Source organism: Enterococcus sp. AZ197, assembly GCF_050556405.1.
In the GTDB taxonomy this organism is placed as follows: Bacteria; Bacillota; Bacilli; order Lactobacillales; family Enterococcaceae; genus Enterococcus; species Enterococcus faecalis.
In genome coordinates, this window is the sequence record NZ_CP187873.1 from 1,699,902 (window position 1) to 1,815,244 (window position 115,343).

The 115,343-nt window shown below is 36.7% G+C and carries 97 protein-coding genes, 1 tRNA gene, 1 other RNA gene, 1 CRISPR repeat array and 2 other annotated features (2 of these 102 cut by a window edge); of the genes, 14 read left to right on the top strand and 85 right to left on the bottom strand.

The genetic code is table 11. The annotated features are described in order from the left end of the window. The 9 genes from aspS to IGK82_RS08345 form a co-directional block, all read right to left on the bottom strand. Positions 1–1,707, bottom strand: the 5' portion of a protein-coding gene (gene aspS / locus IGK82_RS08305; RefSeq protein WP_002360034.1) for an aspartate--tRNA ligase. 63 nt of this gene lie to the left of the window's left edge; 1,707 of the gene's 1,770 nt are visible here — the first part of the coding sequence; its start codon is at positions 1,705–1,707; its stop codon lies off the left edge, out of view. Between the two features lie 17 nt (positions 1,708–1,724). Next, entirely contained in the window at positions 1,725–3,026 is a 1,302-nt protein-coding gene (gene hisS, locus IGK82_RS08310) for a histidine--tRNA ligase (protein ID WP_002360033.1), read from the bottom strand. Beyond that, positions 3,023–3,244, bottom strand: a complete 222-nt coding sequence (locus tag IGK82_RS08315; protein WP_002383130.1) for a hypothetical protein — start codon at positions 3,242–3,244, stop codon at positions 3,023–3,025. The genes hisS and IGK82_RS08315 overlap by 4 nt, the downstream gene beginning before the upstream one ends. A gap of 139 nt (positions 3,245–3,383) precedes the next feature. After that, entirely contained in the window at positions 3,384–3,830 is a 447-nt protein-coding gene (gene dtd, locus IGK82_RS08320) for a D-aminoacyl-tRNA deacylase (RefSeq protein ID WP_002357080.1), read from the bottom strand. A gap of 23 nt (positions 3,831–3,853) precedes the next feature. Then, positions 3,854–6,067, bottom strand: a complete 2,214-nt coding sequence (locus tag IGK82_RS08325) for a RelA/SpoT family protein (protein WP_002381746.1) — start codon at positions 6,065–6,067, stop codon at positions 3,854–3,856. Between the two features lie 214 nt (positions 6,068–6,281). Continuing rightward, positions 6,282–7,034, bottom strand: a complete 753-nt coding sequence (locus IGK82_RS08330; protein WP_010715313.1) for a 16S rRNA (uracil(1498)-N(3))-methyltransferase — start codon at positions 7,032–7,034, stop codon at positions 6,282–6,284. A 1-nt stretch (position 7,035) separates the two neighbouring features. Continuing rightward, positions 7,036–7,983: a 50S ribosomal protein L11 methyltransferase gene (prmA, locus tag IGK82_RS08335; protein WP_016622347.1), complete on the bottom strand. Its 948-nt coding sequence runs from the start codon at positions 7,981–7,983 to the stop codon at positions 7,036–7,038. Positions 7,984–7,998: 15 nt separating this feature from the next. Beyond that, the gene (locus IGK82_RS08340; RefSeq protein WP_010709649.1) at positions 7,999–8,484 is read right to left on the bottom strand and encodes a DUF3013 family protein; all 486 of its coding nucleotides are present in this window, start codon (positions 8,482–8,484) and stop codon (positions 7,999–8,001) included. After that, complete coding sequence (locus IGK82_RS08345; protein ID WP_002364174.1) at positions 8,441–9,118, bottom strand: DNA-3-methyladenine glycosylase; 678 nt, start codon at positions 9,116–9,118, stop codon at positions 8,441–8,443. Before IGK82_RS08345 ends, IGK82_RS08340 begins: the two co-directional genes overlap by 44 nt. 128 nt (positions 9,119–9,246) lie before the next feature. On the opposite strand from IGK82_RS08345, the gene IGK82_RS08350 reads away from it, so the two are divergent. From IGK82_RS08350 to IGK82_RS08365, 4 genes are all read left to right on the top strand, one after another. After that, entirely contained in the window at positions 9,247–10,524 is a 1,278-nt protein-coding gene (locus tag IGK82_RS08350) for a replication-associated recombination protein A (protein WP_002360030.1), read from the top strand. 72 nt (positions 10,525–10,596) lie between these two features. Then, a non-coding RNA gene (ssrS, locus tag IGK82_RS08355) (6S RNA) lies at positions 10,597–10,790 on the top strand. A 61-nt stretch (positions 10,791–10,851) separates the two neighbouring features. After that, the gene (locus tag IGK82_RS08360) at positions 10,852–11,130 is read left to right on the top strand and encodes a hypothetical protein (RefSeq protein WP_002380425.1); all 279 of its coding nucleotides are present in this window, start codon (positions 10,852–10,854) and stop codon (positions 11,128–11,130) included. Positions 11,131–11,307: 177 nt separating this feature from the next. Next, positions 11,308–11,781, top strand: a complete 474-nt coding sequence (locus IGK82_RS08365) for a universal stress protein (RefSeq protein WP_002357065.1) — start codon at positions 11,308–11,310, stop codon at positions 11,779–11,781. Between the two features lie 111 nt (positions 11,782–11,892). Here IGK82_RS08365 and IGK82_RS08370 read toward each other — a convergent pair whose 3' ends face one another. From IGK82_RS08370 to IGK82_RS08450, 17 genes are all read right to left on the bottom strand, one after another. Next, entirely contained in the window at positions 11,893–13,080 is a 1,188-nt protein-coding gene (locus IGK82_RS08370; RefSeq protein WP_002357064.1) for an acetate/propionate family kinase, read from the bottom strand. Positions 13,081–13,104: 24 nt separating this feature from the next. Beyond that, positions 13,105–14,112, bottom strand: a complete 1,008-nt coding sequence (locus tag IGK82_RS08375; RefSeq protein ID WP_016622344.1) for a class I SAM-dependent methyltransferase — start codon at positions 14,110–14,112, stop codon at positions 13,105–13,107. 128 nt (positions 14,113–14,240) lie between these two features. Further along, positions 14,241–14,594: a competence type IV pilus minor pilin ComGG gene (gene comGG / locus IGK82_RS08380; protein WP_002357061.1), complete on the bottom strand. Its 354-nt coding sequence runs from the start codon at positions 14,592–14,594 to the stop codon at positions 14,241–14,243. After that, a complete protein-coding gene (gene comGF / locus IGK82_RS08385) occupies positions 14,594–15,028 on the bottom strand; it encodes a competence type IV pilus minor pilin ComGF (protein WP_002357060.1) in 435 nt (144 codons plus the stop codon). Before comGF ends, comGG begins: the two co-directional genes overlap by 1 nt. Continuing rightward, positions 15,018–15,344: a type II secretion system protein gene (locus IGK82_RS08390; RefSeq protein WP_002393943.1), complete on the bottom strand. Its 327-nt coding sequence runs from the start codon at positions 15,342–15,344 to the stop codon at positions 15,018–15,020. Before IGK82_RS08390 ends, comGF begins: the two co-directional genes overlap by 11 nt. After that, positions 15,310–15,756, bottom strand: coding sequence for a competence type IV pilus minor pilin ComGD (comGD, locus tag IGK82_RS08395; RefSeq protein WP_002379576.1), 447 nt, complete (start codon positions 15,754–15,756; stop codon positions 15,310–15,312). The genes IGK82_RS08390 and comGD overlap by 35 nt, the downstream gene beginning before the upstream one ends. Next, positions 15,753–16,028 (bottom strand): competence type IV pilus major pilin ComGC, encoded by a 276-nt coding sequence (comGC, locus tag IGK82_RS08400; RefSeq protein ID WP_002356991.1) that lies wholly within the window; start codon positions 16,026–16,028, stop codon positions 15,753–15,755. Before comGC ends, comGD begins: the two co-directional genes overlap by 4 nt. Continuing rightward, entirely contained in the window at positions 16,028–17,074 is a 1,047-nt protein-coding gene (gene comGB / locus IGK82_RS08405; protein WP_002356990.1) for a competence type IV pilus assembly protein ComGB, read from the bottom strand. Before comGB ends, comGC begins: the two co-directional genes overlap by 1 nt. Continuing rightward, the gene (gene comGA, locus IGK82_RS08410) at positions 17,031–17,999 is read right to left on the bottom strand and encodes a competence type IV pilus ATPase ComGA (protein WP_002374519.1); all 969 of its coding nucleotides are present in this window, start codon (positions 17,997–17,999) and stop codon (positions 17,031–17,033) included. Before comGA ends, comGB begins: the two co-directional genes overlap by 44 nt. 240 nt (positions 18,000–18,239) lie before the next feature. After that, positions 18,240–19,568 (bottom strand): APC family permease, encoded by a 1,329-nt coding sequence (locus IGK82_RS08415; protein WP_002356988.1) that lies wholly within the window; start codon positions 19,566–19,568, stop codon positions 18,240–18,242. 290 nt (positions 19,569–19,858) lie between these two features. Further along, positions 19,859–20,932: a 23S rRNA (adenine(2503)-C(2))-methyltransferase RlmN gene (rlmN, locus tag IGK82_RS08420; protein ID WP_002356987.1), complete on the bottom strand. Its 1,074-nt coding sequence runs from the start codon at positions 20,930–20,932 to the stop codon at positions 19,859–19,861. 124 nt (positions 20,933–21,056) lie between these two features. Then, positions 21,057–22,886, bottom strand: coding sequence for an ABC transporter permease (locus IGK82_RS08425; RefSeq protein WP_002404260.1), 1,830 nt, complete (start codon positions 22,884–22,886; stop codon positions 21,057–21,059). Beyond that, positions 22,876–23,625 (bottom strand): ABC transporter ATP-binding protein, encoded by a 750-nt coding sequence (locus IGK82_RS08430; RefSeq protein ID WP_002381711.1) that lies wholly within the window; start codon positions 23,623–23,625, stop codon positions 22,876–22,878. The genes IGK82_RS08425 and IGK82_RS08430 overlap by 11 nt, the downstream gene beginning before the upstream one ends. A 117-nt stretch (positions 23,626–23,742) precedes the next feature. Beyond that, positions 23,743–24,444: a GntR family transcriptional regulator gene (locus IGK82_RS08435; protein WP_002364244.1), complete on the bottom strand. Its 702-nt coding sequence runs from the start codon at positions 24,442–24,444 to the stop codon at positions 23,743–23,745. Positions 24,445–24,574: 130 nt separating this feature from the next. Further along, positions 24,575–26,998, bottom strand: a complete 2,424-nt coding sequence (locus IGK82_RS08440) for a DNA translocase FtsK (RefSeq protein ID WP_002369164.1) — start codon at positions 26,996–26,998, stop codon at positions 24,575–24,577. Positions 26,999–27,168: 170 nt separating this feature from the next. Further along, positions 27,169–28,380, bottom strand: coding sequence for an NAD(P)/FAD-dependent oxidoreductase (locus IGK82_RS08445; protein WP_002360017.1), 1,212 nt, complete (start codon positions 28,378–28,380; stop codon positions 27,169–27,171). 28 nt (positions 28,381–28,408) lie between these two features. Beyond that, positions 28,409–29,314 carry a prenyltransferase gene (locus IGK82_RS08450; protein WP_002360016.1) on the bottom strand — a complete coding sequence of 302 codons (906 nt, stop codon included), beginning with the start codon at positions 29,312–29,314 and terminating at the stop codon, positions 28,409–28,411. Positions 29,315–29,435: 121 nt separating this feature from the next. On the opposite strand from IGK82_RS08450, the gene IGK82_RS08455 reads away from it, so the two are divergent. Continuing rightward, entirely contained in the window at positions 29,436–30,416 is a 981-nt protein-coding gene (locus IGK82_RS08455; protein WP_010709652.1) for a polyprenyl synthetase family protein, read from the top strand. 79 nt (positions 30,417–30,495) lie between these two features. Here the strand turns inward: IGK82_RS08455 and cydC are convergent, their stop codons facing one another. From cydC to IGK82_RS08495, 8 genes are all read right to left on the bottom strand, one after another. Further along, positions 30,496–32,262, bottom strand: a complete 1,767-nt coding sequence (cydC, locus tag IGK82_RS08460; RefSeq protein WP_016622443.1) for a thiol reductant ABC exporter subunit CydC — start codon at positions 32,260–32,262, stop codon at positions 30,496–30,498. Beyond that, a complete protein-coding gene (gene cydD, locus IGK82_RS08465) occupies positions 32,259–33,992 on the bottom strand; it encodes a thiol reductant ABC exporter subunit CydD (RefSeq protein WP_002378477.1) in 1,734 nt (577 codons plus the stop codon). Before cydD ends, cydC begins: the two co-directional genes overlap by 4 nt. Positions 33,993–33,996: 4 nt before the next feature. Next, entirely contained in the window at positions 33,997–35,010 is a 1,014-nt protein-coding gene (gene cydB / locus IGK82_RS08470) for a cytochrome d ubiquinol oxidase subunit II (protein ID WP_002356976.1), read from the bottom strand. Next, a complete protein-coding gene (locus IGK82_RS08475) occupies positions 35,007–36,425 on the bottom strand; it encodes a cytochrome ubiquinol oxidase subunit I (protein WP_002356974.1) in 1,419 nt (472 codons plus the stop codon). The genes cydB and IGK82_RS08475 overlap by 4 nt, the downstream gene beginning before the upstream one ends. Before the next feature lie 472 nt (positions 36,426–36,897). Continuing rightward, positions 36,898–38,055: direct repeats of the CRISPR family, unit length 36 nt; unit sequence GTTTTGGTACCATTCTAAACAACATGACTCTAAAAC. 157 nt (positions 38,056–38,212) lie between these two features. After that, positions 38,213–39,076, bottom strand: coding sequence for an AraC family transcriptional regulator (locus IGK82_RS08480; RefSeq protein WP_010709655.1), 864 nt, complete (start codon positions 39,074–39,076; stop codon positions 38,213–38,215). Between the two features lie 84 nt (positions 39,077–39,160). Beyond that, positions 39,161–41,242, bottom strand: coding sequence for a DNA topoisomerase III (locus IGK82_RS08485; protein ID WP_002388224.1), 2,082 nt, complete (start codon positions 41,240–41,242; stop codon positions 39,161–39,163). A 130-nt stretch (positions 41,243–41,372) separates the two neighbouring features. Further along, positions 41,373–41,738, bottom strand: a complete 366-nt coding sequence (locus IGK82_RS08490) for a DUF1033 family protein (protein WP_002356966.1) — start codon at positions 41,736–41,738, stop codon at positions 41,373–41,375. A gap of 97 nt (positions 41,739–41,835) precedes the next feature. After that, complete coding sequence (locus IGK82_RS08495) at positions 41,836–42,405, bottom strand: TetR/AcrR family transcriptional regulator (protein ID WP_002356965.1); 570 nt, start codon at positions 42,403–42,405, stop codon at positions 41,836–41,838. 132 nt (positions 42,406–42,537) lie between these two features. Here IGK82_RS08495 and IGK82_RS08500 point away from each other — a divergent pair, with 132 nt between their 5' ends. Both IGK82_RS08500 and IGK82_RS08505 read left to right on the top strand, forming a co-directional pair. Further along, entirely contained in the window at positions 42,538–43,053 is a 516-nt protein-coding gene (locus IGK82_RS08500) for a YbhB/YbcL family Raf kinase inhibitor-like protein (protein WP_002362073.1), read from the top strand. Positions 43,054–43,069: 16 nt separating this feature from the next. Continuing rightward, positions 43,070–44,308, top strand: coding sequence for a multidrug efflux MFS transporter (locus tag IGK82_RS08505; protein WP_002362074.1), 1,239 nt, complete (start codon positions 43,070–43,072; stop codon positions 44,306–44,308). Positions 44,309–44,487: 179 nt separating this feature from the next. Here the strand turns inward: IGK82_RS08505 and mnmA are convergent, their stop codons facing one another. From mnmA to IGK82_RS08525, 4 genes are all read right to left on the bottom strand, one after another. Next, positions 44,488–45,612: a tRNA 2-thiouridine(34) synthase MnmA gene (gene mnmA, locus IGK82_RS08510; RefSeq protein ID WP_002362075.1), complete on the bottom strand. Its 1,125-nt coding sequence runs from the start codon at positions 45,610–45,612 to the stop codon at positions 44,488–44,490. A 225-nt stretch (positions 45,613–45,837) separates the two neighbouring features. Continuing rightward, a complete protein-coding gene (locus IGK82_RS08515) occupies positions 45,838–46,182 on the bottom strand; it encodes a DUF1831 domain-containing protein (protein ID WP_002356959.1) in 345 nt (114 codons plus the stop codon). 67 nt (positions 46,183–46,249) lie between these two features. Beyond that, a complete protein-coding gene (locus IGK82_RS08520; RefSeq protein ID WP_002407488.1) occupies positions 46,250–47,395 on the bottom strand; it encodes a cysteine desulfurase family protein in 1,146 nt (381 codons plus the stop codon). Between the two features lie 156 nt (positions 47,396–47,551). Next, positions 47,552–48,526, bottom strand: a complete 975-nt coding sequence (locus tag IGK82_RS08525) for a ribose-phosphate diphosphokinase (RefSeq protein WP_002362076.1) — start codon at positions 48,524–48,526, stop codon at positions 47,552–47,554. Positions 48,527–48,738: 212 nt separating this feature from the next. On the opposite strand from IGK82_RS08525, the gene IGK82_RS08530 reads away from it, so the two are divergent. Genes IGK82_RS08530 through IGK82_RS08540 form a run of 3 tightly spaced genes read left to right on the top strand, consistent with a single transcriptional unit; the run spans position 48,739 to position 51,267 of the window. Beyond that, positions 48,739–49,488, top strand: coding sequence for a metal ABC transporter ATP-binding protein (locus tag IGK82_RS08530; RefSeq protein ID WP_002360005.1), 750 nt, complete (start codon positions 48,739–48,741; stop codon positions 49,486–49,488). Continuing rightward, positions 49,485–50,354, top strand: coding sequence for a metal ABC transporter permease (locus IGK82_RS08535; RefSeq protein ID WP_016622448.1), 870 nt, complete (start codon positions 49,485–49,487; stop codon positions 50,352–50,354). Before IGK82_RS08530 ends, IGK82_RS08535 begins: the two co-directional genes overlap by 4 nt. Beyond that, positions 50,341–51,267 carry a metal ABC transporter substrate-binding protein gene (locus IGK82_RS08540; RefSeq protein ID WP_002356954.1) on the top strand — a complete coding sequence of 309 codons (927 nt, stop codon included), beginning with the start codon at positions 50,341–50,343 and terminating at the stop codon, positions 51,265–51,267. The genes IGK82_RS08535 and IGK82_RS08540 overlap by 14 nt, the downstream gene beginning before the upstream one ends. Before the next feature lie 54 nt (positions 51,268–51,321). Here the strand turns inward: IGK82_RS08540 and IGK82_RS08545 are convergent, their stop codons facing one another. From IGK82_RS08545 to IGK82_RS08565, 5 genes are all read right to left on the bottom strand, one after another. Then, complete coding sequence (locus IGK82_RS08545; protein ID WP_002360001.1) at positions 51,322–52,860, bottom strand: ABC-F family ATP-binding cassette domain-containing protein; 1,539 nt, start codon at positions 52,858–52,860, stop codon at positions 51,322–51,324. Positions 52,861–53,229: 369 nt separating this feature from the next. Beyond that, on the bottom strand, positions 53,230–54,423 hold the full coding sequence (locus IGK82_RS08550; protein ID WP_016622450.1) for a M20 family metallopeptidase: 1,194 nt from the start codon (positions 54,421–54,423) through the stop codon (positions 53,230–53,232). 14 nt (positions 54,424–54,437) lie between these two features. Then, on the bottom strand, positions 54,438–55,271 hold the full coding sequence (locus tag IGK82_RS08555; protein ID WP_002407486.1) for a MetQ/NlpA family ABC transporter substrate-binding protein: 834 nt from the start codon (positions 55,269–55,271) through the stop codon (positions 54,438–54,440). 19 nt (positions 55,272–55,290) lie between these two features. After that, positions 55,291–55,971 (bottom strand): methionine ABC transporter permease, encoded by a 681-nt coding sequence (locus IGK82_RS08560; protein WP_002359998.1) that lies wholly within the window; start codon positions 55,969–55,971, stop codon positions 55,291–55,293. Positions 55,972–55,989: 18 nt separating this feature from the next. Beyond that, complete coding sequence (locus tag IGK82_RS08565) at positions 55,990–57,060, bottom strand: methionine ABC transporter ATP-binding protein (RefSeq protein ID WP_010709657.1); 1,071 nt, start codon at positions 57,058–57,060, stop codon at positions 55,990–55,992. Between the two features lie 85 nt (positions 57,061–57,145). Then, positions 57,146–57,396: a binding site (T-box leader), on the bottom strand. A gap of 159 nt (positions 57,397–57,555) precedes the next feature. Further along, positions 57,556–57,801, bottom strand: a binding site (T-box leader). 263 nt (positions 57,802–58,064) lie between these two features. On the opposite strand from IGK82_RS08565, the gene IGK82_RS08570 reads away from it, so the two are divergent. From IGK82_RS08570 to IGK82_RS08580, 3 genes are all read left to right on the top strand, one after another. Continuing rightward, positions 58,065–58,137, top strand: a tRNA-Thr gene (locus IGK82_RS08570). A 157-nt stretch (positions 58,138–58,294) separates the two neighbouring features. Beyond that, a complete protein-coding gene (locus IGK82_RS08575) occupies positions 58,295–59,785 on the top strand; it encodes a glucosyltransferase domain-containing protein (RefSeq protein ID WP_002385810.1) in 1,491 nt (496 codons plus the stop codon). Between the two features lie 213 nt (positions 59,786–59,998). After that, a complete protein-coding gene (locus tag IGK82_RS08580) occupies positions 59,999–60,178 on the top strand; it encodes a hypothetical protein (RefSeq protein WP_002383739.1) in 180 nt (59 codons plus the stop codon). A gap of 87 nt (positions 60,179–60,265) precedes the next feature. Here IGK82_RS08580 and IGK82_RS08585 read toward each other — a convergent pair whose 3' ends face one another. The 34 genes from IGK82_RS08585 to IGK82_RS08750 form a co-directional block, all read right to left on the bottom strand. Next, positions 60,266–61,231, bottom strand: a complete 966-nt coding sequence (locus tag IGK82_RS08585; protein WP_002407485.1) for a hypothetical protein — start codon at positions 61,229–61,231, stop codon at positions 60,266–60,268. A 175-nt stretch (positions 61,232–61,406) separates the two neighbouring features. After that, positions 61,407–61,697 carry a hypothetical protein gene (locus IGK82_RS08590; RefSeq protein WP_002356942.1) on the bottom strand — a complete coding sequence of 97 codons (291 nt, stop codon included), beginning with the start codon at positions 61,695–61,697 and terminating at the stop codon, positions 61,407–61,409. Positions 61,698–61,744: 47 nt separating this feature from the next. Continuing rightward, positions 61,745–62,983 carry an aminoacyltransferase gene (locus tag IGK82_RS08595; RefSeq protein WP_002359935.1) on the bottom strand — a complete coding sequence of 413 codons (1,239 nt, stop codon included), beginning with the start codon at positions 62,981–62,983 and terminating at the stop codon, positions 61,745–61,747. 310 nt (positions 62,984–63,293) lie between these two features. Beyond that, on the bottom strand, positions 63,294–65,102 hold the full coding sequence (gene glmS / locus IGK82_RS08600) for a glutamine--fructose-6-phosphate transaminase (isomerizing) (protein WP_002356940.1): 1,809 nt from the start codon (positions 65,100–65,102) through the stop codon (positions 63,294–63,296). Positions 65,103–65,544: 442 nt separating this feature from the next. Next, the gene (locus tag IGK82_RS08605) at positions 65,545–66,378 is read right to left on the bottom strand and encodes an energy-coupling factor transporter transmembrane component T family protein (RefSeq protein ID WP_002359933.1); all 834 of its coding nucleotides are present in this window, start codon (positions 66,376–66,378) and stop codon (positions 65,545–65,547) included. Continuing rightward, complete coding sequence (locus IGK82_RS08610) at positions 66,375–68,081, bottom strand: ABC transporter ATP-binding protein (RefSeq protein WP_002396597.1); 1,707 nt, start codon at positions 68,079–68,081, stop codon at positions 66,375–66,377. Before IGK82_RS08610 ends, IGK82_RS08605 begins: the two co-directional genes overlap by 4 nt. Positions 68,082–68,181: 100 nt before the next feature. Further along, positions 68,182–68,733, bottom strand: coding sequence for an ECF-type riboflavin transporter substrate-binding protein (locus IGK82_RS08615; protein WP_002356937.1), 552 nt, complete (start codon positions 68,731–68,733; stop codon positions 68,182–68,184). 229 nt (positions 68,734–68,962) lie between these two features. Beyond that, on the bottom strand, positions 68,963–70,318 hold the full coding sequence (gene glmM / locus IGK82_RS08620) for a phosphoglucosamine mutase (protein WP_002356936.1): 1,356 nt from the start codon (positions 70,316–70,318) through the stop codon (positions 68,963–68,965). Further along, positions 70,311–71,474 carry a CdaR family protein gene (locus IGK82_RS08625; RefSeq protein WP_002380508.1) on the bottom strand — a complete coding sequence of 388 codons (1,164 nt, stop codon included), beginning with the start codon at positions 71,472–71,474 and terminating at the stop codon, positions 70,311–70,313. Before IGK82_RS08625 ends, glmM begins: the two co-directional genes overlap by 8 nt. Next, a complete protein-coding gene (gene cdaA, locus IGK82_RS08630) occupies positions 71,471–72,355 on the bottom strand; it encodes a diadenylate cyclase CdaA (RefSeq protein ID WP_002389035.1) in 885 nt (294 codons plus the stop codon). The genes IGK82_RS08625 and cdaA overlap by 4 nt, the downstream gene beginning before the upstream one ends. Before the next feature lie 196 nt (positions 72,356–72,551). After that, positions 72,552–76,283, bottom strand: a complete 3,732-nt coding sequence (nifJ, locus tag IGK82_RS08635) for a pyruvate:ferredoxin (flavodoxin) oxidoreductase (RefSeq protein ID WP_016622451.1) — start codon at positions 76,281–76,283, stop codon at positions 72,552–72,554. Between the two features lie 257 nt (positions 76,284–76,540). Continuing rightward, the gene (gene glnA / locus IGK82_RS08640) at positions 76,541–77,881 is read right to left on the bottom strand and encodes a type I glutamate--ammonia ligase (protein ID WP_002356929.1); all 1,341 of its coding nucleotides are present in this window, start codon (positions 77,879–77,881) and stop codon (positions 76,541–76,543) included. Between the two features lie 42 nt (positions 77,882–77,923). Continuing rightward, complete coding sequence (locus tag IGK82_RS08645) at positions 77,924–78,307, bottom strand: MerR family transcriptional regulator (protein WP_002388239.1); 384 nt, start codon at positions 78,305–78,307, stop codon at positions 77,924–77,926. Between the two features lie 201 nt (positions 78,308–78,508). After that, positions 78,509–79,750, bottom strand: a complete 1,242-nt coding sequence (gene hflX / locus IGK82_RS08650) for a GTPase HflX (RefSeq protein ID WP_002398066.1) — start codon at positions 79,748–79,750, stop codon at positions 78,509–78,511. Positions 79,751–79,753: 3 nt separating this feature from the next. Then, entirely contained in the window at positions 79,754–80,683 is a 930-nt protein-coding gene (gene miaA, locus IGK82_RS08655) for a tRNA (adenosine(37)-N6)-dimethylallyltransferase MiaA (RefSeq protein ID WP_002388241.1), read from the bottom strand. Further along, positions 80,684–81,430: a glycerophosphodiester phosphodiesterase gene (locus IGK82_RS08660; RefSeq protein ID WP_002362094.1), complete on the bottom strand. Its 747-nt coding sequence runs from the start codon at positions 81,428–81,430 to the stop codon at positions 80,684–80,686. 108 nt (positions 81,431–81,538) lie between these two features. Then, a complete protein-coding gene (locus tag IGK82_RS08665; RefSeq protein WP_010709663.1) occupies positions 81,539–83,350 on the bottom strand; it encodes a DUF3329 domain-containing protein in 1,812 nt (603 codons plus the stop codon). Next, the gene (locus tag IGK82_RS08670; protein WP_025193537.1) at positions 83,347–84,312 is read right to left on the bottom strand and encodes a GDP-mannose 4,6-dehydratase; all 966 of its coding nucleotides are present in this window, start codon (positions 84,310–84,312) and stop codon (positions 83,347–83,349) included. The genes IGK82_RS08665 and IGK82_RS08670 overlap by 4 nt, the downstream gene beginning before the upstream one ends. Positions 84,313–84,352: 40 nt before the next feature. Then, positions 84,353–85,768 carry a lipopolysaccharide biosynthesis protein gene (locus tag IGK82_RS08675; protein WP_002407481.1) on the bottom strand — a complete coding sequence of 472 codons (1,416 nt, stop codon included), beginning with the start codon at positions 85,766–85,768 and terminating at the stop codon, positions 84,353–84,355. Between the two features lie 75 nt (positions 85,769–85,843). Continuing rightward, positions 85,844–87,061, bottom strand: coding sequence for a CDP-glycerol glycerophosphotransferase family protein (locus tag IGK82_RS08680; protein WP_010709665.1), 1,218 nt, complete (start codon positions 87,059–87,061; stop codon positions 85,844–85,846). A 1-nt stretch (position 87,062) separates the two neighbouring features. Beyond that, positions 87,063–88,469, bottom strand: coding sequence for an O-antigen ligase family protein (locus IGK82_RS08685; RefSeq protein ID WP_223302463.1), 1,407 nt, complete (start codon positions 88,467–88,469; stop codon positions 87,063–87,065). Positions 88,470–88,501: 32 nt separating this feature from the next. Further along, positions 88,502–89,482 (bottom strand): glycosyltransferase family 2 protein, encoded by a 981-nt coding sequence (locus IGK82_RS08690; protein WP_010708829.1) that lies wholly within the window; start codon positions 89,480–89,482, stop codon positions 88,502–88,504. Position 89,483: 1 nt separating this feature from the next. After that, a complete protein-coding gene (locus IGK82_RS08695) occupies positions 89,484–90,542 on the bottom strand; it encodes an NAD-dependent epimerase/dehydratase family protein (protein WP_002378507.1) in 1,059 nt (352 codons plus the stop codon). Positions 90,543–90,555: 13 nt separating this feature from the next. Then, positions 90,556–91,260, bottom strand: coding sequence for an IspD/TarI family cytidylyltransferase (locus IGK82_RS08700; protein ID WP_002378508.1), 705 nt, complete (start codon positions 91,258–91,260; stop codon positions 90,556–90,558). 461 nt (positions 91,261–91,721) lie between these two features. Then, positions 91,722–94,403: a DUF5776 domain-containing protein gene (locus IGK82_RS08705; protein ID WP_002378509.1), complete on the bottom strand. Its 2,682-nt coding sequence runs from the start codon at positions 94,401–94,403 to the stop codon at positions 91,722–91,724. A gap of 242 nt (positions 94,404–94,645) precedes the next feature. Then, entirely contained in the window at positions 94,646–95,494 is an 849-nt protein-coding gene (locus IGK82_RS08710; RefSeq protein ID WP_010709667.1) for a LicD family protein, read from the bottom strand. Positions 95,495–95,509: 15 nt separating this feature from the next. Further along, on the bottom strand, positions 95,510–96,268 hold the full coding sequence (locus IGK82_RS08715; RefSeq protein WP_002379610.1) for a glycosyltransferase family 2 protein: 759 nt from the start codon (positions 96,266–96,268) through the stop codon (positions 95,510–95,512). A 134-nt stretch (positions 96,269–96,402) separates the two neighbouring features. Further along, a complete protein-coding gene (locus IGK82_RS08720; protein ID WP_025194136.1) occupies positions 96,403–97,800 on the bottom strand; it encodes a sugar transferase in 1,398 nt (465 codons plus the stop codon). A gap of 105 nt (positions 97,801–97,905) precedes the next feature. After that, the gene (locus IGK82_RS08725; protein ID WP_010709668.1) at positions 97,906–99,207 is read right to left on the bottom strand and encodes an EpaQ family protein; all 1,302 of its coding nucleotides are present in this window, start codon (positions 99,205–99,207) and stop codon (positions 97,906–97,908) included. Positions 99,208–99,235: 28 nt separating this feature from the next. Beyond that, complete coding sequence (locus IGK82_RS08730; protein WP_002383759.1) at positions 99,236–101,239, bottom strand: DUF7657 domain-containing protein; 2,004 nt, start codon at positions 101,237–101,239, stop codon at positions 99,236–99,238. Then, positions 101,240–103,381 carry a glycosyltransferase family 2 protein gene (locus IGK82_RS08735; protein WP_010709669.1) on the bottom strand — a complete coding sequence of 714 codons (2,142 nt, stop codon included), beginning with the start codon at positions 103,379–103,381 and terminating at the stop codon, positions 101,240–101,242. It abuts the gene before it with no gap. 11 nt (positions 103,382–103,392) lie between these two features. Beyond that, positions 103,393–106,536 (bottom strand): glycosyltransferase, encoded by a 3,144-nt coding sequence (locus IGK82_RS08740; protein WP_002407654.1) that lies wholly within the window; start codon positions 106,534–106,536, stop codon positions 103,393–103,395. Continuing rightward, entirely contained in the window at positions 106,526–107,743 is a 1,218-nt protein-coding gene (locus tag IGK82_RS08745) for an ABC transporter ATP-binding protein (RefSeq protein WP_002356901.1), read from the bottom strand. The genes IGK82_RS08740 and IGK82_RS08745 overlap by 11 nt, the downstream gene beginning before the upstream one ends. A gap of 12 nt (positions 107,744–107,755) precedes the next feature. Beyond that, complete coding sequence (locus IGK82_RS08750) at positions 107,756–108,550, bottom strand: ABC transporter permease (protein WP_002356900.1); 795 nt, start codon at positions 108,548–108,550, stop codon at positions 107,756–107,758. 247 nt (positions 108,551–108,797) lie between these two features. Here IGK82_RS08750 and IGK82_RS08755 point away from each other — a divergent pair, with 247 nt between their 5' ends. After that, positions 108,798–109,139 carry an EamA family transporter gene (locus tag IGK82_RS08755; protein ID WP_002356899.1) on the top strand — a complete coding sequence of 114 codons (342 nt, stop codon included), beginning with the start codon at positions 108,798–108,800 and terminating at the stop codon, positions 109,137–109,139. Positions 109,140–109,185: 46 nt separating this feature from the next. Here the strand turns inward: IGK82_RS08755 and IGK82_RS08760 are convergent, their stop codons facing one another. The 8 genes from IGK82_RS08760 to IGK82_RS08795 form a co-directional block, all read right to left on the bottom strand. Continuing rightward, positions 109,186–110,223 carry an acyltransferase family protein gene (locus IGK82_RS08760; protein WP_002379613.1) on the bottom strand — a complete coding sequence of 346 codons (1,038 nt, stop codon included), beginning with the start codon at positions 110,221–110,223 and terminating at the stop codon, positions 109,186–109,188. Beyond that, a complete protein-coding gene (locus IGK82_RS08765; RefSeq protein ID WP_002362112.1) occupies positions 110,216–110,581 on the bottom strand; it encodes a DUF2304 domain-containing protein in 366 nt (121 codons plus the stop codon). The genes IGK82_RS08760 and IGK82_RS08765 overlap by 8 nt, the downstream gene beginning before the upstream one ends. Then, on the bottom strand, positions 110,581–111,306 hold the full coding sequence (locus IGK82_RS08770) for a glycosyltransferase family 2 protein (RefSeq protein ID WP_002370377.1): 726 nt from the start codon (positions 111,304–111,306) through the stop codon (positions 110,581–110,583). The genes IGK82_RS08765 and IGK82_RS08770 overlap by 1 nt, the downstream gene beginning before the upstream one ends. A 58-nt stretch (positions 111,307–111,364) precedes the next feature. After that, entirely contained in the window at positions 111,365–112,207 is an 843-nt protein-coding gene (gene rfbD, locus IGK82_RS08775; protein ID WP_002362114.1) for a dTDP-4-dehydrorhamnose reductase, read from the bottom strand. A gap of 92 nt (positions 112,208–112,299) precedes the next feature. Then, positions 112,300–113,328 carry a dTDP-glucose 4,6-dehydratase gene (gene rfbB, locus IGK82_RS08780; RefSeq protein WP_002359895.1) on the bottom strand — a complete coding sequence of 343 codons (1,029 nt, stop codon included), beginning with the start codon at positions 113,326–113,328 and terminating at the stop codon, positions 112,300–112,302. Between the two features lie 24 nt (positions 113,329–113,352). After that, the gene (rfbC, locus tag IGK82_RS08785) at positions 113,353–113,925 is read right to left on the bottom strand and encodes a dTDP-4-dehydrorhamnose 3,5-epimerase (RefSeq protein WP_002356893.1); all 573 of its coding nucleotides are present in this window, start codon (positions 113,923–113,925) and stop codon (positions 113,353–113,355) included. Positions 113,926–113,937: 12 nt separating this feature from the next. Continuing rightward, positions 113,938–114,804 (bottom strand): glucose-1-phosphate thymidylyltransferase RfbA, encoded by an 867-nt coding sequence (rfbA, locus tag IGK82_RS08790; protein ID WP_002364387.1) that lies wholly within the window; start codon positions 114,802–114,804, stop codon positions 113,938–113,940. 121 nt (positions 114,805–114,925) lie between these two features. Further along, on the bottom strand, positions 114,926–115,343 hold the 3' portion of the coding sequence (locus tag IGK82_RS08795; protein WP_002362119.1) for a glycosyltransferase family 2 protein. Its footprint extends 296 nt past the window's final position; only the last 418 of its 714 coding nucleotides appear in the window; its start codon lies beyond the right edge, outside the window; its stop codon occupies positions 114,926–114,928.

Below are 115,343 nucleotides of genomic sequence, written 5' to 3' on the forward strand. Positions count from 1 at the left end.
TGGTGCGTTGTTCATTGGGTCAATTGCTTTGCCGTTTTTAGGAAAGGCAATCACTTCACGAATATTTTCTTCCCCAGCCAATAGCATTGCTAAGCGGTCTAGCCCTAAAGCAATCCCTCCATGTGGCGGGAAGCCGTAATCTAATGCGTCTAGCAAGAAACCAAATTGGTCTTGTGCTTCTTCTTTTGTAAAACCTAACGTTTCAAACATTTTTTCTTGTAATTCTCGTGTATGGATCCGTAATGAGCCGCCACCTAATTCGTAGCCGTTTAAGACAACATCGTAAGCTTCAGCATACACAGAGGCTGGGTCTGTTGCTAAGCGGGCCACATCCTCTGCTTTTGGTTGTGTAAATGGATGATGAGCAGAAACATAGCGACCAGCTTCTTCATCATATTCAAACAACGGCCAATCCACAATCCACAAGAAATTGAATTTCGATTCATCAATTAAACCTAATTCTTTACCTAAACGTGTACGTACCGCACCTAAAGCAGCGGCTACGATTTCAGGTTTATCGGCACCAAACATTAAAATATCACCGACTTCTGCATTGGTAGCAGCAATTAATTCATCACTAACTTCTGTTAAGAATTTAGCAATTGGTCCTTTTAAGCCATCTTCTTCAACTTTTAACCAAGCTAAGCCTTTTGCGCCAAATTGACTCACATACTTACCTAAGTTATCCATATCTTTACGAGAATACTTATCTGCGGCGCCTTTTGCATTCAAAGCCTTCACATGTCCGCCATTTTCCAACGCTGCTTGGAAAACTTTGAAGTCTACGTCTTTCACTACATCTGCGACATCAATTAATTCCATAGCAAAACGAGTGTCGGGTTTATCGCTACCATAGCGTGCCATTGCTTCGTCATAGCTCATTCGTGGAAACGGAACAGAAATCTCAATTCCTTTTGTCTCTTTCATCACTTCAGCCAACATATTTTCTGTATATGTTTGAATTTCTTCTGGTGTTAAAAAGGTCGTTTCGATATCGATTTGTGTAAATTCTGGCTGACGGTCGCCTCGTAAATCTTCATCACGGAAACAACGAACGATTTGGTAATAGCGATCGAAGCCTGCCCCCATTAATAATTGTTTAAAGAGTTGTGGTGATTGTGGTAAAGCATAAAAATGACCGGCATGGACACGAGAAGGAACCAAATAATCGCGAGCGCCTTCTGGTGTTGATTTGCCTAAATAAGGAGTTTCAATGTCTAAAAAGTCATGATTATCTAAATAGTGACGGATTGTTTTCGTTACTTGGTGACGTAATTTAATGTTGTTTGTCATTGATGGACGACGTAAATCTAAATAACGATATTTCATGCGCAATTCGTCATTAACGTTATTGTCATCTTCAATGGTAAATGGCGTTGTTTTCGCAGTATTTAAAATCGTAATGTCAGTCGCCATCACTTCAAACTCGCCAGTTTTCATTTTGGGATTAATCGCTTCTTTATCACGATAAACGACTTGACCTTTAACTTCGATGACGTATTCACTACGACATTTATCAGCAATTTCCCATGCTTCTTTTGACTTTTCTGGGTTAAAGACCACTTGGACGATTCCTTCACGGTCACGTAAATCAATAAAGATAACCCCTCCTAAGTCACGACGTTTTTGAACCCATCCTTTTAATACAACTTCTTTTTCAATAAATTCGGCAGATACATTGCCGCAATAGGTTGTGCGTTTTGCCATTTCTCAATCTCTCCTTTTTATTCTTCAATCATTTTTGTCATCATTTCGTCATACACTTCATCAAATGAATCATGGATAGCACTTAACGGGAAGGCTTTTTCTTCGCGTGTTGCCATTGATTTTACGTTGACAATGCCTTCATTCAATTCATTTTCACCGATTGTTAAAACTAATTTTGCTTGTAATTTATCGGCCGTTTTAAATTGCGCTTTTGGTTTGCGATTCATGTAATCACGATCAGCTGAGAAACCAAAGTTACGAATGCTTTGAACAAGTTGCAAAGCTGCGATGTTGGTTTCTGAACCAATCCCAACCACATATGCGTCTAATTCAGATAACGCTGGAATCACAACTTCTTCAGCTTCCATTGTTAACAACACTCGCTCAATGCCCATACCAAAACCAAAACCTGGTGTGTCTGGGCCGCCTAATTCTTCAACTAAACCATTGTATCGGCCTCCTGCACAAATAGTTGATTGCGCCCCCATTTTAGGCGCTTCACTCATAATTTCAAAAATTGTGTGTGTATAATAATCCAAGCCGCGAACCATATTACTATCAATTTCATAAGGAATTTCTAGTAAATCTAACATATCAGTTACTGCTTCAAAATGTGCTTTAGATGGTTCATTTAAATAATCTAAAATGGAGGGCGCTTCTGCGACAATCACCTTGTCTTTTTTATCTTTGCTGTCTAACACCCGCAATGGATTTTCGTGTAAGCGACGTTGTGAATCCTCGCTTAATTCTGCCATATGGGGCTCTAAATAATCGATTAATGCTTGACGGTACGTAGCACGTGTTTCTTTATCCCCCAAGGAATTAATAACTAATTTGATTTGTTGGATGCCTAATTGTTTGAAGAAGTCCAAAGCCATAGCCATGATTTCAACATCCAATGCTGGGTTTTCACTACCAAATGCTTCCACACCAATTTGATGGAATTGACGCAAACGACCAGCTTGTGGGCGTTCATAGCGGAACATCGGCCCCATGTAATAGGTTTTATATGGTTTCGTATATTCCGGACCATATAATTTATTTTCAACGAAGGCCCGAACAATTGGCGCTGTCCCCTCAGGACGTAGCGTCACGTGACGATCTCCTTTATCATAAAAATCATACATTTCTTTTGAAACAATATCTGTAGTATCGCCAACACTGCGAGATATTACTTCATAATGTTCAAAAATCGGGGTTCTGATTTCTTGGTATTGATAATCTTTAAAAATCAAACGAGCTGTTTCTTCCACAAATTGCCATTTTTCAGAAGTTCCTGGCAAAATATCGTTTGTTCCTTTTGGTTTTTGATAACTCATTGTCTTTCTCTCCTTCTATCATTCCACAAAAATGTGTGCGCCATTTTCTTTTTTCTAAAAATGAAAAAAGCCCTTGTATGTTGAACATACAAGGGCGTAAAAGTCTCTTTTACACGGTACCACCTAGTTTTGAAAGATTTTACTCTTTCCTCAACGATTAACGCTCGTAACGGGACGGCTTTTCTTCCGTCCATCTCCAGAATGTCTTTCACTTTCACTGTTGAAGTTGCTCTCAGCCACGGCAACTCTCTCTTCGCAGACAGATGAAACTTACTCGTTCCTTCGTAGATTTTTAATATTATCTATAAACTACTAAAGTTCTCTTAGAAAGTCAAGAGGTTCCGATAGGAAAATCAATTATTTTTCTCGTGTATCGATCACAATGGTCACTGGACCATCATTGGTCAACGACACTTGCATATCCGCGCCAAATTCTCCTGTGGCTACCGCTATTCCTTCTGCTTCTAATTGTTGATTAAATAATTCATACAAAGGAATCGCCACATCTGGACGAGCCGCTTCAATAAAACTGGGACGATTGCCTTTTTTAGTTTTTGCATAGAGGGTAAATTGAGAGATACTTAGAATTGATCCTTCAATCTCTTGAATGCTGCGATTCATTTTTCCTTCGTCATCTTCAAAAACACGCAATTTACTGATTTTGCCAACAACATAAGCCACATCTTCTGGCGTGTCTTCTTGATGAATGCCCACCAGCACCATGAAGCCTTGTTTGATTTGTCCCACTATCTGCTCTTCTATCGCAACTTGTGCTTGACTGACTCTTTGAATAACTACTTTCATCTTTTTTGCCTCACTTTTAACACTTACCCATTGGTTCGACGAACACTATAAACATCTGGTACACTTTTAATTTTGTCAACGATGGTTTTTAAATGAGAAAGGTTTTGAATTTTCACAGTAACATGAATCTGGGCCATCTTATCTTTGGATGGACGAGCTTCAACGCCGACTAAATTTTTTGTCATCGAACTAATGACTTGTAAAACATCACTTAGTAAGCCACTACGATCATAGCCGTAAATCTCCAAATCGGCAGCGTATTCTTTGCGACTGTGCTCGGTATCTTCCCACTCAACTTCAATTAGACGTTGTGCTAGTTCTTCTTGATGTTGTACGTTAGGACAGTCCGCACGATGAATTGAAACGCCACGTCCTTTGGTAATGTAACCAACGATTTCATCACCAGGCACTGGATTACAACAGCGGCTTAAACGAATCAATAGGTTGTCCACCCCTTGAATCACGATGCCGCCTTCATGACGAACTTTCATTTTTTCTGATTCTTTTTTAGCTGGCTGATTTAGCAACTCTTCCGCTTCTTGACGTTGGCGTTCCAACTCTTGTTCGCGGCGTTCTTTTTCTGTTAAACGATTGCACACTACTTGCGCACTTACTTCGCCATAACCTACTGCCGCAAATAAATCATCTTCCGTTTGAAATTTAAATTTATCTAGCACTTCCGCCATTTTATTCTTCGTTAAAAATTCTTTCGGTGTAAAGCCGATTTCTATCATGTATTTAATGACAGCATCATGCCCTTTAATAATGTTATCTTCACGGTCTTGTTCTTTAAAGAAACGTTTGATTTTATTTTTGGCTTTACTTGTTTTAACCATTTTCAGCCAGTCGCGACTAGGTCCGAAAGAATTCGGTGATGTTAGGACTTCAATAATATCCCCATTTTTTAGGACATAGTCTAACTGTACCATTTTGCCGTTGACCTTCGCACCGGTTGTTTTATTCCCAATTTCAGTATGGATACTGTAAGCAAAATCTAGTGGTCCGGAGCCTTTTGGCAGTTCGGTTACATCTCCACTTGGCGTAAAGACATAGACTTTGTCGCTAAAAATGTCTTCTTTCACACCTTGCATAAATTCAGAAGCATCATAGCTTTCATCTTGTAATTCAATAATTTCATGGAACCAATCGACTTGCTTCGTCAGTTCATCTGTTTCAATTTTTTCCGCTTTGCCTTCTTTATAGGCCCAGTGAGCCGCCACCCCAAATTCGGCGATTTGGTGCATCTCATGGGTCCGAATTTGGACCTCTACTGGATTCCCTTTTGGCCCAATAACTGTCGTATGGATAGATTGATACATATTCGCTTTTGGCATAGCAATATAATCTTTAAAGCGACCTGGCATTGGTGTCCAACGTGTATGAATCGCCCCTAACACGGCATAGCAATCTTTAATGGAATCGACAATAACACGAATGGCTAATAAGTCATAGATTTCATTAAACTGTTTCTTTTGGTCCTTCATTTTACGATAGATTGAATAAATATGTTTTGGTCGACCATATATTTCTGCGTAAATTTCTAAATCTTCCGTAGCTAAACGAATATCTTCGACTGCTTCTGCCACATAAGCTTCACGTTCATCACGTTTACTTTGCATCAAATTAACAATTCGATAGTATTGGTTGGGGTTAATATAACGTAAGGCCGTATCTTCTAATTCCCATTTAATTCGACTAATCCCTAAGCGATGTGCTAAAGGCGCATAAATTTCTAAAGTTTCTTGCGCAATCCGTCGTTGCTTATCTTCACGTAAATGTTTTAATGTGCGCATATTGTGCAAACGATCGGCTAGTTTCACCATAATGACCCGTAAATCTTGCGCCATTGCCAATAACATTTTCCGATGGTTTTCGGCTAATTGTTCTTCATGAGATTTATATTTAATTTTTCCTAGTTTCGTCACGCCATCGACTAACATTGCGATGTCTTCGCCAAATTCTTCTTTTAAATCGTCCAGTGTTACGTCCGTATCTTCGACAACATCATGTAAAAATCCTGTTGCTACAGTATGGGGATCCATATGTAATTCAGCCAGAATGCCTGCCACTTGAATCGGATGGATGATGTAAGGTTCACCTGATTGTCGGACTTGACCTTCGTGTGCTTTTTCAGCATAAGTTAATGCTTTTTGAACCAACTCAACATGTTCTGGTCCCATATAGGTACTTACAATTTTGATGACCGCTGGGCCTGTCAGTATTTCTTCTTTTGGCATGGTATTCACTCCTCTATGAAGGTGACCTTTGGATAAAGAACACTTCGTTCACGTTTTATCTATTTTAATAAAAAAGAAAAGTACCACTTGAAACAGTAGCACTTTCAACAACTCTATTATACTAAATTTCCCTTAAATTTCAATCACTGTCGCTTTTTTACTCTCTGTTTATTCAAAGAGAATGCCTACAAGAATTTTACAGGCGGGCTTTCGTTTAATTTAAAAGTTCCATTTGGTAGCTAACCGCACTTAAAAGATATAACGGTGCTGTTTCTGCTCGTAAAATTCTCGGACCCAACCCGCAAAGTTTCGCCCCAGCCTGCAGAAATTGTTCAATTTCTTGCGGTGCAAAGCCACCTTCAGGTCCAAAGAGCACACACAAACGTGCGCCTGGCTGGCAAGTGGATAATACTTGTGCTAATTGACTTTTTTCTCCTTGTTTTGCTGATTCTTCATACGCAACCAAGACTGTGTCATATGAGTCAAATTGCGCAATGATTTCTTGTGTTTTTTCCACCAAAAAAACACTTGGTGTCTGCTGCCGATGCGATTGTTCCGCCGCTTCTGTGGCAATTTTTTGTAATCTTTTTTCTTTGGCTGCTCTTTTTTTGTGGTCCCATTTGACAACGGAAGTTTTCGCAGGAAAGCCGATAAACTGATTGCCACCTAGCTCCGTGCCTTTTTGAACAATCCATTCTAACTTGTCCCCTTTTGGTAACCCACACGCAATCGTCACTTCAATTGGCAATTCTTTGTCCATTTCTTCTTTACTAATTTCTTTAAAGTAAACAGATGTTGAATCAATTTCCACAATCTCAGCTAAAATGGCAGTTTTATTTTGAAATACTAAATAACAACGATCATTCGGCGTCATTCGCATAACTCGCACAATATGATGATAGTTTTCATCTGCGACTTTATACAAATCTTTTTCTTGATAATCTTCTTTCATGAAATACCGTTGCATTTTACTCTTCCTCTGGTTTCTTCAAGATAATCGCATACCAATCGCCTTGATTAAAGAGTTGGTCTACCACAAAACCGACTTTCGTTAGTGCTTCTAAAACCATTGCTTTTTTATCTTCAATAATTCCAGAAATAATGAAGGTACCGTCTTGTTTTAGCAAACGCCAAGCATCTTCAATCATTAACACAATAATATCTGCCAAAATATTTGCGACGATTACATCAGCAGAATGGTCAATCCCTTTTAGTAAATCATTGGCTGACACATGAACATCGGCCGCAATGGGATTTAAATCCATATTTTCTTTTGCCGCTGCAACTGCTACTTCATCTAAATCATATGCGTAGACGTCTTTAGCCCCTAAATAGCGACTTGCAATACTCAAAACACCAGAACCCGTTCCTACATCTAGAACTGTTTCGCCACCACGTAAAACAGTTTCTAAAGCTTGCAAGGTTAAACGAGTCGTTGGATGCGTGCCTGTACCGAAAGCCATGCCCGGATCCAATGTGATAATTTTTTCTGCTTCATCTTGTGCGTGATAGGCTTCCCAACTTGGCACAATCGTTAAGAATCGTGTGACACGGACAGGATGATAATATTTTTTCCAAGCAGTTGCCCAGTCGCTTTCTGCTACTTCACTAATTGTCATTTCGTTTTTACCAATGGATAAGCCGTACTCAGGCAAGCGTAAAATATTTTCTTTCATAAATGGTAAAATTTCTGGTAAGAAGGTTGTTTCAGGAAAATAAGCCATCACAATCGCCCCTTCTTTAATGTGGGTGAATTGCTCTTTATCTAAAATTTCCCCATACAGATCACCTTCAAAATTTTCAATGTCCAACGCATCTTCAATGGCCACACCACTTGCGCCAGCTTCCATCATAATGTTTGAAATTGCTTCAACTGCTTCGCTAGCCGTTTCTACTTTTACTTCTGTCCACTTCATGTTCTCACCTCTAAATTAATAACTTGGATACGCAATCCATTGTTCTTTTTCTGTTTCTGCCACTTTTTTAATCATCGCTTCAAAATCTGCTGGCTCCCAATGCAATTCAAAAACTTCCGCTGTTTCATCTGATAAAAAGTCTAACAAATCACTTTGCCCTTCATCTAAAACCACTTTTAAATAGTGAATGAATCCGTCTAAAACTGCTTTGCGTAGCCCTTTTTTTCCTTCATAAGGAATTGTGACTAAATACTCTTCGTCATCAACGACAGACTTTTGCGGATTGTAAAATAACAAGCCATCTTCAAATTCAATAAATTCTTCTTCTGAAAGCGTACCATCAACATCATCAATCGCCACTTGCTGATTGTTTTCTGCATATAAACGAACAATGACTTCGATGGTATGGTTTTTACGATCCCAATCAAGGCCTACTTCGTAATCTGCTAAGTGTTTTTCAAGTTGTTCCTCTAAGTATGTGAGCATTGTTGCTTTTTTCATTTTCTTCATCCTTCCAGCCAAAATCTATTTGGTCTACTGCTGTTCTTTTTTGTTTAGAAATATATGGATTGCCAGCCACGACGTATCTTAAAGGCAACTCTGTCCAACGACCTTTATTGGGAATTCCAATTCGTGGTAGTGCCTCAATTTTTTTCGGAAATTTTCGTTTTTCTGGCACGAGCCGTAACGAACTAGAAAAAATCGACTGCCCATATAATTGCTTATCAATTCCTAAGGCTGCAACTAATTTACCTGGTCCATTGGTCAATTCCACGCCTTGACGTCCTTGGCGATTTTCAATCATTTTGTCGACACCTTCAACAGGTTCAATCGCGCGGATCATCACCCCTTGTGGTTTGCCTTGTTCTTGTGTCACCATATTTAAAATTAAATGCGTGTGCATAGTATATAAATAAATCGTGCCTGGTTTGTCATACATGGCTTGTAAGCGTGGCGTTTTTCTCAAGCCAAAGCTATGGGCCGCCTCATCATCAGGACCTAAATAAGCTTCTGCATCCACAATGTACCCACCTAAAACGCCTGTTGCTGTTTCGTGCTCTAAATACATCCCTAACAAGTATTGTGCCACTTCTTCAGTTGTTTTTGTGTTAAAGATATTTATCGTTTCTTTCATTTCTTTCACCACTCCCTATCATACACGAAACCTTCCGCTATATCCATCTAAAAACCAAAAAACCACCAAAAAGCGAATATACGTTCTTTATGTTATAATAAGATGATTATGAAAAAGGAGGTCCTTTTATGCAACAACCTTTAGCCTATCGAATGCGACCTCGTCACTTAGACGAAGTAGTTGGTCAACAACATTTAGTCGGCCCTGGTAAAATTATTCGTCGGATGGTCGAAGCCAAAATGCTTTCATCGATGATTCTTTATGGGCCGCCTGGCACTGGAAAAACCAGTATTGCCAGCGCAATCGCTGGTTCAACAAATTATGCCTTTCGCATGTTGAACGCGGCCACAGACACCAAAAAAGATTTACAAATCGTTGCTGAAGAAGCCAAAATGAGTGGCACAGTGATTTTACTGCTTGATGAAATTCACCGATTAGATAAAACAAAACAAGATTTTTTGCTCCCTCATTTAGAAAACGGACGAATTATTATGATTGGAGCCACTACCGAAAATCCATATATTACAATTAACCCTGCGATTCGTAGTCGCACGCAAATTTTTGAAGTAAAGCCCTTAACAGAAACAGACATTCAGCAAGCGATTCAAGAAGCCTTAACCGATAGCACACGTGGCTTAGGCGATTATCCCGTTCACTTAGAAGAAAAAGCATTACAACATTTGACACGCGCAACGAACGGTGACTTACGTAGTGCGCTAAATGGACTAGAATTAGCTGTTAAATCAACACCCAAAAATGAACAAGGCGAAATTAAGATTACTTTACCGATTATTGAAGAGTGCGTGCAACGAAAAGCCTTAACCCATGATAAAGATGGCGATGCCCATTATGATGTAATTTCCGCTTTCCAAAAGTCGATTCGAGGAAGCGATGTAGATGCTGCACTTCATTATTTGGGTCGCTTAGTTGAAGCAGGTGATTTACCGATTATTTGTCGTCGTTTAATGGTCATTGCTTACGAAGATATCGGTCTTGGGAATCCTGCGGCCGCCGCTCGGACAGTCACCGCTGTTCAAGCCGCCGAAAAGCTAGGGTTTCCAGAAGCTAGAATTCCTCTAGCCAGTGTCGTCATTGATTTATGTTTATCGCCAAAATCAAATTCTGCAGTCACAGCGATTGATGCTGCTTTGGCAGATATTCGACAAGGCTCTGTGGGAGATGTTCCTGATCATTTGCGTGATGCCCACTATGCTGGAGCCAAAGAATTAAACCGTGGTATTGGTTATCAATACCCACATAATTTTGAAAACGGTTGGGTCAATCAGCAATACTTACCTGACAAATTAAAAGAGGCACGTTATTACGAACCGATTGATATTGGTAAATATGAACAAGCCTTACATCAGCAACTCAAGCGTATCCAAGAATGGAAACAGAAAAAATAACAAAATAATACGCTTTCAAAAAAAGAAACAATCTCGTTGCCGATTTTGAGAGAGTATGCTATTATAAAGATGGTAAATCTGTGATGTACGCGTTGTCCTTTCACTGTGTTGACCGAACATTTTTATTGATATCTAGGGATCCTGCTTGTATCAAAGTTGGTAACATGCCTTTTCTTTTGGTAGTTCAATACTGCGATCGAGGAACCCACCTGCTTATCTTGCGGGTTCAATACTCTAGGACGATTACCGGCATCGACGGATTTTACCATTTTTATGTAGATTTCTAAACAATTTGCTCTGGCAAGTTGTTTTTTTTTGGAGGACAAGATGATTCGTATACTCGTACTATTACTCGCCGTTGTCACAGGCGTAGCCAGTTATTATTTGATGAAGAAAAGTGCAGCTTTTTTACCACTCTTAAAAAAAGAAACTGCAACAGAAAGTCAACAGTTTATCGAACGTTTTGGGCGTTATTACTTGATTATCGCCATTCTAGGTGTTCTAGCGGCTATTTTTAATCGCCCGTTATTGTCAATTGGTTTTATCTTTTTTGTTTTATTACTTTCAACGTTGTTTAGTTTAACTTTTGCAAAAAAAATGTCATAAAAGACGATGAATTTAAAACTTCGTTCAAAAAGATTTTTTTGAACGAAGTTTTTTTTACAAAAAAATGCCAATATTCAGAAAAAAAGAAGCGGTTTCAGTTTCTTTTTTTCTTTGTTTGTTTTACAATTATTATAGAAACAATTAATGATTTTTTTTACGCTGAAAGGAGCGGTTATTATGTTACAACAATATCAAAAAATTATGATAGCAATCGATGGTTCTGACGAAGCAGACTTAGCCTTTAAAAAAGCGGTCAACGTCGCTAAACGAAACGATGCTGAATTACTATTAGCACATGTTGTTGATACGCGCTCTTTCCAATCAGTGTCCTCTTTTGATGGTGCGCTAGCAGAAGAAGCAATGTCAATGGCAAAAGAAACCTTAGACACCTACCAACAACAAGCGGTGGATATGGGACAAACAAAAGTCTCTAGCGTTCTAGCCTATGGTTCTCCTAAGAATATCATTGCCAAAGAATTACCAAAAGAATACAACATTGATTTAATTATGTTAGGAGCAACTGGATTAAATGCCGTTGAGCGTTTATTTATTGGCTCTGTCTCTGAATCAGTTATCCGTAACGCTAGCTGCGATGTTCTCGTTGTACGGACGGATTTAGACAACAAATTACCAAAAAATGAAGAAAAATAAAAAATAAGAAAAAACTGAGCCAACTATCAAAAGTGATAGTTGGCTCAGTTTTTTCTTATTTACCTATTAAGCACACCTTGTGAGAGCGTCTCACAAGGTGTGTTCGTTTAATTATTTTAGACGTTCTACGTCACGGGCAATCATTAACTCTTCGTCAGTTGGTACTAATAGAAGCTTGATTTTTGAATCATCAGTTGAGATAACTGCTTCTTCACCGTGTACATTATTTTTGTCATCATCGATTTCACAACCAAACCAAGTCATGCCATCAATAATATCTTTACGAACGCCAACTGCATTTTCACCGATTCCAGCAGTAAAGACAATCGCATCAACGCCATTCATAACAGTGACATAGCTACCAATGTATTTACGAATACGATCGATAAAAATGTTGTATGCTGTTTGAACTTCAGGTTTATCTAAGTTTGATTGAATATCGCGCATGTCGCTTGATAAACCATTTGTTAAACCTAATAAACCAGATTTTTTGTTTAAAATATCAACCATGTCTTGTACATCAGTCAAGCCAAGTTTTGTCATTAAATAAGGCAATAGTGACGCATCAACATCTCCTGAACGAGTCCCCATTGTAACACCAGCAAGAGGAGTGAAGCCCATCGATGTATCGACTGATTTTCCACCATCAACTGCAGTGATTGAAGCACCATTTCCTAAGTGACAAGTGATAATTTTTAAGTCTTCAATTGGACGACCTAACATTTCTGCAGCACGTTGAGAGACATAACGATGACTTGTTCCATGTGCCCCATATTTACGTGCAGCAAATTTTTCATAGTATTCACGCGGTACACTATATAAATAGTTGTGTTCTGGCATTGTTGTGTGGAACGACGTATCAAAGACTGCCACGCTAATGATTTCTGGTAAGATATGTTTAAATGCTTTAATTCCCATTGCATTCGCTGGGTTGTGTAAAGGTGCTAATTCAGATAAAGCTTCAATTTTTTCTAATACTTCGTCTGTAATAACAACAGAATCTTTAAATTCTTCTCCACCAGCAACTACACGGTGACCAACACCAGTAATTTCATCATAAGAGCCTAAAATGTTTAAGTCGATTAATTGGTCTAGTAACATTTTTACTGCCACTTCATGGTTATCAATATCAACAATTACTTCATATTTTTGTCCTTCACCATATTTAATTGTGAAGATAGAATCTTTTAAGCCAATACGTTCAACGATTCCTTTAGCGATCACTTCTTCATTTGGCATTTGGTATAATTGCCATTTTAAACTTGAACTACCTGCATTAATTGCAATTGTTTTAGACATAATTTTCTCCTCTTCGTTACTATTTTATTTTAAATTTGAAGCTTTCCAAGCTTCAAATTGTTTAAAGAACTCCGTTACTTTATTGATATCTTTCAAAGAGGCAAGTTTTGCTAACAAAACTTCCTTCACTTGCTCAGCATCTGCACCCTTGTTTTGAACAAGCAAGATACTTTTACGTGATTGTTCTGACTTAAACAATTCATCAGGTAACTGTATCATTCCTTGTAAATAGACGTTTTTTGTCAACCAATTTTTAAAGAATTCACTTTGCTCAGTCTCTAAAATATTGGTTGGGATTAAGAATAAGCCGAACCCTGCTGGTTTCACGTATTTCATGGCTTGTTCCATTAATAAATGATGCGCATAGCTATGGCCTTCCTCCGCAGCAGCAGCAAATCCCTTTGCTCGCTCATCATTTGGATAATAGCCAATCGGCAAGTCACTTAATGCTAAATCAACTGGATCCAATAACAAATCTTGCAATCCGTCTTGATGGAACAACTGAATATTGGCTTGTGACCAAGCATTGTTCACAGAAGATACTGCCAAAAGTGTTTCATCGATATCCACACCATAACCAGAAACTTTGTAACCAGCTTTTTCAAGGTTCAGCAGAACCGTTAACAGTAAATTTCCCATTCCTGAAGCAGGATCTAAAATTTTTAATGGCTCTGATTTATTTGTTAATTGTTCTACTAAATAAACAAACAAAAAGCCAATACCGTCTGGCGTCAATTGATGATTTGCTTGAAGCTGCTCTTTTCTCGTTCCTTTTAGCAAAAGTAATTGGGACAAGCGTCGCACATCTTCAGGAGCTAAATCAATTTTTTTAATCGTATGATACAGCGTTTCTAATTGTTTCACTGTCTCTGGATTAGGTACTCCGTCAAGTACTCGTACTTGAAAATCATCTAAAATATTTTCACCATTTTCAATATACGCATCTAAAAAAGAAGTATCCAATGACTGTTGCAATAACTGGATTGCTTGTTCCATTGGCTCGAAAGCCTCTTCAATTTTTTCTGGGAACAAATTAGCACCTCTATTCTATTCAAAATGTAACAACTTCCATACCTGTTTTATTTTAACGAAAAAAGAAAGAATAATCAATGCCTTTACTGTCTTTCTTCTAAAATCTAATAATTTGTAGAAAAACAACGCTATTCCAGTATTGTTTCCGCTTTTTTTTGATGAGAAACTCTCTCTTGATATTGGTATTTTCGACCAGATTTGTTTAATAAAACAGTTATTCTTAATTGTTCATTTTTGTATGTATAATCGAGGGTCACTTGCGCGTATACGAGCCTTTCTTCTGTTTTTAACTTTCGTCTATTTTGTTTAACATCTGCAAGAAATAAATGAAAGATACTTTTCCCTGCATAGTATTCCTGGGTAGCTTGCGTAAATTTTTGTGTTAACTGACGTTCTTCTAGTAACTGAAGGGCGAGAAAACTCATCAAATAAACAATGGCCATGGCCGTGAACAATAAGTTTCCTGAATATTTTTGCCTCATTAAAATTCTCCCTTTATCGGAAAAAAACTATCAAATGTTTTTCCAGAAGTAAAAGTAACTTCCAAAGTAAACGATTGTCCTTCATTTTTAAACTGTCCATTTTTGATACCAATTAACAGCGGTTGATAGCCTTTACCATTGACTCGCTTAATAATTTTATCTTCTTTGATTTGAATTGAAATAGTCTTGTTTGTTTCTGAGTCGAGGAAAGAAATCTCTTGAGCAGAGCCTGTTTGGAAAACGAGCTTTTGACATTCTTTTTCTAATTGAATTAAAAAAATATGCCAGGATTTCGAATCATTGTTTTTCAAATATTGATTTCCGATAAAACTTTGTTGAATCATCAACTGAAACAATTGACACATACAACTTAAAACGACTAGTGCTACTAAACACTCTAACATCGTAAAACCCGCATATTTTTTATTGACCAATCAAAATCGCTCCTCTTGAATCTGTGACTTTTAGTATCCTTCTTCCATCGTTCTCCATCAAAGAAAATCGGTAAGTTTCTCCTTGATATATCCGCTCTTTGAAACGTAAATCACCCGTCTGCTCTAAAAATAAAATTGCTTCGTATCCTAGACGAGTGCGCGTTAATTCTTGCTCCCGTTGATAATTTTGCTGAATTAATTGTGTAATAGTCAGGGAGAATATCCCTGCTATCACACATACAATACTAAAACTAACGAGACTCTCTAATAAAATAAAACCGCTATAAATAGTTAATTTTCTTCGTATATTTGCCACTCCCCATCTGAAATTGTAAAATAAGTTGCTGTTTCTTTTCAGTCCAAGTAAAAATATATTTCACTAAACGGCCATTGTTCCCTGACGAATGAAGAAAACTGAGCTTGCTTGGACCACTCACTGTCATTTTTTCAGGTACAGCTAGTAAAGTCCTCCGAGCTGATTGGTTCAATTTATCAGGAAATGAAAAGCTTTGTTGTTCTTCAAAAAACCAAACTTCTTGTGTTTCCTCTAAAACAATTGCTTGCTGTTGCGCAAAACGAAGTTGTTTTTCTACCGTAGCAAGAAACTGTTCAATTTTTAACGTTTCTTGCCAGCGGTGAATAGCGAGTGTCGGGAGCATAGTCATAAAGCAAACAATCGTTAAACTAACAAGTGTTTCCATTAATGTGAATCCTGCTGACTTGTTCATTGCTTTTCTGCTGTATATTTATCTAACTGCTCTTTAGTAATGTAGCCTTCGTTGACTAATTCATTTAAGGAAGGCGTCTTATTTTTTTCTAGTGTGTAGAGCTCGATTTGTGATTCTACAATTTTTACGATTGCTTCATTGCCTTTTTTATCAACTGTTTCTTTATGTTTCGCTAAGTTAGGGACAAAAAGTAAAATCAATACGGAAATAATCAATAAGACAATCAACATTTCTAATAATGTAAACCCTGCGTATTTTTGTTTCTTTTTCATTATAAAACTCCTTCCATATTGCCATAAATAGGCAGCAACATTGCCCCATAAACACCGATAATTAAACAAGCAATTATGATAAAAATAAGTGGTTGAACGAGAGTAATGACTCGTTCAATTTTTTTGAAAAAACCTTGGAAACAGACATTACTATAAACCATCAACTCCTTGCCTAATTTTCCTTTTACTTCCCCTTGTTGAATCATTAAACCCAATGCTTTCGTAAAAAAAGGATAAGCAGCTAATTGTCTATGTAAGGTTTCACCAACTAGCAGTCCTTCACTAATTGCTCCAGCTAATTCTTTCATTAAGGGGTAATTGGTTGTATGGCGCATCAAATCGATGACCTCTTTCATTTCTAATCCTTGCGCAAGCAACTTCCCCCATTCTAGTGCAAAAAAAGCACTGACGTATTCCCGATAAAGGCCACGGATAATTGGCAGTTTCAGATATACGAAGGCCCGCTGAATAGCAGACTGATGCTTCAAATAACGGTTTAAAATGAAGAAACTAAATGAGAGGACAAAAACTAAGGTAACCAGAATGTATGGACTGTAAACAATCAGAAGAATCCCAATATTTTTAGAATAACTATTGGCATCATTTTCCATTAATTGGGGCAATAAAAATTGCCGAATACCAACAATGACGAGAATCAAAAAAACAATCAGGAGCAGCGGATAACTAATTATTTTATAGAACTGTTGCCGATATTTTTCCGTTTGAAAAAAATGTTCGGAAATCGCTTGTAGTGTCCCTACCAAATCCCCGTGTGCAGTAGCAAACGACAATTGTGCCGAGACCATTGTTGAAAATCCTAATTCTTCAACTAAAGCTTGTAAGGCAATGCCTGAGGAAAAGCCTTCAACTAAAAAAGTTATACTGTGCTGAGGTAAGGCGTTTGATTTTTTCATGAAGGAAAAACTTTCTTGTATATTAAAACCATTTGCAAGCAAATCCGCTAATAGTTTCAGAAAAAGCTGCTGTTGTTTTTTCGTTAATTTATTCGATGGCTTGAAAATACGTTTTTTCTGTAATAAACCCATACGCCCACGCCTTTCTTAGATTCTTTTGCCAACTACTCTTTATAACGGCTTCCTTAAAGAAGAAATAATCATAAAGAATTCCCGCTACTTGTTCCTTATTAATCGTGGTTGTCAAAATCTGTTGATAAATGATACCTTGCAAGCATTCAGCCAATTCATGCTCTGGGCCACCTAATTCTATCAAACGCCGTTGCACCCCCAATAAGTTACGGGCGTGAATTGTCGCAAAAATAGTATGACCCGTTAAGGCGGCTCGAATAACTGCTTGAGCCGTCTCGCCATCACGAATTTCACCAATAATCAAAATATCAGGATGATGGCGCAAGCAAACTTTTATCAAGGCTTCATAAGTTAACTGAATTTTTTCATTTGTTTGCAACTGTAAAAACTGTTTTTCCTCAATTTCAACAGGATCCTCAATCGCTATCACTTGTTGTTCGCCACTTCTTTGTTTAGCCACACGATACATGGTTGTTGTTTTCCCAGAACCAACTGGCCCACTGAATAAATAAAGTCCTCGTTTCTGACAAGATGCTTCAATTTCATTCAGCTGGTGGGGAAAGAAAAAATGTTCAGCTTGTTCACCAAATCGGTGCAAAAAACGAATTACCAAGCTCTCTCGATTCTGAAAATCTCCCACAGATGATAAACGCAAGCGTTGCTTCGTCTCGCCAATTAGATAAGTTGTCGCGCCTAATTGTGCTTTTCGTCTTTCTCCGACATCCATGCCGCCTATAAATTTAAAGTGGAAAATTAACTTTTCGCCTATTTCTGCGGAAACTTGTGTGTAAGGTGTCCGTTGCATCCCTGTCCGAAAAGAGATAGCTATTTCGGTATCATTGGGTAAAAAATAAACGTCTTGTGCCCCATGAAGGACGCCCCATTCAATTAATTGATGGGCCAATTTTTTTACATTTTCAGTCATTCATTTCCTCCTCTCACTAATAAACTACGCATTTATTTTATGATTTCAGCAAAAAAAAGAACCTCCACCAATAAGATGAAGGTTCTTTTTTTGAAGTTTGCGCTGTCCATCTATCTTCCCCAAAATAGTGGAACTCCTAGACACTTAGTATTATACTAAAAAAATCTTGCGTTTAGTTTTCAAAAATTTCTCTGAATCACAAAATTTTTGAGAAAAACTATGATAATCCGATTGGATCGTTTACGTTTTTGGCTTCATTTTTTGTTTATTAACTAAATAAACTGGAATTCCTAGAAGCGTAATCCCTATACCAATCAATGCTAGAATAGGCTGTGTAATACTCGTTGTAACCAAGATGAAGATACCACCTAGACTTGCGATAATTGGAATAATTGGATAGCCAGGAACTTTATACGGTCGTTTTAATTCAGGTTCTCGTTTTCTTAAAATAAAAACAGCTAAGAAAATTAATAGATTAAACAGCCACATAACAAAAACTAACATATCCGTTAATAAATCGAAGGTTCCGAAAAACATCATGATAATGGCTACAGCTAACTGGAAAATTCCAGCAACGTAAGGAACAACAAAGCGTTTAGACAACTTTTGAAACTGACGACTAAAAGGCATCAGATTATCTAAGGCTAAGGCATAAGGAATCCGAATCCCTGTCATTGTGTAGCCGTTTAACGCACCATATACAGAGATTAAAATCCCAATAGTTACGATTTTGCCGCCAATTGGTCCAAAAATAGCCACAGAAGCATCCGAAGCTGCATTCAAATTCCCAGCGATTTGCTCAATTGGTAATGTTTTTAGAAATACAAAATTAATTAAAGCATAAATTAAAGTAATCAATAACAAACCAAAAATAATGGCTTTAGGCAAGTCTCTTTCTGGTCGCTTCATTTCACCAGCCACGTTACCCACACCTAGCCAGCCATCATAAGCAAACATGGTGGCGACTAAGGCGCCACTAAAAGCAACTAAAAAGCCAGTATTCGCTGTTGTTTCAACAGGAAAAAGTGAAACAGCTACCTGTCCGGGAGTAAATAATCCTACTAAAGAAATCAAGGCAATTGGAATCAGTTTTACCACCAATGTCGTTGATTGGACCAAAGAAGCAATTTTTGTTCCTAATAAATTAATTATCGTGATACTGGTTCCCGCAAGAATGGCAATTGGAATCAATAAATTTGCCGATAAATGAAACAAATTGATTAGTTGTGTACTAAAAATAATGGATAACGCCGAAATGTTGGCAGGATAATAAATGATACTTTGTGCCCACCCTAAAAGAAAACCAGCTAATTTACCATATGTATATTCAATATACTTCACTGCGCCACCTGTTTCAGGGATTGCTGTAGCAAGTTCGGCACTGGTTAATCCTGCACAAATGGTTAAGGCACCACCTAACACCCAAGCAAAGATAGCTAAACTAGCTGACTGTGCGTGTCCAACGACACTCGCAGCTTTAAAGAAAACACCAGCGCCAATCACCGTACCCATTACCGTGGATAACGCACCAAACGTTGTTATCTCTCTTTTTAATTGCTTTTTCTCCATAGACTCCCTCATTTCATTTAAACTAAACAAGCGTAACAAAATTTCCACTTTTTTGAAAAGATAACGAAAATAATAGCTGTTTTCATGAAAAATTCTGTAACGATCTCTTTTCAGTATAGCTATTTCTTTTAGAATTTCAAGTTTGAAAACCACAAAAAGAAAATTTGTCATAAAAGTTTTAGAGCATTCATCTTTTGTTTATAAACAAGAATTGAGAAATTTACGATTTTTCATTAAATAAATAAAAAATCGGATCAAAAAGAAACCTTTTTGATCCGATTTTAACTACATTATTGGTTTTTGACTTTTTCTTTTTTCATTTGTTTGCTGCGTAATTGTCCACAAGCCGCATCAATATCTGTTCCGTGCTCTTTACGAATAACACAATTGATGCCATTCTTTTTGAGTACATCATAAAATTTTAATACCGCTTCTTTAGAGCTTCGGCTATATTGATCGTGTTCACTCACTGGGTTATACGGAATCAGATTAACATAAGAAAGTTTTTTCTTATTCCGTAGTAAATCTGCTAATTGTTGAGCATGTTCTGGTCGGTCGTTCACTTGACTCAACATAATATATTCAAATGTAACACGTCGGTTGGTTTTTTCAATGTATTCATCAATTGCTGCCATTAATTTTTCAATTGGAAAACTACGATTAATCCGCATAATTGATGTACGGACTTCGTTGTTAGGAGCATGTAATGAGATTGCTAAGTTTACTTGTAGTCCACTGTCTGCAAATTCACGAATTTTTGGCACTAAACCACTTGTTGAAACTGTAATATGGCGGGCACCAATAGCCAAGCCTTTATCATCATTAATCGTTCGTAAAAAGTTCATGACATTGGCGTAATTATCAAATGGTTCACCAATTCCCATCACAACGACATGGCTAACACGTTCATCCAACCCACGTTCATCGAAATAATGTTGCACCCACATAATTTGGGCAACAATCTCGCCAGCAGTTAAATCTCTTTGTTTTTTTAATAGCCCACTAGCACAAAATGTACACCCAATATTGCAGCCAACTTGAGTGGTCACACAAACAGATAATCCATATTCTTGACGCATCAAGACTGTTTCAATCATATTTTTATCTGGTAATTCAAATAAATATTTCACGGTACCATCTTGCGCTTCTTGCACAATGACTTGTTTTAATGGATTTAATGAAAAATTTTCTTCTAATAAAGTCATCAACGATTTAGAAATGTTCGACATTTCACTAAATGAAGCAACACGTTTTGTATACAACCATTCCCACACTTGTGTTGCGCGAAATTTCTTCTCGCCATGAGCTAAAAACCAGTCCACAAGCTGTTCTCTCGTCAGTCCATAAATGGATTCTTTCTGCATTTCTTTTCCTCATTTCTGCTATTACATTCGCTTCATAACTATAACGTATTCTCACTTTGAATGCAATATCACGAAGAACATCAAAAAAAATCGTTAAGCGTGCATGCTTAACGATTTTTTATAATTAATCTTTCACTAAGTGATAAACTTTTTTGAAGTAGAACGTTCTAGCAATTAAATAGTAAACGACCTGAATCAATAAGAAAACGCCTAAAACTTGCCAGCCAGCTAATTGCATTGGCTGATCTAACACGGCATACATTGCTTTCAAAGCAACAGCTCCATGAATAAATGAAACAACAATCGGTGTAAAGAATAAAATACCTACTTGTTGGTAAATCATTTTCTTCAATTCTTTTTTCGTCAAGCCAAGTTTGTAAATCATCTTGAATTTTTCAACGTCCGTATTCATATCACTATATAAACGGAAGTATAAGAAACTACCCGCCGAAACAAAGAACACGATACCGATAAATAGTCCGACAAAAAGAACTGGCGTATAAAATTGCGTAATGCCTGCAACTGTAGCCGCGGTTCCTAGTAACATTGGGTATTTTTCACCAATAATATTTTCAGCATCAATTAAGGTTTCTTTATCTGTGCCTTCTTTTGGTTGCCAAATTGTTTCTGTTTCCTCTTTGATTCCATCTGTTGAGGTACTATCTGGGATAACAACCACACCGCCAAAAGTCGGTAATACATTGGTTTCTTCTGTTTTATCAATGTTTAAAACTTGATCATTTGCCAATTGAACAGATTTGACATCTACTGATGCAGCAGAAGGAGCATCTTTTTGTGATAAATTAACTACTTTCTCACCTGTTAAAGTTGGTTCATCTATAAATTTTGCGAGTTTATTATATTCAGATGTTTTGATTAATTGGATACCGGCACTTGTTTTGTACATTGTGTAATCAATCTGATCAAACTGAATATTTTTTTCTTGGAATGTTTTTGTCGCAAATTGTTTCATTTCTTGATTTTCTGGGTTGGTCGAATCAGACAATGTCAGTTCGTACGGTACAGAACTTATTCCTTTAAAAATCATCTCATTCACGCCGTATAACGTTCCAATGGCAGCAAAAGCAACCGTTGATATCACCGAAACCAAGAAGAACGAACGTGCATTATCTTTCATGCGGAATGCTAAATCTGATAAAACGACCATATTGGTTTTTTTCCAAAAGATTTTTGGTTTCCGTTTTAAACGTTCAATGACAGAAACACTCAATTGGTCAAATAAGAATTTTGTCCCTAAAATAACTAAGAAAATTACTGGGAACATCACCATTAAAACTAACTGTCCCTTAGCAACTAAAGCAATTCCGTAACCGACAACTAAAAGCAACACGGCTAAGAAAGATTTAACTTTAGAGCTTTTGATTTCACCTTTACCCATTTCCCCTGCTTTTAATAGCTCTTGAAGTGTCGCTTTTGGTAAGCGGAATTGAATAAAGAAAGAAATTACTAAGAACAAGACCGCAAATGAAATGACAGTAATGATAAACGGCATCACTGGCAAATAAAAACCTAAACCTAGATGCATCAATAAATTGCTAATCCATAAAATAAACTGTGAAAATCCAACACCTAAAATGCTACCAAAAATTGTAGCAAAGAAACCAATCACTAAGTTTTCAATAAAAATCATTTTCTTTAACTGTTTTGGACTCATCCCTTGAATCATCAAGGTTCCAAACTCTTTTTTCCGAGATTGGATAAAGACATCCATCGAGTATAAAACGAATAAGAAAGAGAAACCATAGATTATAATAGCCGCAGCCGTCATTCCCATTTGTGCTTTAGGATTTAAACCATTAGCTAAGGCTGGGTGAAAGACAAAACCAGTGAACGTAAAAAAGATCATCACAGAAAACATTGTACTTAGGAAATAAGCCAAGTATAAATGCTTATTTCGAATCGTGTTTCTTATAACAAACTGATTAAAATTCATTATCGACACCTTCAATCTCAGCCAGTTTCACCATGATTAAATCGTAGAACTCTTTTTGATTGCCATTTTGGACAATTTCATCAATTAATTCACCATCTTTAATAAAGACAATGCGCTTGCAATAACTTGCGGCTAGCGGATCATGGGTCACCATTAAAATAGTCGCCGCTTCTTCTTCGTTTAATTGTTGTAACAAGCCCATCACATCCTTAGATGATTTCGTATCTAAGTTTCCTGTTGGTTCATCAGCCAATAATAATTGCGGATGATGAATCATTGCCCGCGCAACGGCGACACGCTGTGCTTGTCCACCAGAAATTTCTGCAATTCGTTTTTTCAACAGATGATTGATACCTAAACGCTCACTTAATTCTGCTAATTGTCGTTTCATTACAGAGACTTTTTCTCCATCAAGCGTCAATGGCAAAATAATATTTTCTTCAACAGTTAATGTTGGCATTAAATTAAAGCTTTGAAAAACAAATCCTAATTCTGTGCGACGGAATTTAGCAATTTGTTCTTGATTCAAATTGTTTGGATTTTTTCCATTTAAAAGTATTTCACCGTCTGTTGGACTATCGATTGTTGCCAATAAATTTAAAAGTGTACTTTTCCCACTTCCAGAAGGTCCCATAATACCAATAAATTCACCATCTTGGACAGTTAAATTAATCCCTTTTAAAGCTTCATATTTAATTTCGTTTCCGTAAACTTTTTTCAAATTTTGTACTTCTAACATATTTTCCACTCCTATTCTTCTCACTCATTTAGTGTATCGAAAACGAAAAAAAACGACAATAGAAAAGAATAACAATGAACTTACATTACTGTAAGTGCACTGTTATTCTTTTAAAAGTTATGCTTCATATTCAATCACATAAGGATGAATCTTCGTATTATAAATAGCTTCTGAATATTCTACGCAACGACCTGTTGGGCTTAACGAACGCCGAATTCTTTTTAAGCCCGTTGTTTCAGTTGTTTGCAACATCTTTTGCTCTGCTTCTGTCAAAGTTGCAACTTCAAAACGGTCTTCAAATTTATAAATTTCAATGGCATGTCGATCCATCAAACGATACAAGGATTCTTCTTTGTATTCAGTCAATGATACGTCTTTCATGGCAGCTGGCAAATAGTAATTAAAATAAATATAGGGTTGTTCATCGATTAGATATAACCGTGAAAGGTGAACCACTTCTTCTCCTAAAAATTGATAAGCAGGCATCTCTTTTGACAACGTCAAGTTTTCAACTTGTAAAACTTTTTTAGTTACTTTCTGACCTGATTCATTCAAAAATTCAGTGAATGTCCCTGCTTTTGATAGTTTATTATAGGGACGATTGCTTAACACAGTTGTGCCTCGGCCACTTTTTTTCTCAACAAATTCTTCCGTTGCTAACATTTCGATTGCCCGCCGAATCGTAATTTTACTAACGTTAAACAGCTCTTCCAATTCTGTTTCTGTTGGTAAAAACGTTCCTACTGGATACTTGCCACTCAAAATATCTTCTTTAATCTGATCTGCTACTTCTAAATAAAGCACGCTCTTTCTTCTCATGATACGCTCCCTCCCAACCGCACTATTCCTTTCTATTTTACCAGAAAATGATGATTATAACATGATGCTTTGCTGAAATTATAAAAAAAGAACAAAAATAGATAAATTTATCTATTTTTGTTCTTTTTGTTTATTGTTCTGGTGTTTCAGGTGCTGCCTCTTCTGATTCCGCTTGTAGAAAGACTTTTCTTGGTTTGCTACCTTCTGATGGTCCAATAACTCCGTGTGCTTCCAATTCATCTACTAAGCGAGCCGCACGATTATAGCCAATTCTAAAACGTCTTTGTAGCAATGAAATACTAGCTGTTTGCATTTCAACCACCAAGTTTTTCGCTTCTTCAAACAACTCATCTTGAGGAGCTTCGCCACCGCCTGAAGTGGTCGGTTCATCTGTTGGCATCATGCTTTCTTGATATTCAGCTTCTTGTTGGTCCGTTACAAACGCAACCACTCGTTCGACTTCTTGATCAGAGATAAAGGCCCCTTGGATACGAATTGGTTTATTTTCTCCCATTGGTAAGAAGAGCATATCGCCTCGACCTAATAGTTTCTCCGCCCCGTTGGTATCAATAATGGTACGCGAGTCTGTCCCACTTGAGACTGCAAAAGCCATTCGAGAAGGGACATTTGCTTTGATGATTCCTGTAATGACATCCACACTTGGCCGTTGTGTCGCTAAAATCATATGAATACCTGCTGCCCGTGCCATTTGGGCTAAACGGATAATCGCATCTTCTACTTCGTTACTTGCCACCATCATTAAATCAGCTAACTCATCAACAATGACAACAATAAATGGTAGAATTGGACGATTTTCGCCATCTTCCGCATTTTTCTGTTGAATTAGTTGATTGTAACCAGTGATATTTCGGACGCCTGTTGCTGCAAATTTTTCATAACGAAATTCCATTTCTTGAACTACTTTTTGCAGGGCTTGGGCCGCTTTTCTCGGATTAGTAACCACTGGCGTTAATAAATGAGGAATCCCGTTATACACATTCAATTCTACCATTTTCGGGTCAATCATCATTAATTTTACTTCATGGGGTTTCGCTTGCATCAAAATACCTGTGATGATGCCATTGATAGCAACCGATTTCCCACTCCCTGTCGATCCCGCAATTAATAAATGCGGCATTTTTGATAGATCCGCAGTTTGAACCATCCCTGAAATATCTCGACCTAAAGGTACTTCTAATAGTTTATCTGGATGACTTGGTTGTGCCTCAACAATATCTCTAAAGGATACTGTACTAATTGCACTATTAGGAACTTCAATCCCGATTAGTGATTTCCCAGGAATCGGAGCCTCCATACGAACGTCTTTGGCCGCAAGCGCTAAAGCAATGTCATCCGTCAAGTTAACAATTTTGCTAACTTTTACCCCAACAGCGGGTTGAACTTCAAATTTTGTGACAGATGGTCCTAAACTAGCTTTGACTACTTTAGCATCAACACCAAAACTCTTGAAGGTTTGTTCTAAGACGCCAATATTTTTTTCGATTTTTTCATATTCACCACTTTGATCCGTTGCTTGAATTGTATCTAACAAATCAGTTGGTGGTAGTTGATAATCACGATCTTCCGCTTCTTCAGAAATTTCAAATTCGAGAACACCAGCTTCATCTGCCGCCTCTTCTTCCTGCTCTCGTTGCGGTTTTGTTGCTGCAATTGGTGGTACAGGCATCGCCTGATTTTGCTGTTGAAACGAATCAATTTGAACAGGCGTTGGTGCGGCCGGTTCTTCCACCATTGGTTGGTGGGTTTCAACAGGTGTTTTTGTTAAGCGCTCGGCTGCCGCTTGTTCCATGCGTTCCCGCTCTTGTAATTTTTGTTGGGCAGCGGCTTCAATTTTTGCTTGGCGTTCTGCAGCCTTAGCTTCTTTCTTCGCTGCTCGCTTCGCCTCTTTTTCTTCTTGTCGCGCCTGTGATTTTGCCGAAACATGACTTAGGCGATCTTGAATACTTTGGAAATGATCAACAATTTGCTGAAAATCCCACATACTCATCAAGAAAATACCCGCTAACAGTAGCAAGGTGGCAATTAAATAGCTCCCAAATTGTGCCACCAAAAAGTACGTTCCTTGATAAAGCAGCGCGCCAATCATACCGCCCCCTACGTTTTGCGTCACTTGGTTAGCTTTTAAATCGCTTTGCAAAAATTCCCAAGTGTTACCTAAAATATCTGGTTGACTGCCACTAACATTTCGAAACATAAAGGCATGGAAAAATAACAAAACACTAATATAAATCAGAACAGCCCCAAAAATAGGGCGCCCTCTTTTTAACGGAAAATCTTTTCCATAAATCATGACTAATAAGCCATACAGGATTAGTAAAATCGCTGCAAATGGAAAGGTATTACCTACAACTAAGCGTAAACAATTCGCTAATAACGTGCCTAAAAACCCTAAGCGAAAGAGTCCAAAGACACCGAATAAAATAAAAATCAGGCCAAGAAACATATAATTTAAACGTTCTTGTTGTTGCTGTTGTTTTTTGGTCTTTTTCTTTGTCGTACTTTTTTTCTTATTTGTTGCTCTTTTTTGTGCCATTTAACTTCCCTCTTTCCATCACTTCTCATTATACATAAAAATGGAATCGAACAAAAGTGCCCACCTCATTTTACTTGAAAAATCATGGAAATTTTTTTAAAACTTTCATTTAAGAAAAATGGAACAATGGTCTCTTGACCACTGTTCCATTTTTCTTATTTTGCTGATTCTTAATGGTATAAGTCGAAACGACCTTTAGCCATCATTTCTTTGGTACCACCTGTTTCAAAGAGCGCTTTGTTCATGATAATTTTTTTCATGAATGAAGCTGGGTATCCTTTAATGTCTGTTTTACCAACAATTCCTAAAGCACGTGTATTTCCGACAGAACAAACAGAACCTTGTGATTTAAAGCTGAAAGGTTTAGTTGCTTCCCCTTTCAATTGTGCTTGAATATTTTTAGCAGCATGAGCGCCCATCTTCAAGGCGATTTGTGCTGTTGTTGGGTAAGGTCGATTGGTTTCTGTATCCATCACTGCTGAGCAGTCACCAATAATATAGACGTTGCTATGGTTCGCATCTGTTAAATCTGGTTGAACCATGACACGACCACGACGAGCTTCAAAGCCAGAATCGCCTACAACGTGGCTTCCACTAACACCCGTTGTCCAAATAATTGTTTTAGCAGAAAGTTCTGCCAAGTCGCCTGCTTCGTTATCTTGATAAACAACTGCGCCTGGTTTGATTTCTTTAATCGGTTTACCTAATAATAAATGAATAGCTGAATCTTTTAATAATTGCACACCATAGTTCGCAAGTTTTTCGTTAAACATCGGCAATAGGCGAGTAACTGCTTCGACACAATAAATTTGGATTTGATCTGCTGAGACACCTGCGATTTCAGCAAATTTTGGTTTGTTTTCAACAAGAGAACCTAATAATTCAATCCCTGTAAAGCCTGCTCCACAGACAACAATTTTTAAGAATTCTTCGTTTTGAGTTGCTTTGTATTGACGCATTTGTTCTTGGATATGTTCATACACGTTTAAAGCCGTTTTCACATCTACCATTTGTAGAGCATGTTCTTGCACACCAGGGATACCAAATGATTCTGATTCAAACCCAAGAGAAACAACTAAGTAATCATAATTGATTGTTTGGCCATCTTCTAAAGCAACTGTTTGTGTTGCAGCATCAATTGTTTTAACTGTTCCTTGGATAAAGGTGGTCATTTTTTCATCGACAACATCCATAATATTGTATGTGATTTTTTCAGCTGGTTGTGTTCCAGCAGCAACTTCATGCAAATCCGTTGCTTCGTAGTGATAGTTGTTACGATCCACTAAAGTAATTTCGACGTCTTTGGCGCCTTTTTGTAATTCGCGTAATGTTTTTAAGCCTGCGTAACCAGCACCTAAAATAACAACATGTTTCTTATTCATTTTGATTCCCTTCCACTCTATAAAAAATTTACAGCCACCACAAACCTATGGCAAAAAATAGCACTTGTGCAGTTGCTCCCACAGCTAAGATCTTCACAGCACAAACAAATGTTTTACTCTTCACTTGTTCCTTCAGTAAGGCTTGGGTTTGTTTCCGTACAAAAGGTAAAGTTAAAAGCATGAGTAACATTGTTGGCGGCGTCAATCCTAAACCGACAGCTAACAAAATGGCTAACATTGCTATTGTATTTAATCCGACGAATAATTTCAAAGAACTTGCTTTGCCAAGGTAATGAACTAATGTATATCTCTTGTTATTTTCATCTTCCTCTAAGTCACAGATATTATTTGCTAACATTAAGTTAGCAATGTAACAAGTGTTAGGTAAGGCGACTAAGAAAATCCCCCATAAATTAGCTGCTGACCAATTGAAAACTTCAAACGTATTAATGTAGACACAAATAAGGGTAATCATGAACCCCATTGTAAATCCTGAGAAAACTTCCCCTAATGGTAGACTGGATAAAGGTTTCGGTCCTGATGAATAAAAAATACCAATTAAGTAACAATAAAGACCCATAATTAATAACGGCCAGCCGACAATAAATGACAACCCAATCCCCATTAAAGCAGAAACGAGAATCATCCAAAAAATCATTTTGCGTATTAATGGCAAAGATAAATTTTCTCGACCGATAATATTCGTTTTTTCCTTATAATCATGAACTTCTGTGGCATGATGGTAATCATTATAATTATCTAAAATATCGACCGCCATATTAAAAATAAACATCGCAATGAAAAAAATTAAAACATAACCAACATGGAGCCGCCCATATTGGTACCAACTAAAACAAATTCCTAACAAAAATGGCAAAACACTCGCTGTTTTTGCTTTTAATTCTACTAATTCAAAAAATATTTCTCGATTCAAACTATCCCTCCGCTACTTTTTTACAAACTTTGTTACTTTTAAAACTTAATTACTGTATTTCTGTCGCCAATTCGTATACAATCAAATAGTATTGAACCACTGAAAGGATCGTAGTATATTTATGAACACATTTTGGAAGTCGTTTCCTGACGTTGAACGTTCTTTAACGGAAACATGTGAATTAATTGAACAAACGTTGCATACACGCAACGAAGACATTGAAGAAGCCTTAGTAACTTTGGCTCGTTCTGGCGGCAAATTATTACGCCCCGCTTTTTTCTTTCTTTTTGCTCAACTGGGTGATGAAGAAAAACAAGAGAAACAACAACTATTAAAAATAGCTGCATCTTTGGAAATCCTACATATGGCTACGTTGATTCACGATGACATTATTGACGATTCTCCATTGCGCCGAGGCGCTGTGACTATTCAATCACAATATGGTAAAGACGTGGCTGTTTACACAGGTGATTTACTATTCACTGAATTCTTTACTTTGATTGCAGATGCCATGAATGGCTCTGAATTTATGAAAATCAATGCACAAGGAATGAAACGGTTATTACTTGGTGAACTCGATCAAATGAGTCATCGATTTGACCGTCGCATGTCGATTCCTGCTTATTTAAGAAGTGTCAACGGCAAAACAGCCGAACTTTTTTCACTAAGCTGTCTTGAAGGGGCCTATTTCGGTCATAGTTCAAAAGAAGTCCAACGTTTAGCTAAACGAATTGGCCGTCATATTGGCATTGCTTTTCAAGTCTATGACGATATTTTAGATTATACTGCCGACACGGAAACCTTGAAAAAGCCCGCTTTAGAAGACTTGTCACAAGGTGTTTATACGTTACCCCTTCTCTTCGCTTATCAAGCAGCACCTGACGTATTCAGCCCTTATTTGGATAAAGGACGCGCCATTACCTTAGAAGAGGCAGCTGAAGTTGCGGCGCTAGTCAACGACTATCATGGCGTTACAGAAGCACAAGCTTTTGCTAAAAAAGTAACCAACAAAGCAATCACTGATATTCAACAATTGCCTGGTGGCACAGCAAAAGAAACCTTACTTTCCTTAACTGAGCTCTTATTACATCGTTCATTTTAAACGTTTTATGGAAGAATTGCCATTAATTGAAATAGAAAAACGACTGATTGTTTGCTTTAATCAACAACCAGTCGTTTTTTTATTCCTCGAAAGAACTAATGCCACGATCAATTCGGTAAAGTTTTTGATAATGCGCATTGGTTGCAAGTAATTCTTCTGGCGTACCACTCATCTCTAATTGGCCATCTTCAATAAAGATCACTTGATCCATCAAAGTTACGCCTTGCAAATGGTGGGTAATCCAGATGACGGTTTTATCTTTTAATGCCTCAAAAAAGGTTTCCAGCAATTGCTGTTCTGTAATTGGATCTAAACCAGTAGTTGGTTCGTCTAATAACACAATCGGTGTATCTTGCAAAAGAATCCGCGCTAGTGCCAAGCGATGTCGTTCGCCACCAGAAAAACGCAAACCTGCTTCATCCACCATTGTTTGTAAACCTTCTGGTAATTGGGCAACCATTTCTTTTAAGCCCACTTTTTCTAAAACCGCCCAAACTTCTGCTTCGCTTGCTTCTTCTCTACCAATCCGAATATTATTTAAAATGGTTGTTCGAAATAGGTACGGTGCTTGGTGCATAACCCCAATATATTCAGTCATCGTCTCACCAAATGCCTCAGTTGGGATATTTCCTAAAAGGATTTCTCCCGAAGTAGGCCGTAAATCACCACGAATGAGCGAAGCCAACGTACTCTTTCCGGAACCACTGCGCCCTAAAATCGCTAATTTTTGTTTTTCAGGAATTGTTAACGATAAGTCATTTAATACCTTTTTCTCTTGATTTTCATATGCAAAAGACAAATGTTCTATCGATAAACTGGTGCCATTTGGCTGAACAGGCGCTTCTGTTGAGTCATCTTCCCCTTCAGGAAGCTCATTAAAACGACGAATGGAATCCTTATAAATCGTTGTTTCCTGTGCAGCAGCAGGTAGCGGAGCAAAAGCATCAATTAACGGAAAAACGGTTAAAACAAAGGCACCAATCCAATTGGCTGCGCCCCCATGATTACCTGGAAACCGCACACTAGTCCAAGCTAAGACAGCAATCGCAATCACACCAAAAAGAAGTTGTAAAACAAAGTCTCGGCCACGGTTAAATTGCTTCATTTTTTCATCTAATGCACGAACGTTTGCTTCATCTGTTTCATAACGAGCAACGAATTCAGAGCCTCGTTGACTAAATACCCAATCAGACACACCTAGAATATTGTCGGTTAGTGTTTGATATAACTCATTTTTGGCATATTTATGTTTTTCTTGACGCGCACCATTCACTAGAACTGAAACAAGTGGCAATAGAAAAACAACCACTCCTAACATCAGTAACATGCATAAAGCAAACCACCAAGAAAAGAAACCTAATGCAATCACTAAAAAGATATACAAAATCCAAGCAATAACGGTTGGGAAAATCGTTCGTAAATACAAGTTTTGGATATGATTAATATCCTCCGAAAGCAAACCTAAGATATCCCCAGTGCGATATTTTATCTTAAAGAAAATCGCATCTTTTTCTAGCACATTATAAAGTTTCAAGCGCAGATCAGAGGTCATTTTTAACACCCAGTTATGACTCGTTAGACGCTCCACATAACGAAAAACAGGACGGCCAATCCCAAATGCTCTTGTTAAAACAATGGGAATATAAATTAATAAAATATTCTCTGGTAAGGAAGCCGCACGACTGATTAAGTAACCAGACGTAAACATTAATGCCCCTGCACTAAAGAACGTCAAGAAGCCTAAAAGTAAGGCAAAATACAAGGTTTTTTTATAGCGTTTTAAGAAAGGACGAACCCATTGATCGTTTTTCCAAACGTCTTTCGTTGTCGGCTGTTTTTCCATCATTGGCGTCCTCCTCTCATTTGCTTCATTAATTGAACATAGTAGCCATCTTTTTCAATCAACTCTGCTAGCGTTCCTTGTTCCACTAATTGACCTTTTTCCATCACTAAAATGTAATCCATTTCTTCCATCCAATGCAGACGATGTGTCGCAAAGAAGACGAGATGATTGTTCATTAATGGCAACATGCGCTCTTTCATTTCAACTTCTGTTTCAATATCCAAATGCGCTGTCGGCTCATCAAACAGCAAGACGTGGCGTTTTTGATCGACAAAGGCGCGGGCCAACGCTACTCGTTGCGCTTGTCCCCCACTTAACATTCGACCACTTTCCCCAATCAAGGTATGAATTCCTTCGGGAAGATCTTTAACCAGCTCGTCTAAGCCAACTAACTGAATCGCTTGCTGAATCGCCTCATCTGTTGCTTCAGGTGTATAAAAGCGAATATTGTTTGCCAAAGTATCTTGAAAAATATATGGTGCTTGCGGAATATAAAGGATTTGTTTTTGCCAGTCTTTTTGTAAAAAATGTGGAATCGTTTGGCCATTTATCGCCAATTGACTCGTTTCTTCTGTTGGCAATAAAAAGCCACTTAATAAATTAATTAACGTTGACTTACCAGAACCACTCGCCCCGATAATTCCAATCTTTTTGCGACCATCAACAGAGAATTGCAACGATTGAATCGCTTCTTGCGTTGCATCTTCATAGGAAAAATTTAACGCTGTGACTGACAACTGACTTTCTTGATGCCAATCATCTAACGTGAGCACATCGGTCTGTTCTGCTTCTGGCAATGCTAATACCGCTTGGATCGCTTGAAAAGAGTTTTTTCCATCTAAGGTTGCGTGATAATCACTTGAAAAATCACGAATCGGTAAAAAGAACTCAGGTGCTAAAATTAAAGTAACCAAGGCAGGAAATAATAAAATCGTGCCGTTTAATAAACTTAATCCAAGGAAAACTGCCACAACAGCTACCGATAATGTCGTAAAAAAGTCTAACGCAAAGGTTGATAAAATAGCAATTTTCAATGTACTCATGGTCGCTTTTCTGAATCGTTCACTTGTATGGTAAATACTCCCAGCATATTTTTTGCTCAACCCAAACAGTTTCAGCGTGTCAATTCCTCGCAAGGAATCAATAAAATGATTGGAAAGCATTTGAAACGCCGCATATTGCTTGTCCGCTTTACTTTGTGCTGCATAACCTAACACAATCATAAAAATAATAATAATCGGAAAAACAATCAGCAATGTTATGCCTGAACGAATATCTTGTGTAAAAACAAAGGCCAAAATAATCCAAGGAATAATCATCATATTCATCATTTTTGTCAAAATCAATTGTAAATAATTTTCGGTTTGACTGATGCCTTCTAAAGCCATAGTAACCATATTTCCAGTTCCATTTTTTTGAACAACATTTGGCCCCAAACGGAAAATTTTAGTTAATAATTGTTCGCGTAATTCTTTTGAGCGTTCATAACTAAATGTATCGAGCATTCTCTCACGAAAATACGTAATAACATGTCGACCAAGATAAAAAATAAAAAAGAGTAAAATACTCTGTAGTTGTTGGTTAAGATGCCCGCCACTCCAAAGGCCGACAATGGCTTTTGAAAGAAAAAAAGCTTGCCCAATTATAAAGACTGCTTGCAGGAAAGAAAAACCTGCAAGCAAGACAAGAATTTTTTTGATTTTAGGCATCTGTAAGATGTCTTTATCAATCATAGATTTAATACCCCTCTGGTACGGCTGTCTGTGAAATACGTTTTCTGAAAATATAATAGGACCAAGCAGTATAAGCTAACACGAATGGTAAAATGCTTAAAGAAATCCACGTCATAATTTTTAGTGTATATGGTGTGCTTGTTGCATCTTTAATCAACAAATCAAAACCTTCACTACCAATCATAACACGTGGGAACAAGCCACTGAACAAGAGAGCAACTAGTACAACTAATGTTAAACCACTCGCTAGAAAAGCTAACATCTCTTTGCGTTTAAACACCCCAACATTGGCAATGACCGTTAAGACCACAATTGCTAACGTTAAAATTAAAGTGACCGCAAAGTTCTTTTCATAAAAGTCCGTTTTGAAGTACATCAACACTGCAAAAACAACTAAACCGACATATAAAACGCCGTATAAGATTTCTGCATAATTTCGAGCACGTTCGCGAATTGGGCCTTCTGTTTTTAAAGCAATATAGTTCATGCCGTGTAAGTAGCAAAGTAATGTTAAGGCTACTCCACCAACAATTGAAAACAGATTAAAATAATCCGTAAATTGCGCATGCATATTGCCGTTTGCATCTAAAGGCATTCCTTGGACTAAGCTGATAAACAAAATACCAAAGAAGAACGGTACAAGGAAACTACCAATTGATAGCGTCCAGTTCCACATCCGACGACGTTTACCTTCCGGCATGTTGTGGCGGAATTCAAAGGAAACTCCGCGAATAATTAAGCCAAATAAAATCGTAAATAGAATTAAATAGTAGCCACTAAATAATGAAGCATACCAATATGGGAAAGAGGCAAACATTGCGCCGCCCGCTGTTAATAGCCAAACTTCATTTCCATCCCAAACAGGTCCAATTGTTGCAACGACTTGATCTTTTTCGTCGTCATTGTGTGCCAACGTTTGAACGGCCATTCCAACACCAAAGTCAAATCCTTCTAAGAAGAAGAAACCTGAGAACAAGACGCCGATAAGGACAAACCATAATAATTGTAGTGTACTCATTCGCCAAATACCCCCTTATCAAATGGATCCAACGCTGGTTCATTTTCTTTCGCTAATTTTTTCGCTTCATAGTCTGGTCCTTTACGTAATTCTAAAATGACCAAGTAAACCATGACACTACCTAAACCAGCAAATAATAAGAAATAAATGACATTTGACGTAATTAATGAAGCAACCGATACATTTGGTGAAACACTTTGTTCAATCGTAAATAATCCATAGACAGTCCACGGATAACGACCTAATTCAGTGACTAACCAACCTGTTGTATTGGCTAGGAATGGTGCGAATGTACATAAAGCAACAATCCACAGCATCCATTTCTTCTCGTACAGAGATGGTTTTTTCTTCCTTGTAAAGAATAGTCCTAAGGCAGCAACCAATAACATTAAGGCACCAAAACCAGCCATGATACGGAAGCTCCAGAATAAAGTGTTAACTGGTGGATAATAATTTTTATCATCCCCATATTTTTCTACCAAACGCTTGTTGACTGTATCCATTCCATCAACCGAACCTGATAATTTGTTATACGATAAAATACTTAGCATATATGGAATATCGATACCAAAAACTTGTTTATGTTCTCGTTCATCTGCCCAAGCAATCAATGTCCAAGCAGCAGGATCATCAGAGTCTTCATAGGCCCCCTCCATCGCCGCAAATTTCATTGGTTGTCCTTCAATTAGAGCTTTCATTTGCAAGTCGCCAGCTAATAAAACGCCGATTGAACCGAACAAAGTAACCCATAAGCCAATGCGCATAGATGCTTTGTGGAATGAAATATCCCGTTTTTTCAACAATTGGAAAGCAGCCATACCAGCTACTGCCATGCCGCCCAATGTAAAGGCGCCCATGATAACGTGTGAAAATTCATACCAAACTTTTGGATTGCTGATGACAGCTACAAAATCCACCATTTCAGCACGGCCATTATTGATGACATAACCTACTGGATGTTGCATAAAACTATTGGCAACTAAAATCCAGAAAGCAGACATCATTGAACCGAATACGACTAACCAGATAAAGGTTACGTGAACTTTTGGATTCATTTTATCCCAAGTAAAGATCCACAAACCTAAGAATGTTGACTCTAAGAAGAAAGCTAAGAGCGCTTCTACCGCCAACGGTGCCCCAAAAATATCTCCGACGAATCGAGAATAGTCAGACCAGTTCATCCCAAACTGAAATTCTTGAATAATCCCGGTTACAACCCCAACAGCGAAGCTTAATAGGAATATATTTCCCCAAAACTTGGCCATTTTACGATAACGTTCCTCTTTTTTCACAACGTACATTGTTTCCATAATTGCTACAACAAGTGCTAATCCTATTGAAAACGGTACGAAGAAAAAGTGGAAAACTGTTGTCATCGCAAATTGGATTCTCGCCAATGTTACAATATCAAACATATTATTTCCTCCCTGATTTGCCTCCACACAAAGAAACAAGCTTACCTGAATTGTTCATTTCCATTAGCGATGACTCCTTTTATCTACGAAACTAAAAGAAAATTCAAGTGAACTTTTCCAAAAAGTGTGAAAATGCATGTAATATAGAATAATTCCAATCTAAGTATACAACTTTCTGAGGCAGAAACCAAACAATACAGAAGCATTTCTCACAATTTTTTTAGGTGCTCCCAAGATTTCTTCCCTTTCTTCTATCAATAAAAAAAGCCCTTCCTAAAAAAAGGAAGAACTAATCTCAATCTATCAACATTTTGACTTATCACTTGATTAGTTTCCAAAAATTGAAGCAGCTCGTCTTTGATGATAAAAATTCTAATCTTGTGATGAAAATTACGGATTGCTTGAGGTGATAGTTTGTTTTTTAACAACATGACTATAAAACAGGGGAGAAAAAGCCAAATCAAAAAAGTTTGTTTTGGTACCATTCTAAACAACATGACTCTAAAACTATAACGTAAATCACAGTCTTTTGTAAGTCGTTTTGGTACCATTCCAAACAACATGACTCTAAAACTGGTCGCAGTTTCCGCTCGAACTGCTTTTCGTTTTGGTACCATTCTAAACAACATGACTCTAAAACAACGGTTGGCTTGTTGATGTAAAATTTAACGTTTTGGTACCATTCTAAACAACATGACTCTAAAACGAAACCTTTTTTTGCGTTTGATATTTCTGTGTTTTGGTACCATTCTAAACAACATGACTCTAAAACTCAATATATAATCGGATGGCGTATTCATGAGTTTTGGTACCATTCTAAACAACATGACTCTAAAACTAGAATCGATACGCACCATTTAACACACGGGTTTTGGTACCATTCTAAACAACATGACTCTAAAACTGGGAAATGCATCAGAAGCTGCAGTTGCACGTTTTGGTACCATTCTAAACAACATGACTCTAAAACGGAAACGCAGCCGACTGGGTTAAAAATAAAGTTTTGGTACCATTCTAAACAACATGACTCTAAAACAGTTAAATGGGATTATGATATTACTGAACAGTTTTGGTACCATTCTAAACAACATGACTCTAAAACATGTGTAGAGCCTTAATAGAAATAGAATGTGTTTTGGTACCATTCTAAACAACATGACTCTAAAACAACGGTTGGCTTGTTGATGTAAAATTTAACGTTTTGGTACCATTCTAAACAACATGACTCTAAAACGAAACCTTTTTTTGCGTTTGATATTTCTGTGTTTTGGTACCATTCTAAACAACATGACTCTAAAACATTGAATCTGGCCAGCTGGCGCTAATTGTTGTTTTGGTACCATTCTAAACAACATGACTCTAAAACTCAATATATAATCGGATGGCGTATTCATGAGTTTTGGTACCATTCTAAACAACATGACTCTAAAACGGAAACGCAGCCGACTGGGTTAAAAATAAAGTTTTGGTACCATTCTAAACAACATGACTCTAAAACAACATAAAAGTTAGAAGTCCAATATGCCAGGTTTTGGTACCATTCTAAACAACATGACTCTAAAACTTCATCATCAAAATATTCATCTACGAATTCGTTTTGGTACCATTCTAAACAACATGACTCTAAAACCTCGGAGAATTATTTTTTCTCCATGATTCCGTATTCGCATCACTTATCCATAGCTAGATTTCAGTTTAGAAGGTCTGATTTTTTTCTTCACGTTTATTATACCAAACTTTCTCCTTCTTGGCGGAAAAACCCACCATTTTTCAATGGTGGGTTTTCTTTATTTAGTAGCTGTAACAGCGAGCCAGATTTCACTATACTTAGCTTCTGCTGGTCCTTGATATTGCGTAAACGAAATTTCTGGTGCTGCAACGACTTGGTAACCAGATGAAGGCAACCATTCAGAGAATATCCTTGCCCAGGTTTCTTGTAAAGTTTGTGGGAAAGGACCTTCATTTGGAAAAACCGCCCATGTATGAGCAGGTACGCTTAGTTGCTCCAAATCTTCATAGGTATTTTCTTGCGAAGTGGCAAAGCCAATCATGTGTGTCATTTCTCCACCTTCTGTTGTTCGTCCCTCTTGAAAGTCAAAAGAAGCATTTACTACTTGATGAGGATATATGTCATCAAATGTATGCATTTCCGCTCGTTGTTGTGGTGTAATGCGCTGTGCTAATTCCATGATTGCTTGATTTTCCCCTTGATACTGCAAGGGAACCTTCTGACTAACTCCGACTATTTGAAACGCTGGTTTTTCAATCAATTTAACATCCATTGATTGTCCTCCTTTAATATCAATATAGAAAGAGAATTTAGGGAACGTTTTTTGGATTTGTGTTTTCATTACTTCAGAAGGGGCTTGTCCTGTCCAATCGCGAAAAGCTCTTGAGAATCCTTCAATACTTTGATAACCATATTTAAAAGCTACATCTGTCACTTTTTCACCAGCAAGTAATGCTAAATTTGCTTCCGCCAAACGTCTCTTTTTAATATACTCAGCCAGACTCATCCCCGCAATAAACGAAAAAGTTCGTTTAAAATGGTAAACAGAAATCCCTGTCTTTTTCGCCAATTCATCGAAGGATACTTCTTCCGTTAAATGTTCTTCAATATAATCCATTGCTTGATTTAAATTTGCGAGCATCCGTGTCCCTCTCTTTCTATTTGAAAGTTTACTAAAGACCAACAAGGATGACTTGATTATTTAGAGCCAACATTCGTCAAGTCGCTACTCTTGATTCATAGCGGCTTTTAAGGCCTGCGCTAAAGCACTTTCTTCTGGTTCGTCTGGTTGTGAATATTTTTTCATCAAACGACGTTCTTCATGTTTAGTCATTTTTTGTTTTCGTTCTTTTTTATCGGGAATTTTTTCAGTAATCGAACAGAATTTACATTTGAAAGAACGACCATTTTTTCCTTCTATGATGACCATTTTTTTATGGCATTGTGGGCAACGGTGATTGGATACTTTAGGATCTTTTCGCCGACGATAAGAACATTCTTGGTTTGTACAAACGTAAATCTTCCCATCTTTCGTATTTTTTTCCCGTAAGTTTGAGCCACAATCTGGACATTTTTTTTGCGTAATGGAAAAATCTTGATATTTTTTCTCGCTTTGTTTAATTTCACGGACTAATTTTTTCGTATCCTCTTCAATATCCTTTAAGAAAAGTTGACTCTTTTGTTGACCCGAAGCGATTGCTTCGAGCGATTTTTCCCATTTTTCCGTTAGTTCAGGTGTCACAAGTGATGGATTCACCAAGTCTAATAGTTGCTTTCCTTTGGCAGAGACACTTAAACCGCTATTGGTTCGTTCCATCAATTCTGATTTAATCAGTTTTTCAATGATTTCAGCTCGCGTTGCCGGTGTGCCTAAACTGTGTTTCTCCATTTTTCCTAACAACGTTCCTTCGGTTAATGGTTTTGGCGGCGACGTTAATTCTTTGTTAATGGTAAAGTTTGGCGCAACGGTCATGCCTTTTTGCCATTGGACAGTGGATAGCGGCTGTTCGGCTGTTGTTTTCCAGCCAGCAACAACTACTTTATTTTGATGAAAGACAAATGTTTCTTTTCCAAAAGCGACTGTAACTTTTGTTTGTTTGGTTTGGTTTGGCTCAGCAAACAAACCTAAGAATCGTTGAACAATCATTTGATAGATTTTTTGTTCATCATTGCTTAGCTTTTCATAACGAGGACGTTGTTCAGTTGGAATCAACCCATGGTGATCCGTGACTTTTGCATTTTGGAAAACTTTTTGTTGTTTAACAACAGCCCCATTTTTAAGGTAGCCTTTCACTTCTGGTGAAAAATCAGCAATGGCTTGAAGGCGCTCTTTCATCGTTCCTTTCATATCCGTTGTTAGATATTTGCTGTCAGTTCGAGGATAGGAAACAATTTTATGGGTTTCGTATAAACTTTGTACAAGAGACAACGTTTTCTTTGCAGAAAATTGGAATCGCTGGTTGGCTTCACGCTGGATTTCGGTTAAATCATATGGTAACGGCGCATTTTCTGTTTTAACTTTTTCTTGGATATCGGTAACTAAGCCCTTTTGTTTTGAGAGTTCTTTGACTAATTGTTCTGCTTCCTGCCGTTCTTTTAAAGCGTATGGATTTTTTTGGGTCATCTTTGCTTTTTCTGATTCAACAGTTAACGAGATAGTAAAATAAGTTTGAGGCTTAAATTGTTCAATCGTTTTTTCTTGTTGGCGCACCATTGCTAAAGTTGGTGTTTGAACACGACCTGCGGATAAGTTATCTTGATATTTCACTGTCAAGGCCCGTGTGACGTTTAGACCCACTAACCAGTCAGCTTTTGCGCGCGCCAAGGCAGAGTAATACAAATTATCGTAGTCTTTCGCTGGGCGAATTTTCTTAAACCCGTCTTTAATGGCTTTGTCTGTTTGAGATGAAATCCATAAGCGTTTGACTGGTTTGTTAAAACGGACATATTCTAAAATCCAGCGGGCCACTAATTCACCTTCACGACCAGCATCGGTGGCAATCACGGCTTCAGAAACATCTTTACGATTGGCTAATTGTTTAATCGCTTTTAATTGATGTCCCGTTTTCGGTAACGGTTTAATCCCTAAATTCTTAGGAATCATCGGTAAAGTTTCCATTTGCCACGTTTGCCATTCTTTGTTTAAATCTTCTGGCATTTTTAGTCCTAAGAGATGGCCTAAAGCCCATGTGACAATCACGTTGGGTCCTTCATAATAATTCTTATTTTTTTGATTTGCTCCTAAAACGCGGCTTAAATCTTTTGCTACGCTAGGTTTTTCAGCAATAATTAATTGTTTTGCAACCACTAGTTTCGCTCCTTTTTGAGTGCTATCTTTTCGTATTATACCAAATATTAGCTCGATTTTCTCTAAATTCCGAGAATAGAAAAAGAGTTTAAAGAAAATTCCCTGAGGTTTTTCTTTAAACTCATGCGTTTCAAATAACTTTCCGTTTGCAGAATTTTGTTTTGCCAAAATGATTGGATATTGTGGTAAACTCAGCTTTATTTTCAAAAGTAACCGCATGATGATTTTCTAGTAATGCTAAACCGAAGTATTGTTGTAAATCTTCATCGCATTCTTCACACCAGCGTTCTTCCCCATCATTCCAGAAAGCCGTTAAATAGTTAGGCTTTGTGTTGACGTATGTATAATTCTGAGAAAGTTTTTGCCAAACTTCCACATAATATGTCTCTGCATCGGTCAAGTTATCGAAGGTTTTTTCTTGAACAATGTCCTCTTGCCAATCATCAAAAAACCACCAAGGTTCATTGTCGCCATACATTGTAATTACTTGATACATTGAACCGCTCCTTTTTTTGCTACTGTAGGTATCATAGTCACTTTCTGAAAAAGTTGCAAGGATTTGGTTTCGGACTGAGAAATTTTTGAAATTTATTTTATCCTGCCACTTCTAAAGAAGCAATAAAATCTTCAATCATGCGACGATAACTTTCTTCCGGCGTGGCTTCTTCGCGTTGAAAATAACCTAAAAAACGTAAGGTAATATAACCATGGATTAAGCTACGTAGTTCTCGACTTTTGTGCAGTCGTTCTTCATTATTAAATGGATAAAAAGCTAAAAGTTGTAAGATAATTTGATTGGTTTCATGGATGCCTTCAATTAATTGTTGGTTTTGCGTTTTCGGCACACTGATAAGTAATTCATAGACTGCAGAATTTTCAAAAGCAAATTGTTGGTACGTTTCAGCATATATCCGAATTGCTTCTGCGCCACTCTTACCCACTAAGGCTCTTCGCAATGCATCATTTAATTCTTGAATTAACAAGTCCACTAAAGCATTTTTTACTTCAGCAATATTTTTAAAGTGATTATAGAGTGAAGGATACTTGATGCCTAAATCAACGGCTAAATTTTGAAAGGTTAATTGTTGAACGCCCAATTCTTCCGCTAGATTGCGGGCACTTTCAAGGATTTTGGCTTTCGTTAAATTCCGTTTTTTTGCCATCTTTCTGACGCCTCCAATTCTTAAATTTTGGACAAGTATTAGTTTATCATATCTATTGACTCTTTTTAAACTATAAATTATAGTTTATAATAATAATTTGTAAACATTATTTTTGAAAGAAGGCTGTTTGGCATGCATATTACCAACCGTTCTCATTTGGCCGATCGTTATGGCAAACGAACCAGTGCAGAATTTTTATTACACGAACGTCCTATTTTATCTTTTCCTATTTCTTTAGCGGCCATTCCTAAAGAAGCCCGCTATTTATCCTGGGAATTAATTGATTATGACACGATTCCTCTAATCGGTTTCCCTTTTATTCATTGGTTAGCTGCCAATGTTCCTGTAACCAATGAGATTCCTGAAGACTTTAGTCGAACAGCACTCAAGCCTACCATTCAAGGAAAAAATAGTCTTGCTTCTCCTTTGGGGAAACAGATGATTCCTGCGCTTGCCACTGAAACGTTACCTGAGTTAACCGAACGTTATCTGGGGTTAAGCCCTCGCTCTGGTGTGCACACCTATACGTTATATGTGTACGCTACAAAAAATCCACTAAATTTAAAAGAAGGCTTTTTTGCGAATGAATTGCATCAAGCATTGAATGATCAACGACTCGCCAAAGCCAAATTTGAATTTCTTTACTAGAAAGTGAGGAAATAGAATGTATGAATTAATTAAAAGTAAAATTTTCCGTCCAAGACAACCTTGGGAAAAAAATCTGCTTGTTTTATGGTTTGGCACATTTATGGCTGGTATTGGCTTTAGCTTAGTGATGCCATTCATGCCTCTTTATATCAACACATTAGGTACTTTTACCCACCAACAATTGAATTTTTGGAGCGGAATCACGTTCTCTTCCACTTTTTTAGTCACAACCATTGTTTCACCTTGGTGGGGCCGTTTAGCCGACCGAAAAGGACGCAAGTTAATGTTATTACGCGCTTCATTAGGGATGGCTATCGTCATTAGTTTAATGGGCGCAGTCACAAGTGTTTATCAATTGATTGGCTTACGCTTATTACAAGGTGTTTTTTCTGGTTATATCAGTAATGCGACTGCGTTAGTTGCTACAGGCACACCTAAGGAAAAAAGCGGTCAAGTGCTTGGTACTTTAGCAACTGGTTCTGTTACCGGCACGTTGCTTGGTCCTCTTTTGGGCGGTGTCACTGCGTCTATTTTCGGTTATCGGCCAACCTTTTTCATTACTGGTACGATTTTATTACTCGTTTTTGTTTTGAGTCTCGTCTTTGTCCATGAAGAGTTTGTGCCAATTGAAAAAAATCAAGCCGCATCTGGGAAACAAATTTTAAAAAAACTAGAACATCCCCACGTGATTCTTGGAATGTTTATTACGACATTAATCATTCAAGCTTCCAATAATTCAATTAGTCCCATCATCAGTTTATATATTCAACAATTGTTGGGTGGTCACGGAAATGTCACCTTAATTAGCGGAGTCATTGCTTCTATTCCAGGGATTGCAACGTTAATAGCCGCCCCTCGTTTCGGCCGGTTAGGCGATCGTATTGGCAGTGAACGCATCTTGACAATTGGCTTAATTTTAGCCATTTTCGTTTACCTACCAATGGCCTTTGTTCAAAATGTCTGGCAGCTTGCCATGCTTCGTTTCTTAGTTGGGATTTCCGATGCCTGTTTACTACCAGCTGTTCAAACGTTGATCACTCGTTATTCTCCAAGTGATGCTGCAGGCCGTATTTTCAGTTACAATCAATCTTTCCAAGCGACAGGAAATGTGATTGGTCCTATGATTGGTTCAAGCGTATCTGCCGCTTTCGGTTATCGTGGGGTCTTTATTTCCACTTCTTGTCTGGTTCTCCTTAACCTTCTATGGGTTCGTCGAAGCACCGCCGAATTAAAAAAAGAGAAAAATGATGACTAAGTTATACACAGAAAAGTTATCCACAATTTGAATTTTTAATTTTTCTCTTTTTCTTATTTTAAAAAAAATAGGCATATAAAACAAAAAAGAAAAGCGGATATTTACTGGTTTTATGACCAGCATATCCGCTTTTCTTTTGGTTAACTCTGCGCTTTTTGTTTCACAACTCGTGAAACTTTTTAGACGTATTGTAGTTCTTTTTCATCTTGGTAGGCGCGATCAATTAAGCCGCCCCCTAAGCATTCCATCCCATCATAAAAAACAACAGCTTGACCTGGAGTGACTGCGCGCGCTGGTTCCTTAAACGTAACGGTTGCTTTTGTGCCATCTTCAGATAAGGAAACATGCACTGGGATATCTGCTTGACGATAACGGAATTTAGCCGTACAGTCAAACTCTTTTGGCATTGGTGTATCAACAGTAAAATGAACCTCACTAGCTTCTAAATGTGTTGCATATAGTTTTTCATGGTGAAATCCTTGTCCCACATATAATGTATTGGTGGTTAAATCTTTCCCAATCACAAACCATGGTTCTTGTGTTTTACCGCCGCCACCAATTCCTAAGCCTTGGCGTTGACCGATAGTATAATACATCAGACCATCATGTTGTCCTTTGATTTCGCCATCTTCTGTCACCATGTTGCCTTTTTTAGCTGGTAAATAATTACTCAAAAATTCTTTGAAATTCTTTTCACCAATAAAACAAACGCCCGTTGAGTCTTTTTTCTTGGCTGTGGCTAATCCAGCACGTTCAGCAATTGCACGAACTTCTGATTTTTCCATGCCACCCAATGGAAACATTGTTTTTGCCAATTGGGCTTGTGATAATTGGCTTAAAAAATAGGTTTGGTCTTTATTATTGTCAATTCCACGTAACATATGCACTACGCCATTTTCATCCGTTTCTACTTGCGCATAGTGGCCAGTTGCAACATAGTCAGCGCCTAGTTGCATAGCATAATCTAGGAATGCTTTAAATTTAATTTCTTTATTACACATGACATCTGGATTTGGTGTCCGTCCTAACCGATATTCTGCTAAAAAATATTCAAACACACGGTCCCAATATTCTTTTTCAAAATTGACCGAATAATACGGAATCCCAATTTGATCCGCTACTTTTGCGACATCTTTATAATCCTCAGTTGCGGTACAGACACCATTTTCGTCTGTATCGTCCCAATTTTTCATAAAGATCCCAATTACATCATAGCCTTGCTCTTTTAAAAGCAACGCTGTGACAGATGAATCGACACCGCCACTCATGCCTACCACGACACGCGTTTTGCTGTTATCTGCCATTTTATCACCATCATTTCAATTAGATTCTGAAATCATCCACGATTTGAAGGTCGTAACTTTTCAGTGCTTTTCATTATACTATTTTTTTGAAATAAGTAAAGCAAGCCGGGCGTATAATGAGAAAATACTTGGAACAAAGACACAGCCAACAAGCTGTTGCTTTCAAATAAACAGAAAACCTGAAGGAACAAGCTACTTTCACTTGTTTCTTCAGGTTTCTCTAAATTATTCTACTTTCTCTAATACACCACGGCTAATTAAGCCATCCATTAAGAAAAAGTATTTTTCTTTACTCATTTCATGTTGTTCATTCTTGAAAATATTCATTGGTTTTAAACCATTTGCCGTTGTAATGGACATTTTCAACTCTTTTAGATCAGCAGTGATCGTAATTTTCAATTTGAAGCCTTCATTTCTCTGAGGCGTTGGATCTAAGGAACGAATCAATTGAAAGTTCCCTGATTTTGTTTCAGTAAAGCCGTTATCTTTTAATGTATAGCGTTTTGCACTAGGATGTACTTTGTAAAAAACTGTTGAGCCTTCAACAGCAGCCGTTGTTGTAAATGCCATGGGTTCCACCTCGTTATTTTCATTGTTATCTTCATTATAGCGAAAACCTGTAGCTGCCGCAATCAGATTATTTTTTCAATTGTTGAATCACTGCAACTAGTACTTCAGAAAAAGTCGCAATTTCTTCTGGTGTGTTCCCGTAGCCAAAACTAATCCTGATTGATTCTTTAATAGCTGAGGAATTTTCTCCATACATCGCTGTCAACACGTGCGAAGGATCCACAGTTCCCGCTGTACAAGCCGAGCCTGTTGAAATCGCAATACCTCTTAAGTCCAAATGCATTAAGAGCAAATCACTGGGAATTCCTTTTAAATGAAGATTTAAGACATGCGCTAAACGATTCGTTGGTTCACCATTAATTGAAAAATCAATATTGGCTTCTTCTAACGCTTTTAAAATAATCGTTTGAAAACTTTGATAGGCTGTTTTTCTTGCTTGCTTTTCTGCAGAAGTTAGTAATGAAACGGCAGTACCCATGCCAATAATTCCAGCTAAGTTTTCCGTGCCCGCACGTCGTTTTTCTTCTTGTTCCCCACCATGTAAAAGAGGTGGTAATTGGATTGCATCGCTTTTAAATAAAAAACCTACGCCTTTTGGACCATTGATTTTATGAGCGGAAATACTTAATAAGTCGATCCCTAATTCATGAGGTAAAATGACTTCACTTCCATAAGCTTGGACGGCATCTGTATGAAAAATCGCCGAATGATTTTTAAGAATTGCACCAACTTCAGCAATCGGTAATCGATTTCCAATTTCATTATTGCCATACATCATTGAAACCAAGATCGTTTCTTCGCGTAAAGACTTTTTGAATTGATTCATTGAAATCTGACCATTTTCATTCACAGGTAAGTAAGTCACTTCAAAGCCTAACGTTTCTAAGTATTCCATCGTTCGTAACACAGCGGGATGTTCAATTGCCGTAGTAATAATATGTTTTCCTTCCTTTTGACGAGAAAAAGCAACTGCCAAGATGGCTGTGTTATCCCCTTCTGTGCCACCACTATTAAAAATAATTTCGTGGGGTTTGGCTTGTAAGCTCTCGGCAATCGTTTGACGCACTTCTTCCAGAAGACCGTGTGCCTTTCGTCCAAACTGATGAATACTTGATGGATTGCCAAAAGTCGTTTGCATATTTTCAGTCATCGCTTGAATGACCGTTGGATGAAGCGGTGTTGTTGCCGCATGATCTAAATAAATGGGTTCCAAATGACTCGTCCCTTTCCTTATGTTCTGGCGTTATTCTAGCATAAAAAGCTTAAAACACAAAATCAGAATACTTTCTCTTCTATTTATAAAAGAGATAAGAAAAATAGGCCCAACACTATTAAAGTTGTTAGACCTATTTCTAGTTTAAGGAATCACTTATTCTCCTTTTGGTTCTAAACGGAATAATGGACTCATTGGTTTATTTTCATGAATACGAAGTAACGCTTCCCCCATTAACTCAGCGCAAGAAATAATATTCAAGGTTGCTGGTTGGCGGTCTGCTGTCGTATAAACAGAGTCAGTAATACTAATTTCCTTAATTGGCGCATTTTCTAAGGTTGCTTTTGCGCCTTCTGATAACAAACCATGCGAGGCGCAAGCATACACTTCTTGCGCACCATTTTTCATTAAAACTTCCGCCGCTGTGGCTAACGTTTGACCAGTATTCAAAATGTCATCAACAAGAATACATTTTTTCCCAGCGACATTCCCAATAACGTAACCTTCTTGACGCACCCCATCAATCTCTTCATGGTCGACAATTGCTAAGGTCGCATCTAAGTACTCCGATAAACTACGTGCGCGTTGAACGCCACTGTTTTTAGGCGAAACAATCACAATTTCTTCCCCTACTAATGCTTGTTGACGATAATAATGAGCGAACAAAGGCATTGTAAATAAATTATCTACTGGGATATCAAAAAATCCTTGGACTTGAACAGTATGCAAGTCTAATGTCAACAAACGTGTTGCGCCTGCCTCTACCAACATATTAGCAACTAATTTCGCAGTAATGGGCTCTCTTGGTTTCGCTGTGCGGTCTTGGCGAGCATAACCATAGTAAGGCAAAATAACATTAATTGTTTTTGCGCTAGCACGTTTTAATGCATCAATTAAAATAAGCAATTCCATCAAATGATCATTTACAGGAGCATTCGTTGCTTGGATGATGTAGACATGATCGCCACGAATACTTTCTTCAATATTAATTTGAATTTCGCCATCACTAAATTGGCGCACGGTGCTTTTTCCTAATTCTGTTCCTACTGATGCTGCGATTTTTTCAGCAAGTGGTCGATTTGCATTTAAACTGAAGATGCGTAAGGTGTCATCTTGATAGTTTTCGGTCATGATATCCTCCGTCAATATAAAATAATAGTCGTTTTCATTCATATTCTACCATTTTTTGTCATAAAAATCATGGGATCCTCCTTAATTTATTGAAAGAAACGGTTTTCTTTGTGAAAAAAGCGCTTGTATTTAGGCGCGCCTAAAAATTATTTGCATTTTCTTAAACTATCCCTTATACTGATTTTAAGGCAAACCTAAAAAGGAGGAATTTCATGAGAAAAAGCTTTAACTTAGCTGTTCAAGCGTTAACCGTTCAATATCAAGGACGGACCGCTTTAAATAATATCCACGTTACTATTCCCTCCGGTAAAATTACTGGAATTATCGGACCAAATGGTGCTGGAAAGTCAACATTTATTAAAGGGTTATTAGGCTTAATTAAAACAAAGGAACGTGATGTTTTGTTAAATAATCAAGCAATTGACCAACAAAAAACAACCATTGCCTATGTAGAACAACGTAGCGCCTTGGATCTTAGTTTCCCCATTAGCGTTTTTGAAACGGTCTTGCTAGGAACCTATCCAAACTTGGGACTATTAAAACGCCCAGGAAAGAAAGAAAAGCAAGCAGCCATGGCTGCATTAAAAATGGTGCAATTAGAAGACTATGCGCAACGCCAGATTGGCGAACTTTCTGGTGGCCAATTACAACGTGTGTTTATCGCCCGTGTTTTGGCCCAAGGAGCTGAGGTGATTTTTTTAGATGAACCTTTCGTCGGCATTGATATGTCTAGTGAAAAAGTGATTATGGATATTCTCAAATCATTAAAAAATCAAGGTAAAATGATTATCATTGTTCACCATGATTTGCACAAAGTGTCCCACTATTTTGATGAATTAATCGTTTTGAAAAACCGGCTAATTGCTGCGGGTCCTGTTGAACAAACGTTTACTGCAGAAACGCTCCAAGAAGCATACGGTGATTTGTTAGGTGATTTATTAATACAGGGGGTTGCAAAATGATTGCTGCATTTATTGATGGTTTATTCCGTTATCAATTTTTACAAAATGCCCTTTTGACGTCTGTAATTGTCGGACTCATTTCAGGGGTAATTGGTTCATTCATTATTTTACGTGGGATGTCTTTGATGGGTGATGCGATTTCCCATGCTGTTTTACCAGGGGTCGCTGTTTCTTATATGTTTGGTTTCAATTATATTTTTGGCGCTTCTATTTTTGGCTTATTAGCTGCATTATCGATTGGCTTTATTACCCAAAAAAGTCCACTAAAAAATGATACTGCCATTGGTGTTGTCTTTAGTTCTTTTTTTGCTTTAGGGATTATTTTTATCTCTTTTGCAAAAAGTTCCACCGATTTATATCATATTCTGTTTGGAAATGTATTAGCGGTCGCAGATACCGATATTTTAATTACTTGTGTCGTCGGCGTGATTGTTTTGATTTTTGTGGCATTGTTTTATAAAGAGTTGCAACTCACTTCTTTTGATCCCACAATGGCTCAGGCCTACGGTTTAAATATTCAATTTTTCCACTATGCATTGATGTTTTTACTAACACTAGTCGCTGTTTCTTCTTTACAAACCGTCGGAACTATTTTAGTCATTGCCATGCTGATTACGCCAGCGGCAACAGCTTATCTATTAACAAATCACTTACCGACAATGATTGGCTTAGCCTCTACTTTTGGGATTTTAAGTTCAGTGATTGGCCTATTCTTCAGTTATTCTTATAACTTAGCTTCTGGTGCGACGATTGTTTTAACCGCCGCCTTATTCTTTTTATTGGTTTTCTTTTTCTCACCAAAGAAAGGCCTAGTATTTGTAAACCGTGAGAAAGAAATGGAGGAATCAACGAATGAAAAAATTTAGTTTATTTTTTTTAACACTTTTAGCAGGGTTAACGTTAGCTGCTTGCGGGAATCAAGCCGCTGAAAAGAAAGAAAAATTAGCAATTGTGACAACGAACTCGATCCTATCTGATTTAGTGAAAAATGTTGGGCAAGACAAAATTGAGCTGCATAGTATTGTGCCAATTGGGACAGACCCTCACGAATATGAACCGTTACCAGAAGACATTGCGAAAGCTTCTGAAGCGGACATTTTATTCTTTAACGGCTTGAACTTAGAAACAGGCGGAAATGGCTGGTTTAACAAATTAATGAAAACGGCCAAAAAAGTTGAGAATAAAGATTACTTTTCTACAAGCAAAAATGTTACGCCACAATATTTAACAAGTGCCGGTCAAGAACAAACAGAAGATCCGCATGCTTGGTTAGACATTGAAAATGGCATTAAATATGTAGAAAACATTCGTGACGTGTTAGTAGAAAAAGATCCAAAAAATAAAGATTTCTATACAGAAAACGCGAAAAATTATACCGAAAAACTTAGCAAACTACATGAGGAAGCCAAAGCTAAATTTGCTGATATTCCTGATGATAAAAAATTATTAGTTACAAGTGAAGGTGCCTTTAAATATTTCTCCAAAGCTTATGATTTAAATGCCGCTTATATTTGGGAAATTAACACAGAAAGTCAAGGAACACCTGAACAAATGACCACGATTATTGATACCATTAAGAAATCAAAAGCACCTGTGTTATTTGTTGAAACCAGTGTCGATAAACGTAGTATGGAACGGGTCTCAAAAGAAGTGAAACGACCAATTTACGATACACTTTTCACAGACTCTCTTGCCAAAGAAGGAACAGAAGGCGATACGTACTACAGCATGATGAACTGGAATTTAACAAAAATCCATGATGGCTTAATGAGTAAATAAATAATAAAGAAGAAAGAACCAAGTTGACTCCCCCTCAACTTGGTTCTTTCTTCTTTATTTAACTAATTCCTCAATATCAATTACTCGATCCACAATTTCCTCATAAAAATCTGCTTCATGGGAAACCAGAAAAACCGTTCCTGGGTAAACGTGAATTGCTTCTTGTAAACTTTTTTTGGCCGCTTCATCAATATGATTGGTTGGCTCATCTAAAAATAACAAATTACTTGTTTGCATCATTAGTTCCGCTAGTTTTACTTTTGTTTGCTCACCACCACTTAACAGGGCTAGCGACTGCATTGCTAACTTATCTGGTAAACCTGCTCTAGCCAAATGACTTCTTCGCTCTTTAATCGTTGTATCTGGAAAACGATCTGATAAATAGTCTAGCGGCGTTAACTGCTCATTAGGCCACGCCAAGTCTTGGGTAAAATAAGCAATTTTTGTATTCAGCGGATAATGAAATTCTCCATCTAATGAAGGAATCACTTTCGTCAACGTTTTAATTAATGTTGATTTGCCAATCCCATTAAAGCCTTTCAATGCGACTTTTTCACCGACATGAACCATTAAATCTAACGGTTCTAACAAAGGTTCCCGATAGCCGACAACTAACTTCTGGGTCGTTAGTGCTTGCGTTGCAACTAACCCTTGATAAGGAAATTCAATCGCCGGCTTAGTCAAGGAACCTGGCGGAGCCAATCGTTCCAACCGGTCCAATTGTTTTTGTCGACTTTTAGCCATCGTTGCTCGATTTCCAGCTTTGTATTTACGAATATAGGCTTCCATTTTTTCAATTTTTTCTTGTTGGGCCTGATACTGTTTCAAATAGGTTTGTTTATTCTGCTCTTTTTGTGCAAAAGATTTTTCTACATTTCCAGTATATTTGGTTAATTTGCCAAACTCAATATCTGCGATGCAATTCGTCACTTCATTTAAAAATTGATAATCATGGGAGACTAATAGAAAGCTTCCTTCAAAATTATTCAGATAGCGAACAAGCCATTGAATATGTGTATCATCTAAATAGTTGGTGGGTTCATCTAAAAGTAACACATCAGGGGCCTCTAACAATAATTTTGCTAAAATCACTTTTGAACGTTGACCACCGCTTAGCTCCCCTAACTTTTTATCCAAACCAATTGCTTGTAGTCCTAACCCATTGGCTAAATCCTGAATAATCGTGTCAATTTGGTAAAAATTACTTTCATCTAAATCTGTTTGTAATTTGCCTGCTTGTTCTAAAAGTTTTTCCGAAGCCGTTTGACTGTATTCTTCATAAAGTTTTGTCAGTTTCGCTTCTTTATCAAAAAGTTCTTGAAAGGCTTGTTTCAAAAAATCAACCATCGTTAGTGATTGTTCTACAGAAACATGCTGATCCAAGTACCCAATCTTGCAATTTTTTTGCCACTGAATCGTTCCTTCGTCTGGCAATACTTCCCCCGTTAAAATTTTAATTAAGGTGGATTTGCCGACCCCATTTTGGCCAGTTAAGCCTAAATGATCTCCTTTATTCACTTGCAATGAAGCCTCTTCATACAAGACCTTTTCGCCAAATCGATGCGTTAAATGTTCAATAGTTAAAATACTCATTTTCGTCACTTCTTTCTTGTTAACTGATTATTTTGGGACAACAAAAAAAGAACCACGTCTGCACGTCGTCCATCCTGACAGAAATCCCGACAACCGCTTGTACGTACACTCAAATAAGACTAGCTTTTCTAGTCAAAAAATGTGCTATCAAGCGATGAAGAAATTAATTGCTCGGCTCCACAACAGTGCTTCATCTGTTCTTAAACTATCGGGAGCTACTTTTCTTGTTAATTTATCAGTTAAAACAAAAAACATGTGAATCACCTTTCTTATGCTTGTATTCTACCATAGAATGACAAGAAAGCAAGCCACGTTGGTTTATAACGAAAGGAGCCCACAAACAATCATTTTGTCGGCTCCCTATCCCTATTATTCTGACAAATAGTTTAATGCATAGCGTACGTGGTACTCTGCTGCTAAAAGTAAGGCACGTTCATCAATATCAAATTGTTCATGATGGTGTCCAAAATGAGTAGCAGGATTTTCAGGGTTTCGTGAACCGACCCGTCCATAGATACCAGGAATTACCGCTAAGTAATCAGCAAAATCATCCGCCCCTAAACTTTTAGGATGATCGGTCACAACATTTTCAAAACCAACAATTTCACTGGCTACCTGCTGTGCACGGTTGGTTGCTTGTTCTTCATTAATTAATGGATTCGCTGCCGCATAAACAGAAAAATCAGCAATTTCTGTGCGATGAGACTGGGCAATTTCATGGGCAATTTCTTCGACTCGTTGTAAAACAAATTGGCGCGTTTCCTGACTAAATGTTCGAACAGTACCTTTAATGGTTGCCTGGTTTGCTACAATATTATAGCGTGTTCCTGCTTGTAAAACGCCAATTCCTACTACGACAGAATCTAAAGGATCAATCTCGCGCGCTACAATTTTTTGTAATTCCACAACGATACTGGCCGCTGCTAAAACAGCATCTCGGCCATTCTGTGGTTGGGCGACGTGACTACTTTGACCACTGACTTCAATTTTAAAAATATCACAAGAGGCGTTGGTGGCGCCTTTGGTAGCGACTAATTTTCCGACCGGCACACTGGAATCTAAATGAATCCCAAACACTTGGTCGATTGCTTCTAAATAATTTCCTTCCACAAATTGTCGAGCGCCTGCACCAATTTCTTCAGCTGGCTGGAAGGCCAGTTTAATCGTTCCTGAAAAGGTATCCTGATGTTTTTTGAGCACTTTAGCTGTACCTAGCAATGCTGCCGCATGACCATCGTGTCCACAAGCATGATTGAGTCCTGGATTTTTAGAAGCATAGGCAGTACCTGTTGCATCTGGTAATTCCAACGCATCAATATCTGCACGTAATAAAATCGTTTTGCCAGCGCCAAGACCTCCTTCAATGGTTGCTAAAACACCCGTTTCCCCTACTTCTACAAAAGGAATAGCTAAGGCTAGTAGTTCTTCTTTAATTCGCTTAATCGTTTCATATTCTTTTAAACTTGCTTCAGGGTATTGATGAAAATGACGTCTTAAATGGATTATCCATTCCTTTTCTGTAGCAATAGCTTCTTGGATTGTTTGAATCGTTGTTGTACTCATTATAAATGCCTCCTTTATTTTTTACCAAATGTTTCCCAGGCTGGAACATTGGCGCCTTTTGATGTTTCTGCAATGATCTTTTTCGTTTCTTCTTGTTGATATTCTTCTACAACTTTTTGATAAAGTTTATTCTCTTGATCTTCTTTTCGGGCCACGACAATGTTCACATAAGGTTTCGCTTTTTCGTTTACAGGTTCTAAGAAAATAGCATCTTTATCTGGTGTATACCCAGCATCGACAGCCATGCCGCTATTAATCACTGAAGCATCGACATCTTGTAAAGCGCGCGCTGTTTGCGTAGCATCTAATTCAGTTATTTTCAATTGGCGTTTATTTTCAGTAATATCACTGACAGTCGGTAGTTGCTGTTTCGCAGGATCTACTTTTATCAGTCCTGCAGTTTGTAATAAAATTAACGCCCGCCCACCATTCGTTGGGTCATTAGGAATAGCAATTTCTCCGCCGTCTTTAATTTTCGTGATATCTTTCAATTTATTAGCGTAAATTCCCAATGGTGCATTGACTGTATTGCCAATTGATACTAATTTCGTTCCATGCTCTTTATTGTAATTGTCTAAAAAGATTTGATGCTGAAAGGCATTTAAATCAATTTCTTTTTCTGCTAATGCTGCGTTTGGTTGCGTATAGTCTGTAAATTCTACCAATTGTAAATCAATATTTTTCTTTTTCAAACGGTCTTTGACCGATTCCCATTCATCATTTTTTGTTCCTACAACCCCTAGTTTAACGGTTTCTGTCTTAGTATCCTTCGCAGACCCCGATGCACAACCTGCAATCGTAAAAGCTAATACCCCAATAAGTCCAATTAATTTACTAAATTTTTTCATTTTGTCAGTTCTCCTTTTTCTAATGTGATGTTTTTTTGATTAATTGATTACTAATGGCTTGACTGATAAATACCATAATTAAAATAATTAACGTGGCCATAAATGTCACATCGGTTTGAAACCGATTGTATCCTCGAGTAATCGCTAAGTTGCCCAGACCACCGGCTCCAATCGCTCCTGCCATGGCTGTTAATCCAATCAAATTAATAATTGTCACTGCTGAAACACGAATAATACTTGGTAACCCTTCAATTAAATAAACCCGAAAAATAATCCCTAAGGGACTCGTCCCCATGGCTTCTGCCGCTTCAATAACGCCAGGATCCACTTCTAATAACGCATTTTCAATTTGGCGCGCGAAGAACGGAATTACGCCAATAACTAATGGGACTAACGCTGCGGTTGTACCAATTGTCGTTCCTGCCAAAATTCGTGTTAATGGTTGAATCAGTGCGAGCATAATGATGAAAGGAATAGAACGACAAACATTAATAATTTTTTCTAAGACGCTATACAGGGGTGGATTTTTCAAAACACCACTGGGGCCAGTACTAACAAGCACGACACCCAACAAGACTCCTAACACGCCAGCAATCAATGCTGTCCAAAAAACCATGTATAATGTTTCCCATGTACTTTGAAGAAACTCTTGTTTTAATTGGACAACATTCGGAAAATATTTCTCAAATAATTGATACATTCTCAGTTCACTCCTTTTTTAAATCACCTGTAAATTCTGCTTTTGCTTCGTTTGCTGATAGGTTTTCAAAACATTGGTTCGCACGCCTTGTTTCGCTAAATAAGTAAGGGCTTGTTGACGCTGGGCCTCATCACCAGAAAGCACCACAATTAAATGGCCAATAGGAACGTTTTGAACAATTTCGACATTGCCGTAAAGGATATTCGTATACACCTGATATTGGCTATACAATTGTGCAATTAATGGCTCATTCGTTTGATCTCCCACATAAGAAAATTCAATTAATTCTTGATTTTTATCTAAATCAGCTAATTTAGGATGTTCAAGAATCGTGGTTAATGCTTGGTCAATATGAGTTGCTGTCCGAATAAAATCTTTGGTTAAAGGTTGTTGGGGTTGACTAAAAATCGAAACAATATCGTTTGATTCGACAACGTAGCCATTTTCCATCACCGCGACTTTATTACAGATTTCTTTAACCACTTGCATTTCATGGGTGATTAAGACAATCGTCAAGTTCAGTTCTTGATTTAACTTTTTTAACAAGGCTAAAATCTGTCCCGTTGTTTTTGGATCTAACGCACTCGTCGCTTCATCACAAAGTAAAATTTCAGGATCATTTGCTAAAGCGCGGGCAATCGCAACTCGCTGTTTTTGCCCTCCTGATAGTTGACTGGGGTAAGCGTCCCGTTTTTCACTTAGTCCAACTAGCTCTAATAAATGGCTGATTTTTTGACGCCGTTCACTTTTACTTAGCCCAGAATATTTTAATGAAAAATCGATATTACTAAATATAGTCCGCTCTTTCATCAAATTAAAATGTTGAAAAATCATTCCAATCTTTTTTCGTTGTTGTCGTAATTCCTTTTTAGAAAAAGTTAAAATATTTTCTTTGTTAATAATAACGGTGCCCGCTGTTGGTCGTTGCAATAAATTAATTACCCGTACTAACGTACTTTTTCCAGCACCGGAATAACCAACGATTCCGTAGATATCCCCTTTATCAATTGTCAAAGACACATCTTGGACAGCCTGAATTTCTTGTTTTTTTTGTTGAAATGTCACACTGATATTTTTTAGTTCAATCATTCTTTATCCCCCTTCATTCTTACCAACCTGCATTTTTTCATAAAAAAGAAAAAAGCATCCTCAACGACACAACTCAAGTTGTATCGTTGAGGACGCTTTTTTGCGTGTTACCACCTCATGTTCAGAATTTGCTCACACAAATTCCCTTTTCAAGTACGGAACAATATGTTCGATACCCTAGCTCGATAACGGGAGCCCCCGTCGCCGCCTTGTGTTTAACACTCGGAGCGCTTGCTCAATAGCCATTTTCCAAAACGTCTTTGTCACCTATTCTCAGCTACCTAGGCTCTCTGTTAGACAAATCAAGTCTTGTACTTACTATATCACTGCTTTTTTATTTCTATTCATTCTAAACTGATTTTCATCTGTTTTCAAAATTAAACAGACTAGAGTTAATGTTCTCTTCGAACAGCTTGTACTGTTCATCATCTACTCTGTCGCTTCGCGCCAGTCGTAGTGATTCACAGCAAAAAGCCCTTCACTAGCGTTTTGCTAGTAAAGGGCGAATGATTCGCGGTACCACCTTTTTTCGAAATATAACTGATTCTTTATATCTCATCTCTTATCCAAGTCTTTATTAACTTGGTGCACATGGTAACGGGTGCTTAGCCGAAATTGCTTACTTATCAGCAATTTATTCTCAGAGGCCATCTTCAACTTTTCTGAACCTTGTCCCTTTTCACCAATCAGGACTCTCTTTTGAAGGTCATCAAAATTTACTCTTCTCTTCAACGAATGAATAGTTATCTGTGATGTTGATTTACACTTTACTAGAGAAAAAAGAGATTGTCAACAGTTTTTCTTAGAAAAAAATCATTTTTCTTTTTTTACGAAAGAGCAATTGACAAACTTTCGTCTATACGTTATTCTATTTCTTGTGCACGAGATTTGTACGATTTTTCAAAAGGAACTTTGGCGATTACTCGTCGCAGTGTAGCCTTTGAAAGTGAACTCTATGGGTTTCACTTCGTTGCAATCCTCGAGTTAGTTTAGCCTTTGAAAGTGCCGCCTTAGCTCAGTTGGTAGAGCACCACCATGGTAAGGTGGGGGTCGCCGGTTCAAGCCCGGCAGGTGGCTTTTTGGTAAAATCCCAACTCTTTAATAAAGAGTTGGGATTTTTTTGTTTTGCCTACCCTTAGTGTTCTGTCAAGATGAGAAAATAACAAAAGCAATTTCTTCATTCCACTCGTTATGGTATATTTTAATTGTTAAATAATTATTGGAGTGGAGTACAATGATGAAACAATTACCTACAGAATCAAAAAAATTTGATTTAAAGAATTGGTGTATTGAAAATAAAGCCTATCTTCTATTGATCATTTTAATTTATCAAGTGGCAGTTTTATCCATCGGCATTATCAATTTCCCTTACTTAGATGATAATGCTCGCCAAGTCGCTGGAATGACAGATTTTGGTACGACTTACGCACGTTGGGGCAGTGAATTTCTCTCATGGTTTGTTCAAGGAAGTCGTCATTTGACAGATCTGGGCTTGACCACACCGATTCTAACAGGTCTTATCTTATCTCTCACAAGCATACTGGCTATTTATATCATCAATGACCAAAAAATTAGCTGGGGTTCCTCTTTAGTAGCTACTTTAATTGGCCTCAATCCTTGGTTCCTTCAATGTCTTAGTTTCAGGTTTGATAGTCCCTATATGGCATTGAGTATTTTTTGTTCGTTTCTTCCTTTTTATTGGTGGCAGCGTAATTCTTTTACGTTTTTCTTGGTTTCTGTTTTTTCACTGTTTGTTATGTTTAATACTTACCAAGCCTCGTCAGGAATTTATATAGTTATCGTCTTATTCCTTACTTTCAAGCAGTTACTTGCTGGAGAAAATTTCATTGCTCTTTGTAAAAAAGTCGCACTTGCTGCTATCGCTTATCTACTTTCTATAGTCAGCTACCTTATCGAGTTAAAATTTGTACCTTCCGCAACAAACAACATTGGGGGCAGTCAGGCCTTACCAAGTTTGCACGATATTCCCAGTGTGGCTTATCAAAATAGTTACCATTATTTTTCAGAGCTATTGAACCAGAGTAATCGTTTATGGCTCTTATTACTGCTCCTACTGCTTGTTTTATTTTTTATTAGTCATCTATCAAATAGCAAAATCAACTTGGGCTTAAGTTTCCTTTATTGTATCTTATATTTAGGACTTGCTTCGCTCTTAAGTTTTGGTATTTTTATTGTCTATTCAAGAAATATCGCTGGTGATGCGCCTCGCTATATTTACGGATTTGCTGTTTTTGTTACAATCAGCATGTTAAGTTTATTTAACAATCGACAAGTGAAAGCAATTTATCTAACTTCGTTACTTGTGGCCAGCTTGTTATCTTATTATATTTTATCGTTTGTTTTGGTGTATTCTTCCACATTAAACTATCAAAAAGAAGCATTCAATCGCCAAGCAGCTGTTTTAACAGATGATTTAAAAAATGTTGTAACAAACGAACGAAAAAAAGTTTATTTAAATACGTTTTTCAAAAATTCAACTGTTTATGCTAATACAAGTCGAAACTACCCAATTCTTTCAAAAATTGTGCCACCAAATGACGGTCTATACTTCCCTAATTACGTTTGGTTCAATACTTCATCGAATTTAGGAGTAGAGATGGCACCACTGACCGATACGGATATGTCTAAAAATCAAAAAGTAGTAAGTAATCACTTTTATGACATTTATACAAACAACAAAGAAATATTTGTGTTTATGAAATAATTTGTTCCATCCAAAAACACTTCTTTTGCAATAAACGTGACTGTATGGTTTGATTAAGATGGATTAAGTATTCTTTTCGGGTACATTTATTACTTCCTGAAACTTGTTTATTTCCCATTTTTCTTATGAAGTAACAAAATTTTTGAGAAAAAACAGCTCGTTTTCTATGTTATGATAGAGAAGTGAAAATCACCAGAAAGGTTGTTGCGGACTATGAGAACTCGTCAGAAAAAATTATTTTTATTTTCAATGATTTTATGGTTAGTTGAATTTTTAATTACACGGATTTCTGATTCTTTTCCAGGAGCAACGCCATTGTTCGTTGTGATTTGCTTGATTCAAGGAATTCTTTTTACTTATTTCTGTCTTGCTTTTTTCTATTATCCGCAATAATCAGTCAAGAAAAGCAATTAGAGCAGATTCAGCAAATTTCTGAAACCGAAAAAATGGCACGTCCTCGTTTTTAGGACGTGCCATTTTTTAAAGCATTATTTGTGTAAAAGCCGTTCGTATCGCCTGTTGAACATTTTGAACAGCATCGATTTGATGACCTTTTGCTTCAGTCAATTCTTTTTCAATATATTTAGGATAGTAGGTTGCCAAATAACCCAAGACCCAGATAGTTGGATCTGAAATAACCGTCTCTGCTAATGGATACAAATAGGCAAGATGCAACCGAATTTCTTCTTCCAAATGCTGCAGCATAATTGGATCATCATTTTCTAAGCGATTCCTAAGTTCAGTACAAATTTCGGAATAGATCGGCGTATTTAACGGTCCAGTTTTTCCTTCTAGTAAGACTGTCTGAGGCTGATTGTCATACCAAAGAAAAGTCAGTGGTTCTGAAAATTGCAACAGTGCTAATTCTTCAATGAACCATTCCCGAGCAAAATAACTAAGTGCTTGGTTCATAACTAAATCTTTTGCGACTTCCACAAATACTGGTTTAGGCAAATATAAACTGGTTTTAATGTTCGCTAATTGTTGATAAACGGGCAATTGATCGCTTACTAACAAGTTCCTTTTAATTGCTTGAATTTGCTGCGTTTCTAATTGTCGATACGCCTCTTCCACTTGCATTAATTGCTGTTCTAACGTTTTTTGTTGTGCTAGCGTTATTTTATTAGTTTGAAGTAGTTGCTTCAATAAAATATATCCTTCAATAAAGCGACGGCTCTGACTATAAATTTGCATATAAATTGCCGCTGTTTCGAGGTTCTCAAAATAAGAATCTTGGAACGCTTCTGCCAATGCTAGTGCTTCGTCAGCTTCATCCATTTCCAACAATAATTGGACAATTTTTTGGTTTACTGGCGGCGTTTGTTGTAGCTGATAGGCTTGTTGAAAATTTTCTAAAGCGGCGATCTGATTATGTTCTACAAGTGCTTCTTCTCCTTTCGCAATAAAACGTTCATAGTTTTTGGGAAATTCATGAATGGTACTCATATCTAATCTCCTTTATTTCTTATTTAAAGCAGATGAGCCTGGGACAAAAATCACTTTGGATTTTTGCTCCAGGCTCAAAACCTGATAACCGGCGGGAACAGAACCAACACTACGCGTTGCTAGGAGCTAAACGGTTCTGTCCCGACCTCGATTTTAACTATTCAAACGGACTTTTTTAGTAAAGATTACGAATAATAATTGCCGTTTCTAGGTCGCCCTCAGCGTTCATCTTCTCCGCCTTTTCCTCTAAACTATACCCAGCAAAACTTTCGTTTGTTAAAACATCTGCTACTGTGAATTTAGCAACTTTTTCAATACTGACTGCATCTGGTGCTACTTCTTGCACGCTATCCCAGCCTGTATCAATAAAGACTTTTGTATCTTCTGTAATCGCTTCGTTTGCTTCTAACACCTGCATAATTTCTTTTAACTGTGCATACGTCATAACCTCGACTTGATTTTCCATTTAAACGCCTCACTTTGCCATTCCTTTTTTAGGATTGGGTTTTAATTTTAGACTTTTTCTTTAATTGTTTTTAATGCGTGATATAAGGCATATTTCATTGGTTTGGCTTTCCATTGGAAATTGCCCATTAATTCTTCGACATGACCACCAAAGGATTGTTTGAATTTAAGAACCCCATCACTTCCATCAAAGACACCGTCAACGCCATAAAAATTATATTTGGGAATGTTATTTTCTACTGTGTAAGTTAACATTTTATGTTGAATTAAATACGGTGCATAGTATTGTTTATATTTTTCATACGTACCACTAAACAAGTAAACAACTTCTTGTGGATGAACAATGAATAAGGCGCCTGCTAAAATTTCAGGTTCATCTGATGTTTTCATTTCTTTAGCTTCGTCAATCCGTTTGCGCACGGTACGAACTTCATCTTCAAATTCACGTTTCTGGTTATTTTTTTTACGGCTTTTAGGATTGGCAATTAACGCTTCATTGACTTCGTTGAGCGTCTCTTGTAATTTGCGTAATTTCTCATGAAGATTTTCTAAATAAGTAGCAAAGTTTAGTTCCGCCACCATAAATTTCGCTCGTTCGCCAAACTCTTCATAAACAGCTTGGTAATAAGCTAAATCCTTATCTTCAAAATTACGTCGTGCACTTGTTTCTTCCGTTAATTTCTTAAAGAGAGGTAACTCTTCGTAACGAAGTTCTCGGGTTGTTACTCCATATTCCCATGTTTTCTTGATGTCATATTTAGCATCTTTTCCATAAGATTTCCAAAGATCTTCTTCTGTTAATCCAGCCATATCTTTGACAAACAGCCAACGTGGCGCGCCATCAAAATTGTGCACATCAAACCCTTGGTGTTCAAAACCAATTGATGTGAAATAGTCAAATGTTTCTTGATTGACCTTTTCAACTTCACCGCCATTAAAATCACGTAAACAAATTTGTTTATTTGGAGTAAAGGTTAAATAAAGGCCATCATTTTTTTTCACATATTTTTTTAAGCCTGTGAAAAAGGCTTCTACACATTTTTTATCTGTATAATCCATCAAAATTCCGCCGTCAATGTCGAAAGCATAACCAATTTTGACTTTTTTCTTGCTTAGGATACACGCAGCAATTAGTTGCCCTTCTCGTTTGACGCCAACGTATTCACAATGCCAGCCACGTCGTTCCAATAAATGTTTCATTTCGGGTGTTTCTAAAAAGTTACCTGCAGGATGTGTCATTGCAAAGGTAGTAAATTCTTGTTCAGTTAATGTACTAAACTGATCCATATCAAACAACTCACAATCTTTTTTTGTTAAATAAATTAGCACTTTTCAGCTTAACCTACTTTTTGCTTTCTTTCAAACAAAGTTACCTCACTGGCTAATTCTTATTTTTCGGTTCTTATTAATTATATCTAATTTTGCTAAAATGCAAACAGTTTTCAACGGAAAAAAAGAATTTCTTTGGAATCTTTCATTTTTGACTGAATATCTTTCTTTTATAAAAAATATCTGAGACAAAAATCTAAAATGATTTTTGTCTCAGATATTAAAACTCATGAAAACCCGTTGAACATCTTTCTCTCAGGTTCTTGATTTACTCAACAGTTACACTTTTGGCTAAGTTCCTTGGTTTATCAACATCGTAGCCTCTTTGTAAGGTTGCATAGTACGCTAATAATTGACCTGGAACAATGCTAACTAAGGCAGAAAGTAACGGATGAACATCTGGAATAATCAGTTGGTCCTGTGGTTTTGCCAAGGATTCCAAGGCAATCACAATATTTCTTGCTCCACGACTTTCGACTTCCTTTAAATTGCCTCTTGTATGGGCTGCGACTTTGGCATCTGTCACAATCCCAATCACAGGTGTTCCTTCTTCAATTAAGGCAATCGTTCCATGCTTCAATTCACCTGCCGCAAAGCCTTCTGCTTGAATGTAGGAAATTTCTTTCAACTTCAAGGCCGCTTCCATCGACACATAATAGTCGACTCCTCGCCCGATATAGAAGGCATTTCGAGTATACGTCAGATAATCTTCCACTAAGGCTTTCATTTGTTGTTTTTCATCAATCAAGGTTTCCATGACAGCTGCTACCACGCTCAATTCGTGAGCCACATCAAATGAGACGGCTGCTAATGTTTGGCGTTCTTCACCAATTGCTTTTGCTAAAATAGCTAAGACAGCGATTTGAGCAGTATAAGCTTTGGTGGAAGCGACAGCAATTTCTGGTCCTGCGTGTAATAACAAGGTATCGTCCGCTTCACGTGATAATGTTGAGCCAGCAACATTTGTTAATGTAAGTGATGGATGCCCTAATTCATTAACCTGTACCAGTACTTGGCGACTATCTGCCGTTTCACCACTTTGACTTAAGAAAATGAAGAACGGTTTTTCAGATAAAATAGGCATGTTGTAGCCAAATTCGCTTGATAAATGAACTTCCACAGGAATACTGGCAATCGTTTCAATTAAAGATTTTCCGACCCAACCTGCATTATAACTTGTTCCACAAGCAATAATGTAAATTCGGTCACATTGATTAATTTTTTCAAGTAACGCCTCATCTAAAGTCACTTTTTCACCTTGAGTATACGCTTGAACAATTTTGCGCATCACTGCAGGTTGTTCATCAATTTCTTTGAGCATATAAAACGGATATGTTCCTTTTTCAATGTCATTTAAATCTAATTGCGCTTCAAAAGGTTCTCGGTTGATTACTTGTCCTTCTGGCGTTTCGATTACTACTTTGTCCGCTGTAACAGTTACAATTTCACCATCAACAATCTCAACAAATTGATTGGTTTCTTTAATCATCGCCATCGCATCACTACAAATAACATTAAAGCCTTCACCTAGACCGATAAGTAACGGGCTTTTATTTTTCGCTACGTAGATAGTATTGGGGTCCATTTTATCCATTAATGCAAAAGCGTATGAACCTTTAATTTCGGCTAAAGCCGCTTTAAAAGCATCTTTTGTTGAAAAACCATTTTCAGCAAAATGAGCAATTAATTGAACGACGATTTCAGTATCTGTATCACCAATTAAGTGAGCACCACTTAAAAATTGTTCTTTTAATTCTTCAAAGTTTTCAATGACACCATTATGCACTAATGCAAAGCGTTGATCGCTTGAAACATGGGGATGTGCATTGGCGACAGTTGGTTCGCCATGAGTGGCCCAACGAGTATGACCAATACCAACTGTTCCATCGATTTCTGGCGTTAATTTTGCTGCTAAATCGGCAATGCCCCCAACTGCCTTAACTACATGGGGCTGTTGGCTTTGATCATTCACACAAATCCCAGCAGAATCATAACCTCTATATTCCAATTTTGTTAATCCTTGAATCAAACTTTCCGTGACATTTTCTTTTCCAATCATTCCGACAATTCCACACATAATGCTAATTCCTACTTTCTAATTGAAATTCTGTATTTACTAGGTCCTGTTTAACTAGCAAATCCCATTATATGTTTCTACCTGCGTGATAACCGCTTTGTTCTAACTTCACAATTAGTTTTTCTTTGTTATCTGTAGAGTGCAGTCCCTAGAGCCACCCGCCGAATCTTCGATAAGCTCTCTCCTCGTCACCTGAACGTTCAGGTCTGGCGCTATCCGATATTGGTCTATATACCTCCTTTGTAAATATATTCCGTAGAAACATAAACAATCATACAATTAAAAGTAGGTGCTTGTCAACAAAAATCTAAAAACCGAAAATTGGTCTAGTTCTTTAAAGTTGCAAAAAAAGAATCTAGTACACTCATAGTAAGCGAAAGTACTAGATTCTTAATAATAAAAAAATATCCGTTCTATTTATAGAACCTTATCAATTTGTTATTTATTGGAATGGATTATAAAACCGGCCACCATTCACATGGAACAACCAGAAACTGATTCCTAATAAGCATAAGGCAAGTAACATTACCGAAAAATCACGCAGATGAAAAGGTTGTTGCGCATACCACGTTCGATTTTTCTTTTGACCAAAACGCCTTAATTCCATAGCGGTACTCACAGTTTCAATTCGATCTAAACTAGATAGGATTAAGGGTAAAACGATTTGTGCTACGCCTTTGATTCGTTGGCCTAACCGTCCCTTTTTAGACATCTCATAACCTCGCGCTTGTTGTGCTAAAGAAATATTAAAAAAATCTTCTTGGATATCGGGAATATAACGAATAGCCAGCGCTACTGCATAACTAATCCGATAACTCACACCAATTCGATTCAGGCTGGAGGCAAATTCACTAGGATTTGTTGTTAATAAAAAGATTAATGCCAACGGAATCGTACAGAAATATTTTAAAACTAAATTAAATTCATAAAATAATTCTTCTTGTGTCAAAGTAAACCGTCCGATTCCTTCCCAAATCACGGTACGTGATTGATATAAATCAACCCCATATTCAGGTGCAAAAAGGTAAACCGTTAAGATATTTAACAAAGAAAAAATAGCAATAAATTTAATAACAAAAGATATTTGATGCCATTTAATATTTGATAATTTTAACAAAACAAGCGAAACCACAGACATTCCTAACAGATAACGAGTATCATACGTGGTCATACAAGCCACAGAGACAACGATTAAAAAGACTAATTTGCTTGTGCCGTTTAAGCGATGAATCCAGGTTGAATCAGGATGATAGCCTAACATTTGTCGTTCACTCATCCAAAACGCACCTCACGATCGTAAGCAACAAATTTTTCCGTAAATAGCAAGGGATTTTCCAAGCCTAACGCTTTAGCAAAGGTAAACAAGCTCGTTTCTTTTAAAGAAGCTGCTTGAATTAATTTTTCATCTGTTAAAACAGCAACTGGAGTCGCATCTGCTAGTAAACGTCCATCACAAACTACTAACGCACGTGTTGTATATTCCAACATTAAGTGCATATCGTGAGTGATCATTAAAATAGTCACACCTAAGCGGTTCAATTCTTCTAAAAATGTCATCATTTCTGTATAATGTTTAAAATCTTGCCCAGCTGTTGGTTCATCTAAAATTAATAATTCAGGTTCTAAAACTAAGATTGATGCAATAGTTACCCGTTTTTTCTGCCCAAAACTCAACGCAGAAATCGGCCAGTTCCGGAAGGGATACAGCCCACAAATATGTAAAATATTCGTCACACGTTCCTCAATTTCTGCTTGTGGCACATCTCGTAAAACTAATCCCAAAGCTACTTCTTCAAAAATCATTTTTTTAGAAATCATTTGATTGGGATTTTGCATCACATAACCAATTTTATCTGCACGTTCTTTGATTGAATAATTGGAAAAATCCTGTCCTTCCCATAAAATCTTGCCAGATTGAGGCGTGATGAACCCGCAAATTATTTTAGAAAGTGTAGACTTCCCGGCACCATTTTTTCCTACAATGCTGATCATTTCTCCATGATGAATAGTTACTGAGAAGTCATCTAACACTTTTTCACCGTGACGATCATATTGATAGGACACTTGTTCCAAACGTAATAGTTCAGCTCCTTTGACTGCACTAACTGAACTAGGTTGGACAGACCACTGTGTCATTTTAGGCAAAACCGTTTCGCCTGATACTTCGGCTAATTTGTCTAAATGACTAACTTGTGTTAAATCAATCCCAGCATATTTCATGGCTGTAACGTACAAAGGTTCACGAATCCCTTGTTGGGTCAACGTATCTTGACGTAACAATTCATCTGGCGTTGTATCAGAAATAATTGTGCCCTCATTCATGACAATAATTCGATCAACTGATTCGCAAAGAACGTCCTCTAAGCGATGTTCTATTATTAAAACAGTCGCTTTTGTTTCTTGTTGAATGGTGTCAATCAAAGTCATTGTTTCTTGTCCCGCTCGTGGGTCAAGATTAGCCAAAGGTTCATCAAAAAGTAAAATTTTTGATTGGTTAATTAGAACGCCCGCCATAGATACACGTTGTTTTTGACCACCTGACAAATCTTGTGGACGGTGTTGCAATAACTGATTCAGCTCAACAATCTCGGACCATTTCTGAACCGCTTTTTTCATTTCTGCTTGTTCAACTGCATCGTTTTCTAAAGCAAAAGCAATATCCTCAGCAACCGTTAAGCCGATAAACTGCCCATCGGTATCTTGCAAAACAGTTCCTACATCAAAAGACAAATCAAATAGACTTGTTTCTTGGATATTTTCACCAGCAACCGTAGCTGTTCCTTGAATCTCACCTTCATAAATATTGGGAATTAACCCGTTGATACATTGCGCCAATGTTGATTTGCCACTACCACTAGGCCCAACGATTAAAACCTTTTCTCCTTCATAGATGGTTAATTGAATCCCCTTTAATGTCGGTTCAGATTGGCTATGATATTGAAAGGAAAAATTATTAAAAGTAATGATTGGTTTTTTCATTCGGCCTCACCTCAGTTTCTCCATAAAAGAAAGGGTCTGAGCATTAGCAAAGTAATTACTAGGGCAGACCCTTAACCATTTAAATTATTTCGACAGTTTCTTAATCTTTTGATAAACTGCCTTTCTTTGTTCTTGTTGATGCATAAGCTTTCATCAACAATGTTCCAATAATACCCACAGCGACAATATTTGAAACAGTCGCGAATACTCCTTGTGTAAATACTTTACTTGCGGGTTCACTATAAATCAAAATATCCAAACTAGGCGCGATTAAGCCCCAAACGACGATATTACCAAACGCTTGGAAAATATTGAAACGCACCATGTCATTTGTTGTAAATTCACCATGTTGAAGATCCATTTTACGACCAGCGAAGCCAAAAATAATACCAATAATTCCTGAACAAATAATCCAGCTCCACCAAGCGCTACCATACGTGGTAAAATCTTTTAATGTGTGACCAATCAAACCAATTAGCCCTCCAGCTACTGGTCCAAAAACAACTGACATTAAAGCAAGAAATGGATACGACGTTTCTAAGTTCGTATTAGGAATCCCAGTTGGAATCACAACGAATCGACCTAAAATAACAAAAACTGCAGAGCCAATTCCAATTGCTACAATTGTCTTGACGGACATTTTTTCTTTCATTTCGCTCCTCCATTCTATAACTCCATTGATTTACAGCCGCTCCCTTCTTGATTTTATCGAATAAAAAAAGAAGATACGCGGTGCATCTTACTTCTAAAATAGTACCCTTTTAACCGCTCTATGTCAATGATAGACGGAGCTTATTAGCTATTTTCTTTTTTTGATTTCCAACAAAGAAACCAGACACTTAACGCAAGCTAGCATTAAGTGTCTGGTTTCTAATTGGTTCTTATTCAACGCCGATTTCTGCACGTACTACTTCAGCAATTTTATCAACGTAATAATCAACTTTTTCTTGTGTTGGCGCTTCGGCCATCACACGTAACAATGGTTCTGTTCCAGAAGGACGAACTAAAATACGACCTTCGCCATTCATTTCTGCTTCTGCTTGTTCGACAACTGCTTTGATTGCCGGAACTTCCATTGCACCATTTTTATCTGTGACACGAATATTGACTAATTTTTGTGGATAAATCGTCACTTCATCCGCTAATTCAGATAATTTTTTGCCCGTTTGCTTCATAACATTCAACAATTGAATCCCTGAAAGCATACCATCACCTGTTGTGTTGTAATCTAAAAAGATCATGTGACCAGATTGTTCGCCACCAAAATTGTAATCATTTTTACGCATTTCTTCTACAACATAGCGATCACCCACTTGCGTTACCACATCTTTTAAGCCAATTTCTTCTACAGCTTTATGGAAACCTAGATTACTCATCACCGTTGTAACGATTGTATCTTTTTTCAAACGTTTTTTCTCAGCTAAATATTTGGCACAAATATACATGATTTTATCACCATCGATAATTCGTCCTAATTCATCGACTGCAATAATTCTATCGCCGTCGCCATCGAAAGCCAACCCAGCATCTGCACCTTTTTCAACAACCATTTCTGCCAAAGCTTCAGGATGAGTGGAACCCACACCATCATTGATATTCAAGCCATTAGGACTTGTTCCCATTGTATAGAAATCTGTCTCTAAATCCGCGAAGACACGATTGACTGCTGTTGCGGTTGCTCCGTTGGCAGCATCTAAACAAACAGTCATATCCGCTAAATCGCCAGGAATACTTTGAACTAAAAATTGCGAATATTTTAGTAAGCCTTCTGGAAATTCATCTAACGAGCCTAAGCCTTCTGCAGAAGGTCTTGGTAAGGTGTCTTCTTCTGCATCTAACAATGCTTCAATTTCTGCTTCTTGATCGTCTACTAATTTGAAGCCATCTGCCCCAAAAAACTTAATCCCATTGTCTTCCGCAGGATTATGTGAAGCTGAAATCATTACGCCAGCGGATGCTTTTTGTAAACGAGTTAGATATGCTACACCAGGTGTTGAAATCACCCCTAATTGGAAAACTTCAATTCCGACTGATAATAATCCAGCAATCAATGCTTGTTCCAACATCTCACCTGAAATACGTGTATCGCGGCCTACGAGAACACGAGGTTTTCTTGAACTATCTTCATGTTGACTCAACACATAACCACCGTAACGCCCTAATTTAAAAGCTAATTCAGGTGTTAACTCCTTATTTGCAATTCCTCTTACACCATCTGTTCCAAAATATTTACCCATTTTGATTCTCCTTAGTCACTTGATTCTCTGTATTTTCAGTTGAACCAGCAGTTGTACTTTCTACTGTTGATCCCTCACTTGTTGTTTCAGAAGTATTTGATTCTACTTGACTGGATGTACTTGGTTGTACTGCTTGGCTACCTGAGCCAACCGTTGTTGAACTTGCAGGTTCCTCTGAAGTTTCATTTGTATTTGATGACTGTTGTTGATTGTACACGGGGCTCAAAGAAACGTCAACCTCATCTGGTGTAACTACGTATTCTCCATTAACGGGAATAGTCACTGATTGTTTTGTTTCTTTGCGAATATCAGAAATATCTACCGGTACCTCAATTGATTCTAGCGTATCTAAAATTGATTGCGGACCACTGACCCTAACTTGGTACGTTGATAAACTATAATTGTAATGAGCGATCCCAGCAGGTGGCGTACCTGTCATACTAACATTCAGTGGTACATCTTTTGTTGGCGCAGTTAAGCCTACCGTTACTTTGACTTGTGGTGCTGGATTTTCGATACTTAGGACTTGACCTTTGGCATCTAGCGCTTGGACATTTACCGTTTGTTTAATCGTATCAATTGTTTGTTTGGCACTTGAGACTGGCGCAATCACTTTCTCAATTGCTTTCGCTGTTTCTTCTCCAGTTGTTACTTCTACAGTTTTTGGATCTACAGAAATATTTTTTACTTTGTAGCCTTCTTTTTCAATGTTATCAGAAAGTTGTGCTTCTACATCGAATTTTTTTGTTACTCTCTTTTCAATCGTTACAGTCACTGTTTTCGGTTCAATTTCAGCTGTAACAGCAGAACTTAGTCCCCGAACTGTCAAAGGCACTTCCGAAGTTCCTAATGGCAATTTGGTTAAGTCTGCGACCACTTGGAAATTTCGTGTGTCAGCATTTGATTCCATGTTTAATTGAATGCGGTTCGCACTACGTAAATGAACATTTACACTCTCTTCAAATCCAGAGACATAATATTTGTCTTTATCGTATTGGACTTGGACAGGAATATTATTCAATGTCTCACTATACGTTTGGCTTGAACCTGAATTGGAGGGATTATTGCCTGTTGCATTGGCATTAAAAAATAACAACAATGCAAACAGCAATGAAAGCAAACCATTAAACCAGCTTTTTTGGGAGGCTTTTCTCATTTGCGTTTAACCCCCTTTGTTACATCATCGATAAAATGCTGCAAAGCACTTTTTTTATCTTCCGATGATTCCGAAATTAACTCCTTACGCAAAATTGTTAAATACTCTTCTTGCGTTAGACCAGGAATTAATTCATTGTTCAATGTCAAACTAACGTCACCAGTTTCTTCAGAAACAACAATCGTAATGGCGTCACTGACTTCACTGATACCGACTGCGGCTCTATGGCGCGTTCCAAATTCTTTTGGAATTAAATTGCTTTCTGATAGCGGTAAATACGCACTAGCAACAGCAATTTTTTCATTTTTGATAATCACTGCACCATCATGTAGTGGTGTATTTGGAATGAAAATATTAATCAGTAATTCACCAGTAATATCGGCATCCAAATCAATACCTGTCTCAATGTATTCATCTAAACCGGTATTGCGTTCAATGGTTATCAAAGCACCAATTTTCCGTTTTGACATGTACTGAATGGCTTTGTCAAAGGCCTGAATAATACGCTCATCTTCTTGTTGCGCACCTTTATTCGGGCGGAAAAACGAACTTCTCCCTAGATGTTCCAGCCCTCTTCGCACTTCTGGTTGAAAAATAACAACCGCGGCGATTACACCATACATGATGACTTGATTCATTAACCAAGATAATGTATGTAGACCAATTATCTCACTTAGAATGCGGATAATGATAAAAACAGCGACACCTTTTAATAGTTGGACTGCTTTTGTTCCACGAACAAGCATGATTAATTTGTAAACGAGGTACCATACGACTAGGATATCTATGATATTGATAACAAAATCCTTAGATAAGAAATCCGTTGAGATGACTTGCTGCCAATAATTCAAATCTAATAATTGATTCAATTGAAACGACATCATACCCCTCACTTCTCTCTCAAGATTTCCTAACAAGTATACCACATTATTTTCTTTCATCACAGAACGCAAGCGGAAACATCAAAAAAATTTAGGAACTTTTTCAAATAACTTGAAATTTTTCATCAAAAAATCGCATTTCTAACTAAAAAACGTGTCTAAGCAAAAAGCTCAGACACGTTTTTTTGACTTCTATTTAATCTTGCTCACGTTGTTTTCTCTTGGCTGCTCGTTCTGCGCGGCGGGCAGCCCTTCTTGCTTCCGCTTCCGGATCAACTACGCGTTCTTTTTTCACTCGTGGCTTCTCGTTCTCTGGCGTATTTATTTCTGGTTCACTTTGTTTTTCAAGTTTTGCTCGAATTTTTTCTTCTTGACCAGCTAAACGAGCATAATTATAGAACCGTCTCTTAGCATCATTAATTGTTTTATTAAATAACAATTCCGCTGTATCTGGTTGACTAGATTCTAAGGATGCAAAGCGAACTTGTTGGCGCATAAACTCTTTCATTAATGAAAAATCTGGTTTTTTGAAATCCAATGTCATTGGTTCTTTGCCCTTTTCTCGCAATAATGGATTATAGCGATATAAAGACCAGTAACCTGAATGAACTGCGTCTTTCGCTTCTTTCAACGTTTGACTCATCCCACCTGCTAAACCATGTGTAATACATGGTGTATAAGCAATAATAATCGATGGTCCAGGGAATTTTTCTGCTTCTTCAAAAGCTTTAATCGTCTGCATTTGGTTTGCACCTGAGGCAATTTGAGCGACATAGACATTTTCATAAGTCATTGCCATCATCCCTAAATCTTTTTTAGAGGCATACTTCCCACTGGCAGCAAATTTCGCAATCGCTGATGCAGGAGTTGCTTTGGAAGTTTGGCCACCTGTATTGGAATAGACTTCATTATCTAGAACTAACATATTCACATCCGCGCCACTGGCTAACACGTGGTCAATACCGCCATAGCCAATATCGTAAGCCCATCCATCCCCACCAATCATCCACTGACTTGGTTTAACAAAAAGATCTTGATCGTCATAAATTGCTTCCAATAAAGGTTGATTCGTTTTTTCTTCAAGCAAAGCTGCACGTAATTTAGCTGCACGTTGTTGCGTACCTTCACTTTCGGACAGATGTGCTATCCAATCTTCCATCAATAGACGCAACGAGTCACTGGCTACAGAAAAAGCTTTGGTCATTTTACTAGCTAAACGTTCGCGACGCGCTTGCGTTGCTAACAACATGCCATAACCAAACTCGGCATTATCCTCTAAAAGAGAATTTGACCAAGCTGGACCTTGTCCTTGTTCATTCGTAGTGTAAGGTGTCACACCCGCTGCAGCACCCCAAATCGATGAGCAACCTGTGGCATTAGCAATCAGCATTCGGTCACCAAACATTTGCGTCAATAATTTAACATAAGGCGTTTCGCCGCAACCAGAACAAGCACCAGAAAACTCTAATAAAGGTTTATTAAATTGCGAACCTAAAACAGTATTCGGTTTTGCTGGGTTTTCCTTTTGACGTAACGTCATAGCAAACGCCCAGTTCATAGCCTGCTCTTTTTCTTCTTCATAAGGTTTCATTACTAAAGCTTTCCCTTTAGCTGGACAGGCTTCAACACAAAGACCACAGCCAGTACAATCTTTGACTGAGACTTGGATACGATATTTCAAGCCGTCGGCACCACGTAGATCACGCACAATGAATCCTTCTGGCGCTTCAGTCATTTCTTCTTCATCGGCTAAGAATGGTCGTATCGCCGCATGAGGACATACAAAGGCACACTCATTACACATAGTACATCGATCGCTAATCCACTCAGGTACTTCTAATGCAACTCCACGTTTTTCAACTGCCGCAGTTCCCAAAGGCATCCGCCCATCTGTCATCCCATTTTTCGCTAGTGTCGCAACAGATAACGCATTGCCTTCTTGACGATTAATCGGTTCAACAATTTCATGAACAAAATCACTAACATGTTCTGAACGTTTTCGCGGTTGAACTTCAAGCGTTCTCCACTCTGCTGGAACAGGTACCTGATGCAACAATTCAACGGTCTTATCGATTGCTTGAATATTTTTTTCGACAACTTTCATGGACTTATGACCATAACTTTTCAGTGCTTCTTCTTTTAAAATTGGCAACACTTGCTCAAAAGGCATAATTTGCGCTAATTTGAAGAAAGCTGTTTCCATCGCGGTATTAATTCGCCCGCCTAGTCCGACTTCACTAGCTAATTTCACTGCATTGATTGTATAAAACTGAATCTCATTTTCAGCTAGATACCGTTTTAATTGATTGGGTAAAAATCGTGCTAGTTGTTCATCATTCCAAATGGTATTTAAGAGGAAAGTACCGCCTTTTTTTAACCCTTTCACTAAATCATAAGTATGCAAATAAGCGGCTGTATGACAAGCCACAAAATCAGAATGTTCAATGAGGTACGTTGAACGAATAGGCGTCTCGCCAAAACGTAAATGAGAAACGGTCAACCCGCCTGATTTTTTTGAATCATAATAGAAAAATCCTTGTGCATACTTGTCTGTATGATCACCGATAATCTTAATTGCTGACTTGTTCGCCCCTACTGTCCCATCAGAACCAAAGCCCCAAAATTTAGCTTGATAGGTTTTCGGATTCGTCAAATCAAGTGGTTTGCCAACTTCTAATGAAGTATAAGTTAAATCATCATCAATCCCAATTGTAAAACGCTTCTTCATGGCAGAACGTTCTTTCATTAATTCATCAAAAACCGCAACAATTTGATTTGGCAGCACATCTTTAGAACCTAAACCATAGCGCCCACCAATAATTGTTGGGCGAATGTCCGCTTCATACATCGCACTTTGGACATCCAATAATAACGGTTCACCACCAGCACCGGGCTCTTTCGTCCGATCCAAGACAGCAATTGCTTTAACTGATTGTGGTATTTTTTCAAGAAATGTTTCAACTGGAAATGGTCGATAAAGATGGACATTAAGGAAGCCAACTTTTCTTCCTTGTTCTTGTAAATAATCAACCGTCTGTTCAATTGTTTGTGCAACTGAACCCATCGTGACGATCACTTCTTCTGCATCTTCTGCGCCATAATACGTCACCAAATCATAATTGGTTCCCCGTAACCGGTTAATTTCTGTCATATATTTTTGAACAATACCAGGTAATTTTTCATAATAAGGATTTATTGTTTCTCGTTGTTGAAAGTGAATATCTGGATTTTGGTTCATTCCACTAACGGAAGGGTGATTCGGGTTCATGCTCCGACGACGAAATTTGGCTAATTTCTCTTGGTTTACTAAGGGTGCTAATTCTTCATAGTCAAGAACTGCCACTTTTTGAATTTCATGACTTGTTCTAAAGCCATCAAAAAAGTTCATAAATGGAACACTCGCTTCAATCGAAGCTAAGTGAGCCACTGGTGCCAAATCCATCACTTCTTGTACACTGCTTTCTGACAACATAGCAAAGCCTGTTTGGCGTGCGGCCATTACGTCTCCTTGATCACCAAAAATATTTAAAGCATTCGTAGTTAAAGCTCGGCTCGCCACATGAAAAACAGATGGTAATAGTTCTCCAGCTATTTTGTACATATTAGGAATCATCAAAAGTAACCCTTGTGAAGCCGTATAGGTCGTGGTAAGCGCGCCTGTTTTTAAAGAGCCATGGACCACGCCGGCAGCACCAGCTTCCGATTGCATTTCGACTACTTTCACAGGTTGACCAAAGATATTTTTCTTACCTTCGGCCGACCACTGATCAACAAGCTCAGCCATTGTTGAACTTGGTGTTATTGGATAAATGGCTGCTAATTCTGTAAAGGCGTAGGAAATATAAGCTGCTGCAGCATTCCCATCCATTGTTTTCATTTTTCGCATGTTTTTCTCATCCTTTATATCTAAAAAATAGAATAGTTGCACGCATATTCTTGTTTATTATAGCGGAATTTCACAAATTATGAAAGATTTTGTCAATTTTTTTGCTTAAAAATAAAAGAGAAATTGAGAAAAACCCCCTTTTTCCCCTATAAACAAACTATTTCACTGAATTAAAATTACTTTATTTTGTGAAATAGAAATTATCTATTCATTCACAAACTAAAGAACGAAAGAGGAAGATAAGCGTTTCGACTTATCTTCCTCTTTCTAAACATTAAGATTATTAAAAGTAACGGCTTTTAGTACAACTCCAAATATTGTTCTCTTTCCCATTCAGAAACGGTTTGACGGAAGGCTGCCCATTCCATTCGTTTCGCTTCTACAAAATTGGCAAAAATATGACGACCTAATGCATCAATCATTACTTGATCTTTACGTAATTCTTTGATGGCATTGTGTAAGGTTGATGGCAAATCTTCAATTTGTGCATGTTGACGTTCTTCCTCATTCATCACATAAATGTTACGATCAACTGCTGGCGGTGGTGTAAGTTCATTACGAATACCATCCAAACCTGCTTGTAATAAGACAGCCATTGTTAAATACGGATTCGCTGAAGGATCGACAGAACGTAACTCTAAACGAGTCGATAAACCACGAGATTCAGGAACTCGAATGAGTGGTGAACGATTTCTGCCGCTCCAAGCTACATAAACAGGTGCTTCATAACCTGGGACCAAGCGTTTATAAGAGTTCACTGTTGGGTTACATACCGCAGTATAGGCACGGGCATGTTTTAATAAACCACCTAAGAAATGATACGCAGTTTGGCTTAAGCCCATCTCTCCTGACTCGTCATAAAAAACATTACCTTCTTCATTAAATAATGACATATTGCAGTGCATGCCAGAACCATTAATTCCAAACAAAGGTTTTGGCATAAATGTTGCATGCAAGCCATGTTTGCGCGCAATAGTTTTCACAACTAATTTGAACGTTTGAATATTGTCACAAGCATCAACTACATCCGCATATTTAAAGTCAATTTCATGTTGACCAGGTGCTACTTCATGATGCGAAGCTTCCACTTCAAAGCCTAAACTTTCTAACTCTAAAACAATATCACGGCGACAATTTTCACCTAAATCGGTTGGCGCAAAATCAAAATAGCCACCTTTATCATTCAAGTCAGTGGTAATTTCACCATTCTCATCTAATTTAAATAGGAAAAATTCTGGTTCTGGTCCTAAGTTAAACGAAGTAAAGCCTAATTCTTTCATATCTGCTAAGGCGCGTTTTAAATTACCGCGGGGATCTCCGGCAAAAGGGGTACCATCAGGATTGTAAATATCGCAAATTAAGCGCGCAACTTTTCCATGGTCGCTTTCCCACGGAAAAATCATCCATGTAGATAGATCAGGGTATAAATACATATCACTTTCTTCGATACGAACGAATCCTTCGATGGATGACCCATCAAACATCATTTTATTATCTAATACTTTATCTAGCTGACTCACAGGAACTTCAACATTTTTAATTGTTCCCATAATGTCGGTAAACATTAGTCGTAAAAAACGTACGTTTTCTTCTTCTGCAATATGTTTAATCTCTTCTGCCGTTTTGGCTTTTCTTGTCATCGGTCTGATCCCCATCCTTCATTTTTATTGGCTGCTGAAACGTTAAAGCCTTGGTACATTCGATTGGAACGGATTTTGCTGAGTAAGTCCTCCTTGCGAAAGGATTTCGTCGTATAAAATCTGACGAACATCTGCATCGGTTAACGGACGAGTTGCCTCGGCGGTGTTTTTTTGTTCTTCTAATTTCATTTCATACACACGCTTAATCCCTGCCATGTTCAATCCATCAGATAAATAATCTTTAATTTCTAACAAAACATCAATATCATTTAAAGAATACATGCGTCGGTTGCCCTCACTACGTTCTGGATGAATCAATCCCTGTTCTTCATAGTAGCGAATTTGTCGAGCGGTCAAATCCGTTAGTTTCATAACTGTACCAATTGGAAAAACAGACATGGAACGGCGTAACTCTTTTTCTCTCATCTCCATCCTCCTCTCTTAGTTATTTCTTAGAATAACAATAGAATGACAAATTGTCAAGAACTTATGTTAGATTTTCTAACATAAAACAAAAAACCTGATAAATATGGACTTTTCCATCTTTTCACGGCTGATTTTCTCCTACTAATCAAAAAAATAGAAATGATTTGTTTTTACAAATCATTTCTAATCAACTTACCATTTTTATTCTTTTTCGGATTCAGCCAACCATTTAGACTCTTTTTTTGCAAAGCCTTTCACGATATACCGATTTTCATTTTCAGCATATTCTTCTGAAACCATTAGTGTCATCCTGCGAAGTTCACTTAATAGTTGTCCGTCAGTTGGGCTAATTTCTAATTGATAAGGCTCGAGTAATTCCATCATTTGGGCACGGATAGCTTGAACCAGTCGTTCTTTATCTTCAGGAATTTTAGTTGAGATCAATACATTGGGAAATAAGGTTGGGACAAATTCTTTGCTGTCCACTTGATCTCTTTTATTATAAACCGTCAAGCACGGAATATTTTCCAACGCTAATTCTTTCATCAATGTTTGAACTGTGCGTTCATGTTGTAACCGATCTGGCGCACTTGCATCCACCACATGGAGCAGTAAATCCATCGTCCGACTTTCTTCCAATGTCGACTGAAAGGCTTCAATCAGTTGTGTTGGTAAATCTTGAATGAAGCCAACCGTATCGGTCAGCGTAACTTCCATGCCTTGAGGCAATTGCCATTTTTTGGTTAAAGGATCTAACGTTGCAAACAATTGATCCTCTGAATAAGTTCCTGCTGTTGTCAACATGTTGAGAATGGTTGATTTGCCAGCATTGGTATAACCAATCAAGCCAATTTGAAATAGTTCTGAATTTTGTCTTTTCTGGCGGCTTCGTTCACGATGAGCAGTGACTTCTTTTAACTCACGACGGATGCCTAAGATTTTATTTCGAATGTGTCGGCGGTCCGACTCTAATTTCGTTTCACCAGGCCCACGTGTCCCAATACCTCCTCCAAGTCGGGACAACTGTTTTCCTTGACCAGCCAAGCGAGGCAATAAATAATCCAATTGTGCTAATTCAACTTGTAACTTTCCTTCTTTGGAGCGCGCACGCAAAGCAAAGATATCCAAAATTAATTGTACACGATCAATTACTCGCACAGCTAACGCTTCAGATAACAGTTGATTTTGGCGAGGTGTGAGCTCATGATTAAAAATCACAAGATCCGCTTCATAGGCATCTATTAATTGAATTAATTCTTCCAATTTCCCCTTACCGATTACGGTTTGTCGATCAACTTGTGGTCGTTTTTGCGTTAAAACAAACACCACTTCTCCATTAGCGGTTTCCGTTAAATTCGCCAGTTCTTCCATTGATGCAGAAAATGTCTGATAATTTTTTTCCGTCTCAACTCCTACTAGAATCACTTTTTCATGAGTGGTCATCGCCTACTCACTCTCCTTCTGTTGTAGCCATTCCGCTACTTCTTTTTCCAACTTGGGCAAATCTGTTGGCTGCTGAACCAAATTCCACCAATGCGCAGCCATTCGATTTCTAAACCAAGTCAATTGACGTTTGGCATATCGCCGCGATTGCTGTTTGACTGTTTCAACCGCCATCTCTAATGATTGTTCACCGGAAAAATACGGGAAAAATTCTTTATAGCCAATACCTTGAGCTGCTTGTGCATGTGGTTGCTGAAACATCTGTTTTGCTTCTTCCAACAGCCCTTCTGTCATCATTTGATCCACCCGCTGATTAATACGCTCATACAATAAAGCGCGATCTGTTTCCAAACCTAACAAATAATAATCATAGAGACGAGCTGGTTTTTCCTTCGGGGTCAAAATACTATAACCTGTTTTATCAAAGACCTCTAACGCACGAATGACTTTTTTGCGATTATTAAAATGAATGCTGTTAGCCGCTAGAGGATCCTTTTGTTGTAATAACTGCCATAAAGCTTGATTCCCTTTTTCTTCCGCAAATAAATTGTACGTTTCTCTAATTTCAGGCGAGTCATCTATCTCACGACTTCCTAGTTGAAAATCATAAAGGAGTGATTGAATATACAAACCTGTTCCTCCAACGATAATTGGTAGTTTCCCTTTTTCAGTAATTTCTTTGATTTTTTGACGACCCTCTTTCTGAAAATCAGCGGCAGAATATGTTTCGCTGACTTCACGGCAATCAATTAAATAGTGAGGAATTCCTTCTTTTTCTGTTTCTGTGACTTTAGCGGTGCCAATGTCTAACGAGCGATAAACTTGCATGGAGTCACCGCTAATAATTTCACCATTAAATTTTTTTGCTAAAGCAATACTTAATGCTGTTTTCCCCACCGCAGTGGGTCCTACAATAACTAATACTTTCTCCAATTATGTTTCTCCTTCTTCTTGCCAATTTTGACGAGCAAATTTTGCTTCCTCAGGAAAATCTGTATGAACGCCTGCCAATTTTAGCTGAAAACAATTTTCCATTTCTTCCATCCGATTAACAGTCCACGGCCGCAGCGGTTTGCCAATTGCGATAAGTTCTTTTTCATGAGCCAACACCCAAGACATTTTTGGATGTAAACTATCGACAAGCGCGAATGCCGGTCCCGCTTGACTTAAATCCTCTGCAGATTCATAAATAAAGGCAATTTCTGTCTTAGGATCAGCTTTTTTTAATTTAACTAAACTCGGAAAATAAAAACTGGAATATAAATAACGAAACGGCCAGTTTTTTTGCTTCATTTGTTGGACGACTTTTTTCTCAATTCCTTCATAATGGATAATATCCGTTTTAAGTTCAATATTCAAAAAACCATTGAATTGTTCTTCTACAAGACAATTTAAAACATCTTCCAATGTTGGAACACATTGAACAGAAGGATTTTTCTGAAACCAGCTTCCAGCATCTAGTTGTTTTAATTCGTTTAATGTTAACTGTTGGATTTCACCATGACCATCTGTCGTACGATCCACCGTTTCATCGTGCATAACGATTAAATAACCATCTTTAGAAAGGTGAACATCTAATTCAATTCCTTCAGCACCAACACGAACAGCCTCTCTGAAAGCAATACACGTATTTTCAGGATGGGTGCCTTTACTTCCTCGATGTGCAATAATATCTGTCATGCTCTCACTCCAATCTTGTTTATTGTACCATTGGAGTGAGGTGGGTTCAAATAATGTAGAAAAAAGAAGCCTCTCACAAATGAGTGGCTTCTTTTTAATATATAACAACTAACGCATTCCTGGAGCATTTTTTTCTGTAATATCAAAATTTACCGAATCAATAACTTTGTTAGTATTATTATCAATAATCACAAAGTTCAAACCTTTTTTATTTCTAGACATTTCTGTATCATTTATTTTTACAGAAGCGAATGTTTGATTTTCATAATTAGTATAACTTGAGAATACATCATAATTTAAAGCTTCAAATTTACCAGATAGTCTCGATAATTCTGCATTTGTTTCAACTGTTTTATTGTCTTTTGAAATCACTGCACTTAAAGTCCATGCATTGTTACCTTCGAATTTTACGCCTAGCCCCAAGTCTTTTAAAAGCGACTCTTCCGCTTGTGAAAGATAGACTTGATTACCATAACCACTTAATAAAATAGTATATTGCGTATCAATTAATTTTTGTAAATAATCATTAAGATTAAAAATATTCATCAACTCTGGGTTTCCATTTCTATATATATTGTCCCAATCTTTTTCTGAAACACTTCGCACAGACTCCAAGCCATAATATTTTGCAACAGAACGATTAACTTGTGCATCTGAATTAGTTTTTACATGCGATAAATGATTAGAATAAGCTGAATATTTTGTTGTATTACTATATGATATATCTGGAAACACAGGATTGATATTTCCTTTTTTCTCTTGCTCAACTAAATAACTATATTGTTTTGTCAAATCCAATTTTGACAAGAATATATCACTTACACCAACCATTACGTTCATGAAGAATGTACATGCCAAAATCACATACAAAACACTGTAAATTGGAGAAAACCTGATATTTACTTTATAATTTGGCAGTGACATAGAAAAAGCGATAATCAAGAATAATACAGCCCCATAGTATGAACGTCCATAAGTTAATGCCGTTGGAGAGATGGCTAAAACTAGCATAGTAGCCATTCCAGAAACAAAATAAACAACACTTAGGTATACTCTTTTTTTATCTTGACTAATATAAGTATATAAAACAAGCAACAAAATCAGTATAACTAAAAATAATGATAAATTTTCTTTCATTTGTTCAAATATTGTAATGATTCCTGTCATGGCCTTTCTTGGTAAAGACCAAGTACTTCTAGCAAAATAAGTAGCGCGAATCTTATTTCCTGGTGCTAAAGCCATTAACGCCAAACCTATAGCATTACCAGCAACACCCGTGAACATCCATAAAGAAAGCTTTCGTTTTGTATAAAACTGCCAGCCAAGATACCCTAAAACGATAAGCAAAGCTCCTCCAGAGGTATTTTCATTACACCAACCAGCCAAAATTCCTAAAGCAAACATCAAAAAAATCATTAATTTTGTTTTCGTAAAGACGTGTTCTTCAATGATTTCTCTATGATACACATAAAGGAACGAAAGAATAATTAAACTTCCCCAAAGATAATTAGCTGAGCCTGTCTCCCACAAAAACACTTCTCCAAAGGCTGGGGTAAACAACCAAAATAGCACTTGAATAATAATAAATCTAAATGAATTATACTTTTCATCTTGCTTTTGTAAAGTAAGTCTATAAACTAAATATGTTACTATTGTGTATGCCAAAGCGTTAAAAACATTAAAAATTCCTTTTGGTAACAATAAAAATATTCTTGCAATTATATGGACCACTGAACGTCCGGTCCATGTCATGTATTGATTGTATTCATCTATCAGTATTGTCATCCAACTTTTCGTTTTATAAAGGTATTCGTAGTCATCTGCAAGTAATGGTGTTAAATTATTTAAAGTAAGCATCACCAAAAATGTAATAATAATTGAGCATATAAATATCTTCTTTTTATTTAATTTAACTTTCATCTCTGCTTACCTTCCGCTTTTAATTCATAATTAACATATTTATCCAAACCAGATTGAATACTATATTTCGGTTCATAACCAATGGTACGTAATTTAGATATATCCGCTAAGGAATCTTTGATGTCCCCAGCTCGTGCTTCTTTGTATTCAACTGGCAAAGTGACTTTCATAATATCATTTAAAGAAGATATTAACTCATTTAAATCGGTTGCTTTCCCTGTTCCGACATTATATACTTCCCCAAGTGATTGGTCAGAATGAGCGACAAGATTCAACGCTTGAACCACGTCCTCAACAAAGACAAAATCACGAGATTGTTTTCCATCACCAAAGATATTGAATGTCACTTCTTGATTGGCTAATAAGCGTTTGTAAGAGTCCATCACAATCGAAATAACGCCAGAATAAGGTGAATTAGGATTTTGGTTTGGCCCATAAACGTTAAAGAAGCGAACAGCGCTTGTTGGAACATCATATAAATGACAATAGTTTAACACATATTTTTCAGAAGCAAATTTATCCACCGCATAAGGTGTTAATGGACGAATTACTGATTCTTCCTGTTTTGGTAAAGTTGGCTCATCGCCGTAAACCGCTGCAGAAGAAGCAAACACCAAACGTTTTAAATCTTTCTGGTATTTCCGAATTAATTCCAGTAATTGTAACACACTCTCAAAATTCACTTGGTGTGTTTCCACTGGACGCGCTACTGAATCTGCTACGCTAGCAATCGCGGCTAAGTGAAAAATGTAATCGAACTGATACTCTCGCAGTACTTTTTCCATTAATTGTTGATCAGTCACGCTACCTTCAATAAACGTGATATTTTCAGATGCGTTTAAATTTTCAGTTTGGCCCATTGATAAATCATCAATGACCACAACTTGATTGTCTTTACTATAATAATTTGCTAAGGTTGAGCCGATAAAGCCGGCGCCGCCTGTGATTAGGAATGTTTCCACTTTACTCCCCACTTTCAATCAAACATTTATAAATTAACTATTAATCTTTTTTCTTTTTAGAGTACATAAATTTTTTAATTGTTTCAAACAAACCTTTGACTATTTCTAAATTCACAACTAATAAAATAACCAAACAAACGGCCTGTAAAACCATTAATACTGATCCATTAAATAAGAAAATTAATAAAATTTGAACACTTAAAACAACATGATTAGCAATTAAATTCATAAAGTTTATTTTTACAGTAATAAACTTACTTGTATCATAAATTCGAATCATCCACCCCACAAACAAGCTAATCATCGAAGCCAAACCAACACCTATCAACCCAAAAAGAGAGATAAAAATATAATTTAAAATGATACTTAAAACACCTGAAACAATTGAAGTATTCATTAATCCTTTTGTCTTTTTCTCGGCAATATAAAACTGACCATAGAAACCAATGAATCCGGAATAGATAGCGGAAACTAGTAGAAACGGGGTAACTTGCCAACTAATAAAATATGAACTCTGCACTAAATTAGCTAATAACCATTTTAAAATAACCATAATTGAAGATGCCGTAAGAAACAGAAGAAAACTATAATACTTGAATATATTTGCATGAAATTCTCCTCGTGTTTCAGAATCTCGTTCATCAACTAAAGAGATTTGCCAAGCTTGAGAAAATACAGACTGCATCATCGAAATAATTGAAGGTATTTTATTTGCAACGGCATAAATACCATTAGCACTAACCCCTAAGAAATAAAGGATAAAGTAACGGCTAGCACTATTAACAAACCACCATAATACATCATTAGGAATTGTCGGAATAGAAAACCATAGCATTTCTTTCATGAACGATTTACTGATTAACTTAACAGAAAAATCCTTGAAATATGGAGTCGTTATAGTCAAGTAAATTAATGAAACTATTTCAGCTAAAATAAGCGAAATCAAGTACCCATTTAGTCCCATTTTTAAAACAACTAGAAAATAAATATTTAGCAAGCCAATCGCTAAAGTTTTAATCATTCCATTAAAAGCAAATACGCGTACTTGACCATTACCTCGAGCAAATTGTGCAATAATTTGAGTAAATACTTGAAATGCCAATAAAAACAAAAATGCCAATAAAATTTTGTCAAAAGCCTTTGTCGCTGCCAACAACGGATAGCATACGGCAGTCAGCAAAATTCCTATTAATGCAATAACTGTAGCATTAGTAACAACAGATTTTTTATCTACTTCCTTGTCTAAAGCGAATCGCAAAACTGCAACAGAAATGCCACCAGAAACAATTGGAATCATTAAACTAACTGTTGTTGTTACTAAATCTACTTGACCATATTCTTTTGTCGTTAAATAGTAAGTGTACAATGGTACTAAAACAAAAGAGATTAATTTACTTCCTAGGTTCCCCACTGCAAATATAAATGAATTTCCTACTAATTTTTTATATTTACTCATAACGGTACTCTACGACCTTTCGGAATGAATTTAAACTTTTTAAATATATCATTTTTTACTATACCTCATATATTATTACTTGGACATCTCTTCCAATAATCGATCACCCAATGATTGACTTGCATGACCAGATTCTGAAATACCTAATCTATCTTTAAACGCTGTCACTTTCGTTAGATAATCATCCATGTTGAAAGTTTTGACACTTTCAATAAATCCACCTTGATTAAACGTTACTGGGAACGGCAAATCTATTAAGTCCATTACTAACCCACGATTTTTTTTATATTTTTCATAATCATAAGCATAAATAAAACACTTCTTATTAGAAACTAAAGCCTCACCAATAGTAGATGAATAATCTGTTACGAGCGTATCCGTTGCACATAATAACTCTTGCATATCATTATAGCTTGATGCATCAATAATATTAGGATTCTTCAGGTTTCCTAATATCAATTCCTTATTTTCCGTATCATTTGGATGCAGGCGAACAAATAGCACATATTCTTCTTTAAACTTCTCTGAAAATGTTTTTCTTATTTCTTCTAAAAATAAAGCATTAACTTCCACTAATTGTCCCGCTCTGAACGTTGGCGCGTATAATATAATACGTTTTTTCATTGATAAATCGTAGTAGTTGTATACTTTTTTTATAATTGCTGGATCATTGTTTACGATAATGTCATTTCTAGGAACTCCCTCTCTGAATATTTCTCCATCATACCAGAACATCTTTCCAATATCTTTAAATAAACTAGAACTTTCAAATACCAGTAAATCACACATTTTAGAATCTTTTTTTGCTAATTTTACATATCTTGGTTTTAATTTTTCAGCAGCATTATTTTCAATTCTCTTTAATCCAAAACCAGCATGCCACGTTTGCAAATAAAATTGATTTTTTCTTTTTGGCGGATAAAAACTTTTTCTAGAGTTATCTATCCAAATTTTTGCAGTAAAGAGTTCTATCAATGCTTTTACAGATTTGTTTTTCACCAATCTAATTTCTTTTGGAAATAGATTAGCTTGTGTTTTCAGCACTTCAGGTTTACATAACCAGACTATTTCTAAATCACTACGCTTTGATAAAAGATATTCACAAATATATTTAGGGTTATCTCCATATCCTTTTCCAAAGTAACTTGAGACAACTATTTTATTTTTATTAATTGGTCTCATTAGCAAAAAAGGATAGCAGCAATAAAATACTGCATACCTTCCTACTCTAAGAAAAAGACTTTTGAAAACAAACAATAGTCTAGATAGCTTTGACTCAACTTGATTAATCATACTATTCCCTCTTGTCTTCAATCTTATTTACTTCATCAAAATCACCTAAAATTTTACCTAGTAAAAACCAGAATAAAAAGGCACCTGAGATATTTACCAAAATCATTTCATTATGGAAAAAGCCTGAAAAAGCTAGAGCGAACACACCACAAATACAATAAAAAATTCTGCTAGACAAGAAATTAGTAATCGGTTTAAATAAATACTTTATTACTCTAACAACTTTACCTAAAAGAAATACTACAAAAGTAATTCCTCCTAAAATTCCTGTAGATGCTAAAGTATTTAAATAAGCATTATGGACTGAAAAATTTCGTTGAGCAATATACGTATTAGGTAAAATATCTTGTGCGTAAGCAATCATGTTTTTCGGTGAAGTTCCGAATAACCAACTTGATTGAAATATCTCTATAGCACTTTTCCATATTGTAAAACGCAAGTTTGAAACATCAGTACTCTTAGCAACATCTGGTCTGGTCAAGTCAACTCTTCCTTCAAGCTTTCCAGATACTTCTTTCTTGTCAAAAAACTGTGGAAAATAAGACCAACCTGCTTTAATTAATTTTGTTATTAAATATACAGCTCCAATGACTACCAAGCCGCTAAAAATAGAAATCAATACAGAAATAAATAGATTAACTTCTTTTTTCATTTGGTATTGATACATCCCAAAGAAAACAAAAACAAATGTCGTCATTAATAAAGTGATCAGTCCATTTCTAGAACCAGACAAAATAATATAACTCACATTTAAAAAGATTGACAAAATAATTCCCGATAGTAACCACTTGTTAGTATATTTTTTGCTAAATAGATAATATAAACTTAAAAAAATTGTAACGACACACATGACAGAAGCATAATTAGGATCTGAAAAGACACCGAACAGTCTTCCTTCTAACATTCCTATCCTTAATGGATTCACTCGACTTAACTGAATAGAATAATGATACTGTGTTAGAAACATCCCAAGTGATACAATTACCAACATTGTCCATACTGTAATTAATAAACTACTTATTATTGATAATAAGGTATCAGTATTTTTCTTACTTGCACTAATTCCGTTGTCATAAATAATAAAGAAATACAAAGCTTCCCAAATGATAAATTTTAAATTCCCAAAAATACCATATTTTATATTGACAATACTGGATATAAGCATAATAACCATGAAGAAAAGAAGCAATGGATCATACGTCCAACGATTTTTTTTCAATATCCTTGTGAAAAAATCAGCAGCTAAGACAATGGCTCCGAAAAGAGCTAGCATTGAAAATAATACATTATCAATTTTAGAAGGCAATAAACTATAGGCTCCTACAGCTCTAGCCATTAATAGCAAAAATAAACCAATAATAAAAATATCTTTCCCTTTTTGAAGAAAATAGCTTTCTTTTGTATCCATAAAATTCATTCTTCTCCTGACGTATCTATTGTTTAATCATTTTTTTTAGTTAAATGATTATATTTAAATTTTGCTAATGCATTGTAACAAGAATCATTGACTCTTAATGCTAGCATTGATAATTTGCGACCTTTAGTGAACACGTGATTTTTCATCACGAAAGTGAAATTTGAGTATAAGAATCTCTTTATTGATTCTCTCTGCTCATTAAAATTCTTTTCATTACTAATTGCCATCTTATCTAGGACATCAAAATATGCCCAGCAAATCCTTCTATGAACAGACTCAGCTAGTTCAGGATAACTGTTGTCTACTAAAACTCCATTGTGTTCCCATGCTTCAATAACATCAAAATTTTTCTCCGAAAAAGACAAACCAGTAATACTATCAGCTCTACGATAGTAATAGTATTTTTGTTCTGTATTCGTAACAATTTTTTGGCATTGTAAAAGTAATTCTATAATGATAAATGCATCTTCCACAATTTTTCCTTTTGGATATCTAACTTTATTGAAAAGTTCTTTTTTATATAGCTTATTAACAGCATAAGCATATACATCTGTACTATCAAGAACTGCTTGAATTGCCTCATTTTGAGACAAAATTTTTATCTCTTTTTTATCCGTTAGTCGAGATTCTCTGTTTTCATAAACATCAATCATCCCAACAGTAGCTAATTCTGCTTCATAAGTTACTATCTGATTATACAACGTTTCATACATATCATCCGCAATGTAATCATCACTATCTACGAAACCTAAATACTCACCTGTCGCTATCTCAATTCCAGCATTGCGAGCATCGCTTAGTCCACCATTTTCTTTATGGATAACTTTTACCCGTTGATCTTGTTCAGCAAACTGATCACACATTGCTCCAGAACTGTCTGGAGAGCCATCGTCCACCAGAATTAATTCAAAGTCAGTAAACGTTTGAGCTAAAATAGAGCGTACACATTTTTCTAAATATTTTTCTACATTGTATACAGGAACAATAATACTAATTTTGGGCATATCAATTTCCGCTACCTTCTAAAATTTTAATTGTATGTTTTAATGGTTCTTCCATACTGTCGTACAGTGGCCGCCAACCTAATGCATAGATTTTTTGATTGTCTAGTAGTGCTTTTGTTGCTTTAGAAAACCCTTGTTTTTCTTGGGCGGTGGCTTCTCCATGAATCACTTTTGTTCCAGCCACATTGGCTAATGTTTCCGCAAAAGTACGTAACGTAATATCGCAATGTTCGTTTGAAACATTGTAAGCTTCCCCTTTTTGCCCTTTAACTAATAAAAACAGAAGAGCAGATACAATATCTGCAACATATGCATAAGAATATAGTTGGGTCCCTGCACTTTTTAACACAATGTTTTCTTTATGGACTGCATTCATAATAAATTGAGAAGAAGCTTTACTATCCGAAAGTAACATCGTAGGCCCGAAAGTACGACTAATTCTTGGAATAACAACATCAATACCATATTTCTGAATATAGGCTTGACATAATGATTCACTTGCTCTTTTTCCTTCGGGATAACCGGCCCGTAGCGTGTTACAGTCAATATAGCCGCAATAGTCTTCCGTAAATTTATCAAGATCTCCACGATTTTCTCCATAGATTTCAACAGTTGATAAAAATAACACTTTTTCACTATTCGCTTTGACCGCATAATCTAAAATATGCTGCGTACCAGCAATATTGGTCATAATCGTTCCAATTGGATCACTGGCATATGATTTAGGATGTGTATTACTAGCACAATGCAACACATAGTCACAAGCTTCTGCTATCTGAATTTCTTCTGTGACATCTCCGATAACTATATGGAATAACGGATCTTCTAGATAACTAGTAAATCGCTCTTCTAAACGCGACAATGTTCGTCCCATCGCCCAGATCGAAATATTCGCATTTCTCGTTTTATTTTGGTACATAAGCACATCAATTAAAAAGGTCCCAATCATGCCTGAAGCACCAGTTATAAAAACAGATTTATTAGTTACTTTCGTCCAATCTGGTGTCTTCTCTAAAACTCGTTCAACGTCTGATAAATAATTATCGTCTGTAAATAACATGGTATCCCCTCCACTACTCTTCTTTCATTTTCAAGAAGCCTTTAAATAACTGTAAGTCATCTTGTGTGGTTAACTTAATGTTTTTATCTGAGCCTAAAGCAAAATACAATGTTTCGCCTAAATCCACCATCATAGTATTCGTATATGACGATTCAGAAATACCAATATTCTCACGGAATGCTTTTTCGTAAGCCCAAGTTAATTTTTCAAATTTATAGGCTTGTGGCGTTGACACGCGACGTAATGTTTCACGATTAATATATTGTCGAGTTGTTTCCTCAGTTTCTTTTACAAAAATTTGTTCATTATATGGCAACGAAGTCACTGCATTGCCGTATTCTTGACACTTAACAATTACATCAGATAAAACTAATTCATCAACTAATGGACGAATTCCGTCATGGATAACAATAGTATCTTCTGGGTTTGAATGTTCTTTTAAGAAATTAACCCCATTGTTAATTGATTCTTGACCAGAATTCCCCCCTGGGATAATCCATTGTAATTTGTCAATATGGTACTCTTTTGCATAGGCATCTAGTGTTTGTTCCCAACCTTTTTTACACACAACTAAGATTCGATCAATGAGTGGATGCTTTTGAAAAGATTCCAATGTGTAAATAATGATTGGCTTTTCCTCTACCATAATAAATTGTTTAGGAATCTCCTGCCCCATTCGTTTACCGACCCCACCGGCAATAATTAAAGCTGTAATCATTTGATACAAAATCCTTTCTCTAACTAGTCAACAACTAGTTTTATTTCAATTTTGTTTAACTTATATATTCATCAACACAGCCAAAACTGCATTCAATCTTTTACATTTTCTCATAACTATCAGTAAGTTTCAATAATTTATCGTAGACCTTAATCGAACTGTAAATATTGGCGGTGTTTTATTTTATATATTTTAATAGTCTTAGGCTTTATCGTATTTCTTTTTTTATTTAGATATTGATTGAATAAAAAGATGATTGTTATGCTTTTCATCAATTTTAACAACACTTTTAGCCCCTTTATAAATAGCGAAAATTTTTGACCAATAAAATCTTTTTCTCTATAAAAAAACACCTTTGTCGAACTCGTATAAAAATAAGTTCAACAAAGATGTCAATATATAGTTAACCCTTCAAATATTCTCTTTACTTTAATTAATTAGGCTGTTTATTGACGGAGAGCTTAACCTACTTTTGCTACATACCACTTATTAGCAGTTAAATACCCTTGGTTCGTCTTTAACCTTGGTATACCATTATTCGTATATTCGATTGCTTCAACTTCAACAATCGTATTCTTCTTAACGGCCTGTCCTTTTTTAGTAAACTCAACATTATTGTAGAAGCTATCATCAATTAAGAGCTTAACTTTTTTTGGATTAGTAACAAAGTAATTGTTATTGGTATTTCCAGCAGCTGTCACATAGTTTTTATTTGCAGTAAGATAGCCTTCTTCTGTCTTCAAGCGAGGAACACCATTAGAGGAATACTCAATGCCCTTAACTGGAACGACAGTCCCAGAGGATAAGGTTCTGCTAGCATTACTAAACTCTACATCAGTATATAGTTTATCTGACACTCGCATAATAATTTGGTGCGGGTTTTCAGTAAAGTAATTATCTGAATTTGATACCAATTTTGTAACATATGTTTTGTTAGCAGTTATATAGCCTTTTGCAGTCTTTAATCTAGGCAATCCGTTTTCAGTATAATCAACACTTAAAACTTTGATTAATGTATCTTTGGAAACAGACTCACCTTTTTTACTGAAATTTACATCTTGATAATAATAATCATTTGTTTTCATAACTACATACTCTGGATAATCATATAGATAATCTTTGATATTTGGTACAACTTTTTGGGCATAACTTTTATTCGCTGTTAAATAACCATTTTGGGTAATCAAACGAGGAACTTGATTTTCACGGTATTCGATTCCCACAACAGGAACTAAACTTCCCTTGGAAACAGCCGATCCTTTATATAAGAAGTCTGGATCCCCATAAAAATTATCACTATTTTTCATAATAATTTGCCCTGGATTAACCGTATGATAGTTGGCAATCCAAGATCCAGTAGCTACTACATAGTTCTTGTTAGCCGTGAAATAATACCCATTTGCCGTCTTCAATCTAGGAATTCCTGATTTTGTTTTCTCAATAGCAGTTACTTTTAAAACACTGCCTGCAGTTACTTTATTTGCTTTTGTCTTGAATTCTACATCTTTGTAATAGGTATCTTCATTTCTGGTAATTACTTGTCCAGGATTAGATGTGTAGTAAATATCTTCTAACCCTTTATATTGTTCAACTATATTTTTATTTGCAGTCAAATATCCTTTCGCTGTTTTCAATCGAAATATACCACTTTGAGTATAAGCTAAATCTTCAACTTCTACTATTGTTCCCTTCGAAACCTTAGACAACCTTTGCTTAAATTCTGGGTCAGCATAGAAATAATCATCGCTTTTCAAACGAACTTTTTTAGGATTTGTCGTAAAATACAAATCAATATTGCTTTGTGCTGCTAATACATAACCTTTATTTGCTGTTAAATAACCTTGATCTGTAACCAATCTAGGAATTCCTGCTGAACTATATTCAATCCCCTTAATGGTAACTAGTGTATTTTTTTTAACTCGCCAACTAGGAGTTCTAAACGCCACATCTTGGTAAAAAGTATCGTCATTTTTCATGATCACTCGACCTGGATTAGTTGTGTAATACTTACTTAAGTCAGGCCCACTACTATTACCCATATTTAAAAAATTACTATAGGTCATGGAAATATCAAACGGACGCCCTTCATAATTAGCTAAACCAGGGAAATACATTTGCGAAGACCATTGCCAAGCACCATGGTCATTATTCCACTGCATGGAACTATCTGGAGTATATGGATATTGCGCTACCCATACTCTGTCTCTTCCGAAGGCGGAGGTGTCGATATAGCCATTTGTTAACCACCATTTGCCAACATACAACGCATCATTTTTATACCCTAGTGCCTTTAATTGCTGGTTAAACGCAACAGAATTAGCATGGGCGTTTCGCCCATTGTTTGTAAGCGTTGGATCTTCCGCATCATTAAACATTATGGTATTTTTATCTAAGCCAGAGTTAGCCGCCGCCTGAGCAAAATATCTTGCTTCATCTTGTGCTGTCGCAGCAGAGACATACATACTATAGTGATATGCTGAAACTTTTAAGCCCGCAGCTTTGGCATTTCTAATTTGGCCCGCAGCATATGGATTAACATACCAAGTTCCTTCTGTCAATTTAACCGAGACACCTGTTACACCATAGCTTTTAATTTTTTGATATTCAGCTACTGAAATGTCTCCATTCCAACTAGAAACGTCAATAAAATTCTTGCCAGGCAAATTAGGATCATTCGCATAGACGTTCGCAACTGTTGCTCGCGCTACCCTAGAAGAAATGCCGTTTTTCATAGCATATGTTCCTTTTTTATGGTTCGTTCCTTCACGTGCTGCTTCTTGATAATCCGCTTCATCTTGGTCAATGGTCTTTTTTTCTACTTCAGAGCTTTGTGATGCTTCTGTTTTACTATCTGTTGTGTTTGTTTCTGAAACAGAAGAATGTTCTTCCGTTGTACTATTTGTTGAAGAATCAAGAGACTCTTCTTTTGTGCTTGAAGTAGAACTATCTCTTTCAGAGGTATTTTCTTCTGTAACAGAAGATGTATCCTCCGTTGAATTAGTCGTTGTTTCTGACGTAGCTTGAGTGACCAAGCCAGTCTCCCCCGTTGTTTCTGTTTTTACAAGCTCTTCTCCTGATGCAATCACACTAAAACTATTTAATAATACGGTACAAATTAACATACCTGAAATGATTTTTTTCATGAAACTCTCCTTATATATTTAATAATATGTATCTTTCTTAAACACTTGCCATTCGCTCTCGAAAATGTGTATCCTATAACCTTCAACTAATTGTTTTCACATTTTAAAACTAACACCAATTATTATCTCATACCTTTATTTCAAATTCAATTACGCTTTTTTAACATTCCTATATCAATTTTTTACTTTTAAATGGTAAAAAGATGAAAACAGATCTTTAATCGATTGTTTTCATCTTTTATTTATTTTTTAAGATATTCTGTGTACGATTTTTTAGTATCAACAATTAGCGCTTCATGATGGGGTTGGCGATCTTCCTCTGGTGGCAATTGCATATAATCCCCAAAAACCTCTGTTAAGTAGCGCTTGTAGCCCACTGGTATTGGCATTTTTGTATCTTCAAATGGAACAAAAATAGCAGATTTAAAATCTTCCAAATGATAAATATTACCCATGTAGCGTGGTCCGACACATAATTCTGTAACATAAGGAGTGGAGCCGAAGGAATACTTAGTCATTCTTTTTTCAGCAAAGCACCAAATATGATAGCGAACCTTTTTCGATGGAAAGATATTCAATAATACCCGACTCCCCGTTGCTAAAATGCCACCATGTTTTTCTGGTACCACTTGTGAACAGAATAAAGCATAAATTAATGCCCAAATTTTTTGTTTCTTCCTTTGAAAATTTCCTTTTGGCGCACCATCTAAAGGAAAAATATCGATAGGAATACCATGAGGAATCGCTAATCCATCTTGATAGGTTTTAATAAACGTTGTCTGTGTATCCCTAATTGTCATAAATGAATTATGATCATTATAAGTTTTTGAAGCAACTAACAATGGATAACGTTCTGTATCTGCATATTTAGGCCAAAGCACTTTTAATTTTTCATAATCTGGTCTTGGCATAAAGAAATCTAAGTCATCATCCCATGGAATAAAACCTTGACTGCGGATTGCTCCAATACAACCGCCTCCACAAAAATAACAGGTTAGATTATGTTCTTCACAAAAAGCCACAAAATATTTTGACATGCGTAAAACGACTTGTTGAATTTTTACTAATTGCGTCTGTGTTGTTTGTTCCACTTTTCCTTTTCCTCCCTATTCATTCTTTGCATATTTAAATGTTGTATAGAATAAAAAACGCATTAAGTAGAATGAACTTTTAATAACTGAAAACTGTTCATTTTGACGCAAAATTTTCCAAACCCAACTGATTGTATTCCATTTGTTAGAAGATGTAGAGGTGGTTAGCTTACGATAAATGGCTAATTTTTCGTTAATAAAATAGACCGTATTTATTTCTTTCAAAATGTTTAACCAAGTAGCATAGTCTTCATGTTTTAAATCCGGCATTAAATGGCGTTTAAGCAGATTAGATTCGACTACGACTGTTAAGCAGCCGATAGTATTTGTTTTTAAAAGATCTTGATAGGTTTGTGGTCCCTCACTAAAATTACGCTCATGAGTAATGTTGCCATTTTCATTACATACAAAATAAGAACTACATGTAAATAAAAGTTTTTTTTCTTCCATCCACTTGACTTGAACTTCTAATTTATTAGGAAGCCATAAATCATCACTATCTAAAAAGGCAATATATTGTCCCTTTGAAGCTTCAATTCCTTTATTTCTGGTCTTTGCAATGCCCATGTTCTGTTCATTTTTCAGTAAAAAGATTCTTGAATCTTTTTCCATAAAGGCAAGTGCAATATCAATAGAATCATCTTTACTTCCATCATCAATGAGTAATAATTCCCAATTCTGATAGGTTTGTTCCAGAACGCTTTCAATAGATTTTGATAAAAATTTGCCAGCATTGTACATGGGCATAATAATTGAAACAAGTGCTGTTTCCATTTGTTCACTCCTCGTTGCATTTTATGTAAGAATGTAACAGTTTATATTATCGCATAGCTCTTTTATTATTTCAACGTTCCTTGTTTCCAAAAAAAGTTTGAGACATAAGCTTAAATAACTTATGTCTCAAACTTTTAACGGTAAATTCTAATAGCATTCTCTTTACAATAATCCATCGTCAATTCTTCACGTTCTTCAGACTCATCCAATCCTCTTGATGATACTTTATCAAAGAGAATTTTGATGGTTTGAAGCAGAATTTTCATATCCAATAGCAATGAATAATTCTTGATGTACAGTAAATCAAAGTTCAATTTACTATTGTAGTCAGAAGCATACTTCCCATAAACTTGGGCATAGCCAGTAATCCCCGCACGTACATTGTGACGTAAATAGTAATTCGGGTTTTCCTGATTAAATTGATCAACAAAGAATGGTCGTTCAGGACGTGGTCCGACAATGGACATATCCCCGCGAATAACATTGATTAGTTGTGGCAACTCATCAATACGTAAAGCGCGCAAGTATTTACCAACTGTAGTGACGCGACTGTCGTCACTTGTAGATAAGACTGGGCCTGATTTTGCTTCTGCTGTTGCCGACATCGTTCTAAATTTTAAAATCGAGAACTCACGTTGATCTAATGTAATCCGAGTTTGTTTGTAAATCACTGGTCCCGGTGAGGTTGCTTTGACTAAAATCGCTGCAATAAGCATTAAGGGGGAGGTAATCACAAATAGGCAAACAGAGACTAAAATATCGAATAAACGTTTAATAAAATTCTCTTCTGGTTGAATTTCAAAACTTGAGACTTCGATAATACTTTCATCTTCAAAGTTCATCATGTTTGGTTTTAACATAATTAGATTTTCAAAACTTGTATCTAAAAAGATTTTTTTCTTGTGTTTGACAATTAATTGATACAATTTTACTTTTTCGTTCTCATCAACATTACTTGAAATATAAACAATATCGATTTCATCGATAATTTTTTTTAAGTTTTCATAGTAATTGCTGACAACAACGCTCGTTACTTTATGCTTGTTATTTTTATCAGACATAAAGTTTTGAATTGACCGCATAACTTGATTTTCTTTACCTAGTAAAACAACTTTTCGCTCATTGCTGACCTTTAAGTAAAGATAATAAACAAGAATTCGCCAAAGACTTAGAACAATAATTCCGATTATAAAGGAATATCCTAAAACAGAACGTGGGAACGTAAACCAACGTCCGGCAAATGTCACAATCATAATCGTTAAAGTCATTAAAATTTGACCAATCACCGTGACAAAAATGATGTCACTAATTTTGCGATTATAAAAAATATACGCACCTAACAACAAATTCAAAAAGATAAAAAAGATTGAAATGTAAATTGCAGATTTTTCATAAGCCACAAAGTTAAATGAAGGAATTTCTCGGCCAAATTTCACCATAAACCCTAAGATGATTGATAAATTATAGAGCAAAACGTCTGCTAAAATAATTACAATTCGTCTTGCATTACTCCATTCACTTTTTGATGTCATTAAAAACTTCCTCTCTTCACTTCCAGTAATTACATTATTTGTAATAACATGCAACCCCTATATTACCATAATGTCAGCGGACAAGAAAGTTCTATAGGATGAAAATTATCTGCGATGTCTTTGGACACGACTTAATTCTTCAGGTTGGTCCCAGCCCTCTTCGTCAACAGGTGCTATCGGGCGCTCTTCATTGCTAACAGGACTTGTTTGTTTCACTCGTTTTCTTCTTTTAGGTGTCGTTGGTCTTTCATGTCTTCCTCGTTTTTTCTCTGGCCGGAAGTAGAAGGCTAGCCCAAGGAAACTATAAACTATCGGCATCCAATGAGGCGCTAATAAAATATCTTCCATAAATGAATGAATCCAGATTAAAAGGAAGCCTAAAAGTAAACTAACTTGCAAACAATCCAATGTTTTTTTGCGGAAACCAATCAATAAAATCATACTGACTAAAAAACCAAATAAAATCAGATAGCCAATGACACCAAAATTACTTAACGTAAATAGAAAAGCATTATGTGTCCCCAGCGGTTTCCATGAGGCCACAAAAGGCTCCATACCGACTTTAATATGTTGAGGATCAGATAACCATTTAGCAAAAAACTCATGCCAAATTCGTTCTCTTCCTGTAAATAAATCCACAGTATCCGATTCCGCACATAAGTAAAATAACAATGGTCCCAATGCAGCTACTCCGACAAAACCAAACAGCCAAACTTTCGAACGTTGCAAGAAACGTTTTGGTAAAAGATTATCCACCAGAATAAAACCAACTAAAATGGCAAAAGAGGTTTTGGATTGACTGACCCATGTACCTAAAACACCACCAATGTATACAGGTAAAAGCAGCAGGTTAAAAACCTTATTTCTATATGCTTTGATCAAACTACTGGCCATCATTGTTGAAAACATCAACGTTGCACCAATCGTATTGGTATTAATCCAAATACTTTCTAGTTTATTTGATTCTTTAAAAATTTCGTCTGCTGGAATCAACTGTGGCAACTCCACGGACATCCGATACAAAGTCGCACTCAAAGCAACTAAAGAGACAATTAATAAAAGCGTTTGATCCACACGGTCAAAGACACAAACTTTAAAACAAAGGACCAACAAAATAATTAAAGGAATCATTGTATCTGTTTGCATTGTGCTATGACGGATTGATTCCGTAAAGTGAAACAAGAGCCAGGTGGCTAACGCCAACGCAACGGTTAGCCAGTCAATAAATTTTAATTTCGTACAATTTAATAGCAGTACAAGTATTACTGCTATTAATAATAAAATTGAACTATTGGCATACATATATTTTGTGACTGGCGCATCAATTCCTACGACCCACATCGTATACGAGCCGATCATTGTAACTAATAAAATAAGTCGACCGATTCTATTCAATACTTTTCCCATATTCAAACCTCATTCCATGAATGAATCACTAGTCGTTTATTCGATAAATATATGCCCCGTTCTGATCAGGTCCATATAATTTTTCAAAATGAATCGTTGGTGTGTCTAACGGTTCTAATGGTTTATAAACGACCGCATATTTAATCCCATATTCTTTTAATTTTTCTGGAGATAAACGAGCAATAATCGCATCTTTTTGCATCAACTCTAAAACAGGGGTCTGATTTCCTACTTCAACATTGATGTGCGCATAGCGATTATAAATAAATGTGTCTTTTCCTTTTGGATCTAATGGTTTCCAAGCCTCTAAGTCAGGTGTAAAAGCAACACCGTTAAATGTATGCACACCTAACATTGGCAAATAGCCATACATCAAGCGTTCGCCCACCCACAATTGGTTGGGGTCTTTTTTGTTAATTTCTTCCACTTCTACCGCTAATTTTTTACCATAGACAGCAGAAACGCCTCGAGAAATTGGATTAACAAAGGCACCAGAAACCATAATGATTCCTAATAAGACAAGGACAAATAACGTGCGCCAACGTTTAAATAAAGCAACAATTAAAACGGTAGCGACAACTAAGACACCAATGATGTCCATTCGTGTAACGTATAACCGTAAATTGCCCGTATATAAAACAAAGAAATACAGAACAACATTTAATCCTAGCGCCCCTAACCAGGCCATCATTGGAATTTTTGCTTGGCGATTCCATAAATAATCGATGAACCATAAACTCAACAAGACAGCTGCAAACCCGAAGGATAACATCGCCCGTTGTTCTGGCACATAAGACCACAATGTCAACTTAGCAAAAATTGTTGGAAATTGCACGCTCATCCAAACTAAGTTAAATAAACAATACACGAATAAGACAAAACCGTAAATGTTTTCTTTGATTTTTTTATAAAAAATAAATGGTGAGAGCGGCAAAATAACAAAAAATAATTGATAAAAACTACTGATTTCCGAATTATTTGAATATGGAACATCTTGAAACGGCATTTTCCAATTTGTTAAAAATAACAAAATATCGCGTTTAGGCATATCGCCACCTAAACTTACCCGTTTTCCTGGATAAGCGGTATCCATTACTGCTTTTAAGGAATCCAATGAGCCATATAACGATCCGCCAACAATAATCGCCGTCATCAAGAGTGCCCCACCTATCAGGACCCCATCCCACTTATCCAACTTAATTTTTTTACGAAATTCTAAAAAGAATAAAATTAAAAATAATAAAATCAAATAACCAAGTGGTACTTGTAACGCAGGATAAATAACTAAAACAAATCCTGAGGCCATAATAACAGCCGTTATCGCACAAATGACACGACGTCGAACACTACTATGATAATAGAAATAATTATAAATTCCCACTAAAAAACCTAAGCCAAAAAATACTAAATCTCCAACTGGCGAGACAAACCACCATTGAAGGGCCGAAGAAAACGGAATCCAAACACTTGCTAACAAAGCTAAATATTTATTCCGCCGTGTGACGATCAAGCCAATTTCAAAAGAAAATAAAATTAAGCCAATTAATTTAAGATTCCAATACCATGATAAGCCATATTCTTTGCCTAATAGTACATAGCCCCACGTAAAAGGTTTCGCTAACGTGGCCAAATTCCACGCTGGTGAATTATAGCCTACCACCATGTCTTGCCCATTTAACGTAATCACATCATTATGTGTTTTCAAACCTGTTTGTGTTTGTGAGAGGCTAAAGGGGGTTTGAACGAGCCATTCATCCGAGCGAACACCTCTTGGTTCACCAGCAATTAATGAACTTTTTTGACCATCTGCATATTCAGAAACATACGCATCCCACATGTTTAATGAACTACCATGGACTTTAAAGGCTACCAGTAAAATAAAAATGACTGCCGCTAGCAGATAGCGCCAGCGTAACAAATGATCAACCAAGCGAGCGCTCTGCTCAGCTTGGTTGCGTAATGGTTGTTTTTCTTTTCTTGTAGTTAGTTGTTGTTCCATCTTTTCGCTCCATTTCGTCATCCGCAATTGCATCTAGTCAATTCGTAATGAAAAGTTGGGAATATCCCTTGTCAGATTAGGATTATAAAATGGATCATTTTCAATTAAAGGTCCCCATTTTTCTTCCATCATCACTTTTTCTTGTTCAAAACGTTTTTTCTTTTTGCCTTTATCATCATATCCACGAGTTTGAGATTCAAAATGATAAAGCTCTGCTTCATGAAGCCAGACGTTGTCACGTCCTAAAGCTTGGACTTTCAGGCATAAATCAACATCATTGAAAGCTACAGTAAACGCTTCTTCAAAACCACCAACTGCATCAAAATCTGCTTTTTTCATAAGTAAGCATGCGGCAGTTACTGCTGAATAATTAACATTAATAGCTAACCGACCAAAATAGCCTAAGTCACCATGGGGATAACCATAATGACCATGTCCAGCAACACCACCTAATCCTAAAATAACGCCTGCGTGTTGGACCGTATTATTTGGATACAATAATTTCGCACCTACACAGCCAATCCGTTCTTGCTGAGCAAATGAAACCATCAAGGTTAACCAATTCTCTGTAATCACTTCGGTATCATTATTTAAAAATAATAGATACTCTCCGTGCGCTTTTTTCGCTGCACGATTGTTAATAGTTGAGAAATTGAATGGAATATCGATTGATTCAACGAAAAAGCGACCAGGTAATTGTTGTTCAAATTCTGCATATAATTCGTGCATTTTTGGATCTGTACTTCCATTATCAGCCATAATAATCTCGTAATTTTGGTAGGTTGTTTTTTCAATAATCGATGAAACACAACGTTGTACGTCTTTATAGCCATTTTTAGTTGGAATAATAATTGAGACTAACTTTTCAGATTCAATGTCATAATAAACATCGTATAAGCCATTCGCCGCCCCATGCGTTGCATGACCATTAATTCCTCGACGAACGAGCGCATCTTGCACGGCTCTTAGCCCCGCTTCAAAAGCATAACCTTTGGAGCCTTGATCCACTGCTGTTGAGGTTGGCAGCATCCGCCAATAGTAAAGAACTTTTGGAATATGTTTGATGCGTTCTTTTGTCGTTTTTTCAGTAAATCTTAAGACTAAATCGTAGTCTTGAGAACCTTCGTAACCTTTTCGAAAGCCGCCAATTTCTTCTAGAATACTCCGACGATACACGCCTAAATGCGAAATGTAATTCGTTCCTAAAAGTAAATCAGGTGACCAATCTGGTTTAAAGGCTGGATCAGAACGATTTCCATCCATGTCAATCTTATCTTCATCACTATAAATTAAGTCCAGTTCTGGGTTTTCATTCAGCACTTTAACCACTTCATAAAAAGCATTGATTGCTAATTCATCATCGTTGTCTAGTAAGGCGACAAATTCTCCTGTAGCAATCGCTAAAGCAGAGTTGGTCGCTTCGGAAATATGACCATTTTGTTCACGAAAGACGACCCGAATTCGCTCATCCAATTGTTGGTACTCTGTTAAAATCTTTTTGACATTGGGATCTGTTGAGGCGTCATCGGCCATACATAATTCCCAATTAGTATAGACTTGATTCAAAATAGAATCAATGCACAACCGAAGCCATTTTTCTTCAACATTATACACTGGCATCGCAATGGAAATTTTAGGTTGGTAATGAAATGTTGCGATTTCTTGTGTCATCGCTTCTATGTCTAGTACTTCATTTCTAGCTAACCAGTTAGGATACGAAGCTTGATTTCTCAGTTTCTCAATTTTCGCTCGTTGAATGGTATGAGAAATACCATTTTTAGCCATATACTTAAATCCTTTTTTGGCTTTTATCCAAAGACGAGTCACTTTATCTTCTGTCCCTGGAATCACTGGATATTTTTTATTCAAGGGAAAATCCACCGTTACAACATGTGCTGATGATTGAAAATGAAAAGGGAGTACTTTTTTTTGTTTAATTCCTTCAAGTGTAACAACAAAGCCAGCTTCAATCGCAGGCTCTGTTTGATAAATTTGATTAACATCTTCACGTAAAACGCGCTGAATGTTATAAGCGGACACTTGGTTTTCATTATTAATTGTGAAAGTTGGGCTTTCTTTAGTGATTGTATCTAACGCCCAACCTGTAATGGTTAAATTATTTGTTGTTTTGTCGCGATAGATACTATCAAAGATCACCTTAATGTCTTCATTCATGTGCATTCTCCTTATAGATGTTTCGGATTTCGGTAGGGATCAACTAAAGCTTCCGCGGTCCATTTTTCCGCAAGTTCTTTATAAGATCCTTTTTTATCATGGTTTTGCATTTTTTCGTCTGCTTTCAAAATTGCATAGGACACATATACATTTCGTTTACCAGCGCTAGCAAATTGTAACGATAAATCGACACCCATCCATTCTTTTCCTAAGCTTTCGTTAATTCCTTCTAAATTTAGGTAAAGTTGTTTGTTGAATAGTAAGCAGTCTTCAGTTGCTGCTTGAATATTTCTTGGTAAAGCAATTCTGTAATAGTAGCCTAAGCTTTTACCAGGGGTGCCTTTTTCGGGATAAAGTAATCGACCTTTGTCTGTATCAACTGATACTCCTACCGTTTCCACGCGATAGCGTGCGTCAACTACGCGGCCAGTCACTAAACCAGAGGTCTCTTGTTGACCAATGTTCATTAACTCTTTTAACCAATCATTTTTCGTTGGTACCAATCCAGCATTTAATAAAGCCACATATTCTCCCTTAGCAGCTTGAATCATGCCATGACGAGTTTCTGTTGAAACATAACGAAGACGGTCATTTTGGATATTTATTTGATTCTCGAAGCGTGCAGGCAATAGAATTTCATAATTTGTATAGGCAGTTTTTTCTAATAATTGACGTAAGTAACTACTCATATTCTCTGTATCATTCGTAATAATCAATGATACCATCGGCACATGATCATAAAGATAGTTAATTTTATAGGAACCATAAAATTCGGCAATCTCTACTTGTGCTTTTAAGCCACGGCGTTCCGTTGCCGCTTGGACCGCTTTTTGACCAGCTACATAGGCGTAACCTTTGCTTTCAGGGTTTAGAGCAGTCGATGATTCAATGGCACGCCAATGATACATCATACCAGGAATATGCTTGATTTTCGTTGCTTGTTCCGTTGCTCGTAATACGAAATCATAGTCTTGAGCGCCGTTATATGCTGAGTTCAATCCGCCTACTTTTTCTAATAAATCACGTTTCACAACAACAAAGTGTGTAATGTAATTATGGTTTAAAATCAGTTCTGGATTCCAGTCCGATTTGTAAAACGCGTTGAAGCGACGACCATTTTCTGTAATTTTATCTTCATCAGTATAAAGAAAATCAATCGTTGGGTCTGTGTTTAAAGCTTTGACCACTTCATATAATGCTTGTGGCGCTAATTCATCATCGTTATCCATGAAACCAACAAAATCGCCAGTAGCAATCGACAAAGCTGAGTTAGTTGCTTCTGAAATATGTCCGTTTTCTTCGCGATAAATAACTTTGATTCGTTGATCTAGTTCTTTATATTTTTCTAGCATGGGCTTAATATGTTCGCTTGGCGATGCATCATCTGCTAAACATAACTCCCAATTTTCATAGTACTGATTTTGTAAAGAAGAAACGCACGCTGCAAGCCATTTTTCTTCGACATTATAAACAGGCACAGCGACAGAAATTTTAGGCTGAAATTGGAACGTTTTAATTTCCGCTAAAACTGCCTCCACGTCAACAGGGGCTTCTGCTTTTTCTTGTCGTTTAAAGTACCACTTCACTGAGCCCATCAAACCACGTGTCTGAATCGAACGCCATGCTCGATCAAATTTCGTACCTGGTTGAACCATGTTTGGACGCTCCACCACATATTGAACCTTCTGGCCTGATTTGGTGTCAATGTTTAGCGTGTAGGCTGGTAAATCTTCTGGATCTTTAATCGTAATGACAAAACCATAATCTTGATCGCCTTCTAATTCGAACATATCAATAACATCACGACGGTATTCTGTTTCCACCGTATAAGTGACTGATTCACTAGCTTCTGCAATGCTGAATCTTAGCGGATAATTTGTTTGTTTGTCATACGCCCACCCTCTGATAACAGAAACGTTATTTTCTACATCGCGAGCAATATCATCAATGGTTAAATTAATCATTTTATCAAATTTAGTTAACGTGATTCGTTTATATTTTCCAGTAGGCATAGGGGCAGTCTCCGTCTGTTTATTCATTTCTTCTAAAAATTGATTTCTTTCATCTAACAGTGCATGAATAAAGGTATTTTCACGTTCTGAATAGTTGCCTTCAAAGAAATAATCAATGTCTACTGTCAGGTCTTTGCCTGCCATTTGTGCATCGGTTACTTCGATTACAGGTACTTGCGTATCTAAGAAATAATAGATATTCTCTTGTACCAGAAAAGCATTCGTGGCTGCGACTGGGACTGTCTCGCCGTCTATCGTCATGGATAATTTGATAATTGTCCCCGTTAAACTTGGGAATAATTTTATCAGTTGGACATCTTCTGGTATCTTCAGTTGGAACCGTTTTGTTTCAGGTTTTTGTAAATCAACTGGTTGATCCAACTCAGTCTCTTTTTCTTCGCCGCAATTAATTAAAATATGAACGTTTTTTTCATTGTATGAATTTACTGGTGTCACTCGCTCTGGCTGTTCTACTGGTTCAGCAGTCAAGGCAAAAAAGTACTGATACACTTCGCCAAAGGGACGCGCTTTAAAAGCTGCTTGTACTTCTACAGGTAACGCTTCATACGTCGTAGGAATTTCGTTGTAGCCAACTTGATTAAATGTAAAATCTTCTTTGGCAATGTATAAACCAACTTCTGCAAAAACTTTTTCAAATCCTTCTTGTAAATAGAATGATTTATGCGTAGCATCCAATAGCCCAGTTTCATTCCACGTTAAACGATTATTAAATAAATCAATTAACACCGAATTATGCGCCAAATTAGGGAAAGTGATTAAGATTTGACCGCCTGGTTTTAAAAATGGTTTGACTTTTGCTAAGGCGCTTTGAGGATTCATTAAATGTTCCAACACATCCGCAAAAACGATATAATCAAACGTCTTACCAGCAAAGTATTCGACCCAATCATTTTCATCAATATTGCCATAAAAGGCATCTGTTGAAAATTGACTGACATGATCATAAAGTTCTTTGTCTAATTCAACAATTGAGACCTGGCACTTTTTTTCTTCCATCAAATAGCTAGTCATTCGCCCATTACCTGGACCAAATTCCAAGACATCACTATTTTCTTTGATTTGTGCTACGATTTTCCCAACACTGGTACTCTCGTCTGTTTCCATTTCAAAATCATACTTCATCTTTTGTCGTATCCTTCCATTTATGATCTAAGATGACAATTCCTTCTCCGGCATAACGACCGGTAATAAACATCGTCACGTATTTTGTTTTGTAGACTAATGGGACTGTTGCATGTTCCTCAAAGAAAGCAATATCAAAATAATATTCACCTGTTAATAATGACATTTTTTCATATTCTAAATAAAAAACATTCCGTCCTTTTTTCCAAGGAATTTGCACGCCATCTAACAACGTATTTAAGCCACAGACATAATGGTTGTCCACTGTTCGAATAGCGACCCCACAAACAGGCTTCTTAATTTGGTCATTTTTGACAGTATATTCAATTTTTACAATCACTTTTTCATCTTGCGTTACCATTTCTAATGGTTCATAATCCGCGTTTAAAAGTTCCGCATGATCCACTTCAATAATATCTGGCGTTGGGGTTTCATCTTTCATGGTCGCTTCGCGGTCAACCGTTTTAATTGATTTCTTTTTCAAAAAGTTTTCGTAGTTGGTCGTCACGTCCATCGTATCTCCATATTCAACGACTTTCCCATGTTGCAACCAAAAAGTTCTGTCACAAAAACGACGAATGGAGTTTACATCGTGAGAAACAAATAAAATTGTTTTACCAGAATTTTTAATTTCTGTAAATTTTTCCATACATTTTAATTGAAACTCTAAATCCCCGACAGCCAACGCTTCATCGACAATTAAAATATCGGGATCCACGTTAATGGCTACCGCAAAAGCCAAGCGGACAAACATACCACTAGAGTACGTTTTAACTGGTTGATACAAATGATCGCCGATGTCAGCAAAATCAATGACATCTTGGACACGCTCTTCCATCTCTTCTCGGGAAAAACCCAAGACCATTCCATTTAAGAAAATATTTTCATATCCTGAATATTCAGGGTTAAAACCTGAACCTAATTCAAGCAACGCTGAAATTTTCCCATTAATCACCATGGACCCGGAGGTTGGCGTTAATACTCCTGTAATAATTTTTAACATGGTTGATTTTCCAGAACCATTTTCGCCGACAAAGCCAATCATCTCGCCTTTTTTAATTTGCATCGTGACATCGTCTAACGCATAAAACAAATCGTGGTAGGATTTTTTGGTTGGACTAAGCGCTTCTTTAAACCGATCGGACGGCTTTTTATACATGTTGTATGTTTTGGTAATATGTTGGATATCGATTGCATATTCTGACATGTCGTTCTCTCCTTATAGTACATCTGAAAAATGTGGTTTTAAGCGTCTAAACACGGTTGAGCCAATTAATAGTAAAACAATAGTAACTCCCCAGAAATATAAGCTATATTGCCAATGTTCCCAGAACCATGCACCGCCTAAATAAGATTCGCGGTATCCTTGAACAATATAATATAATGGATTGATTTTTAAGATTGTCGCAATCATTCCAGTTGGTTGCCATAAAATTGGCAATGTCCACATAACTGTTTGCATAATGATATTGATAAATTGCATAATATCAGGTAAAAATGGTTGTGTTGAAGCAGTAATCCACGTAATTGCTGTTAAAAAGACTAATAAACAAGCTAAGTAGTAAATTAATTGCAAACTGTACAGACTTGGGTAATAACCGTTAGCTGTAGTAATTACAAAACCAATTAGAATGAAAAACAAGTGGGTGTACAAGTTCGATAAAATTTTAGATGTTGGTAAAATTTGTACATTAAACACGACTTTTTTAACTAAATAACTATATTCACGAAACACATTCGTGGCTGATAATAACGAATCTGAAAAGAAGAACCAAGGTACCATCCCTGTTACTAAATAGACAATGAATGGCATATTGTCGCCAGCTCTAGAACGAAGGCCTACAGAAAAGACAAACCAATACGTCAAAACAGTTACTAATGGCGTTAAAAACGCCCAGACAATTCCTAGTGCTGAACCAGCATACTTGGCCTTAAAATCATTAAATGAAAATTGTAATAACAATTTTTTGTTCTGAAAAATATTCTTGAAAATTGAAAATGTTTCTTTAAACATATACTTATTCCTTCCGTAATAAACTATTTTTATCTAAAATTTTTGGATACAAAAATGCCATTTTAAACAACATTTCTATTTTATCGATAAACGCCTAGCTTTTCAATAGTAGACCCCTTTTTATAAAGAAAAATTTAACTGATTTCGCTATATTAAAAAATCTTGTCCAATTTTTAGGAGATTATGCTACAATAATGGAGGTCTTGCATTTTTTTGCACGGAAATTATTTTTGAGAGAAGGGAAATTATGGTTCTTTTTATTATTTACGTATTTCTGTCTTCTGCTGGTCTGGTCTTATTTAAACTAGGTTCTAGCAGTTTGAACATCCAACTCCAACAAACAATCTTTTCAATGAATATCTCACTTATATCTTTATTAGGTTTATTTTGTTATTTAATTAGTTTTATTTTATGGATGTTAATTATTAGTCGTTCCGATGTTTCTTACATTGTTCCTTTAGGCGTTGCCTGTACAAACATCGCTATTTTAATTGCTTCAAATCTTATTCTAAAAGAGACAATCACAACGAATGCCCTTATTGGTGCTGTGGTTATTATTGTCGGCATTGTGATTATGAATCTTAAATAAAACAACAAAGACCTTAAACTCCAACTTAAGGTCTTTGTTGTTTTATTTAATATAGATTTTTAAGCCAATAAAACTGTCTCAGTTCACTTAATTTAATGATAATATAACTAAAAACAATTAACAAAAAAACTTGTACAACATATGTTTTAAAGTTATCGTACGTTAACTTTTGAATCCCTAATTGACTAGCTGCATAAAATAGTAAATATTTTATCGGATTTTGCGCTAAATAAATAATAATACTAGATTTTCTTAAAAAGTCACTTCCAGGAATACGTATATTTTCTAAATTAAAACTTAAAATAACCACTAACACAGCAACTATTGGTAACGTAAAATAATTTTGTGCATCATAAAAAACACCTAATTGTTGCGCAAATTTCACTTCCTTTAGTCCTACATAAGAAAAAATAACAATACCTAAAACTAAGAATAAATTATTTAAAGGCTTTTCAAATACATAGTTTGCTAAAAAATAGCCTATAATCACATAACAAATCGTAGAAATCATCGAAAAAGATATAGAACCATAAAAAGGCACTTGTTTAATCCATTCAATGTCAAAGTACCACTTACCATAAGTAGAAGTAAATACTCCTATCAGAAAGCTAACAATTCCAATTGTTAATAATACTTTCTCACCAAAATAACTTCGGATGTAATAAATAATAAATACACTCATTACTAATGCGATTAAATACCAAGAAACACCTATTCTGGGGACATAGCCTAATAATATGCTCAGTATAAATGATATTTTTCCTCTTAAATCCATTTCCCCTTTAACAAAATTCATAATAGATACGATAAAGAAGGGAATGTAAAAGATCAACCACGAAAGATATACTTTTAAGATTCTTTTTATATAATTGAATAGTATTTTTTTATCTTTTTCTTTTTCTCTAAAAGAAATTTTTTTAAACAAAAAATATCCAGATACTATGAAAAAAAACGGAACAGAAAAGCGGGCTAATATTTTCAAATCACTACCCAAAATAGATTTAGAGGGAAAGGTATGAATTCCAACTACACTTAATGCAGCAATAAATTTGAAGGCATCCAATACATCATTGTTTTTAGTCATTTTTCCCCTCTCTATTCTCCCATTTTTCTTCAGATTTCATGATAGATAATTCTTGCAATAATGTTTTAATGCGATTTTCGTGTTTTGAAATCAACACAGAATTTTTAATTTCCATGATTAACAGGACAATCACCGCAGCTGATAATAAGAAGTTTGATGTTGTTTCAAACCCAAAGACCATTGCTAACCATTCTGCCACATGCGGGAAAATAGCAAAAATAATTAAGACAATTGAGATTAATAACCAAATCAAAGCATTTTTTAGGAGAAAAATATTTTTATTAATCCCTCGAATAATGTATAAGAAAAAGCCAATTGCAAATAAAAATAAAGCTAGCCATAACACGGTTGGTAGCATTAATCTCCCTCCTTCATAAAGGCAGCAATCAGAATTGCTGAGCCGACTTCCAGCATATACTTCACAGAAGCCAAGGCACGAATCGAAGAAACACCACCAAGCCGTTCCATCATATTGACAGGTCTTTCAACAATCACAAAACGTTTTTTAATTAAGTGAACAATCGATTCTGGCTCGGGATAATTTGTCGGATAACGCTTTGCAAAAAAAGCAATCACTTTCCGATTTCCTGCTCGATACCCCGAAGTCACATCATAAATTGTTTTACCAGAAGCCATTCGAATACAAAAGGATAACAAACGAATACCAAAACGGCGCATTTTCGTACTTTGAAAAGCCGCTTCGTTTCCAGGAATGAAACGAGAGCCAATCGAAAAATCACATTTATCCTCTGCTAATGGTTCCAGTAAAATAGGTAAACTATTGATATCATGTTGACCATCACCATCAAACTGAACCGCCACATCATACTCATTTTCTAAGGCATATTTATAGCCGGTCTGTACCGCCCCGCCAATACCTAAATTCAACACTAAATGAATGGCATTAATTTGGTTGACTTCTAAAATTTGTTTGGTTCCATCTGTCGAGCCATCATTAATTACCACATAATCCAATTCATGTTGAAAATGCGTAACTTCCTGTTTAAATGTTTCAATGGAAGCAATCGTCCGCAAAATGTTTTCTTCCTCATTGTAAGCAGGAATGATTAAAAGTACCTTCATAAAGAGAAACACCTTTCCACTTTTTCTCTAACAAAACCCCTCACTTACACAAAACAATTTATTGTTGAACATTTTCTAACATTTGTGCTAAGGCTTCTTGCCAAGTAGGAATTTTAAAGCCTAACGCTTCTGTTTTACTTAAATCCATGACAGAATATTGTGGTCTTTGCGCCTTTTGTGGAAATTGAGTTGAATCCACTGGCAGTACTTCCACTTCAGTATCTTTTAAAATTTCTTTAGCAAACTGATACCAGCTACAGCTGTTTTCATTAGACAAATGATAAACACCAAATGGCGCTTTTTCTGCAATAACAAATGCCATAAATTCGGCTAACGTTCTTGTCCAAGTTGGGCGGCCAAACTGATCGTCCACTACCGTTAGTTGGTCTCTTGTTTCCGCTAATTTTTGCATGGTAAAGACAAAGTTATGACCGTATTGACCAAATACCCATGATGTTCGAATAATATAATAATCGTCCAGGATTTCTTGGACCGCTTGTTCACCTAATAACTTCGTCCGACCATACTCATTTAAAGGATTCGGTTGATCATCAATCGCATAGACGCCTTCTTTTTTAGTTCCATCAAAAATATAATCTGTACTTACGTAAACAAGTGTCGCCCCCACTGCTTTAGCAGCTTCTGCAACATGACGTGTGCCATCTACATTCACTTTTTCATCTAATTCCTTGCCTTCGTCTTCTGCTTTATCAACAGCTGTATAAGCAGCACAATGATAAATGACGTTTGGTTGAATTTCTTTCACTTTTGCCAACGTACTATCCGCATCAGTAATATCTAATTCTGTGGAATCCGTTGAAACATACTCAATTCCTTGTTCGTCTAATAGGTGACGTAATTCTGTGCCCAATTGGCCATTTCCACCAGTAATTAAAATCATTATTTTCGCTCCTTCTTGAAAAAAAGGCAGGGCAAAGTAGCTTTTGTACTTTGCCATCGCCTTTCGACTGTTATCTCACATATCAGAAAAAATTACTGACCATTTTGTGCATATTTTGCTTCAACAGCTTCTTTATCTGCACGCCACCAGTCTTCATTTTCTGTATACCACTTGATTGTTTCTGCCAAGCCTTCACGGAAATTCGTGAATTCTGGTTCCCAACCTAATTCTTCGCGTAATCTGGTTGAATCAATCGCATAACGTAAGTCATGTCCTGCACGATCGTTGACATGCTCATAGGCATCAACAGGTTGTCCCATTAATTCTAAAATTAATTCCATCACTGTTTTATTGTCTTCTTCACCATCGGCTCCGATTAAATATGTTTCGCCAATTTGCCCTTTTGTTAAAATTGCCCAAACAGCCGAAGAATGGTCGTTTGTATGAATCCAGTCACGAACATTTTTACCAGCACCATAAAGTTTTGGTGTAATACCGCTTAAGACATTGGTAATTTGACGAGGAATAAATTTTTCAATATGTTGATATGGCCCATAGTTATTTGAACAATTTGAAATTGTTGCTTGTAAGTTGAAAGAACGAACCCACGCTTTGACTAACAAGTCAGATCCTGCTTTTGTTGAAGAATAAGGACTTGAAGGATTGTAAGGCGTTTCGGCAGTGAATTTTTCCCCTTCGCCTTCTCCATGTCCTGGTAAATCTTCTCTTAAAGGTAAATCGCCATAAACTTCATCAGTCGATACATGGTGGTAACGAACATTGTTTTTACGGCAAGCTTCGATCAATGTGTACGTCCCAATCAGATTGGTTTGTACAAATGGGAATGGGTCGTTTAATGAGTTGTCGTTATGCGATTCAGCAGCATAGTGAACGACCGCATCTGTTTCAGCGACTAAACGATTAACTAATTCAGCATCAGCGATATCTCCTACGACTAATTCCACACGATCACTTGGTAGACCTTCAAGATTTTTTTCATTTCCTGCATACGTTAATTTATCTAATACAGTTACATGAACTTCTGGATGATTCTTTACAACATAATGAACAAAATTTGAGCCGATAAAACCAGCTCCACCTGTTACGATGATTTTTTTCATAATTGAAACTCTCCTACTTTTTTCTTAAATTTCGCCATAGATAAACGGATTTTCCGCTTCAAATTCTTTTAAGGTTGGATGTTTTTGATCCTTTTCTGACGTAATCGCTTTTTCTGGCGCAATTGGCCAATCAATAGCTAACGCTGGATCGTTAAAAGCAATACCGCCGTCTGCTGCCGCATTGTAGTAATTGTCACACTTGTACATAAAGTTCACGTTCGGTGTCAAAGTGACAAAACCATGAGCAAAACCTTTTGGTACTAAAAGCTGACGGTGATTATGTTCTGATAAAATATAGCCTTCCCATTGACCATAGGTTGGACTCCCTTTACGAATATCAACAATCACATCTAATACCGCACCTGTTACAACGCGAATTAGTTTTGTTTGCGCAGCTTCGCCTTTTTGAAAATGCAATCCACGCAAGACACCTGCTTCTGTTGATAATGAATGATTATCTTGGACAAAATCAAAGTCTAATCCATGTTCTGCAAATTTAGCTTTGGAATAACTTTCTGTAAAAAAGCCACGATGATCACCGAAAACATCCATTTCGATAATTTTGACATCTTGTAATTTTGTATCAATAACTTTCACGTTTCTTCGCTCCTATTCTGCTGCTAAACGTAGCAAGTATTGGCCGTAGCCATTTTTCTTCAATGGTTGTGCCAATTCTACCAATTGTTCTTTTGTAATATAGCCCATTCGATAAGCAATTTCTTCCAAACAAGCGACTTTTAAATTTTGACGTTTTTCAATTGTTTCAATAAATGTTGACGCTTCTAATAAGGATTCGTGTGTGCCTGTATCTAACCAAGCAAAGCCACGGCCCATTACCTCAACAGAAAGTTTATTTTTTTCAAGGTAGACTTTATTAACGTCTGTTATTTCTAATTCCCCACGTTCTGACGGTTTGATCCCTTTTGCAATTTCAACCACTTCATTGTCGTAAAAATACAAACCTGTCACTGCGTAATTTGACTTCGGTTGTGCTGGTTTTTCTTCAATAGAAAGCGCCCGCATCTCTTCATCAAATTCTACCACGCCGAAACGCTCTGGATCATTTACATGGTAACCAAAGACTGTTGCCCCTGACTCTTTAGAAGCCGCTCGTTGCAACATTTTTGATAAGCCGCCACCATAATAAATATTGTCCCCTAAAACTAAGCAGACACTGTCATCACCAATAAATTCTTCACCAATAATAAATGCTTGCGCCAAACCATCTGGGCTTTCTTGTACCGCGTATTCGATATGAATGCCTAAATCATGGCCATCGCCGAATAAGCTTTCAAAACGTGGTGTATCTTCTGGTGTAGAGATAATCAAAATTTCATTAATTCCCGCCAACATTAACGTTGACATTGGGTAATAAATCATTGGTTTGTCGTAAATTGGCATTAATTGTTTTGATGTTGCTTTTGTTAACGGATATAAGCGTGTCCCGCTTCCGCCTGCTAAAATAATTCCTTTCATGAACAATCTCCTTAAATACTTCTATTTTTAGTTTCTATAAAACCAAATATCCTTCCCTATTATCGCATTAAGCATAGGGTTTGTCATGTTTTTTACGTAAATTTTACAAATCTGTAAAAGTTTAGCGTTGTTCCTTTAAACGCTGATGTAAAGCTTTTAATAAATTCACACGCCAATTTAATTTTTGTTGGAAACTTGTTTTGGTAATAATAGGGCTGACATTCGCTCCATGTCTTCGGTAAAGCACTAATGGTTCTTTAATGAGGCCCGTTTGCTTTTTCCGTGCAGCTAATAAGCCAATCCACATATCGTGCATAGGAACTTCTGGCGGAATGGGTAAAATGACGTTTTTCATCTCTTGACGAAAGGCCATACCTGCTCCAATATAGCCACTTTTTATCGCATTTCGCCAAAACCCTGGTTTGACTTTTCGAAACTTAAAATAAGAGGGATTGGTAACTTGTAAATCCGCATCAACAATTTTCAAGTCACTAATAACCACTTGGATGTCAGGGTGCGTTTCAAAATATTCTGTCACT

Bases quoted from the DNA above. Each gene is read 5' to 3' on its own strand.
- hisS (WP_002360033.1), bottom strand. From the start codon at position 3,026: ATGAGTTATCAAAAACCAAAAGGAACAAACGATATTTTGCCAGGAACT.
- dtd (WP_002357080.1), bottom strand. From the start codon at position 3,830: ATGAAAGTAGTTATTCAAAGAGTCAGTCAAGCACAAGTTGCGATAGAA.
- IGK82_RS08325 (WP_002381746.1), bottom strand. From the start codon at position 6,067: ATGCCAAAAGAAGAAATACTGACAGGCCCAGCGGTCATCAAAATTGTA.
- IGK82_RS08330 (WP_010715313.1), bottom strand. From the start codon at position 7,034: ATGCAACGGTATTTCATGAAAGAAGATTATCAAGAAAAAGATTTGTAT.
- prmA (WP_016622347.1), bottom strand. From the start codon at position 7,983: ATGAAGTGGACAGAAGTAAAAGTAGAAACGGCTAGCGAAGCAGTTGAA.
- IGK82_RS08340 (WP_010709649.1), bottom strand. From the start codon at position 8,484: ATGAAAAAAGCAACAATGCTCACATACTTAGAGGAACAACTTGAAAAA.
- IGK82_RS08345 (WP_002364174.1), bottom strand. From the start codon at position 9,118: ATGAAAGAAACGATAAATATCTTTAACACAAAAACAACTGAAGAAGTG.
- IGK82_RS08350 (WP_002360030.1), top strand. From the start codon at position 9,247: ATGCAACAACCTTTAGCCTATCGAATGCGACCTCGTCACTTAGACGAA.
- IGK82_RS08360 (WP_002380425.1), top strand. From the start codon at position 10,852: ATGATTCGTATACTCGTACTATTACTCGCCGTTGTCACAGGCGTAGCC.
- IGK82_RS08365 (WP_002357065.1), top strand. From the start codon at position 11,308: ATGTTACAACAATATCAAAAAATTATGATAGCAATCGATGGTTCTGAC.
- IGK82_RS08370 (WP_002357064.1), bottom strand. From the start codon at position 13,080: ATGTCTAAAACAATTGCAATTAATGCAGGTAGTTCAAGTTTAAAATGG.
- comGG (WP_002357061.1), bottom strand. From the start codon at position 14,594: ATGAGGCAAAAATATTCAGGAAACTTATTGTTCACGGCCATGGCCATT.
- comGD (WP_002379576.1), bottom strand. From the start codon at position 15,756: ATGAACAAGTCAGCAGGATTCACATTAATGGAAACACTTGTTAGTTTA.
- comGC (WP_002356991.1), bottom strand. From the start codon at position 16,028: ATGAAAAAGAAACAAAAATACGCAGGGTTTACATTATTAGAAATGTTG.
- comGB (WP_002356990.1), bottom strand. From the start codon at position 17,074: ATGGGTTTATTACAGAAAAAACGTATTTTCAAGCCATCGAATAAATTA.
- comGA (WP_002374519.1), bottom strand. From the start codon at position 17,999: ATGACTGAAAATGTAAAAAAATTGGCCCATCAATTAATTGAATGGGGC.
- IGK82_RS08415 (WP_002356988.1), bottom strand. From the start codon at position 19,568: ATGGAGAAAAAGCAATTAAAAAGAGAGATAACAACGTTTGGTGCGTTA.
- rlmN (WP_002356987.1), bottom strand. From the start codon at position 20,932: ATGCAGAAAGAATCCATTTATGGACTGACGAGAGAACAGCTTGTGGAC.
- IGK82_RS08425 (WP_002404260.1), bottom strand. From the start codon at position 22,886: ATGAATTTTAATCAGTTTGTTATAAGAAACACGATTCGAAATAAGCAT.
- IGK82_RS08430 (WP_002381711.1), bottom strand. From the start codon at position 23,625: ATGTTAGAAGTACAAAATTTGAAAAAAGTTTACGGAAACGAAATTAAA.
- IGK82_RS08435 (WP_002364244.1), bottom strand. From the start codon at position 24,444: ATGAGAAGAAAGAGCGTGCTTTATTTAGAAGTAGCAGATCAGATTAAA.
- IGK82_RS08440 (WP_002369164.1), bottom strand. From the start codon at position 26,998: ATGGCACAAAAAAGAGCAACAAATAAGAAAAAAAGTACGACAAAGAAA.
- IGK82_RS08445 (WP_002360017.1), bottom strand. From the start codon at position 28,380: ATGAATAAGAAACATGTTGTTATTTTAGGTGCTGGTTACGCAGGCTTA.
- IGK82_RS08455 (WP_010709652.1), top strand. From the start codon at position 29,436: ATGAACACATTTTGGAAGTCGTTTCCTGACGTTGAACGTTCTTTAACG.
- cydC (WP_016622443.1), bottom strand. From the start codon at position 32,262: ATGATGGAAAAACAGCCGACAACGAAAGACGTTTGGAAAAACGATCAA.
- cydD (WP_002378477.1), bottom strand. From the start codon at position 33,992: ATGATTGATAAAGACATCTTACAGATGCCTAAAATCAAAAAAATTCTT.
- cydB (WP_002356976.1), bottom strand. From the start codon at position 35,010: ATGAGTACACTACAATTATTATGGTTTGTCCTTATCGGCGTCTTGTTC.
- IGK82_RS08475 (WP_002356974.1), bottom strand. From the start codon at position 36,425: ATGTTTGATATTGTAACATTGGCGAGAATCCAATTTGCGATGACAACA.
- IGK82_RS08480 (WP_010709655.1), bottom strand. From the start codon at position 39,076: ATGCTCGCAAATTTAAATCAAGCAATGGATTATATTGAAGAACATTTA.
- IGK82_RS08490 (WP_002356966.1), bottom strand. From the start codon at position 41,738: ATGTATCAAGTAATTACAATGTATGGCGACAATGAACCTTGGTGGTTT.
- IGK82_RS08495 (WP_002356965.1), bottom strand. From the start codon at position 42,405: ATGGCAAAAAAACGGAATTTAACGAAAGCCAAAATCCTTGAAAGTGCC.
- IGK82_RS08500 (WP_002362073.1), top strand. From the start codon at position 42,538: ATGCATATTACCAACCGTTCTCATTTGGCCGATCGTTATGGCAAACGA.
- IGK82_RS08505 (WP_002362074.1), top strand. From the start codon at position 43,070: ATGTATGAATTAATTAAAAGTAAAATTTTCCGTCCAAGACAACCTTGG.
- mnmA (WP_002362075.1), bottom strand. From the start codon at position 45,612: ATGGCAGATAACAGCAAAACGCGTGTCGTGGTAGGCATGAGTGGCGGT.
- IGK82_RS08515 (WP_002356959.1), bottom strand. From the start codon at position 46,182: ATGGCATTTACAACAACGGCTGCTGTTGAAGGCTCAACAGTTTTTTAC.
- IGK82_RS08525 (WP_002362076.1), bottom strand. From the start codon at position 48,526: ATGACCGAAAACTATCAAGATGACACCTTACGCATCTTCAGTTTAAAT.
- IGK82_RS08530 (WP_002360005.1), top strand. From the start codon at position 48,739: ATGAGAAAAAGCTTTAACTTAGCTGTTCAAGCGTTAACCGTTCAATAT.
- IGK82_RS08535 (WP_016622448.1), top strand. From the start codon at position 49,485: ATGATTGCTGCATTTATTGATGGTTTATTCCGTTATCAATTTTTACAA.
- IGK82_RS08540 (WP_002356954.1), top strand. From the start codon at position 50,341: ATGAAAAAATTTAGTTTATTTTTTTTAACACTTTTAGCAGGGTTAACG.
- IGK82_RS08545 (WP_002360001.1), bottom strand. From the start codon at position 52,860: ATGAGTATTTTAACTATTGAACATTTAACGCATCGATTTGGCGAAAAG.
- IGK82_RS08550 (WP_016622450.1), bottom strand. From the start codon at position 54,423: ATGAGTACAACAACGATTCAAACAATCCAAGAAGCTATTGCTACAGAA.
- IGK82_RS08555 (WP_002407486.1), bottom strand. From the start codon at position 55,271: ATGAAAAAATTTAGTAAATTAATTGGACTTATTGGGGTATTAGCTTTT.
- IGK82_RS08560 (WP_002359998.1), bottom strand. From the start codon at position 55,971: ATGTATCAATTATTTGAGAAATATTTTCCGAATGTTGTCCAATTAAAA.
- IGK82_RS08565 (WP_010709657.1), bottom strand. From the start codon at position 57,060: ATGATTGAACTAAAAAATATCAGTGTGACATTTCAACAAAAAAAACAA.
- IGK82_RS08575 (WP_002385810.1), top strand. From the start codon at position 58,295: ATGATGAAACAATTACCTACAGAATCAAAAAAATTTGATTTAAAGAAT.
- IGK82_RS08580 (WP_002383739.1), top strand. From the start codon at position 59,999: ATGAGAACTCGTCAGAAAAAATTATTTTTATTTTCAATGATTTTATGG.
- IGK82_RS08585 (WP_002407485.1), bottom strand. From the start codon at position 61,231: ATGAGTACCATTCATGAATTTCCCAAAAACTATGAACGTTTTATTGCG.
- IGK82_RS08590 (WP_002356942.1), bottom strand. From the start codon at position 61,697: ATGGAAAATCAAGTCGAGGTTATGACGTATGCACAGTTAAAAGAAATT.
- IGK82_RS08595 (WP_002359935.1), bottom strand. From the start codon at position 62,983: ATGGATCAGTTTAGTACATTAACTGAACAAGAATTTACTACCTTTGCA.
- glmS (WP_002356940.1), bottom strand. From the start codon at position 65,102: ATGTGTGGAATTGTCGGAATGATTGGAAAAGAAAATGTCACGGAAAGT.
- IGK82_RS08605 (WP_002359933.1), bottom strand. From the start codon at position 66,378: ATGAGTGAACGACAAATGTTAGGCTATCATCCTGATTCAACCTGGATT.
- IGK82_RS08610 (WP_002396597.1), bottom strand. From the start codon at position 68,081: ATGAAAAAACCAATCATTACTTTTAATAATTTTTCCTTTCAATATCAT.
- IGK82_RS08615 (WP_002356937.1), bottom strand. From the start codon at position 68,733: ATGAAAGAAAAAATGTCCGTCAAGACAATTGTAGCAATTGGAATTGGC.
- glmM (WP_002356936.1), bottom strand. From the start codon at position 70,318: ATGGGTAAATATTTTGGAACAGATGGTGTAAGAGGAATTGCAAATAAG.
- IGK82_RS08625 (WP_002380508.1), bottom strand. From the start codon at position 71,474: ATGAGAAAAGCCTCCCAAAAAAGCTGGTTTAATGGTTTGCTTTCATTG.
- cdaA (WP_002389035.1), bottom strand. From the start codon at position 72,355: ATGTCGTTTCAATTGAATCAATTATTAGATTTGAATTATTGGCAGCAA.
- glnA (WP_002356929.1), bottom strand. From the start codon at position 77,881: ATGACAAGAAAAGCCAAAACGGCAGAAGAGATTAAACATATTGCAGAA.
- IGK82_RS08645 (WP_002388239.1), bottom strand. From the start codon at position 78,307: ATGAGAGAAAAAGAGTTACGCCGTTCCATGTCTGTTTTTCCAATTGGT.
- hflX (WP_002398066.1), bottom strand. From the start codon at position 79,750: ATGACCACTCATGAAAAAGTGATTCTAGTAGGAGTTGAGACGGAAAAA.
- IGK82_RS08660 (WP_002362094.1), bottom strand. From the start codon at position 81,430: ATGACAGATATTATTGCACATCGAGGAAGTAAAGGCACCCATCCTGAA.
- IGK82_RS08665 (WP_010709663.1), bottom strand. From the start codon at position 83,350: ATGAAAGTTAAATTAAATAAAAAGAAGATATTTATATGCTCAATTATT.
- IGK82_RS08675 (WP_002407481.1), bottom strand. From the start codon at position 85,768: ATGAGTAAATATAAAAAATTAGTAGGAAATTCATTTATATTTGCAGTG.
- IGK82_RS08680 (WP_010709665.1), bottom strand. From the start codon at position 87,061: ATGATTAATCAAGTTGAGTCAAAGCTATCTAGACTATTGTTTGTTTTC.
- IGK82_RS08685 (WP_223302463.1), bottom strand. From the start codon at position 88,469: ATGGATACAAAAGAAAGCTATTTTCTTCAAAAAGGGAAAGATATTTTT.
- IGK82_RS08690 (WP_010708829.1), bottom strand. From the start codon at position 89,482: ATGCCCAAAATTAGTATTATTGTTCCTGTATACAATGTAGAAAAATAT.
- IGK82_RS08695 (WP_002378507.1), bottom strand. From the start codon at position 90,542: ATGTTATTTACAGACGATAATTATTTATCAGACGTTGAACGAGTTTTA.
- IGK82_RS08700 (WP_002378508.1), bottom strand. From the start codon at position 91,260: ATGATTACAGCTTTAATTATTGCCGGTGGGGTCGGTAAACGAATGGGG.
- IGK82_RS08705 (WP_002378509.1), bottom strand. From the start codon at position 94,403: ATGAAAAAAATCATTTCAGGTATGTTAATTTGTACCGTATTATTAAAT.
- IGK82_RS08715 (WP_002379610.1), bottom strand. From the start codon at position 96,268: ATGGAAACAGCACTTGTTTCAATTATTATGCCCATGTACAATGCTGGC.
- IGK82_RS08720 (WP_025194136.1), bottom strand. From the start codon at position 97,800: ATGACATCAAAAAGTGAATGGAGTAATGCAAGACGAATTGTAATTATT.
- IGK82_RS08725 (WP_010709668.1), bottom strand. From the start codon at position 99,207: ATGGGAAAAGTATTGAATAGAATCGGTCGACTTATTTTATTAGTTACA.
- IGK82_RS08730 (WP_002383759.1), bottom strand. From the start codon at position 101,239: ATGCAATTGCGGATGACGAAATGGAGCGAAAAGATGGAACAACAACTA.
- IGK82_RS08735 (WP_010709669.1), bottom strand. From the start codon at position 103,381: ATGAATGAAGACATTAAGGTGATCTTTGATAGTATCTATCGCGACAAA.
- IGK82_RS08740 (WP_002407654.1), bottom strand. From the start codon at position 106,536: ATGAAGTATGATTTTGAAATGGAAACAGACGAGAGTACCAGTGTTGGG.
- IGK82_RS08745 (WP_002356901.1), bottom strand. From the start codon at position 107,743: ATGTCAGAATATGCAATCGATATCCAACATATTACCAAAACATACAAC.
- IGK82_RS08750 (WP_002356900.1), bottom strand. From the start codon at position 108,550: ATGTTTAAAGAAACATTTTCAATTTTCAAGAATATTTTTCAGAACAAA.
- IGK82_RS08755 (WP_002356899.1), top strand. From the start codon at position 108,798: ATGGTTCTTTTTATTATTTACGTATTTCTGTCTTCTGCTGGTCTGGTC.
- IGK82_RS08760 (WP_002379613.1), bottom strand. From the start codon at position 110,223: ATGACTAAAAACAATGATGTATTGGATGCCTTCAAATTTATTGCTGCA.
- IGK82_RS08765 (WP_002362112.1), bottom strand. From the start codon at position 110,581: ATGCTACCAACCGTGTTATGGCTAGCTTTATTTTTATTTGCAATTGGC.
- IGK82_RS08770 (WP_002370377.1), bottom strand. From the start codon at position 111,306: ATGAAGGTACTTTTAATCATTCCTGCTTACAATGAGGAAGAAAACATT.
- rfbD (WP_002362114.1), bottom strand. From the start codon at position 112,207: ATGATTTTAATTACTGGTGGAAATGGCCAATTGGGCACAGAATTACGT.
- rfbB (WP_002359895.1), bottom strand. From the start codon at position 113,328: ATGAAAAAAATCATCGTAACAGGTGGAGCTGGTTTTATCGGCTCAAAT.
- rfbA (WP_002364387.1), bottom strand. From the start codon at position 114,804: ATGAAAGGAATTATTTTAGCAGGCGGAAGCGGGACACGCTTATATCCG.